101 protein-coding genes, 1 tRNA gene, 1 pseudogene and 1 riboswitch (2 of these 104 cut by a window edge) are annotated in these 112,888 nt (G+C 64.9%); of the genes and pseudogenes, 47 read left to right on the top strand and 56 right to left on the bottom strand.

Annotation, left to right across the window (positions count from 1 at the left end):
- Both crcB and ACNJYD_RS28155 read right to left on the bottom strand, forming a co-directional pair.
- Positions 1–217, bottom strand: the 5' portion of a protein-coding gene (gene crcB, locus ACNJYD_RS28160) for a fluoride efflux transporter CrcB (protein WP_042336065.1). It extends 173 nt beyond the left edge of the window; only the first 217 of its 390 coding nucleotides appear in the window; it begins with the start codon at positions 215–217; the stop codon falls past the left edge of the window.
- 19 nt (positions 218–236) lie between these two features.
- Complete coding sequence (locus ACNJYD_RS28155; protein ID WP_439363935.1) at positions 237–1,439, bottom strand: MFS transporter; 1,203 nt, start codon at positions 1,437–1,439, stop codon at positions 237–239.
- Between the two features lie 115 nt (positions 1,440–1,554).
- Positions 1,555–1,631: riboswitch (Fluoride riboswitch) on the bottom strand.
- Positions 1,632–1,862: 231 nt separating this feature from the next.
- On the opposite strand from ACNJYD_RS28155, the gene ACNJYD_RS28150 reads away from it, so the two are divergent.
- Positions 1,863–2,726, top strand: a complete 864-nt coding sequence (locus ACNJYD_RS28150) for a DUF1194 domain-containing protein (RefSeq protein WP_172787360.1) — start codon at positions 1,863–1,865, stop codon at positions 2,724–2,726.
- A gap of 187 nt (positions 2,727–2,913) precedes the next feature.
- Complete coding sequence (locus ACNJYD_RS28145) at positions 2,914–3,549, top strand: hypothetical protein (protein ID WP_439363934.1); 636 nt, start codon at positions 2,914–2,916, stop codon at positions 3,547–3,549.
- Between the two features lie 3 nt (positions 3,550–3,552).
- Here ACNJYD_RS28145 and ACNJYD_RS28140 read toward each other — a convergent pair whose 3' ends face one another.
- On the bottom strand, positions 3,553–4,551 hold the full coding sequence (locus tag ACNJYD_RS28140) for a nucleotidyltransferase domain-containing protein (protein WP_439363933.1): 999 nt from the start codon (positions 4,549–4,551) through the stop codon (positions 3,553–3,555).
- On the opposite strand from ACNJYD_RS28140, the gene ACNJYD_RS28135 reads away from it, so the two are divergent.
- Positions 4,509–5,108: a hypothetical protein gene (locus ACNJYD_RS28135; RefSeq protein WP_439363932.1), complete on the top strand. Its 600-nt coding sequence runs from the start codon at positions 4,509–4,511 to the stop codon at positions 5,106–5,108. The two genes, ACNJYD_RS28140 and ACNJYD_RS28135, sit on opposite strands and share 43 nt — an antisense overlap.
- A gap of 207 nt (positions 5,109–5,315) precedes the next feature.
- On the opposite strand, the gene ACNJYD_RS28130 is transcribed toward ACNJYD_RS28135, so the two are convergent.
- From ACNJYD_RS28130 to ACNJYD_RS28090, 9 genes are all read right to left on the bottom strand, one after another.
- Positions 5,316–6,563: a class I SAM-dependent RNA methyltransferase gene (locus tag ACNJYD_RS28130; protein ID WP_212254685.1), complete on the bottom strand. Its 1,248-nt coding sequence runs from the start codon at positions 6,561–6,563 to the stop codon at positions 5,316–5,318.
- The gene (locus tag ACNJYD_RS28125) at positions 6,556–7,290 is read right to left on the bottom strand and encodes a TlyA family RNA methyltransferase (RefSeq protein ID WP_212254686.1); all 735 of its coding nucleotides are present in this window, start codon (positions 7,288–7,290) and stop codon (positions 6,556–6,558) included. The genes ACNJYD_RS28130 and ACNJYD_RS28125 overlap by 8 nt, the downstream gene beginning before the upstream one ends.
- Positions 7,291–7,315: 25 nt before the next feature.
- Positions 7,316–7,870, bottom strand: coding sequence for a nucleoside 2-deoxyribosyltransferase (locus ACNJYD_RS28120; protein WP_172787365.1), 555 nt, complete (start codon positions 7,868–7,870; stop codon positions 7,316–7,318).
- Positions 7,871–8,064: 194 nt separating this feature from the next.
- On the bottom strand, positions 8,065–9,993 hold the full coding sequence (dxs, locus tag ACNJYD_RS28115; RefSeq protein WP_212254687.1) for a 1-deoxy-D-xylulose-5-phosphate synthase: 1,929 nt from the start codon (positions 9,991–9,993) through the stop codon (positions 8,065–8,067).
- 626 nt (positions 9,994–10,619) lie between these two features.
- Positions 10,620–10,871 carry an exodeoxyribonuclease VII small subunit gene (locus ACNJYD_RS28110; protein WP_008132970.1) on the bottom strand — a complete coding sequence of 84 codons (252 nt, stop codon included), beginning with the start codon at positions 10,869–10,871 and terminating at the stop codon, positions 10,620–10,622.
- 73 nt (positions 10,872–10,944) lie between these two features.
- Positions 10,945–11,874 carry a histone deacetylase family protein gene (locus tag ACNJYD_RS28105; RefSeq protein WP_172787367.1) on the bottom strand — a complete coding sequence of 310 codons (930 nt, stop codon included), beginning with the start codon at positions 11,872–11,874 and terminating at the stop codon, positions 10,945–10,947.
- A gap of 122 nt (positions 11,875–11,996) precedes the next feature.
- On the bottom strand, positions 11,997–13,655 hold the full coding sequence (locus ACNJYD_RS28100; RefSeq protein WP_439363931.1) for a bifunctional metallophosphatase/5'-nucleotidase: 1,659 nt from the start codon (positions 13,653–13,655) through the stop codon (positions 11,997–11,999).
- 60 nt (positions 13,656–13,715) lie between these two features.
- Positions 13,716–14,474, bottom strand: a complete 759-nt coding sequence (locus ACNJYD_RS28095; protein WP_271500467.1) for an enoyl-CoA hydratase-related protein — start codon at positions 14,472–14,474, stop codon at positions 13,716–13,718.
- Between the two features lie 220 nt (positions 14,475–14,694).
- Positions 14,695–16,473, bottom strand: a complete 1,779-nt coding sequence (locus ACNJYD_RS28090) for an acyl-CoA dehydrogenase (RefSeq protein ID WP_439363930.1) — start codon at positions 16,471–16,473, stop codon at positions 14,695–14,697.
- Between the two features lie 249 nt (positions 16,474–16,722).
- Here ACNJYD_RS28090 and ACNJYD_RS28085 point away from each other — a divergent pair.
- Positions 16,723–16,797: transfer RNA gene (locus ACNJYD_RS28085), tRNA-Gln, on the top strand.
- A gap of 74 nt (positions 16,798–16,871) precedes the next feature.
- On the opposite strand, the gene ACNJYD_RS28080 is transcribed toward ACNJYD_RS28085, so the two are convergent.
- The 3 genes from ACNJYD_RS28080 to ACNJYD_RS28070 all read right to left on the bottom strand — a co-directional run bounded on the left by ACNJYD_RS28080 (position 16,872) and on the right by ACNJYD_RS28070 (position 18,750).
- Positions 16,872–17,108, bottom strand: coding sequence for a hypothetical protein (locus ACNJYD_RS28080; protein WP_439363929.1), 237 nt, complete (start codon positions 17,106–17,108; stop codon positions 16,872–16,874).
- 109 nt (positions 17,109–17,217) lie between these two features.
- Complete coding sequence (locus ACNJYD_RS28075) at positions 17,218–17,496, bottom strand: hypothetical protein (RefSeq protein WP_172783838.1); 279 nt, start codon at positions 17,494–17,496, stop codon at positions 17,218–17,220.
- A 495-nt stretch (positions 17,497–17,991) separates the two neighbouring features.
- Entirely contained in the window at positions 17,992–18,750 is a 759-nt protein-coding gene (locus ACNJYD_RS28070; RefSeq protein ID WP_439363928.1) for an SDR family NAD(P)-dependent oxidoreductase, read from the bottom strand.
- Between the two features lie 163 nt (positions 18,751–18,913).
- On the opposite strand from ACNJYD_RS28070, the gene ACNJYD_RS28065 reads away from it, so the two are divergent.
- From ACNJYD_RS28065 to ACNJYD_RS28040, 6 genes are read left to right on the top strand one after another with little or no spacing between them, the layout of a single operon-like run.
- On the top strand, positions 18,914–20,179 hold the full coding sequence (locus ACNJYD_RS28065) for an extracellular solute-binding protein (protein WP_439363927.1): 1,266 nt from the start codon (positions 18,914–18,916) through the stop codon (positions 20,177–20,179).
- A gap of 2 nt (positions 20,180–20,181) precedes the next feature.
- Complete coding sequence (locus tag ACNJYD_RS28060) at positions 20,182–21,123, top strand: carbohydrate ABC transporter permease (RefSeq protein WP_439363926.1); 942 nt, start codon at positions 20,182–20,184, stop codon at positions 21,121–21,123.
- The gene (locus ACNJYD_RS28055) at positions 21,116–21,961 is read left to right on the top strand and encodes a carbohydrate ABC transporter permease (RefSeq protein ID WP_172783842.1); all 846 of its coding nucleotides are present in this window, start codon (positions 21,116–21,118) and stop codon (positions 21,959–21,961) included. Before ACNJYD_RS28060 ends, ACNJYD_RS28055 begins: the two co-directional genes overlap by 8 nt.
- 19 nt (positions 21,962–21,980) lie before the next feature.
- Complete coding sequence (locus tag ACNJYD_RS28050; protein WP_260382685.1) at positions 21,981–23,078, top strand: Gfo/Idh/MocA family protein; 1,098 nt, start codon at positions 21,981–21,983, stop codon at positions 23,076–23,078.
- 10 nt (positions 23,079–23,088) lie between these two features.
- A complete protein-coding gene (locus ACNJYD_RS28045; RefSeq protein WP_439363925.1) occupies positions 23,089–23,733 on the top strand; it encodes a ThuA domain-containing protein in 645 nt (214 codons plus the stop codon).
- Positions 23,730–24,779 (top strand): LacI family DNA-binding transcriptional regulator, encoded by a 1,050-nt coding sequence (locus tag ACNJYD_RS28040; RefSeq protein ID WP_172783845.1) that lies wholly within the window; start codon positions 23,730–23,732, stop codon positions 24,777–24,779. Before ACNJYD_RS28045 ends, ACNJYD_RS28040 begins: the two co-directional genes overlap by 4 nt.
- Positions 24,780–24,807: 28 nt before the next feature.
- Here ACNJYD_RS28040 and ACNJYD_RS28035 read toward each other — a convergent pair whose 3' ends face one another.
- The 6 genes from ACNJYD_RS28035 to dctP are packed head-to-tail and all read right to left on the bottom strand — an operon-like array spanning position 24,808 to position 31,625.
- Entirely contained in the window at positions 24,808–25,695 is an 888-nt protein-coding gene (locus ACNJYD_RS28035) for a VOC family protein (RefSeq protein ID WP_439363924.1), read from the bottom strand.
- 48 nt (positions 25,696–25,743) lie between these two features.
- Positions 25,744–27,264, bottom strand: coding sequence for a malonate--CoA ligase (locus ACNJYD_RS28030; protein ID WP_439363923.1), 1,521 nt, complete (start codon positions 27,262–27,264; stop codon positions 25,744–25,746).
- The gene (locus ACNJYD_RS28025; RefSeq protein ID WP_439363922.1) at positions 27,261–28,670 is read right to left on the bottom strand and encodes a malonyl-CoA decarboxylase; all 1,410 of its coding nucleotides are present in this window, start codon (positions 28,668–28,670) and stop codon (positions 27,261–27,263) included. The genes ACNJYD_RS28030 and ACNJYD_RS28025 overlap by 4 nt, the downstream gene beginning before the upstream one ends.
- A gap of 17 nt (positions 28,671–28,687) precedes the next feature.
- Entirely contained in the window at positions 28,688–30,043 is a 1,356-nt protein-coding gene (locus ACNJYD_RS28020; RefSeq protein WP_212254698.1) for a TRAP transporter large permease, read from the bottom strand.
- Positions 30,040–30,597: a TRAP transporter small permease gene (locus ACNJYD_RS28015; protein WP_439363921.1), complete on the bottom strand. Its 558-nt coding sequence runs from the start codon at positions 30,595–30,597 to the stop codon at positions 30,040–30,042. The genes ACNJYD_RS28020 and ACNJYD_RS28015 overlap by 4 nt, the downstream gene beginning before the upstream one ends.
- On the bottom strand, positions 30,594–31,625 hold the full coding sequence (dctP, locus tag ACNJYD_RS28010; RefSeq protein ID WP_212254700.1) for a TRAP transporter substrate-binding protein DctP: 1,032 nt from the start codon (positions 31,623–31,625) through the stop codon (positions 30,594–30,596). The genes ACNJYD_RS28015 and dctP overlap by 4 nt, the downstream gene beginning before the upstream one ends.
- A gap of 122 nt (positions 31,626–31,747) precedes the next feature.
- Here dctP and ACNJYD_RS28005 point away from each other — a divergent pair, with 122 nt between their 5' ends.
- From ACNJYD_RS28005 to ACNJYD_RS27995, 3 genes are all read left to right on the top strand, one after another.
- On the top strand, positions 31,748–32,431 hold the full coding sequence (locus ACNJYD_RS28005; RefSeq protein WP_439363920.1) for a GntR family transcriptional regulator: 684 nt from the start codon (positions 31,748–31,750) through the stop codon (positions 32,429–32,431).
- 326 nt (positions 32,432–32,757) lie between these two features.
- On the top strand, positions 32,758–32,949 hold the full coding sequence (locus tag ACNJYD_RS28000; protein WP_439363919.1) for a hypothetical protein: 192 nt from the start codon (positions 32,758–32,760) through the stop codon (positions 32,947–32,949).
- A 28-nt stretch (positions 32,950–32,977) separates the two neighbouring features.
- A complete protein-coding gene (locus ACNJYD_RS27995; protein ID WP_439363918.1) occupies positions 32,978–34,165 on the top strand; it encodes a CaiB/BaiF CoA transferase family protein in 1,188 nt (395 codons plus the stop codon).
- A gap of 2 nt (positions 34,166–34,167) precedes the next feature.
- Here the strand turns inward: ACNJYD_RS27995 and ACNJYD_RS27990 are convergent, their stop codons facing one another.
- Positions 34,168–34,890 (bottom strand): DUF72 domain-containing protein, encoded by a 723-nt coding sequence (locus tag ACNJYD_RS27990; RefSeq protein ID WP_212254703.1) that lies wholly within the window; start codon positions 34,888–34,890, stop codon positions 34,168–34,170.
- 90 nt (positions 34,891–34,980) lie between these two features.
- Here ACNJYD_RS27990 and ACNJYD_RS27985 point away from each other — a divergent pair, with 90 nt between their 5' ends.
- Positions 34,981–35,196: a hypothetical protein gene (locus ACNJYD_RS27985; protein WP_212254704.1), complete on the top strand. Its 216-nt coding sequence runs from the start codon at positions 34,981–34,983 to the stop codon at positions 35,194–35,196.
- Position 35,197: 1 nt separating this feature from the next.
- Here ACNJYD_RS27985 and ACNJYD_RS27980 read toward each other — a convergent pair whose 3' ends face one another.
- From ACNJYD_RS27980 to ACNJYD_RS27965, 4 genes are all read right to left on the bottom strand, one after another.
- Entirely contained in the window at positions 35,198–36,346 is a 1,149-nt protein-coding gene (locus tag ACNJYD_RS27980; protein WP_439363917.1) for an amidohydrolase, read from the bottom strand.
- A gap of 243 nt (positions 36,347–36,589) precedes the next feature.
- On the bottom strand, positions 36,590–37,675 hold the full coding sequence (locus ACNJYD_RS27975) for a mandelate racemase/muconate lactonizing enzyme family protein (protein WP_439363916.1): 1,086 nt from the start codon (positions 37,673–37,675) through the stop codon (positions 36,590–36,592).
- A gap of 148 nt (positions 37,676–37,823) precedes the next feature.
- Positions 37,824–39,017 (bottom strand): M20/M25/M40 family metallo-hydrolase, encoded by a 1,194-nt coding sequence (locus tag ACNJYD_RS27970; RefSeq protein ID WP_439363915.1) that lies wholly within the window; start codon positions 39,015–39,017, stop codon positions 37,824–37,826.
- 68 nt (positions 39,018–39,085) lie between these two features.
- On the bottom strand, positions 39,086–40,327 hold the full coding sequence (locus ACNJYD_RS27965; protein WP_439363914.1) for an MFS transporter: 1,242 nt from the start codon (positions 40,325–40,327) through the stop codon (positions 39,086–39,088).
- A 236-nt stretch (positions 40,328–40,563) separates the two neighbouring features.
- Here ACNJYD_RS27965 and ACNJYD_RS27960 point away from each other — a divergent pair, with 236 nt between their 5' ends.
- The 3 genes from ACNJYD_RS27960 to ACNJYD_RS27950 all read left to right on the top strand — a co-directional run bounded on the left by ACNJYD_RS27960 (position 40,564) and on the right by ACNJYD_RS27950 (position 42,713).
- Positions 40,564–41,994 (top strand): TAXI family TRAP transporter solute-binding subunit, encoded by a 1,431-nt coding sequence (locus ACNJYD_RS27960; protein ID WP_439363913.1) that lies wholly within the window; start codon positions 40,564–40,566, stop codon positions 41,992–41,994.
- Between the two features lie 141 nt (positions 41,995–42,135).
- The gene (locus tag ACNJYD_RS27955; protein WP_172783855.1) at positions 42,136–42,360 is read left to right on the top strand and encodes a hypothetical protein; all 225 of its coding nucleotides are present in this window, start codon (positions 42,136–42,138) and stop codon (positions 42,358–42,360) included.
- Between the two features lie 170 nt (positions 42,361–42,530).
- Entirely contained in the window at positions 42,531–42,713 is a 183-nt protein-coding gene (locus tag ACNJYD_RS27950; RefSeq protein ID WP_172783856.1) for a hypothetical protein, read from the top strand.
- Positions 42,714–43,016: 303 nt separating this feature from the next.
- Here ACNJYD_RS27950 and ACNJYD_RS27945 read toward each other — a convergent pair whose 3' ends face one another.
- The 5 genes from ACNJYD_RS27945 to ACNJYD_RS27925 all read right to left on the bottom strand — a co-directional run bounded on the left by ACNJYD_RS27945 (position 43,017) and on the right by ACNJYD_RS27925 (position 49,198).
- Positions 43,017–43,385 carry an avidin/streptavidin family protein gene (locus ACNJYD_RS27945; protein ID WP_439363912.1) on the bottom strand — a complete coding sequence of 123 codons (369 nt, stop codon included), beginning with the start codon at positions 43,383–43,385 and terminating at the stop codon, positions 43,017–43,019.
- A 16-nt stretch (positions 43,386–43,401) separates the two neighbouring features.
- Positions 43,402–44,916: a CYTH and CHAD domain-containing protein gene (locus tag ACNJYD_RS27940; RefSeq protein WP_439363911.1), complete on the bottom strand. Its 1,515-nt coding sequence runs from the start codon at positions 44,914–44,916 to the stop codon at positions 43,402–43,404.
- Between the two features lie 177 nt (positions 44,917–45,093).
- Positions 45,094–47,952: a hypothetical protein gene (locus ACNJYD_RS27935; protein WP_439363910.1), complete on the bottom strand. Its 2,859-nt coding sequence runs from the start codon at positions 47,950–47,952 to the stop codon at positions 45,094–45,096.
- A gap of 374 nt (positions 47,953–48,326) precedes the next feature.
- Positions 48,327–48,563 (bottom strand): HGGxSTG domain-containing protein, encoded by a 237-nt coding sequence (locus ACNJYD_RS27930; protein WP_439367523.1) that lies wholly within the window; start codon positions 48,561–48,563, stop codon positions 48,327–48,329.
- 29 nt (positions 48,564–48,592) lie between these two features.
- Positions 48,593–49,198, bottom strand: a complete 606-nt coding sequence (locus ACNJYD_RS27925) for a hypothetical protein (RefSeq protein WP_172783860.1) — start codon at positions 49,196–49,198, stop codon at positions 48,593–48,595.
- A gap of 425 nt (positions 49,199–49,623) precedes the next feature.
- On the opposite strand from ACNJYD_RS27925, the gene ACNJYD_RS27920 reads away from it, so the two are divergent.
- Positions 49,624–50,607, top strand: coding sequence for a Bug family tripartite tricarboxylate transporter substrate binding protein (locus tag ACNJYD_RS27920; RefSeq protein ID WP_212254713.1), 984 nt, complete (start codon positions 49,624–49,626; stop codon positions 50,605–50,607).
- Between the two features lie 9 nt (positions 50,608–50,616).
- Here the strand turns inward: ACNJYD_RS27920 and ACNJYD_RS27915 are convergent, their stop codons facing one another.
- Positions 50,617–51,075 (bottom strand): NUDIX domain-containing protein, encoded by a 459-nt coding sequence (locus ACNJYD_RS27915; protein ID WP_212254714.1) that lies wholly within the window; start codon positions 51,073–51,075, stop codon positions 50,617–50,619.
- 106 nt (positions 51,076–51,181) lie between these two features.
- Between ACNJYD_RS27915 and ACNJYD_RS27910 the strand changes: the two genes are divergently transcribed.
- A complete protein-coding gene (locus ACNJYD_RS27910; protein ID WP_212254715.1) occupies positions 51,182–52,249 on the top strand; it encodes a DUF1236 domain-containing protein in 1,068 nt (355 codons plus the stop codon).
- Positions 52,250–52,291: 42 nt separating this feature from the next.
- On the opposite strand, the gene ACNJYD_RS27905 is transcribed toward ACNJYD_RS27910, so the two are convergent.
- Positions 52,292–53,254 (bottom strand): lytic transglycosylase domain-containing protein, encoded by a 963-nt coding sequence (locus ACNJYD_RS27905; RefSeq protein WP_439363909.1) that lies wholly within the window; start codon positions 53,252–53,254, stop codon positions 52,292–52,294.
- Positions 53,255–53,431: 177 nt separating this feature from the next.
- Here ACNJYD_RS27905 and ACNJYD_RS27900 point away from each other — a divergent pair, with 177 nt between their 5' ends.
- Positions 53,432–54,469 (top strand): L,D-transpeptidase family protein, encoded by a 1,038-nt coding sequence (locus ACNJYD_RS27900; RefSeq protein ID WP_439363908.1) that lies wholly within the window; start codon positions 53,432–53,434, stop codon positions 54,467–54,469.
- Here the strand turns inward: ACNJYD_RS27900 and ACNJYD_RS27895 are convergent.
- The 3 genes from ACNJYD_RS27895 to ACNJYD_RS27885 all read right to left on the bottom strand — a co-directional run bounded on the left by ACNJYD_RS27895 (position 54,466) and on the right by ACNJYD_RS27885 (position 57,013).
- On the bottom strand, positions 54,466–54,741 hold the full coding sequence (locus ACNJYD_RS27895; RefSeq protein ID WP_439363907.1) for a hypothetical protein: 276 nt from the start codon (positions 54,739–54,741) through the stop codon (positions 54,466–54,468). The genes ACNJYD_RS27900 and ACNJYD_RS27895 overlap by 4 nt on opposite strands.
- A gap of 77 nt (positions 54,742–54,818) precedes the next feature.
- Complete coding sequence (locus ACNJYD_RS27890) at positions 54,819–55,676, bottom strand: VOC family protein (RefSeq protein ID WP_439363906.1); 858 nt, start codon at positions 55,674–55,676, stop codon at positions 54,819–54,821.
- A gap of 146 nt (positions 55,677–55,822) precedes the next feature.
- On the bottom strand, positions 55,823–57,013 hold the full coding sequence (locus tag ACNJYD_RS27885; protein ID WP_439363905.1) for a urate hydroxylase PuuD: 1,191 nt from the start codon (positions 57,011–57,013) through the stop codon (positions 55,823–55,825).
- Positions 57,014–57,272: 259 nt separating this feature from the next.
- On the opposite strand from ACNJYD_RS27885, the gene ACNJYD_RS27880 reads away from it, so the two are divergent.
- A complete protein-coding gene (locus ACNJYD_RS27880; RefSeq protein WP_439367522.1) occupies positions 57,273–58,577 on the top strand; it encodes a PQQ-dependent sugar dehydrogenase in 1,305 nt (434 codons plus the stop codon).
- A gap of 51 nt (positions 58,578–58,628) precedes the next feature.
- Here the strand turns inward: ACNJYD_RS27880 and ACNJYD_RS27875 are convergent, their stop codons facing one another.
- The gene (locus ACNJYD_RS27875; protein ID WP_212254720.1) at positions 58,629–59,429 is read right to left on the bottom strand and encodes an SDR family NAD(P)-dependent oxidoreductase; all 801 of its coding nucleotides are present in this window, start codon (positions 59,427–59,429) and stop codon (positions 58,629–58,631) included.
- Between the two features lie 270 nt (positions 59,430–59,699).
- Here ACNJYD_RS27875 and ACNJYD_RS27870 point away from each other — a divergent pair, with 270 nt between their 5' ends.
- From ACNJYD_RS27870 to cyoD, 4 genes are read left to right on the top strand one after another with little or no spacing between them, the layout of a single operon-like run.
- Positions 59,700–60,506 carry a cytochrome ubiquinol oxidase subunit II gene (locus ACNJYD_RS27870; protein WP_439363904.1) on the top strand — a complete coding sequence of 269 codons (807 nt, stop codon included), beginning with the start codon at positions 59,700–59,702 and terminating at the stop codon, positions 60,504–60,506.
- Positions 60,496–62,496 carry a cytochrome o ubiquinol oxidase subunit I gene (gene cyoB, locus ACNJYD_RS27865; protein WP_212254722.1) on the top strand — a complete coding sequence of 667 codons (2,001 nt, stop codon included), beginning with the start codon at positions 60,496–60,498 and terminating at the stop codon, positions 62,494–62,496. The genes ACNJYD_RS27870 and cyoB overlap by 11 nt, the downstream gene beginning before the upstream one ends.
- On the top strand, positions 62,496–63,137 hold the full coding sequence (locus ACNJYD_RS27860) for a cytochrome (ubi)quinol oxidase subunit III (RefSeq protein ID WP_439363903.1): 642 nt from the start codon (positions 62,496–62,498) through the stop codon (positions 63,135–63,137). Before cyoB ends, ACNJYD_RS27860 begins: the two co-directional genes overlap by 1 nt.
- On the top strand, positions 63,134–63,520 hold the full coding sequence (gene cyoD, locus ACNJYD_RS27855; protein WP_172783873.1) for a cytochrome o ubiquinol oxidase subunit IV: 387 nt from the start codon (positions 63,134–63,136) through the stop codon (positions 63,518–63,520). The genes ACNJYD_RS27860 and cyoD overlap by 4 nt, the downstream gene beginning before the upstream one ends.
- A gap of 229 nt (positions 63,521–63,749) precedes the next feature.
- On the opposite strand, the gene ACNJYD_RS27850 is transcribed toward cyoD, so the two are convergent.
- The gene (locus ACNJYD_RS27850; RefSeq protein ID WP_439363902.1) at positions 63,750–64,538 is read right to left on the bottom strand and encodes a thermonuclease family protein; all 789 of its coding nucleotides are present in this window, start codon (positions 64,536–64,538) and stop codon (positions 63,750–63,752) included.
- Positions 64,539–64,740: 202 nt separating this feature from the next.
- Between ACNJYD_RS27850 and ACNJYD_RS27845 the strand changes: the two genes are divergently transcribed.
- From ACNJYD_RS27845 to ACNJYD_RS27835, 3 genes are all read left to right on the top strand, one after another.
- A complete protein-coding gene (locus ACNJYD_RS27845) occupies positions 64,741–66,339 on the top strand; it encodes a GMC family oxidoreductase (protein WP_439363901.1) in 1,599 nt (532 codons plus the stop codon).
- Positions 66,340–66,534: 195 nt separating this feature from the next.
- Positions 66,535–66,981, top strand: coding sequence for a hypothetical protein (locus tag ACNJYD_RS27840; protein ID WP_439363900.1), 447 nt, complete (start codon positions 66,535–66,537; stop codon positions 66,979–66,981).
- 91 nt (positions 66,982–67,072) lie between these two features.
- The gene (locus ACNJYD_RS27835) at positions 67,073–68,092 is read left to right on the top strand and encodes a S1C family serine protease (protein ID WP_439363899.1); all 1,020 of its coding nucleotides are present in this window, start codon (positions 67,073–67,075) and stop codon (positions 68,090–68,092) included.
- 178 nt (positions 68,093–68,270) lie between these two features.
- On the opposite strand, the gene ACNJYD_RS27830 is transcribed toward ACNJYD_RS27835, so the two are convergent.
- Positions 68,271–71,747: an indolepyruvate ferredoxin oxidoreductase family protein gene (locus ACNJYD_RS27830; protein ID WP_439363898.1), complete on the bottom strand. Its 3,477-nt coding sequence runs from the start codon at positions 71,745–71,747 to the stop codon at positions 68,271–68,273.
- Between the two features lie 164 nt (positions 71,748–71,911).
- Between ACNJYD_RS27830 and ACNJYD_RS27825 the strand changes: the two genes are divergently transcribed.
- From ACNJYD_RS27825 to ACNJYD_RS27815, 3 genes are all read left to right on the top strand, one after another.
- Complete coding sequence (locus tag ACNJYD_RS27825; protein ID WP_260382711.1) at positions 71,912–72,853, top strand: hypothetical protein; 942 nt, start codon at positions 71,912–71,914, stop codon at positions 72,851–72,853.
- Between the two features lie 317 nt (positions 72,854–73,170).
- Complete coding sequence (locus ACNJYD_RS27820; protein ID WP_439363897.1) at positions 73,171–73,869, top strand: cysteine hydrolase family protein; 699 nt, start codon at positions 73,171–73,173, stop codon at positions 73,867–73,869.
- Between the two features lie 11 nt (positions 73,870–73,880).
- Positions 73,881–75,533 carry a regulator gene (locus tag ACNJYD_RS27815; RefSeq protein WP_439363896.1) on the top strand — a complete coding sequence of 551 codons (1,653 nt, stop codon included), beginning with the start codon at positions 73,881–73,883 and terminating at the stop codon, positions 75,531–75,533.
- Between the two features lie 51 nt (positions 75,534–75,584).
- Here the strand turns inward: ACNJYD_RS27815 and ACNJYD_RS27810 are convergent, their stop codons facing one another.
- From ACNJYD_RS27810 to ACNJYD_RS27765, 10 genes are all read right to left on the bottom strand, one after another.
- Positions 75,585–76,409: a carbohydrate ABC transporter permease gene (locus tag ACNJYD_RS27810; RefSeq protein WP_172783882.1), complete on the bottom strand. Its 825-nt coding sequence runs from the start codon at positions 76,407–76,409 to the stop codon at positions 75,585–75,587.
- 14 nt (positions 76,410–76,423) lie between these two features.
- Entirely contained in the window at positions 76,424–77,362 is a 939-nt protein-coding gene (locus ACNJYD_RS27805) for a carbohydrate ABC transporter permease (RefSeq protein WP_172783883.1), read from the bottom strand.
- Positions 77,359–78,684, bottom strand: a complete 1,326-nt coding sequence (locus ACNJYD_RS27800) for an ABC transporter substrate-binding protein (RefSeq protein ID WP_212254732.1) — start codon at positions 78,682–78,684, stop codon at positions 77,359–77,361. The genes ACNJYD_RS27805 and ACNJYD_RS27800 overlap by 4 nt, the downstream gene beginning before the upstream one ends.
- A 79-nt stretch (positions 78,685–78,763) precedes the next feature.
- Positions 78,764–79,543: a sulfur oxidation c-type cytochrome SoxA gene (soxA, locus tag ACNJYD_RS27795; RefSeq protein WP_439363895.1), complete on the bottom strand. Its 780-nt coding sequence runs from the start codon at positions 79,541–79,543 to the stop codon at positions 78,764–78,766.
- A complete protein-coding gene (soxZ, locus tag ACNJYD_RS27790; protein WP_172783886.1) occupies positions 79,540–79,857 on the bottom strand; it encodes a thiosulfate oxidation carrier complex protein SoxZ in 318 nt (105 codons plus the stop codon). Before soxZ ends, soxA begins: the two co-directional genes overlap by 4 nt.
- Complete coding sequence (locus ACNJYD_RS27785; RefSeq protein ID WP_439363894.1) at positions 79,857–80,324, bottom strand: SoxY-related AACIE arm protein; 468 nt, start codon at positions 80,322–80,324, stop codon at positions 79,857–79,859. The genes soxZ and ACNJYD_RS27785 overlap by 1 nt, the downstream gene beginning before the upstream one ends.
- Before the next feature lie 4 nt (positions 80,325–80,328).
- Positions 80,329–80,745 (bottom strand): sulfur oxidation c-type cytochrome SoxX, encoded by a 417-nt coding sequence (gene soxX / locus ACNJYD_RS27780; protein WP_439363893.1) that lies wholly within the window; start codon positions 80,743–80,745, stop codon positions 80,329–80,331.
- Positions 80,746–80,869: 124 nt separating this feature from the next.
- Positions 80,870–82,138, bottom strand: a complete 1,269-nt coding sequence (locus ACNJYD_RS27775; protein WP_439363892.1) for an FCSD flavin-binding domain-containing protein — start codon at positions 82,136–82,138, stop codon at positions 80,870–80,872.
- A 104-nt stretch (positions 82,139–82,242) separates the two neighbouring features.
- Positions 82,243–84,429 (bottom strand): molybdopterin cofactor-binding domain-containing protein, encoded by a 2,187-nt coding sequence (locus ACNJYD_RS27770; protein ID WP_439363891.1) that lies wholly within the window; start codon positions 84,427–84,429, stop codon positions 82,243–82,245.
- Between the two features lie 12 nt (positions 84,430–84,441).
- Positions 84,442–84,891, bottom strand: a complete 450-nt coding sequence (locus ACNJYD_RS27765; protein ID WP_212254737.1) for a (2Fe-2S)-binding protein — start codon at positions 84,889–84,891, stop codon at positions 84,442–84,444.
- A 340-nt stretch (positions 84,892–85,231) separates the two neighbouring features.
- On the opposite strand from ACNJYD_RS27765, the gene ACNJYD_RS27760 reads away from it, so the two are divergent.
- Positions 85,232–86,836 carry a B12-binding domain-containing radical SAM protein gene (locus tag ACNJYD_RS27760; RefSeq protein ID WP_271502862.1) on the top strand — a complete coding sequence of 535 codons (1,605 nt, stop codon included), beginning with the start codon at positions 85,232–85,234 and terminating at the stop codon, positions 86,834–86,836.
- 4 nt (positions 86,837–86,840) lie between these two features.
- Here the strand turns inward: ACNJYD_RS27760 and ACNJYD_RS27755 are convergent, their stop codons facing one another.
- From ACNJYD_RS27755 to ACNJYD_RS27745, 3 genes are all read right to left on the bottom strand, one after another.
- Positions 86,841–88,229: an MFS transporter gene (locus tag ACNJYD_RS27755; protein WP_439367521.1), complete on the bottom strand. Its 1,389-nt coding sequence runs from the start codon at positions 88,227–88,229 to the stop codon at positions 86,841–86,843.
- 315 nt (positions 88,230–88,544) lie between these two features.
- A complete protein-coding gene (locus tag ACNJYD_RS27750; RefSeq protein WP_439363890.1) occupies positions 88,545–88,820 on the bottom strand; it encodes a hypothetical protein in 276 nt (91 codons plus the stop codon).
- Between the two features lie 12 nt (positions 88,821–88,832).
- Entirely contained in the window at positions 88,833–89,264 is a 432-nt protein-coding gene (locus ACNJYD_RS27745) for a pyridoxamine 5'-phosphate oxidase family protein (protein ID WP_212254740.1), read from the bottom strand.
- A 429-nt stretch (positions 89,265–89,693) separates the two neighbouring features.
- On the opposite strand from ACNJYD_RS27745, the gene cax reads away from it, so the two are divergent.
- Entirely contained in the window at positions 89,694–90,797 is a 1,104-nt protein-coding gene (gene cax / locus ACNJYD_RS27740; protein ID WP_172783895.1) for a calcium/proton exchanger, read from the top strand.
- A 422-nt stretch (positions 90,798–91,219) separates the two neighbouring features.
- A complete protein-coding gene (locus ACNJYD_RS27735) occupies positions 91,220–92,221 on the top strand; it encodes an ABC transporter substrate-binding protein (protein WP_439363889.1) in 1,002 nt (333 codons plus the stop codon).
- Positions 92,222–92,309: 88 nt separating this feature from the next.
- Here ACNJYD_RS27735 and ACNJYD_RS27730 read toward each other — a convergent pair whose 3' ends face one another.
- Positions 92,310–93,353: a medium chain dehydrogenase/reductase family protein gene (locus ACNJYD_RS27730; protein WP_172783897.1), complete on the bottom strand. Its 1,044-nt coding sequence runs from the start codon at positions 93,351–93,353 to the stop codon at positions 92,310–92,312.
- 169 nt (positions 93,354–93,522) lie between these two features.
- Between ACNJYD_RS27730 and ACNJYD_RS27725 the strand changes: the two genes are divergently transcribed.
- The 5 genes from ACNJYD_RS27725 to ACNJYD_RS27705 all read left to right on the top strand — a co-directional run bounded on the left by ACNJYD_RS27725 (position 93,523) and on the right by ACNJYD_RS27705 (position 98,796).
- A complete protein-coding gene (locus ACNJYD_RS27725; protein WP_212254743.1) occupies positions 93,523–93,834 on the top strand; it encodes a hypothetical protein in 312 nt (103 codons plus the stop codon).
- Positions 93,835–94,802: 968 nt separating this feature from the next.
- Positions 94,803–96,431, top strand: a complete 1,629-nt coding sequence (locus ACNJYD_RS27720) for a hypothetical protein (protein ID WP_439363888.1) — start codon at positions 94,803–94,805, stop codon at positions 96,429–96,431.
- Between the two features lie 62 nt (positions 96,432–96,493).
- Positions 96,494–97,528, top strand: coding sequence for a TAXI family TRAP transporter solute-binding subunit (locus tag ACNJYD_RS27715; RefSeq protein ID WP_439363887.1), 1,035 nt, complete (start codon positions 96,494–96,496; stop codon positions 97,526–97,528).
- Positions 97,525–98,154 (top strand): hypothetical protein, encoded by a 630-nt coding sequence (locus ACNJYD_RS27710; RefSeq protein ID WP_439363886.1) that lies wholly within the window; start codon positions 97,525–97,527, stop codon positions 98,152–98,154. The genes ACNJYD_RS27715 and ACNJYD_RS27710 overlap by 4 nt, the downstream gene beginning before the upstream one ends.
- A gap of 24 nt (positions 98,155–98,178) precedes the next feature.
- Positions 98,179–98,796: a DsrE family protein gene (locus ACNJYD_RS27705; protein WP_246570620.1), complete on the top strand. Its 618-nt coding sequence runs from the start codon at positions 98,179–98,181 to the stop codon at positions 98,794–98,796.
- Positions 98,797–98,979: 183 nt separating this feature from the next.
- On the opposite strand, the gene ACNJYD_RS27700 is transcribed toward ACNJYD_RS27705, so the two are convergent.
- Together ACNJYD_RS27700 and ACNJYD_RS27695 are read right to left on the bottom strand one after the other, a co-directional pair.
- The gene (locus ACNJYD_RS27700) at positions 98,980–100,722 is read right to left on the bottom strand and encodes a SulP family inorganic anion transporter (protein ID WP_172783901.1); all 1,743 of its coding nucleotides are present in this window, start codon (positions 100,720–100,722) and stop codon (positions 98,980–98,982) included.
- A 146-nt stretch (positions 100,723–100,868) separates the two neighbouring features.
- Positions 100,869–101,612: an SDR family NAD(P)-dependent oxidoreductase gene (locus ACNJYD_RS27695; protein WP_212254746.1), complete on the bottom strand. Its 744-nt coding sequence runs from the start codon at positions 101,610–101,612 to the stop codon at positions 100,869–100,871.
- 183 nt (positions 101,613–101,795) lie between these two features.
- Here ACNJYD_RS27695 and ACNJYD_RS27690 point away from each other — a divergent pair, with 183 nt between their 5' ends.
- The 4 genes and pseudogenes from ACNJYD_RS27690 (at position 101,796) to ACNJYD_RS27675 (ending at position 105,914) form a co-directional block, all read left to right on the top strand.
- Positions 101,796–102,566, top strand: coding sequence for a methyltransferase domain-containing protein (locus ACNJYD_RS27690; RefSeq protein WP_212254747.1), 771 nt, complete (start codon positions 101,796–101,798; stop codon positions 102,564–102,566).
- Between the two features lie 196 nt (positions 102,567–102,762).
- Complete coding sequence (locus tag ACNJYD_RS27685; RefSeq protein WP_439363885.1) at positions 102,763–103,788, top strand: DctP family TRAP transporter solute-binding subunit; 1,026 nt, start codon at positions 102,763–102,765, stop codon at positions 103,786–103,788.
- Positions 103,789–103,937: 149 nt separating this feature from the next.
- Positions 103,938–104,366, top strand: a pseudogene (locus ACNJYD_RS27680) (TRAP transporter small permease); the annotation flags it as partial.
- Between the two features lie 306 nt (positions 104,367–104,672).
- A complete protein-coding gene (locus tag ACNJYD_RS27675) occupies positions 104,673–105,914 on the top strand; it encodes a TRAP transporter large permease (protein ID WP_439367520.1) in 1,242 nt (413 codons plus the stop codon).
- Positions 105,915–106,106: 192 nt separating this feature from the next.
- Here the strand turns inward: ACNJYD_RS27675 and ACNJYD_RS27670 are convergent, their stop codons facing one another.
- A complete protein-coding gene (locus ACNJYD_RS27670; RefSeq protein ID WP_172783906.1) occupies positions 106,107–107,177 on the bottom strand; it encodes a glycosyltransferase family 4 protein in 1,071 nt (356 codons plus the stop codon).
- Positions 107,178–107,452: 275 nt separating this feature from the next.
- Here ACNJYD_RS27670 and ACNJYD_RS27665 point away from each other — a divergent pair, with 275 nt between their 5' ends.
- The 4 genes in view from ACNJYD_RS27665 to ACNJYD_RS27650 are tightly spaced (at most 57 nt apart) and all read left to right on the top strand, a layout consistent with a single transcriptional unit that may run on beyond the window.
- Complete coding sequence (locus ACNJYD_RS27665; protein WP_172783907.1) at positions 107,453–109,216, top strand: ABC transporter ATP-binding protein; 1,764 nt, start codon at positions 107,453–107,455, stop codon at positions 109,214–109,216.
- A 57-nt stretch (positions 109,217–109,273) separates the two neighbouring features.
- Entirely contained in the window at positions 109,274–111,478 is a 2,205-nt protein-coding gene (locus tag ACNJYD_RS27660; RefSeq protein WP_260382729.1) for an amylo-alpha-1,6-glucosidase, read from the top strand.
- A gap of 18 nt (positions 111,479–111,496) precedes the next feature.
- The gene (locus ACNJYD_RS27655; protein WP_439363884.1) at positions 111,497–112,030 is read left to right on the top strand and encodes a PRC-barrel domain-containing protein; all 534 of its coding nucleotides are present in this window, start codon (positions 111,497–111,499) and stop codon (positions 112,028–112,030) included.
- Between the two features lie 23 nt (positions 112,031–112,053).
- A protein-coding gene (locus ACNJYD_RS27650) for an MFS transporter (RefSeq protein ID WP_439363883.1) crosses the window boundary here: on the top strand, positions 112,054–112,888 show its 5' portion. It continues 479 nt past the right edge of the window; only the first 835 of its 1,314 coding nucleotides appear in the window; its start codon is at positions 112,054–112,056; its stop codon lies beyond the right edge, outside the window.

Genomic DNA, 112,888 nt, shown 5'->3' with positions numbered 1-112,888 from the left:
CCGCGAACAGCCATGGTGTGGGTGAGGCGAAGACCGAGCCCGGATGCGTCGCCAGCGCGCCGAAAATGCCGATGAGGAAGGCGCCGGTGACGTTGATGGTCATGGTGCCCCACGGAAACGTTTCGCCCAGTCGCCGCGCGATCGCACCGGAGACGAAATAGCGCGCGCAACCGCCCAGCGCGCTGCCGATCACGATCGCAATTGCCCCGCTCAGCAAGACGAACAGTCCCCCGTCATCACTTGCTCCCTACCGCAAGACCCTTGCCGACGGCGAGCAGCCCCACCAGCGAAACCAGCGCGAAGCCGAGCCCGGCAAGAAACGTTCCCGCCGGGCCATAGGCGTCCCACAGCGCACCCGCGATCACGCTCGCGGCCAGCAAGGCAAGCCCGGTGAACAGGTTGAAATAGCCGAAGGCGGTGCCGCGCAAGGCGGGCGGCGCGGCGTCGGCGACGAGGGCGGAGAGCAGCCCTTGCGTCAGTCCCATATGCAGTCCCCACAGCACGACGCCGAGCGCAAGGCCAGCCAGGTTCGGCAGCAGCGCCAGCGCGAGGTCGGCGCCGGCGAGGAAGACGAGGCCGAGTGCGAGCAGGCCGGTCCGGTTGATCCGGTCCGACAGCACGCCGGCCGGATAGGCCGAGAGCGCGTAGACGACATTCATCAGCACCAGCACGGCCGGCACCCACATCGCACTGAGCCCGATGTTCTGCGCGCGCAGGATCAGGAAGGCCTCGCTGAAGCGCGCGAGCGTGAACACGACGCCCACGGCGACGACGCGCCAATAGACCGCTCCGAGCTGGCGCATCGCGGCGAGATTGAGCGGATTTTCTGCAGGTTTGCGGCTCGGATCGGGCTCCGGCTCCTTTACCGCGAACGCGATCAACCCAAAGGACAGGAACGCCGGCAGCACCGCCACCCAGAACACGAGCGCAAAATTGTCAGCGGTCCACCACATCAGGCCGATCGCCACGAGCGGTCCGACGAAAGCGCCGATCGTGTCGAGCGATTGCCGCAGGCCAAAGCTCGCGCCGCGCAGGCCGACGGGGGCGATGTCGGCGATCAGCGCATCGCGCGGCGCGCCGCGGATGCCCTTGCCGACGCGATCGATGAAGCGCGCGGCGACCAGCCATCCGACGCTGGGCGCGAGCGGGAACAGCGGTTTTGTCAGCGCGGCCAGTCCGTAGCCCAGGGCAGCGAGCAGCTTGCGGCGGCCGAGCCAGTCCGACAGCGCACCGGAGAAGATCTTGGTGATCGAGGCGGTCGCCTCGGCAATGCCCTCGATGAAGCCGACGGTGAGCGTGGAGGCGCCGAGCACGCTGACGAGATAGACCGGCAGCAGTGCGTGGATCATCTCCGAGGAGATGTCCATCAGCATCGAAACGAAGCCGAGTACCCAGATCCCTCTGGGCAGCGTCGCGCGCACGGCCTTCGGTGTCGTCATCGTCACGTCTTCATCGTCCTCCGGCCCGCCGGCCTTCGTCATCAGGCAACAAAAAACCCGCCATCGGCGGGTATGTCCATGCTCCCGCCAAAGGCCGAGGCTCAAGATTGCCTCTCCTCAAGCAGGAGTCATCAGCCCACGAGGTCATCGACCGCCGGGCGGTTGTCGGGGGACTCCATCCCCATCTGTGCGACCAACCCTAGCATGGAAATCGTGCCGGACAAGTGGGCGGGGTCGCGCCTCCACTGGCTCTTCGAGCCGCCCCGGAATGACTGTGCGAGTGATCGCACCTGTTCCCCGCTTGTCAGCCCTATGGCCGCAACACGCAGCAGCGATGCACTTGAATGTGAAGCACAAGCGATCTTCGCGCTTTGCGGCAAGCCGATTGCATGTCACCATCGCGTCATACGACGGGAGACTGCGATGCGTTTGCTGTTCTCGATCGGGGCTGTGCTGGTGGCCGGCATGTTTGCCGGGGGGGACGTCGCGGGCATCGCGGCACCAGGACCCAAATTCGAATCGTCCAGAAGTCAACCGCAGCGGCTTGCGGCCGACAAGGACGCGCAGACCGTCGATGTCGAGCTGGTCCTCGCGGTCGACGTATCCTACTCCATGGACATGGATGAGCTCGCGATCCAGCGCGAGGGCTACGCACAGGCGATCCAGTCGAAGGAGTTCCTGCAGGCGCTGAAGCTCGGCCCGAACGGCCGCATCGCGGTGACCTATTTCGAGTGGGCCGCCTCCAGCGACCAGAAGATCATCATTCCCTGGCGGCTGGTCGATGGTCCGGAGACGGCGGATGCGGTTGCCGCCGAGATCATGAAGACGCCGATCCGGCGCGCTTCGCGCACCTCGATCTCCGGCGCGATCAACTTCGCGATGCCATTGTTCGACGAGGATCCCTATCGCGGCCTGCGCCGTGTCATCGACATTTCCGGCGACGGTCCGAACAACAATGGCGGCCCGGTCACGGTGGCGCGCGATGCCGCCCTGGAGAAGGGCATCGTCATCAACGGCCTGCCGATCATGGTCAAGGAGCCGTCCTATTCGACCATGGATATCGACAATCTCGATTTCTACTACGAGGACTGCGTCATCGGAGGGCCGGGCTCCTTCGTCATCACGATCAAGGACCGCGACAAGTTCAAGGAAGCGATCCGCACCAAGCTGCTGATGGAAGTCGCCGGCCGCACGCCGGAGCGCCCGGTGATGCGCGTCGCCGACAAGGAGCCGCGCGTCAATTGCCTGATCGGCGAGAAGATCTGGTCCGATCGCTGGGGACGGTGAGGGTGACGGGGTATCCCGGCGGGATCATGCCCGGCTGAGACCTTTTGCCCGCCCGGCCGATGCTCGCGCTTAACGGCTCGTTAACAGGTGCGTGGCCCTAATCGCATGGTTTCTGTTCGTTCCCGCCGGCATCCTGACATGCCCCAGCGAGCGAAAACGGGTTTGTCAGGCCCGTCCGAGCAATCCAATGGCCACCGTCACATCGAGCACCAGCCAGATTTCCCCCGCCAACGAGCGGCTGTATCGCCAGAGCGCTCTGATCGGCGACTGGAAGGGCAATTGGGTGGGCAACAACCAGCCGGTCGGCTTCAAGGTCGTCAACATCCGCGGTGCCCGGGCGCAGGTCGAGTATACCCATAACGGTCACACCGAGCGCGGCTTTGCCGAAGTTCAGGGCACGCTCATCACCTTTGGCGGCGTCACGGTCGGGACCAAGGACGGCAAGAACATGGTGATGCTGTTCTCCTTCGGCGGCGCCGGCAAGCAGACCGCCAATCTCGAGAAGCAGGCTCCCCCGGCCTCCGACAGCCGCCTCATGGGAAGCTGGGGTGGCTATTCCAGCGAGAACGGCAAGAGCGCGAGCTTCAAGGTGATTGCCGTCAATGGCAAGGAAGCCCAGGTCAGCGTCACCACCGACGGCGTCACCCGCCAGGGCACCGGCTACGTCTACAAGAACGTCATCATGTTCGGCCAGGCGCAGATCGCGAGCGATGACGGGCAGAACGGCAAGATCACCTACCAGGTCGGCACCAAATCCTTCGTGGTGCCGGTGACGAAATATCCGCCGGCGGATTCGTCGTCGTCCGTCGACAGGACGGCATAGCGTTCACGGCGCGCTGCCGCCGGGTCGCGTCAGCATCTTCAATTGCTGGTCCACCTGCCGCAGCATTGCGCAGGCCTGCGCGAACCCACCATCAGCGACGAGTTGCCAGATCCGGTCGGACTGCTCCACGAGGTGCGGGATCGTCAGCGGCAAGCCGGCTGCCTCCTGCACCGCCCCCTTCTCGTTGATCAGATAGCGCTCGTTCAGTGCGAACAGCACCTGCGCGACGCAGGCGAATGATCTGTAGAGACACCCGGCGATATGGGTCCGCTCGTTGCGTGCGGCGGCGAGCTCGGCATTTTCGATGCTGAACAGGACCTCCCATTGGAAGCGCCGGATCAGGGTGCTGCGCAGAGGCTCCGGATAGGGAAGTGCGATCGACTTGAGCCGGGCGATCACGCCATTCGGATCGTGCAGCGGCTGACAATATGCGATCTCGCCCATCCAGATCGCCGAGCAGAAGCCATGCGGATGGCCGGGTTGGTAGGTCATGAGGACCGTACCGTACCGGCAGGCCGACATGACGCGCTCGACATCATCGACGTTACGGTACAGCAGATCGACCTTTCGTCCCTCGATCGAAAGCCACGCTCCGCCGACGATCCACGATCCCCATTCGTTAATTCTCGTCACGATCGCGGCGTCGGGATCGTCGGCGATGTTCTTCACCACTGTCAGCAGTCGATCCGTGTCGAACCGAGCGGCGTTGGAGCGGTACAGCCCGATGTCATAGTCGGAGGAGGAATGCGCAGTGCCGCGCGCGCGCGAGCCGCCGAGCACCACGGCCTGGACGCCGGGTACCGCGGCAAGAACGGGTGTGAGGCGGGTGAGCAACGGATCGTGCGGCATCAGACGCGGTTCCCCGAAAGACTTGCGGCCGCGAGGGCCGGCGCGGTCACTCCGCTGGCATTGATGATGGTCGGGGAGTATAGTTTGCGGCGTTTTAGACGGTAGCCAGAATGTTCGACCTTGCACGTTCATACGCTCTTGCAGCTCTCGCATTGCTCTGCCTCGGCGGAGGGACGGTTCATGCGCAAGTCGCGCCGCTGCGATATTGGATTCCCGGCGGGCCTTTCGGCCTTGGCGGTGCTGCCGGCTTGAGCTCAGACACCTATGGCAACTTTGCAAGCTTCAACGCCGGAGAGGCCGATTGGCGTGCGAGCTCTGCGAACGGCTTCTTCATCGGCCGCGAACGCGCCGATTTCGGATTGAGCGGCTTCAACCAGGCGGGCTCGTTCGGCAATTCCGGCGCGCTCTCCTATGACAGCACGCGGTTCGGCTACAACATGAAGACGGCTGGCGGCATGCCCGTCACCTTCTTTGCCGGATTCGACACGCTGAAATACGGCAACGGTATCGGCAGCTCGCTGGCGCCGCTCACCTCCAGCGCCGCGCCCGGTTATGGCGGGTTTGCTGGTGTCGAATTCAAGCCGACCTCAAATCTCAGCCTGTCGTTCGGCGTCGGCTACACCCAGCAGGATTCGGGCCGCATGGACAGCGATATCAGATCGAACATGCTGCCCGGCGAATCGCCGGCGCTGAGCGGCCTTCGGCGCTAGAGCGTGATGAAATGAGGCTTGATCGCGCAACGACGGAGGTGCGCTCCCTCTCCCGCTTGCGGGAGAGGGTTGGGAGAGGGTGCTTCCGCAATGGGACAATCCCTAGAGGAGAAAGCCCTCACCCGCGCCTTCGGCGCGACCTCTCCCGCAAGCGGGAGAGGTTGCACCGAGCCCGTGGCAATCGAATCAACCTAAAGCCATTCGGCGTTAGCGACTAAATTTCGCCACCAGCTCGACATGCGGCGTGTGGCGGAACTGGTCGACGGGCGCCACGGCCTCCAGCCGGTAGCCGCCGTCGATCAGCAGCCGTGCGTCGCGGGCAAAGGTTGCGGCGTTGCAGGACACGGCGATCACGACCGGCACCTTGCTTGCGGCAAGCTTCAGCGCCTGCGCCTGCGCGCCCTGGCGCGGCGGGTCGAACACCACGGCGTCGAAGTCGCGCAGCTCCTGCGGCACCAGCGGGCGGCGGAACAGGTCGCGCGGCTCGCATTTGATCGGCTTCAGGCCCGGCGTCCGCGCGGCTTTCGCCAGCGCCGCGATGGCACCCGCGTCGCTGTCATAGGCGGCGACGCGCGCCTTCTCCGCGAGCCTTAGCGCGAACGGGCCGACGCCGCAGAAGAGGTCGAGAACCTCCCTGGCCTTGCCGATGCGCTCGGCGACGAGTGCCGCAAGCGTCTCCTCGCCCGCCACTGTCGCCTGCAGGAACGAGCCCGGCGGCAGCGTCACCTCGGCGCGGCCCATCCGCACCGTCGGCGGCAGCCGTTGCAGCACCAGCTCACCATGCCGCGTCAGCCGCGCCAGGCGGTGCTGTTCGGCGACGCGCGACAGCGCCGTAACGAGCGCGGTCGGCAGCGGGCCGGAGCCGCGCACGTCGACATCGAGGCCGCCTGCGGTCGCGGTGACCTGGATGTCCAATGGCTTGGTCACCGGCATCTTGGACGTCAGCGGCTCCGCCAGCGCCCAGGCGGCATCGAGCGCGCCGTCGAGCGCGGGATCGAGGATCGGGCAACGATGGATCGGGATGACGTCGTGCGAGCTCGCAGCCGAGAAGCCGACCTTGAGGATGTCGTGCGTGCCGAACCGGCCGTGCAGCGTGATGCGCCGGCGCCCGGCGCCGTGGGCGTCGACCAGCGGCGCCACATCGCAATCGATGCCGGCCTGCGCCAGCGTCTCCACCACGATGCTGCGCTTCCAGGCGCGATACGGCTCCGCCGCCCAATGCTGGATGGCGCAGCCGCCACACACGCCGAAATGCGGACAGAATGGCTCGACGCGTTCCGGGCTTGCGAGCTTCACCGCCAGCAGCTTGCGGCGGTCGGGATGATGGCCCACGACGTGATCGACCTCGACGGTTTCGCCGCCAAGCGTGTAGGGCACATAGATTGCTTCGCCGGCGTCGCGGCAGACGCCGTCGCCGCGATGGCCGACATGATCGATCTTGATGCGCTCAACCACGGCGCGCGCCCAGGAAGAATTCGATATTGCCGTCGCCGCCGGTGATCGGCGAGGGGAATATTTCGATCTCGGTGCAGCCGAGCGACGCCGCGAAGGCCGCGATGTCGTCGCAGATCTCCCGGTGCACGGCGGCATCGCGGATGATGCCCTTCTTGTTGTGCTTCCTGTCAGCCTCGAATTGCGGCTTGATCAACGCCAGCAGGCTCATCGGCGCGGCCGCCAGCGACAGCGCCACCGGCAGCACCGATTTCAGCGAGATGAAGCTGACGTCGATGACGACGACATCGGGGCGCGCCGGCAGGCGTTTGCCGTCATAGCTGCGGATGTCGGTCTCCTCCATCGATACGATCTTGGGGTGATCGCGCAGCGAGGGATGCAGCTGGCTGGTGCCGACATCGACCGCGAACACCAGGCTCGCGCCGTTCGCCAGCAGCACCTCGGTGAAGCCGCCGGTGGATGCGCCGACGTCGAGGCAGACATGGTCCTCGATGTCGACCGGGTACCGTTCCAGCGCACCGGCGAGCTTGACGCCGCCGCGGGAGACGTAGGGGTGCGCGGGCTCGGCCTGGATCACCGCATCCTCGGCGATCGTCTCCGACGGTTTCAAGACCTGCTTGTCGTCGGCCGTGACGAGGCCGGCCTCGATGGCCGCGCGGGCCCGCGCCCGGCTCTCGAACAGGCCGCGCTCGACCAGCAATACATCCGCGCGCTTGCGGGCAGGGGACATCGGTTCACTCGAGAAGGACTGGCGCTTATGTAGCGATCAATCGCGCGGCCGCCATCCGGACGCAAGTCTCGAACGCGACAAGATCGTGCCAGACGTCGATCGGCATCGCGGCCGGTGTCACCAGCGGGCAGCCGTGCAGCTCCAGCGCATGGATCATCATGAGATTGTCGACGAGCCCGAAATCCTCGACCGTCAGCCCCTGGGCATCGACCAGCCGCCCGTCCTCGGAGGTGACCTCCATGAAGCGCGAGACGCGGTCGGCATAGGCGGCGCCGTCGTTGGAATAGGCGAGACAAAACTTGCCGCGTCCGGCCATGTAGCCAAGCTCGTAGACGGTGCCGGGATCGGCGCCGGCACCGCGGAACGGCGTCAGGTTGGCGATGATGGCATCGGCCGCGTCCATCATCGCCTCGTTGCCGCAAAAGATCTGCCGCGAGGCGTCGGGCGCAGTGAGGTCGACGGCGTTGTCGAGGGGATAGAGGCCGGTCAGCCCGTGCGTCGTGCAGATATCGACCTTGCGCCGGCCGATCTCGATGGCATCCGGCAGGAACACGTCGGGACCTGCCAGATAGATTTTCATGGGACTACCGACCAAGAAGGCATCGAGTTGCCGCGGCGTCGGCGGTGCAAAACCTCTCCCGGAGGGAGAGGTCGCGCCGAAGGCGCGGGTGAGGGGTTACGCTCTCACGTTGGACCTGAATCCCTCACCCGGATTGCTTGCGCAATCCGACCTCTCCCGATGGGAGAGGTGGGGTTCAGCGTCTGTCGCGAGCCTCAAGCCAGCTTGACCGTCTCGGTCTTCACATCCTTGCCGAGCGCTTCGAACACCTTGGCGACGATGCCCTTGGCGTCGAGGCCGGCGCGGGCGTACATCGCGGCCGGGGTGTCGTGATCCTGGAACACGTCGGGCAGCACCATCGAGCGGAACTTGACCATGCCGCTGTCGAGCACGCCCTGGTCGGTCAGGTACTGCGCGACATGCGAGCCGAAGCCGCCGACCGAGCCTTCCTCGATCGTGATCAGGATCTCATGGTCGCGCGCGAGCTTGAGCACCAGCTCGGTGTCGAGCGGCTTCATGAAGCGCGCATCGGCGATCGTCGTGGACAGGCCGTGGGCGGCGAGCTCGTCGGCCGCCTTCTCGCATTCGGCGAGGCGCGTGCCGAAGGAGAGCAGTGCGATCTTGCTGCCCTGGCGGATCATGCGGCCCTTGCCGATCTCGAGCGGGATGCCGACCTCGGGCATCTCGATGCCGCGGCCTTCGCCGCGCGGATAGCGCAGCGAGCTCGGGCGGTCGTTGATCGCAACCTGGGTCGCCACCATGTGCACCAGCTCGGCTTCATCGCTAGCTGCCATGATCACCATGTTGGGCAGGCAGCCGAGATAGGCGTTGTCGAACGAGCCGGCGTGGGTCGCGCCGTCGGCGCCGACGAGGCCGGCGCGGTCGATGGCGAAGCGGACGGGCAGGTTCTGGATCGCGACGTCGTGCACGATCTGGTCGTAGCCGCGTTGCAGGAAGGTCGAGTAGATCGCGCAGAACGGCTTGTAGCCTTCGGTCGCAAGACCCGCGGCAAAGGTCACCGCGTGCTGCTCGGCGATGCCGACGTCGAAGGTGCGGTCGGGGAAGGCCTTGTTGAAGATGTCGACGCCGGTGCCCGACGGCATCGCCGCGGTGATGGCGACGATCTTGTCGTCCTTCTGCGCTTCCTTGACGAGGCTCTGGCCGAACACGTTCTGATAGGCCGGCGCATTCGGCTTGGCCTTGGCCTGCGTGCCGGTCGCGACGTCGAACTTGACGACGGCGTGATACTTGTCGGCGGAAGCTTCCGCCGGGCCGTAGCCCTTGCCCTTCTGCGTCACGACGTGGACCAGGATCGGGCCGGTCTCCATGTCGCGGACGTTCTTCAGCACGGGCAGGAGATGGTCGAGGTTGTGGCCGTCGATCGGGCCGACATAGTAGAAGCCGAGCTCCTCGAACAGCGTGCCGCCGTCCATCATGAAGCCGCGGGAATATTCCTCGACGCGGTTGGCGCGGTTGGCGAGGATCTTGGGCAGGCGCTTGTTGATCTGCTTGGCCGCATCGCGCAGCGTGCGATAGGTCTTGCCGGAGTAGAGGCGCGACAGATAGGCGCTCATGGCGCCGACCGGCGGCGCGATCGACATGTCGTTGTCGTTGAGGATGACGATCAGGCGCGAGTTCATCGCACCCGCGTTGTTCATGGCCTCATAGGCCATGCCGGCCGACATCGCGCCGTCACCGATCACCGCGATAACGTTGTTCTTGCCGCCGGAGAGGTCGCGCGCCACGGCCATGCCGAGGCCGGCGGAGATCGAGGTCGAGGAATGCGCCGCGCCGAACGGATCGTAATCGCTCTCGCTGCGCTTGGTGAAGCCGGACAGGCCGCCGCCGGTGCGCAGCGTGCGGATGCGGTCGCGCCGGCCGGTGAGGATCTTGTGCGGATAGGCCTGGTGGCCGACGTCCCAGATCAGCCGGTCGCGCGGCGTATCGAAGACGTAATGGATCGCGGTGGTGAGCTCGACCACGCCGAGGCCCGCGCCGAAGTGACCGCCGGTCACCGAGACGGCATCGATGGTCTCCTGCCGCAGCTCGTCGGCAACCTGGCGTACCTGCTCGACCTTGAGCTTGCGCAGGTCTTCCGGTGTCCGGATGGTGTCGAGAAGCGGCGTCTTACTGTATGCGTTCACGGCGATTTCCAATTTGTCAGCACCGGAAGGTCATTCCGGTGCGCGATGGGTTTGCACAATATCGGCGCAGCGCGAGTCCTATAACCGTCGGAGCCACCTGCACGGGGCAAGGCCCCGCCTTCAAGCTTAGGTAAGCTTAAGTGCGCTCCGGTTCAGTCTCTGTGATCCCTGTCACTTAGATCGGCTTCGTCCGTCCAAGCCAATTTCAACAGCAGTTTGAAGCACTTGTCGTCGGTAATCAGTGCCCACGCAAGGCTCGCAAAAAGCCACACTCCGCGCAGCTTTACACCAAAGCTTGGGCCAAAGCCAACCCGCTGGGCCGATTAGGGGTATGCAAGTGCAACTCGCGGGCCAGAGTGGTTAACCTTGGCCGGGGGTAAGGGGTTCCGGCCTTGCTCGGTTCCTGGCAGGCTTTTTTGCCCGGAATCGGAGCTTTTCTCGCCGCAAGACCCGATTTTGGGGCGGGGACGTTATCGATCCACCCCCGGAACCGCTGCCGGCCGGGAACTGCGCCGTGCGATCCCAGGATGCAGCGGCCACGCTCCCCGCGAAGACATTTTGCGCGGACCTGCCGTCGCGTCTCGCGCGGCCCTGGGTCGTCAGGAGACTGAGCGGGAAAGCAATCTTTATTGGACGTCGAGCGGCGCAGTGCCGGTGGCCTGGCCGCTGGCATCGGTGGTGATCTTGTCGACGCGCGCCTCGGCCTGGCGCAGCAACTCCTCGCAGCGGCGCTTCAGCGCCTCGCCGCGCTCGTAGATCGTCACGGATTCCTCGAGCGGCACCTTGCCGTCCTCGAGCCGCTTCACGATCGTTTCGAGTTCCTCGATCGCGCGCTCGAAGGTGAGCCTGGAGACGTCGACTTGCGTATTTTCGGCCATATCCGTTTCCGATTGCCCGCTTCGCTTCACCTTGGAGAAAGCAGAGTTTTGCGGGCGTAATGTGGCGGGTGCGTCAAGCGCCCATCAGGGCGCCGACATGCGCCGTAACAGATTCTTTCAGTCCCTGCAGGTCATAGCCGCCCTCGAGCACCGAAACAATGCGGCTACCAGCGGTCTTGTCGGCGAGATCCATCAGCTTGCGCGTCACCCAGGCATAGTCCTCCGCGCGCAGGTTCAGCGAAGCCAGGGGATCGCGATAATGCGCATCGAAGCCGGCCGAGATGATCAGCAGCTCGGGGCTGAATTTCTCGAGCTGCGGCAGGATCAGATTCTCGAACGCGGAGCGGAATTCCGGGCCGCCATCCTCGGAGGCGAGCGGCGCATTGACGATGGTGTCGTGATCGCCGCGCTCGCCCTTGGCGCCGGTGCCCGGAAACAGCGGCATCTGGTGCGTCGAGCAGTACATCACGGTCGGGTCCGACCAGAAGATGTCCTGCGTGCCGTTGCCGTGATGCACGTCGAAATCGACGATGGCCGCGCGCTTGATGCCGTATTTGCGCTGGGCGTGGCGCGCGGCGATCGCGACGTTGTCGAAGAAGCAGAAGCCCATCGGCTTGCCGATCTCGGCGTGATGCCCGGGCGGGCGCACCGCGACGAAGGCGTTGCGATGCTCGCCCGCCATCACCGCTTCGGTCGCCGCCACCGCGCCGCCGACGCCGCGCATCACCGCCTCCCACGTGCCGGGGGACATCGAGGTGTCGCCGTCGATATAGACCTGCCCGCTGGTCGGAGCGATGTGGCGCAGCTCGGTGACGTAATGCTCGTTATGGCAGAGCGTGACGAGATCGAGATCGCCCTCCGGCGCCTCATCGCGCGCCAGGAACTGGAAGCGCTCATGCGACAAAGCTTCTTCCACCGCGCGCAGACGATCCGGCCGCTCAGGGTGTCCCGGCGGCGTGACATGGTCGAGGCAGGCCTTGTGGGAAAGGAGAAGCGTGCTCATCAGGTCGGCCTCATGGGATGCGGGCTTTTGCCGTCGTTGGCGCATCCGGCGCCAAAACGCAATGCAAAACCCAATCTAGGCGCTTGGCCGGGAATGGCAAAGGCCTGCCCGCTCGATCCGGATCAATTCACCCGCAGGATGCGGGTGGGCGGCAGCGGACCGACCGGCCCGTGCGCCTGGAAGAAGGCGAACAGCGCGTCCGCATCGTAGCCGCCATATTGCGGCGCCGTGCCCTGCTTGGCGACGGTAAACCCATCTCCGCCGACGGCGAGGTAATCGTTCAGCGTGACACGGTAGCCGCTTCCAGCCTCGATCGGCCTGCCGTTGAGCGTCATCCTCTCGAGGCTGATGCGCTCGCCGAACGGCTTTGAAGCATCCCAAGTATAGCTGAAGCCGTTCGACACCTGGAGAATCCGCGGCCGCTTCGCGTCCAGCCATTGCTGCTCGAGCATGTCCTTGAGCTGGCTGCCCGTCAGCGTCATGGTGACGAGGCGGTTGCGGAACGGCTGGCTGGCGAAGACGTCGCCGAACGTGATGGCGCCGTTCTCCTTCGGAACGATGTCGGTGCGGATGCCGCCGGGATTGGTGAGCGCGATGACAGCGCTGCCATCCTTCGCATCGCGGGTTGCGAGCAATTGCGCGTCGGCGATGATATCGCCGAGCGCGCTTTCGCCGGCCTCGTTCGGCACGCGCGACAATGTCTGCGTCACCGAGCCCGCGGGCCGGTTGGCGATCGGCGCGGAGAGCTTGTCGTAGGCGTCGATCAATGCGGTCTGCTCGGGATCCCTGGCCAGCGAAGCATTGGCGACGATGACGTTCTCGGCCTTGGCGCCGACGATGTCGCGCGTTGCGGGATCGAGCTTGAGGTCGATCGCGGTGACGAGCGTGCCGTATTTGTCGCCGCTGGTGACGAGCCGCCCGTCGATATCGCAGACATAGGCGCGATGGGTGTGGCCGCTGACGACGACGTCGACGGCACGGTCGAACTTCCTGACGATGTCGACGATCGGTCCCGTGATCGCAGGGCATTCATTGTAGTCGCCGGCGGGATCGCCGCCCTGGTGGATCAGCACCACGATCGCTTCGACGCCGCGCGCCTTCAGCTGCGGCACCAGCGCATTCACCGTCTCGGCCTCGTCGCGGAATTCGAGCCCGGCGATGCCCGCTGGCGAGACGATGCCGGCGGTCTCCTTCAAGGTCAGGCCGATGAAGGCGACGGGGATGCCGTCGAACTCCCGGATCTCGTAGGGCGGCAGCACGCTCTTGCCGGTCGCGGTCTCGACGGTGGAGGCCGCGAGATAATGGAATTTGGCCCCCGCGAAGGGATGCGGCCCCTGGCAGCCGTCGACGGGATGGCAGCCGCCGTTCTGCATGCGCAGAAGCTCGGTCTTGCCCTCGTCGAATTCGTGATTGCCGACCGAGCTGATCGCAAGGCCCATCATCGAGAGCGCTTCGATCGATGGCTCGTCGTGAAACATCGCCGACAGAAACGGGCTCGCGCCGATCAGGTCGCCCGCGGCGACGAAGATGGTGTTCTTGTGCCCTTCGCGCAGCTGCTTCACCAGCGTCGCCATGTACTCGGCGCCGCCGGCCGCCACCGTCACCTTCCTGGACTTGTCCTCGGGGTCATTGATGCGGATGCCGCCCGGCGGCGGCCGCAGATTGCCGTGGAAATCGTTGATCGCGAGAACGCGCAGCTCGACGGGGGCTGCGCTCTGGGCCGAAGCGGGCAGGGTGACGAGGGCGAGTGCGGCAAGGATGGATGGGACTACGTATCGCATGGAACCAGACTAGTCGTAGCGCGCGAAGATTTCACGAAAGTTCTCGCGACGCGCAGCACCTCACCGCTTCTTCCTGTTCGCGAACGCATTGAACGCGGCGATCGCCTCCTCCGACTTGAGCCGGTCGCCGAACAGATGGCCTTCCTGGTCGATGCGGCGGGTCAGCTCCTCGGGTGGGGCGCGCAGCAGCTTGCGCGAGGTCGCGACAGCCTCGGCCGGCAGCCGGCAGAGCTCGCGCGCCACCTTGCGCGCCTCGACCTCGGTGTGTCCCGGCGAGACCACGGTGTTGACGAAGCCTGCGGCATGGGCCTCCGCGGCCGTGAAGCTGCGCCCCATCACCAGCATCGCGAAGGCGCGCTGATAGCCCATCGTGTTCGGCATCAACAGGCTGGCCGCGCCGACCGGCACCAGCCCGAGATGGATGTAGGGCGCGGAGAAGGTCGCCGCGTTCGAGGCCAGCACATAATCGCAGTGGAACAGCATCACGGTGCCCATCCCGATCGAGGCGCCGTCGACGGCTGCGATGATCGGCTTGGCATTGAGGGCGAGCGAGTAGAGGAATTTCACGCCGTTCGACAGCATCTCGGGCCGTGAGGCGTCGGCGTGGAGAAAATCGTCAATGTCGTCCCCGGCGGTGAAGACGCCCGAGCCGCCGGTGATGATCATGCAGCGGATGTCCGGATTGTTCTGGGCGGTGTCGATGGCGTGGCTCATCTCCCGGTACATGTCCTGGGTGATCGCGTTCTTCTTGCCCGGGCGGCGCAGGGTGATCACGCGCGTTCCGCGCTCTTCGGTGACGACGATATTGCCATTCGCCATGAGAGCCCCCTTGCGCTCGCCGCTTCGCGAGTCTCGCCAGGCAATAGCCTACATCATCCCGCAGGCGTGCCAATGCGCTGGCTCAATCTTTCGGCGTATTCCCACATGGCACCGTAGCCCGCATCGCAACAATTGCGACAAAACGCTTAGAAGAATCGGTGGTCGCCCACGAGAGACGCCGCCCCGGATTAAGCTACCGCTCCATCCGGCTACAGCTTTCTTACCCCAGCAACGCCGCATCCGCCGCTGCGACCGATTCCGCGCTCTCGGTCACGGTGCGCTCGAGCGCGCCCGCCTGCACCGTGATGTTCTCGGCGAAGAAGCGCGCCAGCGCGACGTAGCGTGGCGCATCGCCGAGGCCTTCGGCCTTGGCGGCGAGCGCCTCGGAGGCGAGCAGGCAGCCGCCGAGCGTCGCGCCGAATTGCTGCAAATAGGGCGTCGCGCCCGCAAGCGCGTCGTTCGGCGCGGAGGCAACGCGCTCCAACAGCCATTTGCTGCTGCGCGTGAGCGCCTCCAGCGCCTCGCGCAGCTTGGCGCCGGTGGTGCCGAAGGCGGGATCGTTGGAGGCCTCCACCTTCTTGACGGTTGCCGAGAGCTCGTCGAGCAGCGCCCACACCGAAGCGCCGCCATTGGCAGCTAACTTGCGCGTGACGAGATCGATCGCCTGGATGCCGTTGGTGCCCTCGTAGATCGCGGTGATGCGGGCATCGCGGTAATGCTGGGCCGCGCCGGTCTCCTCGATGAAGCCCATGCCGCCATGCACCTGCACGCCGAGATAGGCGACCTCGTTGCCGATATCGGTGGAATAGGCCTTGGCCATCGGCGTCAGCAGCGCCGCGCGCGCAGCTGCTTCAGTGCGTACCTTCGGATCCTTGGCGCGGATCGAGACGTCGATCGCGACGGCGGTCGCATAGCAGATGGTGCGCGCGGCCGCGGTCTGCGCCCGCATCCGCATCAGCATGCGCTTGACGTCGGGATGCACGAAGATCGCATCCGAGCCGTCGCCTGTCTTGCCGACCGCGCGGCCTTGGCGGCGCTCCTGCGCGTACGATAGGGCCTGCTGGTAGGCGCGGTCGGCGACGCCGACGCCCTCCAGGCCGACGCCGAGGCGGGCCTGGTTCATCATCGTGAACATGCAGCGCATGCCCTGGTTCTCTTCGCCGATCAGAAAGCCGATCGCGCCGCCATGATCGCCCATGGTCATGGTGCAGGTCGGCGAGGCATGCATGCCGAGCTTGTGCTCGACGCCGCTGGCATAGATGTCGTTGCGCTGCCCCAGCGAGCCGTCGGCGTTGACCATGAACTTGGGAACAAGAAAGAGAGAAATCCCCTTGGTGCCGGCGGGCGCATCGGGCAGACGCGCCAGCACGAAATGCACGATGTTGTCGGTCATGTCGTGCTCGCCATAGGTGATGAAGATCTTCGTCCCCTTGATGCGATAGGTGCCGTCCGCCTGCTTTTCGGCGCGGGTGCGCAGCGCGCCGACGTCGGAGCCGGCCTGCGGCTCGGTCAGCTGCATCGTGCCGGTCCATTCGCCGGAGACGAGCTTTTCGAGATAGATTGTCTTCAGCTCGTCGCTGCCATGGGCATCCAGCGCCTCGATCGCCGACGCCGTCAGCAGCGGGCAGAGGCCGAAGGCGACGTTGGCCGCGCTCCAGATCTCGGAGCAGGCGGCGTTGATCGCGAGCGGCAGGCCCTGGCCGCCGAAATCTTCGGGGCCGGACACCGCGTTCCAGCCGCCCTCGATCCAGCGCTTGTAGGCGTCAGGCCAGCCCGGCGCGGTCGTGACCTTGCCGCCCTCGAGCTTGATGCCGTGCTCGTCGCCGACCTTGTTGAGCGGCGCCAGCACGTCGGTTGCGAATTTGCCGGCTTCCTCCAGCACGGCCGCGGCAATGTCGGCGTCGAAATCGCCGTAATGGCCGGCCTCCAAGGCGGCCTTGAGGCCCGCGCCATGGTTGAGCGACAGCAGCATGTCAGAAATCGGCGCGCGGTAGGTCATGGCTCACTCCCCGAGAACAATTGTTGGCGCCGTATTCCCATGAAATGGAGGCGGTCTCAACTGCCGGGACGCAGGATCATCTGGCCGGAACGGGGAGGCCATTCGGGCCCAGAATAGAGTGTTGGCCGCCAGCCGCCTGGCCCTTTTTGCCCCTCCAGGCGGTTGAAATGCCCCGCCGCTCCCTATAGACCGGCAGCGACCGACGGGAATCTGCGGGTGCTGGTTCGACCCGTTCCGTTCGTCGTCTGTTGGGGCGTAGCCAAGCGGTAAGGCAGCGGATTTTGATTCCGCCATTCGGAGGTTCGATCCCTCCCGCCCCAGCCAGATTCCCCGTTCAGCAAGATCGCAAGGCGGTCGACTGGTTCGGGCAAAGCGCCCAAGGATGCGCGCAAGCGCGATCAGTTCAGCCTTCCAAGCAGTCTCCGGATGATCTTCCGCAGGTTTTCGGCGTACTCGTCGACGACCTGACGCCTCTCGGTCGATGGTGGCGGCGGACGGTCGTCGTCCCCGTCCGGCGACGGACTATCCGTCTTGGATCTGCCCCGGATGATGGCGGCGATCGGCTTTGTCACTTTCACGGGACGGCTGACCTCTGGTGCACGACGCGCGTCGTTCAGGCTAAGGGTCAATTGCATCTGCGGCCTTCACACAAGTTAAGCCGCCGGGGCGGCGACGATCTGCGCTGGCACGTCGTCGGCGCGTTGCGTCAACGCAGAATCCTGCAAAGGAACCAATCGCGGCGCGCTAGGTGCACGAGGCGGTCGGATCGCACTTCGGGCAGCGCCCGTCTGCGGCTGCGCCGAGCTGACGGCCAAGCTCGGCCCTGAGGGCCTCCTTGTCCCATTCCGCGCCGTCGCATCTGACGATTCGCTTGGCACGTTCGAAGGCGTGGCTCTCGGCGGCGTCATCGCCGATGCGGACGATCACGTCGCAATGGAAGGGGCAGGCCGTCGTCGCGCGGGTCGTCTCCAGGGCATAGCGCACGACCTCGGTGAGATCGTCGGTGTCAATGTCGGCAAGCATGTCCGTTCTCCTGATCGGGCGTCGTCCGTTGCCGAGAAAGCGGCGCCGGCAATGCCTCGGATTCCGAACGTCGCTCGCTCCGGCAAGGGGCCTCGAAAAAGCGTTCCCGACGCCGACACAAGGCTATAGTCCGTGTCACAAACCTGTCTTGATCCAGCTCAAGGCCGCGGATGCTCTCGATTGGCAACTTGCCCACAAGCGCTGCGCGAGATCTTGGCCGCTTCCCGCGTGACTCCGTTCAGGACATTTGCCTAAGTATTGGCCCGCAATTTCAAGGCCGCCGCGCCGCGCGCATATTTACGGCATGGAGCGCAACGTCATCTTCAAGTGCCCCCGCACGGGCATGAACGTGCAGCACTGGCTTCCCGGCACAGCCTCCGACGCCGCGGACACGCACGTCCCCGTCCGCTGTCCAGCTTGCGCTTCGCTGCACTTCGTCAATGTCGCCAGCGGCAAGACCTTGAGCGAGGGCATCGGTCGCCCTCGCGCGACATCTCAGACCCAGCCGCCATCGACGATGTAATGCTGGGCGGTGCAGGCGGAGGCCTCGTCGGAGGCGAGGAAGACGGTGAACTTCGCAACTTCGTCCGGCATGAGCCTGCGCTTCAGGCATTGTCGCTGCTGCAGCTCGATCTCGCCGGCCGGCGTCATCCATTTCTCCAGCTGCCGCTCGGTCATGATCCAGCCCGGCGCGATCGCATTGACGCGGATGTTGTGGGGGCCGTAGTCGCGCGCCAGCGAGCGCGTCAGCCCGATCACGCCAGACTTGCTGGCGGTGTAGGCGGCCATGCCGCCTTGTCCTGCGATCCACGACACCGAGCCGAAATTGATGATGGCGCCGGCATTGGCGGCCTTCATGTCCGGCAAAACGGCCTGCGATGCAAAGAACTGGTGCTTCAGATTCACCGCGATCCGATCGTCCCAATAGTCCGGCGTCATCTCCTCGGTGTTGTGCCGCTCGTCATGCGCGGCATTGTTGATCAGGATGTTGATCGGGCCATGAGCCTTGCGTGCCTCGACGACGCCCGCACGGAGCGCGCCGATGTCGGTGAGATCGACATGCTGGAAATGTGCAGCCAGTCCCTGGTCGGACAGCTCACGCGCCAGGCGCTGTCCCTCGTCGATCTTGATGTCGAAGAACACCACCTTGGATTTCTGGTCGGCAAAACGGCGCACGATCGCAGCGCCGATTCCGGCTGCGCCACCGGTGACGAGCACGACCTTGCCGGCGAGGTCGGAATAGATGGCAGCCATGGGCACCTCGGTTTGTTGCGGCCGGCGCGGCGGGCCGCGACCGACTCTTTTTTGAACCTTAGCCATTCCGCTGGTGAGGTGCATAGATCAGATTTTGTGTTGCGTACCTCAAAAATTGAGGGCAGGATTGCGTCAAAGAATAACAGTCGGTTGGGAGGATGTGATGAGATCGCTCGGGAAACTGGGACTCGCTGCTGTCGCATGCCTGCTTTGGGCCAGTTCCGCGTCAGCCGACACCACGGTCAAATGGCTGCACATCGAGGTCAACCCGGCCCAGGTGAAGATCTGGGAGGAGGTCGCGCGCAGCTATGAGGCGTCGCACCCCGGTGTGAAGGTCGAGATGCAGTTCCTCGAGAACGAGGCCTACAAGGCCAAGCTGCCGACCATCCTGCAATCGAAGGACCGGCCGCACATCATCTATAGCTGGGCCGGCGGAGTGCTGAAGACCCAGATCGAGGCCGGCGTCCTGGAAGACATCACCGATACTGTGAAGAGCGGCGGCTACAGCGACACGATCGCACCGGCAGCGCTCGCCGCCTTCACCAGCAACGGCAAGGTCTATGGCCTGCCGACCGCGCTCTCGCAGGTCGGCTTCCTCTACAACAAGGATTTGATGGCCAAGGGTAATGTCGATGCAAGCAAGATCAAGACATGGGACGATCTGCTCGGCGCGGTGAAAACGCTGAAGGCCGCGGGTGTTACGCCGATCGTGGTTGGCGGTGCCGATAAATGGCCGCTGCATTTCTACTGGACGCATCTCGCAGTGCGAGTCGGCGGCAAGCCGGCCTTCGATGCTGCGCTGAAGGGTGAGAATGGTGGCTTCGCCGGGGAGACCTTCCAGAAATCCGGCGAGTTGTTCAAGCAGCTGGTCGATCTGCAGCCGTACCAGAACGGCTTCCTCGGCTTCAAGAACCCGCAGGCCGTCGGCTATTTCGGTGATGGAAAGGCCGCGATGATCCTGGCCATCTCGTCCTTCTATCACACCCAGCGCGCACTCGCCGCCGACAAGGTCGGTCTCAGCGACGACAAGCTTGGCTGGTTCGATTTTCCGGTCGTACCCGGCGGCAAGGGTGAGCCGTCAGACACGCTCGGCGGCATCACCGGCTGGTTGATCACCAAGGGGGCGCCCAAGGAAGCCACCGACTTCCTGAAATTCTTCATCTCCAAGGACGTGCAGGCGCGGCTCGCCGCCGGCAACTTCATCGTTCCCGTCGTCAAGGGCGGCGAGGCCGGCCTCAACAGCGCCTTCATGAAGCAGATCGCGGCCAATCTGGCGAAGTCCAACTATCACCAGAACTTCTATGACCAGAGCCTCGGCCCGTCGGTCGGCCGCGTCGTCAACGACGTCACGGCGGAGATCGCCGGCGGCAGCATGAGCCCGCAGGACGCGGCGAAAGCCATCGAAGCGGCGTACAAGCAAGGTAACTAACGGTGGCGCGACGAATCGCGATGTCGTCGCCGATCGGCGTTGCCGGCGAGGCGGCTCCTCAGGTCGCGGTTCGCGGCCCAGGCTGGGACGGCCGCTTCACGGTCCTGATCCTGTTCCTGCCGCCCGCGCTGCTGCTGTTCACGCTGTTCGTGGTGCTGCCGATCGGAGAGGCCGCCTGGTACTCGGCCTTCAACTGGAACGGCTTCGGCAGGCCGACGAACTGGATCGGCTTCGACAATTACCGCTTCGTGCTGGAGACGCGGGCCTTCTGGCTCGCGCTGCGCAACAACGGGCTGATCATCGCCGTTTCGCTTGCCGTCCAGCTGCCGCTTGCGCTCACGCTGGCCCTCATGCTGGCGGAGCGCTTTCGCTGCGCCGTGGCGCTGCGCATGCTGTTCTTCATGCCCTATATCCTCGCCGAGATCGCGACCGGGCTGATCTTCAGCTTCGTCTATGACGGCGACTACGGCCTCGTCGCTTCGATCTGGCGCGCCTTCGGCGCCGAGCCTCCGCATCTCCTGGCCTCGACCGACACGGCGATGCTGGCGGTGCTGATCGTGGTGGTCTGGAAGTATTTCGGCTTCCACATGATGCTGTTCATCGCCGCGCTGCAAAGCCTCGACAAGAGCCTGGTCGAGGCCGCCCGTATCGACGGCGCGACGCGGACGCAGACGCTGCGCCACGTCGTGATCCCCTTGCTCTATCCCACGATCCGCCTGTCGGTGTTCTTCGCCATCATCGGATCGCTGCAGCTTTTCGATCTCGTCATGCCGCTGACGCGCGGAGGACCGGCCGACTCCTCGAACACGATGGTGAGCTTTCTCTACAACAACGGCATCTCGCGCATGCGGGTCGGCTACGGCAGCGCCATCGGCGTCATCCTGTTCGCGATCTGCGTGACCTTCGCCTTCACCTACAAGCGATGGTTCATGCGCGATGAGTAATGCCGGGGCCAGAAGCGCGTTCGATCCCGCCGTGCTGTTCAAGGCGCTGTTCCTCGGCCTGATCGCGATCTTCGTCCTGGTGCCGCTGCTCGCGACCCTGCTCGGCGGCTTCAAGTCGCTCGGCGAGCTTCGCGTCAATCCGTTCGGCCTGCCCCGGCATTGGGAGTGGCAGAACTACGCCGACATCCTGTTCTCGGCGCGCTACTGGCAGCTCCTGCGCAATTCGCTTGTTATCTCGACGCTGGCGGTGACGCTGACCCTGATCACGGCTTCGATGGCCGCGTTCACCTTCGCTCATGTCAGGTTCTTCGGCTCATCGATGCTGCTCAGCTATCTGACGCTGGGCCTGCTGTTTCCCGCTGCGACCGCCGTGCTGCCTCTGTTCATCAAGGTGCGGGATCTCGGCCTGCTCGACACTTATTTCGGCGTCGCGCTGCCGCAGGTGGCGTTCAGCCTCGCCATGAGCGTGCTGCTGCTGCGCCGCTTCTTCAAGGACATTCCATACGAGCTGCTCGAGGCCGCGCTGGTCGACGGCTGCAGCTACATCAAGTTCTTCCGCTATGTCACCTTGCCCTTGTCGCGTCCGATCCTGGCGACCGTCGGCACCATCACCTTCGTCAACAGCTGGAACGCCTATCTGCTGCCGCTCGTGATGCTGAACACCGATGCGCTGTATCCCTGGCCGCTCGGCATCATGGTCTACCAGGGCGAATACTCGTCCGAATGGCACCTGATCCTGGCCTTCATCACGCTCACCATCCTGCCCACGATCATTCTGTTCCTGCTGGCGCAGAAGCACATCGTGGCCGGCCTCACCGCAGGCGCGGTCAAGGGATGAGCCATCTGAGGAGATCATAATGAGAAAAGTCGGCGTCGGAATCATAGGCTGCGGGGTGATCAGCACCGCCTACCTCAAGGCGGCCCAGCGCTTTCCGGTCATGGAGTTCAGGGCGCTCGCCGACATGCGCAGCGAGGTTGCCGAGCGCCAGGGCGCGGCATTCGGCTTGCCGGGAATGCGGGTCGACCAATTGTTGAAGCGCGACGATATCGAAATCGTCGTCAATCTCACGGTGCCGCTCGCCCACACCGACGTCAGCCTGGCGGTGCTGAACGCCGGCAAGCACGTTCATTCGGAGAAGCCGCTCGGCATCAATGTCGCGGAAGCGCGCAAGGTCATGGAGCTCGCCGCACAGAAGAACCTGCGCGTCGGCTGCGCGCCCGATACGTTCCTTGGCGGCGGCCATCAGACCGCGCGCAAGCTGATCGACGACGGCGCGATCGGCACGCCCGTCGCGGGCAGTGCCTTCTTCGGCTGTCCCGGCCACGAGCGCTGGCATCCGGCGCCCGGCTTCTACTACCTGCGCGGCGGCGGATCGATGCTCGACATGGGGCCGTATTACATCACCGATCTCGTGCAATTGCTCGGTCCGGTCGCCAGCGTGATGGGCTCGACCGCGCGTCCGAAGACCGAGCGCCTCGTCACCAGCCAGCCGATGAACGGCGCGCTGATTCCGGTCGAGGTCGCGACCCATGTCGCCGGGACGCTGGAATTCGAGAGCGGCGCAGTGGTGTCGATCACGATGAGCTTCGACGTGCCGAAACATCGGCATGCGCCGATCGAGATCTACGGCGACAAAGGCAGCATGCTGGTGCCCGATCCAAATCGCTTCGGCGGCGAGGTGCAGGTGGCAAAGACCGGCGGCGAATGGGAGGTGATGCCGCTGACGCACGGTCACGTCGAGGGCGAGTTCCGCTCGATCGGCGTCGCCGACATGGCTGGCGCGATCCTGAACGACAGGCCGCATCGCGCAAGCGGCGCGCTGGCCTTCCACGTGCTGGAGGTGATGGAGGCGTTCCAGACATCCGCCGACGAGGGCCGCCGCGTCAAGATCGAGAGCCGCGTCGAGCGGCCGGCGATGCTGCCGGCCGGACGTGAAACCGGACAGATCGATTGAGGGAATGACCATGCGCAAGGCAATGATTGTATGGGGTGGCTGGCCGGGACACGATCCCGATCTCTGCGCTTCGATGATCCGCGGCTGGCTGAAGGCGGAAGGTTTCGAGGTGCGGATCGAAACCGCGACCGAGGCATTCGGCGATCCCAAAATCCATGATCTCTCGTTGATCATCCCGATCTACACCATGTCCAAGATCGAAAAGGCGGATGCGCTGAATCTTTGCGCTGCGGTGCGCAGCGGGGTCGGGCTCGCCGGCCATCATGGCGGCATGTGCGATGCCTTCCGCGATTCTGTGGACTACCAGTTCCTGTGTGGCGGGCAATGGGTTGCGCATCCCGGCAACATCATCGATTACAAGGTCGACGTGACCAAGCCCGACGATCCCATCATGAACGGCCTGAAGAGTTTCGAGCATCGTTCCGAGCAGTATTACATGCATGTCGATCCCGCCAACGAGGTGTTGGCAACGACGACTTTCACCGGTGAGCACGCGCCCTGGATCGAGGGCGTGGTGATGCCGGTGGTGTGGAAGAAGCGTTATGGCGCGGGGAGGGTGTTCTACTCCTCGCTGGGCCACCGCGCCTACGAGCTCGACGTGCCGGAGATCCGGACGTTGATGACCCGCGGCATGCTGTGGGCCGCGCGCGAATGACTGAAGGCGCGACCCAGCCGGTGCTTCGAGCCACGCTCGAGGACGTCGCGCGCGCGGCGGGCGTTTCGCTCGCCACCGTCGATCGCGTCGTCAACCGGCGCGAGGGTGTTCGTGCCAAGACCGTCGCGCGTGTCGAGGCCGCGGTGGCAAAGCTCGGCTATCGCGCCGATGTTGCCGCGGCGCGGCTCGCCCGCGGGCAGACCTTCCGCTTTGCTTTCGTGCTGCCGACCGGTAGCAACAGCTTCATGACCAATCTCAGCGAGCAGGTCGCGCGCACCGCGGGCTGGCTCGCCGGCCATCGCGGCTTCATCGACATCCACCATGTCGACGTGTTCGACCCCGATGTCCTTGCCGGTGCGCTGGAGAACCTCTCGCCGGCCTATCAGGGTGTCGCCGTCATCGCGCTCGATCATCCCAGGGTTCGCGCCGCGATCGACGAGCTCGTCGCGCGCGGGGTCGCCGTGGTGACCTTGGTGTCGGACGCGCCGAGTTCGTCGCGGGTGCACTATGTCGGGATCGACAATCCGGCCGCGGGCCGCACCGCCGCCACGCTGATGGGGCGCTTCCTTGCCGGGCGCGAGGGCACCGTCGCCGTGATTGCGGGATCGTTGTCGCTGCGCGATCACACCGAACGGCAGTTCGGCTTCCACCAGATCCTGTCGAGTGAGTATGCGAACCTGTCCGCACTCCCCGTCATCGAGGGGCGCGACGACAGCGACCGCACGCGGGACCTCACAGCCGCGCTGCTCGCCCGCCATGCCGATCTCCGCGGCATCTATTGCTGCGGCGCCGGCAACCGCGGCATCGCCGATGCGCTCGAGGCTTCGGGCCGCGCGCGCGAGGTGGTCTGGATCACACATGAGCTGACCGAGCACACCAGACGGTTCCTGGTGCGCGGCACGCTCGACGCCGTCATCAACCAGGATGCCGGCCATGAGGCGCGGTCTGCGGCGCGAGTCCTGCTCGCGCATTGTTCGGGCGAACCGATCAGCCCCGACCAGGAGCGTATCCGCATCGACATCTTCCTGCGGGACAATCTGCCGTAGCGTGACGCGCGCAAGCGCGCCGTCAGCATTACGCCTCGTACTGGTCCGGCCCCATCGCCCAGGACAATTCGTCGTGGCCGAAGGCGTAATTGCGGTTGTTGAGCGCCGGATTGCGATTGACCATCGGCCGCATGAACATCGGATGGGTCGCTGAGCGCACCTCGTGCTCGACCGTGAACAGCGGCTTGCCGCTGTCGAGGTCGACGATGTCGCAGAACCGGTACTGGTATTGATTGTCCTCGCGGGAGATCAGCTTGCGCGCAAGCAGCTTGCGGTAGGGACCGGAGAAGTCGGTGATGTACATCTGCACATGGTGGCCGTCATAGTCGCCCAGCGGCCGGTCGGTCTCGCGGAACAGCAGATGCTGGTTGCGGCCCGTCGTCACGGCGGCAACAGCGGCCTCGCCGTTCCGCAGGCTCGCGGGCATGCCCATGATCTCGGGATAGAAGGCGCAGATGCCGGCCGCCGTTCCCTTGGGCACGTCGAACTCGACATAGGGAATGCCGAGCGCGATCCGGCCGAACCGCGCGGCGTCGGGCTCGTAGCAGCGCACGCGGTTACCCCAGGGGCAAACTGCCTCGACATGGTCGTTGTGCTCCCTGAATGCGAACCCCGTGCCCTCGAGCTTCTTCGCGACCGATGCAAGCCGCGCCAGCAGCGCCTCGCGGCCTTCGATGACGAGGCCAACGTGTCCGCGCAGCACCTGCGGCCGGCCGCTCGGCAGATGAAACTGGCTCCGCCCGGCGTTGATCCACATGTTGGTGTCGGACACCATCAGATAGGGATCGCGGGTGAGCCCGAGCCCGGCGACATAGAACAGCGTGGCGAGGCGCTGGTCCGGGACCTGGATGTTGACGTGCTCGAAATGGATGGCGTTGCCGAGATCTTCTGCGGATCGGTCGAATTGTTGCGGCATGGGTGTGCACTTCTCGCTGGGGGACGAACGCGTGCATCCTAAAGCATGCTACGCCCGGCCGGAATAGAGATCGGCAAAGCGTTCGCGCAGGACGTTCTTCTGGACCTTTCCCATCGCGTTGCGCGGCAGGCCGTCGACGAACACGACCCGCTTCGGCTGCTTGAATTTCGCCAAGCGTCCCGACAGCGCGGCGAGAATGGCGCGCTCGTCGACCGACGAGCCCGGCGCGCGAACCACCGCCGCGGTGACCCCCTCGCCAAAATCGGCGTGCGGCACGCCGACGACCGCGCTCTCGGAGACGCCCGGAATCGCGTCGATCTCGGTCTCGATCTCCTTGGGATACACGTTGAACCCGCCGGTGATGATGAGGTCCTTGCCGCGCCCGACGATGTGCAGGTAGCCGTCCGCGTCGAGCTTGCCGAGATCTCCCGTGATGAAGAAGCCGTCGGCGCGGAATTCGGCCGCGGTCTTGTCCGGCATGTTCCAGTAGCCCGCGAACACGTTGGGCCCCTTCACCTCGATCATGCCGACGTCGCCGACCGGGAGCATTGCGCCGGTCTCCGGATCGGTGACGCGAACCTCGACGGCGGGAAGCGGCCGGCCGACCGAGCCGGCAATGCGGGGCCCCTCATAGGGATTGGAGGCGATCATCCCGGTCTCGGTCATGCCGTAGCGTTCCAGGATCGCATGCCCGGTCCGCGCCTTCCAGGCCCGATGTGTCTCGGCCAGAAGCGGCGCCGAGCCGGCGACGAACAGCCTCATGTTGGCGGTGCTTCGCTCGTTCAGGTCAGGGCTCTCGAGCAGGCGGACATAGAAGGTCGGCACGCCCATCAGAACCGTGCTGCGCGTCATCGTCGCCAGGATGCGTTCGGCGTCGAACTTCTGCATGAACAGGATGCGCGCGCGGGCGGCGAAGGAGACGTTGCAGGCCACGAAGAGCCCGTGAACGTGATAGATCGGCAGGGCATGGATCAGCACGTCCTTGCTCGAATAGCGCCACTCCTTTACGAGCGTCAGCGCGTTCGAAGACAGGTTGCCGTGCGTCAGCATGGCTCCCTTCGAGCGGCCGGTCGTGCCCGACGTGTAGAGGATGGCGGCGAGATCGTCGTTCGTCCTGGCGAGGGTGTCAAATCGCGCCGGGAAGTCCGCCGCGGCCTGGACGAGCGAACCCTTGCCGCGCTGATCGAGCGTCTCGACCCGGCCGCCTGCCTTGGCGGCGATGACGCGCAAATCGGCCTCTTCCCTGGGATCGCACACGATCAATGTCGGCTGCGCGTCGCGGATGAAGTACTCGGTCTCGGCCGGCGTATAGGCGGTGTTGAGCGGCAGATAGACCGCGCCTGCGCGCAGCGTTGCAAGATAGAGCGCGACGGCCTCGACGGATTTCTCCACCTTGGCCGCGACGCGGTGGTTCGGGCCGATGCCGATGCTGGCGAGGAAGTTCGCGAACCTGCCGCTGAGGGCGGCGAGTTCGGCATAGCTCAACGCCGTGCCGTCGTCCTTCTCGATGCAGATGGATTGGTCGGACTCCGCGCCGGCGAGCAGGCGGTCGTACAGGTTCGAGCTCATGACGAGATCTTCCGTTGCGAGTTGGTGTGAGGACTGGGAACGAGGTCGCGCGACGACAGTTTCGCGCGAAGCGCCTTCTTCACGTTGTCGGAAGCGACGACGGTCCCGGCTTCCGCAAAGGCCTCGTGGTTCGCCTCGATGTGCTCGAGCGCGTAGAGATAGTTCACCATCAGCCCGTAGGACTGCTTCATGCCCTTGGCGGAGGCGTCGCCGAGGAAATTCAGCCGTTCCAGGCGTGCGCCGTTGCCGAGGTGGAAGCGGGCGACCGGGTCCACCGGCTTGCCCGACGGCAGCTTCGCCTTCAGGAAGTAATAGGCGGCAAGCGCGGTGATGGCCTCTTTCGCCTGCGCAATATCGCCGCCGTCCTCGATCGCGGCCATCGCTCGGCGCGTGTCGTCGTCGATCGCAGCCGATGCCTCGCTCTTGAGCTCGCGCCTCGCCCAGCCGGCAAGGCCGGGCACGGGCGACAGGGTGACGAAGGTCTTCAGGTTCGGCAGCTCGCGGGCGAGATCCTGCACCACCTGCTTGATCAGGAAGTTGCCGAACGAGACGCCGGCGAGGCCCTTTTGCGTGTTCGAGATCGAGTAGAACACGGCGGTGGTCGCCTCGTGCGCGGCAATCGCCTGGCGCGACTTGTCCAACAGCGGTCCGATCGCGCCGGGAATCTCGCGTGTGAGCGCGACCTCGACGAAGATCAGCGGCTCGTCCACCAGCTGCGGATGGAAGAACGCGTAACAGCGGCGGTCCGGCGGCTCGAGCCGGTTGCGCAAATCGTCCCAGTCCTGGATGGCGTGGACGGCCTCATACCTGATGATCTTCTCCAGGATGTTGGCCGAGGTGGTCCAGTCGATCGGTCGCAGCACGAGGAACCCCCGGTTGAACCAGGACGAGAACAGATGGACGAAGTCGTCGTCGACGGCCTGCAGCTCGGGATGCTCGCGCAGCAGCGCGAGCAGCACCTCGCGCATCCGCACCAGCGAGGCCGTTCCGCCCGGCGCGAGGTTGAGGCGCCGGATCAGCTCCTGCCGGCGTGGCTCCGCGGCGGCATGGAGCGCCTCGAGCTTGCTGCCGTCGCCACCCTCCTTGCGCTGGTAGGCGGCGATCGCGAGCTCGATGGCGCGGCGGTCGGGCCCGAACCGGTCGGCGAGGGAGGATAGAAATTTGAGCCGCTGCGGCTCGGCCGCGGCTTCGAACGCGGCAAGCAGCGATTGCGCGATCGCAACGCCGGAGGCTTCGCCCCGACGCGACAGCAGCGCCTCGCCCAGAAGCGCGAGGTCGCGATCCTCGCTCGCCTCGCGATCCGGCTTGATGCCGAGAACCGCGCGGCCGCGTTGCGTCAACGTGTCGATCAGCCCTTGCAGGAATTCGGGTGCCGCGATGCGTCCGGATCGGATGTCGCTCAGCATGGTTCATGCCTCCTCGGTTAACGCGTCGGGGCGCCCATCACCAGATTGGGCAGGAAGGTGGAGATCGACGGGACCAGGCAGAGCAGGACCACCGCGAACGCCATCAGCACGACGAAAGGCAGCGTGCCCCAGATCACGTCGCGCAGCGGGATGTCGGGCGCGATATTCCTGATGACGAAGATGTTGAGCCCGACCGGCGGGTGGATCAGGCCCATCTCCATCACGATCGTCATCACCACGCCGAACCAGATCAGGTCGAAGCCGGCGTCCTTGAGCGGCGGCAGGATGATCGGCGCGGTCATCAGGATGATCGAGACCGGCGGCAGGAAGAAGCCGAGCACGACCACCAGCACCAGGATCGCGCCCAGCAGCACCCATGGTGACAGATGCATCGCCACGATCGCCTGCGCCGCGCCCTGGCTGATGTGGAGATAACTCATGACGTAGGAGTAGAGCAGCGACATGCCGATGATCAGCATCAGCATGGTCGATTCCTTCAGCGTCGATTCCAGGATCGGGCCGAGATCCCGCGGCCGCCACACGCCGTAGATCGAGGCGATCAGGACCAGCGCCAGGATGCCGCCGAGGCCGGCGGTTTCCGACGGCGTCGCATAGCCGCCATAGAGCGCGATCATGACGCCGCTGAGCAGCACGACGAAGGGCAGCACGCGCGGCAGCGCGCCGAAGCGCATCGCCATGGTGAAGCGCTCGTTCGACAGGATCGGATGCTGTGCCGGATCGGCGGCATAGGCGCGCTGCGCCGCCTTGTACTCGGCCTTGAACCTCAGCACGGCATAGGTCGCAAACAGCAGCACCAGCAGAAGGCCCGGCCCGATGCCGGCGAGGAAGAGACGTCCGAGCGACTGCTCGGCGGCGACCGCGTACAGGATCATGGTGATCGAGGGCGGCAGCAGGATGCCGAGCGTGCCGCCGGCGGCGATCACGCCCGCGGCGAAGCCGCCGGAATAGCCGCGCTTGCGCATCTCGGGAATGCCGGCGGAGCCGATCGCCGAGCAGGTGGCCGGAGACGATCCGGCCATCGCGGCGAACAGCGCGCAGGCGAACACGTTGGCAATGCCGAGACCGCCGGGGATGCGGCCCATCCAGACATGGAGCGCGCTGTAGAGGTCCTGTCCCGCCTTCGACTTGCCGATCGCGGCGCCTTTCAGGATGAAGAGCGGGATCGCCAGCAGCGTGATCGAAGCCATCTCCTCGTAGACGTTCTGCGTCACCGTATCGAGCGATGCGGCGGGCATGAAGTAGTACATGAAGATGACGGCGACCGCGCCGAGCGCCAGCGCGATCGGCATGCCCGAAGCCATGACGGCGAGGGTCGCACCACCATACATCAATCCGACGGCAAGCGTGCTCATTTGCTCCTCCATGTCTCGAGGCTCGCGGCCAGCTGAAGCGCGATCTGCAGCGTCATCAGCGTCATGCCGAGCGACATCATGCTGTAGGGAATCCACAGCGGCGGGGCCCAGGTCGATCCGGACACCTGTCCGTCGACCCAGGCTTCGTGGAACAGCGTCCAGGATTTCCAGGCGAAGAAGGCGCAGAACGATAGGCTCGCGGCGTCGACCGCGAGCATGCGGATCGCATTGCCGCGCTTCGAGAGGTAGCCGGTGAGCGCCTCGATGCCGATATGGCCGCGCCCGGCCTGTACGAACGCGGTGGACAGGAACGTGGCGCCGACCAGCAGGAACACCGCGGCCTCGTCCTGCCAATAGGTTGCCGCGTTGAAGAAGTAGCGCGCGGCCACGCTGTAGCTCAGGATCGTGCTCGCGAGGATGAGCGCGATCGAGCAGAGCACGACGATCACCCTGTTGAGCAGGGTCATCGCGCGCGCGATCCGTCCGACCGGGGAGCCGGGGCGCGCCGCGGTCACGGCGGTGGAATGACCGAGATCGATGCCGTGCGCGCTCATGAGCCCGCCTCCATGGCGAGCTTGATCAGGCGGGCGCAGTTCTCGTTCTTGCCCGCGTAATCCTTCCAGGCCGTCTCGCGCGAAAGATCCCGCCAGGCCTGAACCGTCTTGTCGTCGAGATCGTGCACCGTCGCGCCGGCGGCCTGGTAGACCTTGGCGACACGAACGTCGTCTTCCACCGCAGCATTGCGGCCGAACGCTTCGAGCTCGGCGCCGACCGAGACGATGATGTCGCGCTCCTCGTTCGACAGCCGGTCGAACACCGCCTTCGACATCACGAGCGGCTCGAGCATGAACCAGTAGCTCTTGGCCCGCCCCGTCGTCAGATGCTTGGCGAGTTCCTCCAGGCGGAAGGAGGTCAGGCTGGTGGAGGAGGTGAGGGCGGCATCGCACGCGCCGGTCTGCATCGCCGCATAGAGCTCGTTGGAGGGCAGCGACAGCACCGAGGCGCCGGCAGCCTGCAGCACCAGATCCATCTCGCGCGAGCCGCCGCGGACCTTCATGCCCTTGGCATCGCCGACCGCGACCAGCGGGCGCGAACGGCTGGCGACGCCGCCGGCCTGCCAGATCCAGGTGACGATGACGAGGCCCTTGGCGGCGAGGAATTTGGTGAACTCCTGGCCGATCGGCTTGTTCTTCCAGCCGAGGCCTTCGTCGTAGCCGGTGACGAGGCCCGGCATCAGGCCGATGTTCAGCTCGGGAAGATCGCCGCCGGCGTAGGAGATCGGAATGAGGCTCATGTCGAGCGCGCCTTTGCGCATCGCCGAAACCTGCGCGTTGGTCTTCATCAGCGACGAGCCCGGATAGATCTCGGCGGTCATCGCGCCCTTGCTGCGCTCCTGGATCAGCGTCGCGAAGCGCCGGCAGAGCCGGTCGCGGAAATCGCCCTCGGTCGCGGTGCCTCCCGGAAACTGGTGCGAGATCTTCAGGGCCGTGGCCGCGCGCGCCGCTCCGAACCGGAGCAGCGCCGGGGCCGCGATCCCCAGGGCCAGAGTTTGGGCCAAGGCTTGGCGTCTTGAAATCCTCATTCCATACCTCCCGCGCTAGATTGCATTTTTTATTTCTAATCTTGCATACAATTCATATATGAACTGCATGCTGTATGTTTTGTCAAGCGTATGGTATGGAATTGCAGGATCGGGTGTATACAATGAGCCAGGCCTTCAGACTGAAGCAGTCCATCGAAGACGCTGTGATTGCAGGGGAATTTCAACCCGGCGATCGCTTGGACGAAGCCTCGCTGGCGGAGCGATTCGGCGTGTCGCGGACGCCCATCCGCGAGGCGCTGCTGCAACTCGGCGCCGAAGGCTTCATCGATGTCCGCCCGCGACGCGGCGCCATTGTCAGCGTCCCGTCACCGACCCGGCTGTTCGAGATGTTCGAGACCATGGCGGAGATCGAAAGCGCCTGCGGACGGCTGGCCGCGCGGCGGCTGACGCCGGACAATGATGCGGCGATGGAAGCTGCGCACCGGGCCTGCGAGACGGCCGCGCGAAACGGCGACAGCGAGCAGTATTACGCCGACAACCGCAACTTCCACGAAGCGATCTACCGCGCCAGCCGCAACAGCTTCCTGGCCGATCAGGCCTTCGCCTTGCACAAGCGCTTGAGCGCCTATCGCCGCATCCAGCTGCGGGCGCGCAACCGGCTGCTGCAATCGCTGCAGGAGCATGCCGGCATCCTGGAAGCGATCCGCGCCGGCGACGAGCAATTGGCCGCGACGCGCCTCCACGACCACGTCCTGGTGCAGGGCGAACGGTTCTCGGACATGGTCCTCGGCCTTTCACCCGCCGGCCAGTCTCCTGCCGAAGGCAGGAGGGAGACTGCGAAATAGACGTGGGTTGTTCGCCTCTGCTCTCCGAGAGCGAAGCGGACATGCCGCAGCGTTCACCGTTGAAACAGCACGGCCCTCATCCAGATATTTCTCAGTTGCGGAGCGTGGCTTCACAGCCTCTCGTTTGCACGTGAAAGGAGGATGATGGGAGATGCTCCACGCGGCGAGGTGCGGAGTTCGGTCGAACCTGCCCGGCAGCTCGCGACCAGTTCCGTTGGGGAATCTCGGAGCAATGATGAGAAGTCCCGCCGGACTGAGCGTAGAAGCCGGGAGCTTTCGCCCGAACGTCTCATTCCCGATCTGCAGAGGATGCTGCTCGGCCTTGGATGCTGATCTTCCTTGGCCGAGCAGCATCCTCTCTCGCGTTCGTCTCATGTGACTCCGGTGCAACCGTCTCGGGCGATGCGGTGGCGATCAGCCTGCATTTCAACAGCCGGATCGATCGCGCCCGTTCCAAGCTGACGCTGCCGCGAGGCCTGAGCGCTGGCCCATCTTGCCGCGGCAACCATTCCCTGTAATCTGGGTAAAACACTGGGGAAGAAGCCGATGGGAGGAGTTTTGGAGGGCGTGCGCGTGCTCGATTTCGGGCGCTATATCGCCGGGCCCTATTGCGCCACATTGCTGGCCGAGTTCGGGGCCGAGGTCATCCGCATCGAGAAGCGCGACGGCAGCGAGGATCGTTTCGTCGCGCCGGTGGGCGAAGGCGGCGAGGGCGCGCTGTTCCTCCAGGTCAATCGCAACAAGAAGTGCATCACGCTCGATCCGATGAAGGCGCAAGGCCAGGAGGTGATGCGCCGCCTGATCGCGACCGCGGATGTCGTGGTCGCCAACCTGCCGCCGCAGACCTTGCGCGCGATGAAGCTCGACTACGACTCGCTGAAGGCGATCAAGCCGGACATCATCCTGACCACGGCCACCGCGTTCGGCGGGCCGGGCCCGTGGTCCGACCGGGTCGGCTTCGACGGCGTCGGCCAGGTGATGTCGGGCTCGGTGTACATGACGGGCGCGGGCGATCCGCCGTATCGGGCCGCGGTGAACTGGGTCGATTTCGGCACCGCGCTGCACTGCGCCTTCGGCACGCTCGCCGCGCTGATCGAGCGCGGCAAATCCGGGCGCGGCCAGATCGTCGAGGGCGCGCTGCTCGCAACCGCGCTGTCCTTCACCAATGCCACGCTGATCGAGCAGGCCGTCATCAACGTCAACCGCGTGCCGACCGGCAATCTCGGCCAGACCGCGGCTCCTGCCGACATCTACCGCACCAGGGACGGCTGGGTGCTGTGCCAGGTCACCGGTCATCCGCTGTTCAAGCGCTGGGCGCGGCTGATGGGCGAGGAGGAGGTGTGGCTGAACGACCCGCGCTTTGCCGACGACATCAGCCGCGGCAACAACGGCCGCATCATCAGCGAGCGGATGGCGCGCTGGTGCGCCGAGCGCACCACGCAGGAGGCGGTCGATACGCTGGGCCAGGCGATGATCCCGACCGGCCCCGTGCTCTCACCGCAGCAGGCGCTGGATCATCCGCATATCCGCGCCGCCGGCTTCATGCAGCATGTCGACTATCCCGGCCTGCCGAAGCAGGCGCCGGTCGCCCGCGCCGCGGTGCGGCTGTCGGAAACGCCCGGCGAGATCGCAAGCCGCCCGCCGACGCTCGGCGAGCACACCGATGTCGTCCTTACCGAGCTCGGCTATGATGCGGACCAGATCGCAGCGCTTCGGCAAGGCGGCATCATCTAGCATCACAGCAGCAGCTTCAGCGCCTTGGCATCGGCCGGTGCTGCGCTCTTCTGGTCGTTGTCGAAATAGACGTAGACGTCGCAGCCCTGCCGCTTCCACGACGTGATGCGCTTGGCCCATTGCGCCAGCGTGGCCTTCGTATAGTGCCCGTGATAACGCCCGCTTGGCCCGTGTCCGCGCACATAGACGAAATCCGCCGTGCGCTTCCACGGCGCCGGCGCATCGTGATGGTCGGACAGGCACAGCGAGATGTTTTCCTCAGTCAGCATCCGCAGGATGCGCGGCTGATACCAGCTCGGATGACGGAATTCGAAACTGTAACGCCGCTTTCGTGACAGCAGCTTGAAGAACGACGCGAGCCGGTCCGCATTCGCCTCGAACTGCGGCGGCAGCTGGAATAGGATCGGGCCGGCCTTGCCGCCGAGCCGCGTGATGCGGTCCTCGAGCAGCTCGAGGCTGTTGACGGAGCGGTCCGACAGGCGCTTCCAGTGCGTGATGAATTTCGACGCCTTCCAGGCGAACACGAAATCGCGGCCGGTCTGCTCGCGCCATCCCGTCACTGCCTCCGGCGTCGGCGTGCGGTAAAACACCCCGTTCAGCTCCGTGGTGTCGAACTGCCCGGCATAGTAGCGAAGTTGCTGCTTCAGCGTCACGCCCTCGGGGAAGAACGGGCCGCGCCAGGAGGCGTAGTGCCAGCCCGAAGTTCCGATCAGAACGCGCGCCATGTTTCACGTGCCATCCGTTGCTATTTGCCGGAGGGAACGTCCGTACGGCCGATACGTTTCTCGTGCGCATCAACGTAAGGACCGGAACCGATGTACGCGCTGTTCGAAGGCAACAAGCAGATCGGCAATCCCTTTCCGACCGAGAAGGAGGTGTGGGAAGCCGCCTTGATCGAGGGCCTGGTCACCGATGTCCCGGTCGCCGACGAGGAGGGCGGTCACCTCTTGCCCGACGGCTATCACGTCGAGCGCGTCGACGAGACATTCGCGCCGCGCCCGGACTGGAAGCTGCCGCGCGAGATCTCCTGAGCTAGTTCGACGCCAGCGCCGCCTTGGCGACCTCGGCCATCCAGCGCGAGGCCACCGGCAGGATCGCGTCGTTGAAATCGTAGCGAGGGCCGTGCAGCTCCGCGCCGTCGCGCAAGGGCCCGTTGCCGATCCAGACGAAGGCGCCGGGCCGCTGCTGCAGATAATGGGCAAAATCCTCGCCGGCCATGCTGGGGGCGAGATCGCGCCGCACCGGCGCCTGCACCTTCTCCGCGGCGATGCGCGCGAGGTCGGCCTCATCAGGCGTGTTGATCACGACGCCGACACCCCAGACGATCTCGGGCGTGACTTTGACGCCGAAGCTGGTCGCGATCCCGGCGCAGGTGCGCTCGATGCCGTCGAGGATGGTGTCCTTGACCGCCTCGCGGTGGTAGCGCAGCGTGCCGCGGATGGTGACGCGTCCGGCGATCTGGTTCGCCGCGGTGCCGCCTTCGATGGTGCACAGCGACAGCACGGCGGTGTCGAGCGGATCGACGCCGCGCGAGGTAATCGATTGCAGCGCGACGATGAGGTGCCCGGCCGCCACCACGGGATCGCGCGTCAGATGCGGCATGCCGGCGTGCCCGGCGTGGCCCTCGATCGTGATGCTGATGCGCCCGCCGGAGGCCATGACGACGCCGTCGTGCACGGCGATGGTCCCGGCGGCAAGGCCCGGCCAGTTGTGGAAGCCGAAGATCCGCTCCATCGGAAAACGGTCGAACAGCCCGGCCGCGACCATCGCGCGCGAGCCGCCAAAGCCTTCCTCGGCCGGCTGGAAGACGAAATCGACCGTGCCGCTCCAATCGCTGTCGGCGGCGAGCAGCGCCGCGGCGCCCAGCAGCGAGGCGGTATGGCCGTCATGGCCGCACGCATGCATCACGCCCGATGTCTTTGAAGCATAGGGCAGGGCGGTGTCCTCGGTGATCGGCAGCGCATCCATGTCGGCGCGCAGGCCGACCCGCCTTTGCGCGTGGCCGCGCGTCAGGGTCGCGACGATGCCGTGGCCGCCGATGCCGGCCTCGAAGGGAATGCCGAGCTCGGTGAGCTTGTCCCGCACGAAGGCGGCGGTGGCCTCTTCCTGGAGCGACAGTTCGGGATGCGCATGCAGGTGCCGGCGCCACGCGGTCAGTTTCTGGTGGAGTTCGGGGGACAAGGCAGGTGTCTCTTGAGTGATGTCGGTTGCCGTCACCATAATGGATTATCACCGCCATGCACCCCGCGCCTTGGAATGCCTCGCGTGCAGCAATGTGCTTTTCCGTCATTCCGGGGCGCGCCTCTTGGCGCGAACCCGGAAATCCATGGTGCAGCTCGCTCCGAGGCCCAGTGGATTCTCAGGTGCGCAATTGCGCACCATAGCTCGCGACTTCGTCGCGCCCCGGAATGACGAGCATGGGTGTTACGCCAGCTTCGCCAGCCCCTTCCAATCGAACCCGATCCCATGCCCCGGCCGGTCAGGCGCCAGCGCCAGCCCGTCTTTCAGCACCAGCGGATGCTCGATGTACTTGTCGAGCCCGAATCCGTGCGCCTCCAGATAGGATCGGTTCGGGCAGGCCGCGAGCAGGTGCACGGTGACGTCGTGCGCGCCATGACTGGTGACCGGCAGGTTGAACGCCTCCGCCAGCCGCGCGATCTTCATGAACGCGCTGACGCCGCCGCAATTGGTGACGTCGGGCTCCGGATAGGACACCGCGCCGGATGCGATGTAGTTCTTGAACTCCCACAGCGAGCGCAGATTCTCGCCCGCTGCGATCGGCACGCCGCCGGCCTGCATGATGCGCACATGCCCGGCGACGTCGTCGGGAATGATCGGCTCCTCCAGCCAGGTCAGGTCATAGGGCACGAACGCGCGCGCGGCGCGGATGGCTTCCTCGACCGTCCATTTCATGTTGGCGTCCGCCATCAGCGGAAAGCCGTCGCCGAGATGCTGTCGCATCGCCGAGACGCGCGCGACGTCGGACTTGAGCTCGGGCCGGCCGACCTTCATCTTGATGGCGCGAAAGCCCTTGGCGAGATTGCCGTCGGTCTGCTTGAGCAGCGCATCGACGGAGAGATCGAGGTCGATGCCGCCGGCATAGCACGGCACGTGCGCATCGAAGGTGCCGAGCAGGCGGTACAGCGGCAGCTTGGCGCGCCGCGCCTTCAAATCCCACAGCGCGATGTCGAGCGCCGACAGCGCCAGCACCGCCGGCCCGCCGCGCCCGCCATAATGCAGCCCCCACCAGACATGATGCCAGATCGCTTCGGTGCCGTCGGCCTCGTGCCCTTCAACCAACGGCGGGATCTCGCGCTTGAGAATGTCGGCCACAGCCCCGCCATTGCGCCCGACCGTGTAGGTGTAGCCGACGCCCTCGGCGCCATCGGCATCGCGGACGCGGCAGGTGATCAGCTCGAACGCCGTCATGTCGCCATGCGTGGAGTCCGACAGCGCGACGGGGAGGGGGATCCGGTAGAACCCGGTCTCGATGTTTGCGATGCGCGGCATGTAGCCTCCCTGTTTTTTCTTTTGCTTCGTAGGGTGGGTTAGCTAGCGGTTGCGCGAAGCGCAAACGCTGGCGTAACCCACCACTTCTGTTGCCGTGGATGCACACGACTTGGGTTACGCTGACGCTAACCCACCCTACAAACCAAACTCACCGCATCGTCGCGAGTTGCACCGCCAGCGCGCAGGCGCGGTCGTATTCGTCGAGATTGATCCATTCGTCGACCGTGTGCGCCTCGTTCTGGCCGGCGCCGAAGGTCACGGTCGGAACGCCGTGGCGGACCATCCAGTTGGCGTCCAGGCCGCCATTGGCCGCGCGCACGTTCGGGGTGCCGCCGACCGCAGACACCGCCTCGATCGCGCGCTTCACCACAGGCAGGTTCTCCTTCATGCGGAACGGATAATAGTCGGTCTCGGCCTTGAACTTGACCTTGCCGGACTTGCCTTGCGCGTTCGTCACCTTCTTGGCCGCCTTCTCGAACGCGGCCTTGTAGGCCTTGGTGATCTCCTTGAAGAACTTTCCGTCATGGCTGCGGCTCTCGCCGCGCACATGGACGTAGTCGGTGACGACGTTCGTGGCATCGCCCGCGGGGCGGCCTTCGCCGCCGGTGACGGGACCGACATTGCTGGTGCCCTGCTGCTTGCCCTTCACCACCTTGCCGAACCAGCCGCCGGCCTTCACCTCGGCAAGCGCGAGGGCCATGATCATGGTCGAGGAGATGCCGCGCTCCGGCGCGACGCCCGCATGCGAGGCGCGGCCGAAGATCTCGACGGTCCAGCGGTCGGCGCCGACGGCCCCGATCACGACGTTGGAGGCCGAGCCGCCGTCATAGTTGAACGCCATCACCGGCGAGCCGAGCTCGTCGAGCTTGACGTGACGCGCGCCATAGAGCCCGCTCTCCTCGCGCACGCAGAACAGAAGCGTGATCGGCGGATGATCGAGCTTCTGCTTGGCGAGCTCGGCGGCCAGCGTCACCAGCACGCCGCAGCCGCAGCGATTGTCGCCGCCGAGCGCGGTCCTGGCCTCGTTGACGATCTTGCGCCCGGACTTCTTCGGCTTGGCGCCGGCGCACAGCGGCACCGTGTCCATGTGGGTCATGAACATGATCCGCGGCTGGTTGTGCAGCGCGCCGCGGCCGGGCAGGTCGACGATGAGGTTGCCGGTCTCGGTCGGCACAGGAATGCGCGTGTTGGCGTCGTCGAGCCGGATCGCCTTCGCCGGCACGCCGGCCTCCTTCAGCGCGGCCGTGAGCTCCCGCCCGATCGCCGCCTCCTGTCCGGTGACGCCCTCTACAGTGAGGAAGCGCATGAGACGATCGGTGGCGGCTTTGGTGTCGACAGGCATGGACTCGAATTCCCCTTGATGCGGATGGCGGCGCAGCATCCCCTGCGCTTTCGCATTTCGCAAGGGGCTCAGACGCGCTGCGTGTAGATCAAAAAGATCAGCACGCCGAGCGCCAGCGCCGCCGCCATGAACAGCAGCACCGCCGGCAGCCCCGCGAGCGCGGCCACCGCGCCGGTGACGGACTGCATCAGCGCGGTGCCGAGAAAGAAGGCGAGATTGACGGCCGCAAGTGCTTTCCCTGCGACCTGCGCGTCGACGAGCTGCCTCGACATGCCGAAAAGCAGCGGCTGCGCCGAGGTGAAGAGCCCGATCAGCACGAACAATGCCAGATCGTAGGACGGCGGCATGACGTTCACGCCGAACAGCCATGCAACGGCAAAGTGCGGGGCTCCCAGCGCCATCAGCGCGAGCAGCAGCGCCGCGATCGCATGCGTGCCGGCGATCAGCTCGCGGCGGCGGCCGAGCCTGCGGTCGATCATGCCGACCAGCAGCGGGCCTGCGATCATCGCCAGCGTGAAGGCGCCGAGCTGGTTGCCGGCCTCGACCCGCGTCAGTCCCTTGATCTCCATCAGCCAGGGCCCGCCCCACAGGCCGCGCAGCACCAGCGAGCTCGCCAGCGACACCATCGCCAGCGCGATCACGCCGCGCAGCGGCCGCGACAGGCCGAGCCTGACCACATCGATCATCTGCGACAACGGCGAGGACGAGTCCTTGTGCTCGGCCGGCTGGTGCGGCACCAGCACGAAGACCGCGAGCGCGACGAGGATGCCGCCGATCGCGGAGAGCCAGAAACCGGCGCGCCAGCCGTAACTGTCGATCACGAAAGCGAGCGGGCTCGCTGACAGCAGCATGCCGATATTGCCGATCGAGAGGATGGCGCCGGACCACAATCCGAACCGCGCCGCCGACAATTGCTTGGCGGCGAGCGTCATCGGGCACATCAGCATGCCCGAGGTGGCGACGCCGAGCAGCAGCTGCCCGACGGCGAAGCTCTCAGGCCCCGTCGCAAATCCCGAGGCCACCGCGCCGAACACGGTTCCCGCCAGCAGGCCGAGCGAGACCGGCCGCACGCCAAATCGGTCCATCGCCGCGCCGACCGGGATCTGCGAAGCCGCAAAGGCGAAGTGATAGACCGACGTGAGGCTCGCCAGCGCCTGCGGCTCGATGTGGAAATCCGCCGCCATCAGGTCGAGGCTCACCGCCGGAATGGTGCGCAGCAGGGTCGACAGCATGTGGCCGCAGGCGAGCGCGACCAGCGCGAAGATCAGCGCGCGGGTGGCTGTGCCCGCGTCGTTGGCGGCCGTGGTCATGAGCGTCCCGTCCCGAGAAGGTTTTGGGTGGGGTTACATGATCGCGGGGGCGGGCGCCAATGGCGGCAGTGCGACCCCCTCATGCCGGAATGTGGCTTCTCCAGTCGCGACCAGTCGCTTGGCAGGCTCATCCATGTCGCGGCGGTCGTGAACCTGAACGAGCGCCAAGACGTTATGCCGGCAAAACGTGGTATCCTGCAGACCAGGAAGCGCCATGACATGCGGTGGCAGCGGCAATGTCCTCGTCCGAGAGTACAAGTCAGACGACCAGTGACGCGGCCCGCCGGGAGCGGCGAAGGAGCAATTTTCTACTGTTGCTTCTCGCCGTTGGATTTCTCGTCTTCGGCGTCGCAGCGGGTGCACTCAATTACGCGTTGCGGCCGGAGATTCTCCGGATCGCCGTCGGGCCGCCTGGCAGCGACGATTACAAGGTCATTCAGGCGATGGCCGATGCGTTCGGCAGCGAAAGCCGAACTGTCAGGCTGCGTCCGATCAAGGCCGACGGAGCGATGGAAGCTCTCGCCCTGCTTGGGTCTGGCAAGGCCGATCTTGCCGTCGGCCGCGGCGACCTGGACATGCCGGCCGAGGCGCAGACCGTCGCTGTCGTACGCAAGAACTTCGTCGTGCTCTGGGCACCTTCCGGGCTTGCGGGCAAGAGTTCGAAAAGAAAGCCGTCGCCGAAGATCAAGGAGGTCGCCGATCTTTCAGGGCGCCGTGTCGGGGTGATCGGGCGGACGCCGGTGAATCCCGCGCTGCTGCGCGTCATCCTGAGCGCCGCCGGAGTGCAGCCCGACAAGGTCGCCGTGGCGCAGTTCGGCACTGACCAGATCGATGAGCTCGCGCGCGATCTCACCCTCGATGCCTTCATGGCGGTCGGGCCCCTCGACAGCAAGATCACCTCCGATGCCGTTGCCGCAACGGCGCGGGCGCGCGGCGAGCCGAAGTTTCTCGCCATCGAGGCATCGGAAGCGATCGCCATCAAGCATCCCCGGTATGAATCGGAGGAGATTCCACCCAGCATCTTCAATGCGGATCCGGCTTGGCCAGGTGACAAGGTTGAAACTCTCAGCGTCAGCCATCTGATCGTGGCGAGAAAGAGCCTGCCCGAAGCGACGGTCGCCGCGTTTTTCCGTCAGCTCTTTGCCGTTCGCCAGGCGATCGCGAGGCAGGTCCCTGGCGCTGCACACATCACCAAGCCCGACCTCGAGAAGGAGGCTGAGCTGCAGGTCCACCGGGGCGCGGCGGCCGTCATCGACGGCAACGAACGCACGTTTCTCGACCGGTATGGCGACTTTTTCTGGTTCGGGCTCCTGCTTCTCTCTGGAATCGGCTCCGCTGCCGCTTGGTTGCGGCGCTATTTGAACCGCGACGAAAGGGACGACAATACCAGCCATCGCAACCGAATCCTGGCCATGGTTTCCAGCGCGAGGACCGCGGAATCCAATCAGGAGCTTGTGGCATTGCAGCGCGAGGCCGATATTATCATCGCCGAGACGCTCGAATGCTATGATGACGGCGCGATCGAGCAAGAGGAGCTCGCGGCATTCGGACTGGTGCTCGACCTCTTGAGCAATGCCATTGCCGAGAGGCGAACCGCACTGCAACGTACCACCCTCGAAACGGTTCGGGGCGCGGTAGGGAGCCACGGCGTTACGCCGCGGGGATAAAGCGTCGTGGCGCCTCCGTACTGCGCGCGACGGTTGCAGTAATTGCCTCGGCATACTCGTCTTCGTCATCGAGCGCTTCCGTCGGCGGATATAGGAACAAAAAAGACATCGTCTCTCTTACCTCGGTAAGGAGACCTGATCATGCTGTCCTCGAGACCACCGCGGCCCATTCGCACAACGCTCGATCTTGCGAACGCCGGTCAGGTCAAGTCGGTACGCAGGCGCCTTCGCATCACCAATGCCGATCTGGTCAGGATCGTCGACAAGATCGGCAATTCTCTGACGGCCATCGAGAAGGAAGTGGAGCTCGAGAAACTGGCCGCTCAGCAGTGTAATGCCAGGGACGCGACGACGACCCTCGAATGAATCCGAGCCATCACGTCGAAAAGGAGACTTGCGATGAACGGTCTGATCTACCTCATAGGGCTCGTCGTTGTGATCGCGGCCATTCTTTCGTTCTTTGGCTTGCGATGAGCGCTGTGGTCCTGCAGCCCGACGCACCACCGATCCGGTGAAGCAATCTCGCGTGCACCAAAATGGTTGATCCGCACCAGGTCAATACCATCATAGCGACGACGGTCTGCGCGGTCTTCAAGGACCTTCCCGACGCTCAAATCGGAACTGAAGAAGCCAAGCTGCTGGCCAAGCAGATCACGGAAGCGCTGAACGCAGCTGGGCTGCAGATCGTCCCTGTGGATCCGGCGATCAAACGGCCTTAGAGCGTGATGAGATCAGGTTTGATTGCTACAACGTAAGTGCACTCCCTCTCCCGCTCTTGTCCGCCGAAGCCTTGGCGAAGGCGGATGCGGAGAGGGCTCGGGAGAGGGTGTTTTCGCAGTGGGATAGCCCCCGAGAGGAGAAAGCCCTCACCCGCGCCTTCGGCGCGACCTTTCCCGCAAGCGCAAGCGAGAGAGGTTGCACCGAGCCCGCGGCAATCGATTTGACCTAAAGCCATTCCGCTCTAGCTCCATGGCTGCGGCACCGGGCTTTCTGGCTTGAAGCTCCATCAGGCGGGGGCGGCGCTAGATCCGTTCGAAACTATCGACGTTGGTCGTCACGGCGCGCCACCAGTTCAACGGCTCGAGCCTGGCAGGCTCGCCCTCCCTGGCGGCACTCAGCGCCTGGTCGGCGACGACGAACCAGGCGGTCTCCATCTTTCCATGCCGCAACAGCCCCGTGTAGGAAACGACGCGGTCGCCTGTCGCAGACGAGCCCACGGCGACAAAGCCGATGCAATTGCCCCTGTGAAACCCGGTGACCTGCACCGTTTGTCCATAGAAGCCGCTATCTTCGAGCGCCGTCTCGAAAGTGCCTTCGATGCGCCCCTCCGTCTCGCTGATGATGCGTAGGATGGAGCCGAACTGATTTCGCCAGCTGCCGACCCACGACATTCCGGTTCTCCCACGCTCACTTGCCCGGCGCGACGCGCAGCCGGTGCAATCGATGCAGCTCCCCGGCGGCGTCCTTCATCAGGCTGCGCGCCGCCTCTCGCTCCTGGCCGACGATGAACCCAGATGCGAAAGCCTGGGCGCGCCGGTTCGCCGGCGGCGCCGACAACGCCGTCTCCGTCGCCAGCTCGCGATGCGTCATGAAGTCGTTGAGCGATCCCAACGCGGATTGAATCGCCTTCAGCCGGCCGGAGAGGCTTGCGAGCTGCCCCTGGTCGCGATCGCTGTAGAGGCTCACGAAGAAGTCGACGGCATAACGGATCTTCTTGATCCTGATCCGCAACTTGTGGCGTTGCATCGGATCGAGATCGTCCAGATGCTTGCCCTGCTTGCGCGCCTTCCTGATCCGGCGGTCCAGTACCGAGGCGGCGTAAGCAGCAATCGACCGATCGTCATCGGCGCGGGACTGTCCGGTCTCGATCCACTCGAGCACGTCGATCAGCAGGCGGCGATAGCGGGGTGATTCGACCGCCTCGCGGGCGCGCGCGAAGGCGGCCCTCCGCTCCGCGAAAAACTTCTTGGCGATCGCGCGAGCGCCGCGTTTCGGCACGCCCTGATCGGCGATCGGCCGAATGCTTTCATTGAGAAAGACGTCGATCTCGCGTGCCGGCGCCAGCTCGCCCGTGAGCCATTTGAGCTCGGTCTTGATCCGCTCCGTGCTGGCGCGCGGCAGGATGTCGGAGAACAGCGAGATCGCGGCCCGTAAGCGTCGCAGGCCGACGCGCATCTGGTGGACGCCTTCCGAATCCATGTCCCGCACCGGATCGGCATTCGCCGTGATCTGACGCAGCGTCGAATGCGCGATCACGCCGAAGGCTTTGCGCGGCGACAGCTCGTGTGTCAGCTCGATCGGCTCGGCATGCTGCGCGCCCGCGCCGTTTCCCGTCACGAGTTCAAAGCCTCGCTCGGCTTTCGAGCGCAGATCGAGCTCCGCGCCCGTTCTGCGTTCGAGATTGCGCGCCAGCCGGAACAGGTCGGCGGCCTGTCCGGACTTCAATTCCAGTTCGAGCTCAGCCACCGGCCGGGAACGCCGTCCGGCGCCGATGCGGCCGCGGTCGACGGCGAGCTCGATCTGGCTCCGTCGCACCCGCCTTGCTTCAGTCGTGCGGTGGACCTCGGTCCGAAACACCGCCCGCAGCTTGCGCGGAAGTTTCTTGGACGCGAGATCCGCAAGAGGCGTGTTCTTGATCTGCTTGAAGTCGGGCCTTGCGCCTGCGACCTCATGCTCCCATTCGCCGCGCGTCACGGTTCCGGAGCCGCCGGCCTTCACGGTCTGCACATAGCGGTCGCCGACCTTGCGGATGCGGAGCGTGAGACCATGTCGCCTGAGCTTCTGCTTGCTGGTGTCGTAATAGGTCGACACCAGATCCTGCTCCGACCGGTCGCCGCGCTGTCCGTTTAACGCGCCATCGCGCAGGACGGATGACAGCTTTCGTGGCGCAAGGCGGAATTTGAGTTCCGTTTCGGCATTCATCGGGCACGCTTCCGTTGCCCATTCAAAGTGGCGCCACCGCGAGAAGTTCCGTGTGCAACGCGCATTTCGGATGGCGATGCGCGTCGGCCAATTGCCGCGTCCGCCGGTTATGGAAATTCACGGAACTTGCCGCGAGACCGGTCGATTGAGGCGCAGGCTAGAATGAATCCGGTCAGTTCATTGCGGCGGCGGGGGCGGTGGCGAAGGCGGCGATGCTTTCAGCTTCTCGACAATCGAGAGGAATGTCGGGGGCGCCCCGGTCTTCGCGTCGACCGAAAGACCTTCGCCGCACTCGAATGCACGTTCTGCGATCTCGTAGCCGAGTGCTCGATAGCTCTCGAATTGCGATTCCGAGAAGAACTGGTTCAACGTGGTCTCGTGCGGAAAGGTCGCGTGGGCTATCGCATAGCTCAACACACCCATGGGCTCCGTGCCGTGCAGGCCCGACTTGAAATACAGGAGCAGTCCGTTCTGCGAGTCGCCGCCATCGGCCTCACGATAGAGAATGTCGCCGATCGCCCAGTAGGGCGCTTGCTCGGCGGGGGTTGGACGTTCCTTGAAGCGCTTCTTCAGGAGGTCAAGCCCGTCCAGGTCGATGCGTACTCCGAGATCGATCCAGATCTTGCGCAGCGCATTGCCGAGGTCCTCGAAGGAATAATCGGGGTCGCAGCCGGCGTCGCTGACCACGATCACGCGGCAGCGCCGGCGGACCATCTCGTAGAGGCCTAGATTTTCGAAGTGCCCGCCGTCGGTCAGGTAGACCCAGCGCTCGGTCTCGCTGGTCAGTCCGAACATCTCCATGAAGAACGGTCGGAGCGCGTTCGTTGGCTTGACCTCCGAATAGTACGGATTGTCGCCGCGCGGATTGGCGAGCCACCAGCCGAGCCGCACATTGAACAGCGCCATCAGGAAGGCGACGCCCGGCGAGGAGTTGTAGCCCATGCTCGGACTCACGGCCGCGCCGGAAATCGCCATCGCGGTCCCGAGCGTCAGCTTTCCACCGTAAGGCTGCGGCTGGTGGACCGTGGCGTAGGTCGTTCGGTATGCACCGTCCGAAAAGACCGCGCTGCCGCTGCCGCAATGGAGTGGCGAGAACGTGAAGGGCGCGGCCATCCGTTCCTGCCATGCCAGGTTCTTGGATGACACCAGGTTGAGCGCCCCGCTGATGACGTGGAACGGCTTCCATTTGGCCCCTGTCGGCGCGACGCCATGCTCCCAAAGCTCGTGCAGGAGCGGGCTGTCCCGGCCATCGAAATCCGTAAAAGCGTTCTTCGTCTTGTCACGCTCCTTCTCGTTGCGCGACGCGCCCAGAAAGGCGCGAACCAGCCGATTCCGGTAGAGGCCGTGGAGTGAGTATCGGTTGATGCTGAGGACATGTGCGGCCGCGTAGATCAGCGCGCCGAGCAAGATGCCCGCCAGGAACACCATGGTCCAGGGCATGTGACCGTCTGCGCCGGAGGCAAGCGATCTGAAAGCTGCGTCCCAGCCGATGGACAGCAGAGCGACCAGGACGGCCGCGAAGATCGCCGCGGCGACGGCCGCGATCGTGTTGAGTCCGAGATATTGGCGCAAGCCTGAAATCTGCTCGGCGGCGGTCTTGGTCTTCGAACTCGCTCCGAGGAGGATGGAGAGCAAGCCGGAAAGACCTCCTCCGGCTGCGAGCGAGGGCACGGTTGCACTGCCAATCTGGGTCTCGATCCATCTTGCAGCCGGTGGCGCGCCGAGCACGAGCCCGAACCACACGAGCCAGCCGAGATAGGCCAGCGTGAAGAGCCCGCTCGACCGCGCCTGAAATTCCAGCCCAACATCCACTTCGGACAGGAACTCGGCAAACGAAATATAGGTCACGTCGGCGACGATGCGCGCCAGCACGATCCAGGGTAGCCCGAATACGCAGGCAAAACCCGCCGCCGTGGCGGCGGAGTCGGAGGGGTTGATGCTCCAGAGCAAAATCAGTCCCACGGCGCTCAGCAGACCGAAAGCCGCGCCGGCGACAGCCCAGGCGATCAGCTCCATCCACGGATGCTTGGGGCGCGACTCGGGCGGCGGCCGGGACGATCTCCCGAAGATGATCGTCCACAGGGGCGCCAGCGCCCAGGACGCCAGGAAAAAGATCATGCCAAGGATCGTTCCGCGGATCAGCACCGCCGCGGCCGGATGCTGGTCGTTGAATTTCTCGACAAATTCGAAGCCGCTGACGCGAAGCACATCCGTGAGAGTCTTCAGACCATACGGGCTCTGCAGCACGAGCACCAGCAGTGCGGCTCCGACAAGGAAGGGAGCGAGATCGCACAGGAGAAAGCGGGGCTGCGAGACGTTGATCCAGCCGCGCGCCGGGCGGTTTGCGACGGAGAAGGACAGGGAAACCAACAAGCACAGCGTTGGTATGGCCATCACGACCAGAAACCATATCGACCTTTCCGTGATGCTGTGGGCGTCGATAAGCGCAAAGTAGAGCGCCTTGGTGACGAGCACCGCAAGGATCATCGGAGGGACGAGCAGGATCCAGTTCAGGAACAGATTGCGCAGGACGCTGGCGACATCGCTCCACAGGTCGGGAGAAAGCGACGAGAAGCTTGGAGAGAGGAAGTGCGAGTTGCGCCGAAGGTTGGAAATCGGCTCGGCTTCCTCGTGGTCTCCGAGCGGACCGCGGCTCTCGCGCATGGTGAGTGCTGGAACCACCTTATCCGGCGGGACGCTTGGACCGGCGGTTCCGCAGAGTGGGGGGACAATCAGAGCCTGTCGCCCCTTCTCGCGCTGGCGCTCCTGATACAGCCAGGCCGACAGCCAACTGCCGATATAACCGCCTCCCGATACTGTCGACAGATACTCGAACTGCTTCAGGGCCGAGCCGGCCTTCTCGTTCTTGCGTTTCGACGTGACCTCCAGCGCGGCAATCCTTTGCAGGATACCGAGCGCAAACGCCGCGCTGCGGATTCCGCCACCGGACAGGCACAGCGCCCATCGCTCGTCTGCGTTGAAGGTCCGATAGATTTCTAGGAGCTGATCGGGGACCTGCTCGGTCTGCGGCGGCAATGGCCCTGGCGGGATTTCGGAGGAGGCGAGCCGATTTGTAATCGTTAGGTCGAAGGGTAGTATTGAAGAGGGCTCAGACGCTGGCGGTGCCGGGACTGGCGGGGCGCTGGCCGCCGCATCGTTCTCGGTCTTTGGCGGGAATTCCAGAGGATCTCCGCGGAGCGCCCGTCGTTCCTCCCAGAGGACCTGCGCAAGATTCAATGCGCCCATGACACCCTCCCGCTGTTTTTCCGATATCGGTCCAAGCTAGCGATAACGGGAATAACGGGCGTGTGAAGTAATTCACAAACACGCGTAAATTGTTAAAGGGTGAGGCCGTCAGCACGCGCGTCAGGACCGGAGGACGGCAGCCGGCCCCGCTCGTGACAGCGGCATCACTTCAGCTCCTCCAGCAGTCTTTGCGCCTCTTTGAGCAGCAGTCGCTGCTGTCCCGACTCGGCTTTGGCCGCTCGCGTGAACAGGCCGTGCTTCTGTGCGTTCCGGTTTCCTCTCGGCGCCCCTGATCGCCTTGCTCCACCGTGCATGCGACATCGCTGCTTCCCCCGCCTGGCCGGGGCGCGGCACGGGCCGCCGTCGCGAGTCCTCGCGCAGCAGCGAGGGCTCGACTGCATCGGTGCCGTGTTGCGGGCGTGGGCGCCGGTCATCGGCTCGGCCCCTGCCTTGCGTCGCTTTGGCCTGTCTCCGCAACGAGCACGCCCGCATGCTGCGTGACGTTGCCCACGATCGCCCGTCCGCCGTCCTGCACCGACAGGTTCTGCACCGTGATTGCGCGCTCGTCGCTGTTGCGATGGCGATTCAGCGCTTCGACCTGAGCGGCGAAGGTGCGGGAGAGCCGGGTCAACGCGCGGGCGATGCCCTCCTGCTGCGCGAGATCGTCGGTGCAGGCCAGCCGGCAGGCACAGCGCATCGCCGCCATGTGCACCGACACCATCTGCGACACCAGCATGGCCTCGACGGAATCCTTCGGCGCGATGCTCCTGATCGTCGAGATCATGAAGGCGAGGTTGGCTTCGTCGGGCTTCTGCCCGACCGCGCTGGCTTTGACCAATTGCCTCAATATGCCGTGCATCGCGTCGCGGTCGGCGGCGCCGAGCGCCTCGACCAGCAGCTGCTCGCCGGCTTGCGGGTCGGGATGGCTGATCGCAATGCGCCGCTTGTAGAGTTTGACGCGCGGGTTCGCGGCGGGGGCGCTGCGATCGGATGCCGCGAGCGGCGAAGTGATGGGACGTGAGAGAGCTGTCGTCATGTGCTGTGTCCTTCTGGCGGCGCAGGCGCGAACGGCCGTTCGCTGCTGCGCGCGAATGCGAATTTTGAAATGTCGATGAAGGGTTTAGGCGCAACCGCGTCGGACGGCTCGGCCTGGCGGGCCATGACGCTCGCGACTGTTGCGATGATGCCAGTATGCCACTGTTTTGCCCGACGCCTCAGAATTTATTTCGTGAAACCGAAAAATTCGTCCACCGCCCGCAAGTCCTTGTTCTGACAGGGGCGGTCTACTGTGCATGGGGTTGTTTTCGCATTTTTGTTTTGGAAGCGGCGCGCATGTGCCGTGCCACGGAATGCCGGCAGCCAAACGCGATTGCGAAATCCCGCACGGCCGCTATTCATGACTCCAAGGCGTCGCACCAAGAAGCATGCACAAGCGGCGCCAAGAGGTCTGGGAGAGAACGAATGCAACGAACGGCCCGCCTGCTGGCAGTCATCGCAGGACTTTGCGCCTTGGCGCTGGCGACAGAGGCTCTCGCGCAGAAATATCCGTCGCGGCCGGTCAAGATCATGGTCGGCTTCAGCGCGGGCGGGCCTGTCGACGTCGTCGCGCGCATCATCGGCGATCGGCTCAGCAACAAGCTCGGCCAGCCCTTCGTGGTCGAGAACCGCGCCGGCGCCAACGGCATGATCGCCGCCGAGGGCGTCGCGCGCGCGGATGCGGACGGCTACACCATGCTCGCCTGCAACTCGTCGACGATCACGCTGAACAAGACGCTGTTCAAGGATATCCGCTACGATCCGCAAGTGGACTTTGCGCCGCTCACCACGGTGGTGTCGGCGCCGCTCGTCCTCGTCGTCAACCCCGAGAATCCCAAGACGGCGAACGTCAAGTCGGTCGCCGATCTCGTCGCTGCGGCCAAGGCCGCGCCCGGCGCGCTCGCCTATGGCTCCGGCGGTAACGGCAACCTCGCCCATCTCGCCATGGAGCTGCTCAGCCAAAAGGCCGGCATCAAGCTGATCCACGTGCCCTATCGCGGCGGCTCGGCCGCCGAGGTCGGCATCCTCGCGCAGGAGGTGCTGGCCGTGTTCGATCCGCTCTCCGCCGTGCCGCTGGTCAAGGCCGGCAAGCTGCGCGCGCTGGCGGTGTCCTCGGCCGAGCGGCTGCCGGCGCTGCCCGATGTGCCGACCGTGGCGGAAGCCGGTTATCCCGGCTTCGACATCTCGTTCTGGGTCGGCTTCTTCATGCCCAAGGCGACGCCGGCGCCAATCCTGGAAACCCTGCACCGGGAGATCGTCGCCGCCGCCAAGGATCCGGCGGCCGAGGAGAAGCTCGGCTCGCAAGGCGTCGTCAGCGTGCTCAGCCCGGCTGACTACGCTGCGAAGATCGCCAAGGAGACCAAGGAGCTCGCCGAGGTGGTCGCGGCCGCAAACATCAAGGCGGAGTGAGGCGGCGCGCTATCCGCCGATCAGCAGCGTAAGCCGGTCGAGCAGCGGACGTTGTCCTGCGTTGATCTTCTCCTGCGCCGCGCCGAGCGTGAACCATTCGGCGCGGTCGACTTCCGGAAAGGCCTGCCGCTTGCCGCTGCGCGGCGGCCATTCCATCTCGAACGTGTTGCTGCGAATGCTGCGCACGTCGAGATCGAGCGCGGCCGCGAAGGCGGTGACGCGCTTGCCCCCGCGCTGCCTGACCTCGCCAAGCGGGGTCAGCGGCACGGACAGCTCGAGTCCCAGCTCTTCCGCGAACTCCCGTCGCGCGGCGATCTCTGCGTCGTCTCCGTCCGCGTACTCGCCCTTCGGGATCGACCATGCGCCGAGATCCTTGTTGCGCCAGAACGGCCCGCCGGGATGGACGAGGAGCACCTCGATGTTCCCACGTTTGCGATAGGCGATGATCCCGGCACTCTTCGCTGGCATTGCAGGTTCCGCAGAAAAGAGCGCGGCCTTCCTTCGGGAAAAACTGGAACTGCTCGTTTTAACGCAGGTTAGTAGCCCAGTTTCATTAGTTGAAAGGGAGTGAACCATGATCCGCCTGTTGGCAACCACCGCCTTGGGGGTGGTGCTGGCGAGCGCCGCGTTTGCGCAATCGCCCAGCACGAATCCGCCGTCTCAGCAGACGCCGCAGTCCCAGTCGAATACCACCGCGCCATCCGCGACCTCGCCTTCGAGCGCGGCCGACAAGCAGCAGACCACGTCGCAACCGCAGCAATCAACGACGTCGGGAACGCCAGCCCAGACCACGCAGGCCAACCCACAATCGTCCGGCTCCGGCACCGCCAATACGGGCTCGACCGCGCAGTCACAGAGCGGGACGGCAAATTCCAATGCAGCCGGCAACCAGCCTGCAACGCAGCAGAGCGCCAACCCGCCTCCTGCGAACACCAACCAGGCGCAGGACCGGTCCAATCCGCCGCCGGCCAACAATCAGGCCCAGCAGGCACCTGCCGCATCTGGAACCAACCAGGCCCAGCAGGCACCGACCGCGCCGACGAGCAATCAGGCTGCCGCCCAGACCGACGTCAATATCAGCAAGCAGCAGGAGACCAGGATCAGCGCGTCGATCTCGCACCTGAACGTGCGGCCGCTGACCAGCGTCAATTTCTCGCTGAATGTCGGCACGGTGGTTCCGCGCGACGTGCACCTCTCGACACTGCCGCCCGACGTCGTCGAGATCGTGCCGCAATATCGCGGCTACAGCTTTGCGCTGGTGAAAGATCAGATCGTCGTGGTCGATCCGGCGACCTACAAGATCGTAACGGTGCTGCCGTATTCGGGCCAGTCCACGGCGACAACGACGACGACCACGCGCGAGCGCAGCGCCAGCAAGTTCTCGGATCGCGATCGCGAGGTGATCCGCAAGCATGCGAAGACCCGCACCGAAGGACGCAGCGAGGCGCGGACCACCGGCAGCACCGCACGCACGGAGATGCGCATCGGTGATCGGGTCCCGGAGACCGTCGAGGTCGAGGAATTCCCGACCACGGTCTACCGCGATGCGCCGGGCTTGCGCGAATATCGCTATATCCATCGCGACAGCCGGACCTACGTCATTGAGCCGCGCGAACGTCGGGTGATCGAGGAGATCGATTAGCTCAATGGAGATCGGAGCCGCGCAAGCGAGCGGCTCCGATCGCTAGCCTGACGTCCGTTCGCGCGATGCGATGCGAACGGCGCGCGCCTTCGCGCTCTTTCCGGCCGCGCGTGCCGCAATCATGCTGCGTGCCTTGCCGGGACCCGCGGCATTCTTCCGCAGCAGGGTTGCGAATTGCTTGCGCGCGCGGTTCGTCGTCAGGCGCGCCGCGAGTTGCTCGGCCTTGCGAATGATGCCCGCAACCGAAGGCGTCAGGTTCACCGGAACCCAGGCGACGTCCTTGGCCTTCGAAAGGCTGCCGATGCCCTCGCACGGCGCTTCGCGCGGCAGGTCGATCCTGATCGCGAGCGCCTCCGAGCGTTCGATCCAGTCTTCGGCTTTGGTGCCGGTGATGATCCGGACATAGTCGCGCGTTTCGCGCGGCAGCTCGCTCTCCCTGGCAAGCCATTTCTGGATGCGGCCGGGACCGGCATTGTAGGCGGCGGCAGCAAGGCCGAGATTGCCGAAATCGTCGCGCAGCTTGCGCAGGAATTTCGCCGACGCCGGCAGCGCCTTCATCGGATCGAAGGGATCGTCGAGCCCGACCTCGGCCGCCGTCCCCGGCATGAACTGAGCGACGCCCTGCGCGCCGGCGTGGCTGACCTCGTTGGACTTGAAGCGGCTCTCCTGCCAGATCAGGCGTGCGAAGAACGGCACCGGAATGCCGCTGGATTCGGCGGCCGCGCGCAGCGCGTGACAAAATCGTTCGGTTGGCGAGGGCTCGGCCTGCACCGCCGGCTCGACCGCGCGTGGTGGCTCGATCACCTGCTCATAGGCCGCGTGCGCGTTGGCAAGCTCGATCGCCTGCACGCTGGCGACGAAGAGTTCGACCACCGGAACAAGTGACGAGGCATGATTGTTCTGGAGAACAGTAGTGTCGAAACGTGATGCTTGCCGGGACGCCGACGGATCGAGGTCGCACATCAGAAGCAGAAATGCGGCGCAAGCCGCGACGACAAATCGCATTTGCGGGGACAACCTCGAACTGTGGGATGAACGGCCAGCGCTGCGCCGGCGATAGGAAGTTCTTAACCGTCCGATTGCGGCAAAGCTGCGGTCTCCTCGGTTCCTTCGGTGTTAGTACGGTGTTCCCGAAGAGAAACCTTCCGCGGGTTTGCGGGCCGCTTGCGAGTGGGATGTGCGATGACGATGCGATGGATGCTTGGCGCGGTGATTTCGCTGTGGCTCGTCGGCCCGGCGCTCGCAGGCAATCTCGATCCGGCTACGGTGAACGAAGCTGCGCGTCCTGCGAAGCCGCCGGCCACCGACAAGCTGAATGCAGCCGTGGTGAAACTTCAGGTGCTGCTCGATCGCGCGCAATTCTCGCCCGGCGAGATTGACGGCAAGTTCGGCGAGAACGCGCAGAAGGCGCTCAAGGCGTTCGCGGAGCAGAACGGCATCGCATCCGACAAGGGAGTCGCGCCGGAGCTCTGGGACAAGCTGACCGCAGCGAGCGAGGGCCCCATTCTCGTCGACTACAAGATCACGGACGCCGATGTGAAAGGGCCATTCCTGGAGAAATTGCCTAGTAAGCTCGACGACATGAAATCGCTGAAGGCGCTGAGTTACACCAGCCCTCTCGAAGGACTTGCCGAGAAATTTCACATGAGTGCGGATCTGCTCAGGGCGCTCAATCCGGGCAAGGCGTTCGACAAGGCAGGAGCGACGATCGTCGTTGCCAACGTTCCGGCACGGCGCGAGCTGCCGCGCATCGCCCGGCTCGAAGTCGACAAGACGCACGGGACCTTGAAAGCGTTCGATGCCAGCGGCGCTCTGCTGGCGTTCTATCCGGCGTCAGTCGGCAGTCCGGATCGCCCGACGCCGACCGGAACGCTGAAGGTCACCGGCACCAACGCGCAGCCGACCTACCATTACAATCCCGAGTACAAGTTCAAGAGCGTCAAGTCCAACAGGCCGTTCGACATCCAGCCGGGGCCCAACAATCCCGTGGGAGCATACTGGATCGGCCTGTCGGCGCAGGGCTACGGCATCCACGGAACGGCGGAGCCGGACAAGGTCAGCAAGTCGGCGTCGCACGGCTGCGTCCGCCTGACCAATTGGGACGCGCGTGTGCTCGGCGAGAACGTGAAGCGCGGTACACAAGTCGTCTTCCTCGATGCGCCGACGGAATCCTCATCGAGGCGGCAGGGCACGCCAGCTGCGAAGCGTGCCGCGAATTAGTCCTTGGGAAAATCCTTGCGCATCGCGATCTCCGCCGCGTCGCCGGGCGACAACACGGTCTGGTCGAAGGCGGCCTGCGGCGTCGTCATGATGTCGTAGAGCGAGATGCCCTTGATCGGCTTGCCCATGAGCTCGCGGACGCATTCGGCGAGCGTGCCGTTGTAGACGAGATAGGGCGGACCGCGATCCTTCTGCCTCTCGCCTTTCAGCGACGGCCATTTCTTCAGTTCGGCCGGCGCGTCATAGGCGATCGGCGACCCGTCTTTGAACATGCGTTTGGCCCCGGTGGCTTGGATGGCCGCGAAGCCTACAGCCGCCGGGTAAACACCCGTTAAAGAATTGGTTCAAATCAGCCGGCAACGAAGGCGAGCAGGGTGCCGTTGGCCTTGGCCGGCGGCACGCAGATCGCAGCTCCGCTCCGCACGGCGGCCGACCCCAGCGCCATCTCGGTCGCCGCGAGATCGCCGCTCACCAGCACCAGCGCGGCGCCGCCGCGCTCGGAGAGGCCGGTCAGCGGCACGCCGGGATAGCGCTTGGCGAGCTGGTCCAGCGTCAGATAGACGAAGTCGGCGCGATCGCCGCCGGAGGGCACGCTGACCGCGCCGTCCGCGTCGGTCTTGGCTTCGCGGTCGATCAGGCGGGCGAGATGCGCGGCCTCCTTGGCGGGCTCTGGCGTTGCGATCAGCGTCTGCTTGATCCGCTTGGCCGCATTGGCGTGGGTCATCAGCTCGGGAATCCACACGGTCTCGCGGGTCTTGTGCTGGCAGGCGAAGATGCGCACACCGCCCGGCGCTTCCGCCGTCGGCCACATGAAGGTGCGGAATTTCGCTGCCGAGATCGTACCATCAGGCAGCGTGACAGGGCGTTCGAAATCGGTCGGGCCGATCGGCTCCAGTCCCCGTGCGCGGATCTCCTCGGCGCCGGCCGCGCTATCGACCGCGGTGAAAGCGATGCGCTCGATCCCTTCGCCGCGCTTGTCCAGGAAGGCGCGCGCGGGAACATTGAGCTCGGTCGGGGCGAGCACTCCGAGCAGCTCCATATAGTCGGGGTCGAACATGATGGTGTAGTTGCCGGTGCCCATATGAACGCTGTGGGTGCCGCGCGGGGACACGGTGAAGCCCAGTTGCCGATAATTCTCGGCGGCCTTGTCGAGGTCCTTCACCATGACGACGGCGTGGTCGATACCGATGACGTTCTTGAGGGCCACTGTTCTCATCCCCGATTGCAAGCTGACTTTGCGCCGCGCCGGCGGCTGCCGGCCATGTCTACGCCGGATGAACGGCCAAGTCATTTTCAATTCGGCGGGGAGAAGCGGAATTTCATTCCGCGCAAGGCATCCTCGTTGGACGCGCCTCAGCGCGCCTGCTCGATATAGGCCGCGAGGACGGCGCGCTCCTCGCCGGTCATTTCCGTGATGTTGCCAGGCGGCATCGCATTCGACCAGGCCGCGACCCGCCCGATCAGGCGGATGTTGCGATGGATGTGCTCGGGCGTGTCGAGCAAAATGCCCTTCGGCGCGGTGACGATGCCGGCCCAGACCGGTTCGGCTGCATGGCACATGCTGCAGCGGGACATCACGATCTCCTCGACATTGGCGACCGTGACCGGCGCCGACAATGCGCCCGTCTTCACCTCGCGCGGGCCGGCGGCGGAGAGGAGGAGGATCGCAATCACGCCGGCAGCGGCTACGCCCCACACCCACCACGGCGATTGGCGGCCGGCATGGCGCTCGTTGAAGAAGTGGCGGATCACCGGCCCGAGCGCCAGGATGATCGCGACGATGATCCAGTTGAAGCGCGTGGCGTAGAGCAGGGGATAGTGGTTGCTGATCATCAGCACGACAACGGGGAGCGTCAGGTAATTGTTGTGGACCGAGCGCTCCTTGCTGGCCTTGCCGAGCGTCGGGTCGGGCGCCTGTCCGGCGATCAGGCTGGCCACGATCTTCTTCTGGTTCGGGATGATCAGCGTGAAGACATTGGCCACCATGATGGTGCCGATGATCGCGCCGATCTGGTTGAAGGCGCCGCGGCCGCTCAGCACATGGGTGAAGGCGTAGGTGAGCGCGACCAGGAACAGATAGCCGCCGATGGCGAAGGGCAGCTCGCGCTGCGCGAGCCCGGTGCGGCAGGCGGCCTCATAGAGCAGCCACGCCAGCGCGAGGCTGCAGAAGCTGAACAGCCCGGCCTGGAATGGCGTGAGATCGAGGATCGACTTGTCGACCAGGAACAGGTCGGCCTCCAGATAATAGACCACCACCATCAGCGCGAAGCCGGATAGCCAGGTTGTGTAGGCTTCCCATTTGAACCAGGTCAGCTCGTTCGGCATCTGGCTGGGCGCGACCAGGTATTTCATGATCCGGTAGAACCCGCCGCCATGGACCTGCCAGGCCTCGCCCTGCACGCCGTCAGGCAGGTCCGTCTTCGGCTTCAGGCTGAGGTCGAGGGCGATGAAATAGAAGGAACTGCCGATCCAGGCGATCGCGGCCACCACGTGCAGCCAGCGCAGCAGCAGGCTCGCCCATTCCGATATGATGGATCCCCACATGATCTCCCCATCCGACGCGACCTGGATGCCGCAGCCTCCATGACCGTAACCGGCGCTCGCCGCCCCCACAATGTGTCGCACCGTTCAACCGCGTTTTCCAGTATGATGGGCTGCGGCTGATGCACATCGTGCGGGCATGAACTGACGTGGGATTCGGCAGGCGCCAAACTCGCCGCAGACCTTTTTCGGTTGATCGGCGTTGACGCACGACACGGGCAAGGCGGAGGACGACGTGAGCGACAGAATAACGTTCGTGGCGATGCTCGCAGCGCTGCTGGTTGCGGCCGGCGCGCAGGCCGAGCCGGTGTTGCAAGGCAAGGACGCCTATGGCGATTGGCGCGCCGACAAGCCCGGCACGGTCAGGCTGATCCGGCCGCAGGATCTGGTCAGGCCTGGCGCCACGCGATCGGTTGCGAGCTCGTCGCGCGTGGTGCCGCGTCCGCCGGAAGCCGAGCTCCAGGTTCCGGCCGGCTTCAAGATCGAGCTGTTCGCCGAAGGCCTGCGCGCGCCGCGTATCATCCGCGTGGCACCGAATGGCGATGTGTTCGTCGCCGAAACACGAGCCGGGACCATCCGCGTGCTGCGCGCGGGCGAGGGCGGCAAGGTCGCGACCAACGAGGTGTTCGCCAGCGGCCTGCGGCAGCCATTCGGCATCGCGTTCTTTCCCAATGGCGACAATCCGCAATGGGTCTACATCGCCAACACCGACAGCGTCGTCCGCTTTCCCTACCAGGCCGGCGATCTCAAGGCGCGCGGCAAGGCGGAGACGATTGTCGCGAGCCTGCCGCATGACGGCGGGCATTCCACGCGCGATATCGTCTTCACGCCCGACAACAAGCGTATGCTGGTGTCGGTGGGCTCTCTCAGCAATGTCGCCGAGGGCATGGGCACACCGCCGGGCGGGATGGACGCGTGGTCGAAGACGCAGCCGCTCGGCGCAACATGGGCCAGCGAGCTCGAACGTGCCGCGGTGCTGGGCTTCAATCCCGACGGCAAGGAGCGAAAGATCTATGCCACCGGTATCCGCAACTGCGTGGGCCTCGCGATCCAGCCGCAGACCGGGCTGCCCTGGTGCTCGACCAACGAGCGCGACGGCCTCGGCGACGATCTCGTGCCCGATTACGTCACCAGCGTGAAGGAGGGCGCGTTCTACGGTTGGCCGTGGTTCTATATCGGCAACAATGAAGACCCGCGCCACGCCGGCGCGCGGCCTGATCTCAAAGACAAGGTGACGGTGCCTGATGTGCTGATCCAGCCGCACTCGGCCTCGCTCGGCATGACGTTCTACCACAGCACGCAGTTTCCGCCCGAATACCAGGGCGACGGCTTCGCCGCCGAGCACGGCTCCTGGAACAGGTCGAAACGCACCGGCTACAAGGTGATCCGCATCCGCATGAAGGACGGCAAGCCGACCGGCGAGTACGAGGATTTCGTCACGGGGTTCGTCGTGAACGACAGCGAGGTGTGGGGTAGGCCGGTGGGAGTGGCGGTGGCGAAGGATGGATCGCTGCTGGTTTCGGAAGATGGCAACGGCACGATCTGGCGGGTGACATATTCGCGATGAGCGCCTTACTCTTTGCCTCTCCCCGCAAGCGAGGAGAGGGAGAAGAACGACCTACCCCCGCCTCACGCTGGCACCCCCATCCACCGGCAGCGTCACACCCGTAATGAAATTCGCCTCATCGCTCGCCAGGAACAGCGCGGCGTTGGCGACGTCCCAGCCCGTGCCCATCTTCCTGCGCAGCGGCACCTTGCTGTCGCGTTCGGCTTCGACTTCGGCGCGGGTCTTGTGCCATTCGCGGGCGCGGGTATCGACGGCCATCGGCGTGTTCATCAGGCCGGGCAGGATGACGTTGGCGCGGATGCCGTATTCGGCGTTCTGGTAGGCGAGCTGTTCGGTGAAGGCGATCATCGCCGACTTCGTCGCCTTGTAGGCGACGTAAGGATAGGTCGTGATTGCTGCCATCGACGAGATGTTGATGATGGCGCCGCTCCTCTGCGCGCGCATGATCGGGATCACTTCCTTCGCCGCCAGGATGCAGCTCTTCAGATTGATGGCAACGACGCGATCGAACGCCTCCTCGGTCAGTTGCAGCAGCTCGGCATCGCCGCCGGCGAGGCTGACGCCGACATTGTTGTGCAGCACGTCGATACGCCCCCAGCGCGATTGCGCATCCGCTACCATCGCCCTGATGTCCTCAGCTTTGGTCACGTCCGCCTTGAAGGCCGCCGCCGTGCCGCCTTTCGCGGCGATCATCGCCACTGTTTCCTGCGCCGATTCCAGATTGTGGTCGACGCACAAAACCTTGGCGTCCTCGCGCGCGAAGGTGAGCGCAGTCGCCCGGCCGTTGCCCATGCCTTCGCCGGGGCTTTGGCCGGCCCCGACGACGATCGCGACCTTGTCCTTTAAGCGCATCTCGGTTCACTCCCGTCCTCGTCATTATTTTCGTGCAGACTAGCAATCGCCCTGATGGGAGAGAAGAGCGCGCTTTCCGCCTTCATGTCATTGACATCACACGGAATTGCCTGTGGCGGCCGGCCCATCGCGCATGGCTGGCCGTTGCAGTCCCGGAACCGTTCCGACCTCGCAGCGTTTGTTGCGGAGCCTTTCCCGCGCTAGGCTCAGCCCCGGGGCTTCCCAACCACCAGTGGCTTGCCGATGAATCTGCTCGACCCACAAGGGCCCGTGGCTGCCGCCAACAGCACCATCCTGGTCGATTCCGTCTTCATCATGCTCGTGATCGTGGTGCCGACCATTTTCGCGATTCTGGCCTTTGCGTTCTGGTTTCGCGCCTCGAATCCAAGGGCGCGCTATCAGCCGGAGTTCGTCTATTCCGGCCGCGTCGAGATGGTGGTGTGGGCGATCCCGGCGCTCACCGTGATCCTGCTCGGCGGCGTCGCCTGGATCGGCTCGCACCAGCTCGATCCCGCAGCGCCCGTGCCCGGTACCGGCAGCCCGGTGCGGATCCAGGCCGTCTCGCTCGATTGGAAATGGCTCTTCATCTATCCGGACCAGCGCATCGCCACCGTCAACACGCTGACGGTGCCGACCGGCGCCGAGCTGAATTTCCAGCTGACATCGTCGAGCGTGATGAACACGTTCTTCATCCCGCAGCTCGGCAGCATGATCTACACCATGAACGGCATGGTGACGAAGCTGAACCTGCGCGCCGACAACGAAGGCAAGCTTCAGGGCCTGTCGGCACATTTCTCCGGCGACGGCTTCCCGGACATGATGTTCGACGTCCACGTGATCTCGCCGCTCGCCTTTCCGGACTGGGTGGCGAATACGGCGAAGACGGATGCGGTGCTGAACGAGGACAGCTACAAGAAGCTGATGCAGCAGGGTGTCGAGCGGGGCCGGCCGACCTACCGCCTCGAAGACCCGCGCCTGTTCGATCTGATCGCGACCCAGCACATTCCGCCCGGGCCCGGGCCGGAGCTCGCGTCCGAAGCAGGCCGGTCGCACAGTGGAGGCCATGATGCTCGGTAAGCTCGATTGGTCGGCCATCCCGTTCGACCAGCCGATTCCGCTCGTCGCCGGCGCGGTGGTGCTGGTCGCCATCCTCGGCGTGCTGGCCTGGGTCGCCGTCAAGGGACATCTGCCCTATCTCTGGCACGAATGGATCACCAGCGTCGATCACAAGCGCATCGGCGTCATGTACATCCTGCTGGCATCGGTGATGCTGCTGCGCGGCGGCAGCGACGCCATCATGATGCGGATCCAGCAAGCGGTGGCCTATCAGTCGCAGGGCTATCTGCCGCCGGAGCACTACAACCAGATCTTCTCGGCGCACGGCACCATCATGATCTTCTTCGTGGCGATGCCGTTCGTGATCGGGCTGATGAACCTCGTCGTGCCGCTCCAGCTCGGCGTGCGCGACGTCGCCTTCCCGACGCTCAATTCGGTCGGGTTCTGGCTGACGGCGACCGGCGCGCTATTGGTCAATGTCTCGCTCGTGGTGGGCGAGTTCGCGCGCACCGGCTGGCTCGCCTTTCCGCCGCTATCGGAATTGTCCTACTCGCCCGGCGTCGGCGTCGATTATTACGCCTGGTCGCTGCAGATCTCCGGCGTCGGCACGCTGGTGGCCGGCATCAATCTCGTCACCACCGTGCTGAAGCTGCGTACCAGGGGCATGAACTACCTGCGCATGCCGATGTTCTGCTGGACCACGCTGGCCTCGAACCTCCTCATCGTCGCGGCGTTCCCGATCCTCACCGCGACGCTCGCGATGCTGCTGCTCGACCGCTATCTCGGCTTCCACTTCTTCACCAACGAGGCCGGCGGCAACGTCATGATGTTCATGAACCTGATCTGGGCCTGGGGCCATCCCGAGGTCTATATTTTGGTGCTGCCGGCCTTCGGCATCTTCTCCGAGGTGGTCTCGACCTTCTCCGGCAAGGCGCTGTTCGGCTACCGCTCCATGGTGCTTGCGACCATGGCGATCTGCGTCATCTCCTTCATGGTCTGGCTGCACCATTTCTTCACGATGGGGGCAGGGCCGAACGTCAACGCCATCTTCGGCATCGCCAGCATGATCATCGCGGTGCCGACCGGCGTGAAGATCTATAACTGGCTGTTCACGATGTATGGCGGCCGCATCCGCTTTGCGACACCGATGTTGTGGTCGGTCGGCTTCATGGTCACCTTCATCATCGGCGGATTGACGGGCGTCCTGGTCGCGGTGCCGCCGGCGGACTTCATGCTCCACAACAGCATGTTCCTGGTCGCGCATTTCCACAACGTCATCATCGGCGGCGTGCTGTTCGGCGCCTTCGCCGGCTTCGAATACTGGTTTCCGAAGGCGTTCGGTTTCCGCCTCGACGAGCGCTGGGGCAAGGCGGCGTTCTGGTTCACCTTCACGGGCTTCTACGTCACCTTCATGCCGCTCTACATCGTCGGCATGCTCGGCATGACCCGGCGCATGCAGCACTATGACGTCGCGGCCTGGCGGCCCTGGATGATCATCGCTGCACTCGGCATGGCCGTGCTGACGATGGGTGTGATCTGCCAGATCGTGCAGCTCGTGGTCAGCATCCGCAATCGCGAGGCGCTGCGCGACCGCACCGGCGATCCCTGGGACGGTCGCTCGCTGGAATGGGCGACCTCGTCGCCGCCGCCGGTGTTCAACTTCGCCTTCCATCCCGATGTTCGCGGTGAAGACGCCTATTGGGACATGAAGGTGCACGCCCGGCAGCAATCGTTCGAGCATGACGTGCCCGAATATCAGGACATCGAGATGCCGCGCAATTCTCCTACCGGCTTCGTCTGCGCGTTCTTCGCCACCATCATGGGCTTCGCCCTGATCTGGCACATCTGGTGGATGGTGATCCTGGGGGGGATCGGCGCGTTCGCGACCTTCGTCGTGTTCGCCTGGCGCGACCATGACGAGTACGTCATTCCGGCCGCGGAGGTCGCCGCGATCGACCGCGTCAATATCGAGGAACGGCGCAGCCTCGTCAGCATGGCGGGAGCGGTGTGATGGCGATGACAGCAACCGTCGGCCATGCGCACGCCGATCCCCATCACATCGGCGTCGTCATCGAGCATCCCGGGCCCGCGCCGAAGCGGATCGTGACCGCCTACGGCTTCTGGGTCTTCCTGCTCTCCGACATCGTGATGTTCTCCTGCTTCTTTGCGGCCTATGCGGTGCTGTCAGGCCAGACCGCCGGCGGCCCCAAGGGCGCGGAGATCTTCGAGCAGAGGAACGTCGCGATCGAGACGGTCTGCCTGCTGCTGTCGAGCTTCACCTGCGGCATGGCCAGCATCGCCGCCGACGTGCGCAACCGGTTCTGGTTCTATTTCGGCATGAGCGTGACCTGCGTGCTCGGCCTCATCTTCCTGGTGATCGAGTTCCGCGAATTCGCCGACCTTGTCGGCCGTGGCTACGGCCCGTCACGCAGTGCGTTCCTGACCGCGTTCTTCTCGCTGGTTGGATGCCACGGCCTGCACGTCTCCGCCGGCGTGCTCTGGCTGCTCACCATGATGGCCCAGGTGTTTGCGAAAGGCTTTCGCGCCGACGTGCTGCGGCGGATGATGTGCTTTGCGCTGTTCTGGCACGCACTCGACATCATCTGGGTCGGGGTGTTCTCCGTCGTCTACCTGCTTGGGGGTGCTCCATGAGCGATCAGACGCATATTCCGGCCGGGCGCGACCTCGCACCGGGCGAGGAAGAGCAGCATAGCGTCGGTGAGCGGATCCTGGGTTATGTCGTCGGTCTTGTTCTGGCGCTGTTGCTCACGGCGACGTCGTTCTTCATCGCCGGCACCGACCTGGTCTGGCAGCCTTCGATTCCCGTCGCGCTGATCGTGCTTGCGATCGCGCAGATGGGCGTGCACCTCGTATTCTTCCTGCACATCACCACCGGCCCCGACAACACCAACAACGTGCTGGCGCTCGCCTTCGGGCTGCTGGTGGTGTTCCTGGTGGTGGGCGGGACGGTCTGGATCATGGCGCATCTCAACGCCAATATGCCGCCGATGGACCAGATCATGCGGACGCAGTGACAGACCCCGCACGAATGCCGCACAAAAAAGAAGAGCCGCTTGTGGTGACAAGCGGCCCAAGTCTAGGGAGGAAACGCCCGAGCAAAGACAATCCGATGAGGATCGTCTGCCAAGGAAACGCTCGCGCAAAGCGCGTGCGCACTTTGATAAGTGCCGCAACTCCCGATGAAGTTCAATTCCGGATCAATACGGTCTCGGACTACCACTCACGCGTGCGTGAAGGAAATGTTCACTTCGGCCGACGGCAATTGTAGGCCTTCCGAAAGCCGGCGGCCTGGGCGTCGTCCTCGGAGCAGAACCAGCGGTCCGGCTTGGTGGTCGCCGGGTAGCTCGGGCAGCCGCGCAGATGATAGATGCCGATATTGCCGGTGACGCGGGCGCGCACCGCGAGCTTGCCCTTGATGCTGCAGCTGGGCGGCATGGTCAGCTCCTCCGGAAACAGCACGGCGCGGATCTCCTTGTCGCGGTCGGGCCGGCAGGCGGCGCCCAGCAGTGCGCCGTCCTTCTTGCCGCTGCGGAAATCTTGCGGCGCAACAAAGCAGCCCTTCCAGATCCCGGCCGCCGCCGTCTTGGCCTCGTTGGCCGCCGGCTTCACGTTGGCCTTGATCGGCTCGCGGGCGAGGGCAAAGCCGAGCTTGATCAGCTGCTCGTTCAAGCTGGCCTTGTCGCCCTCGGCCGTGCAGATGGCGCGGTGGCGCTTGCCAAAACTCTTCTCGGGTCCGACATCGTCGCAGCGCACCGTCCGCTTGTTGACCAGCTTGGCCAGCTGATCGCGGGCCTCGATGCCGCAGGTCCAGGTATCGGCGTGATCGTCGATGCAGACCTGGTCCAGCTCCGGCGCGTCGACGCCGTCGAGCCGGTAGGTGACGTCTCCGACCTGGATGGAGTTGCCGTCCCGGACCGTCGCGGCGCCGGTCAGCGCGGAAACCGGTCCGGACGAGGCCAGAAATCCGGACAAGGCGAGAAACGAAACGAGCGCAAAAGCGCGGGGGGCGGCAAAGAATTTCTGGAAGGACATACGGTCTCGCTATCGATGGCTCGTGCGCCCTGTTCCTAGCATCCGGATGTGGCGAGACCAATGGTCTGCGCCGCGCGAAGTGCGACATTCCCGCCCCGCAGCTTTACTCCGCCGTCGCTCTGCCCCTATCGTTTACCGGCCCTCGCGACGCGCGAAAGGCCGAATCGCCCGGTAAGCGGCGAGGGGGGAGGACAAGGTTGCGATGAAAGACCCCGTGGACGTCCTGATCATCGGCGCCGGCGCTTCGGGCGCGGCGGTGGCGTGGTCGCTGGCCGAGACCAAGATGCACATCCTCTGCCTGGAGCAGGGCGGCTGGATGAACCCGGCGGAATATCCCAGCACGGGCCGCGACTGGGAGGCCAAGTTCTACGGCGAATGGTCGTCGAGCCCGAATGTCCGTGGCCGGCCCGAGGACTACCCGATCAACGACGACAACTCTCCGATCAAGGTGGTGAACTACAACGCGGTCGGCGGCTCGACCGTGATGTACACCGCGCACTGGCCGCGGCTGCATCCCTCCGATTTCAAGGTGAAGACGCTGGACGGCGTCGCCGACGACTGGCCGATCGACTACGACGCGCTGACCCCGTTCTTCGAGGAGAACGACCGCATGATGGGCACGTCGGGGCTATCAGGCGATCCGCTTTCGCCGCTGACGCATCCGCCCATGCCGCAGCAGCCGATGGGCTTGTCCGGGGCCATCATCGCCAAGGCCATGAACAAGCTCGGCTGGCATTGGTGGCCGTCGGACACCACGGTCGCGACGATGGACTATGAGGGGCGGGCGCGCTGCATCAATCTCGGCCATTGCACGCCGGCCTGCGCCCAAGGCGCAAAATCCTCGACCGACATCACCTATTGGCCGCACGCCATTCGCGCCGGTGTCGAGCTGCGCACCCATTGCCGGGTGCGCGAGATCACCACCGACGAGAACGGCATGGCCTCGGGCGTGGTCTATTATGACAAGGACGGCGTCGAGCAGTTTCAGCCTGCGCATGTCGTCATCATCGCCTGCAACGGCGTCGGCACGCCGCGGCTGCTGCTGAACTCGGCTTCCAGCCGCTTTCCGAACGGGCTTGCCAATTCTTCCGGCCTCGTCGGCAAGAACCTGATGTTCCATCCCTATGCGCAGATCTATGGCTATGTGAAGGAGACGACCGACTCTAACCGCGCGCCGCCGACCTGCCTGTGGAGCAAGCAATGGTATGACACCGACCTGTCGCGCGGCTTCGTGCGCGGCTACGGCGTCCAGTTCGTGCGCGGAGCCGGGCCGGTGTTCGAGGCCGTCGTCAGCGAGCAGAAGGGCATTTTGCCCTGGGGCGAGGATCATCACCGCGTGTTCCGCAAGCTCAACGGCCACCGGCTTGGTTTCTCCGCAATCTGCGAGGACCTGCCCGAGGAGCACAATCGCGTCACGCTCGATCCGGTGCTGAAGGACAGTCACGGCATACCCGCGCCGAAGATCGACTACACGATCAGCGAGAACAGCCGGAAGATGATGGAGCATGCGCTGGAGCGCGGCTGCGAGTTTCTCGAAACGGCCGGCGCGACCGACATCTGCGTCAACTCGCCGATCCCCTGGGGCGGCTGGCATCTGCTCGGCACGGCGCGGATGGGCACCGACCCCGAGCGCTCCGTCGTCAACGAATGGGGCCGCTCGCACGACGTGAAGAACCTCTTCATCGTCGACGGCAGCATCTTCGTCACCTCCGGCGGCGTGAACCCGACCTCCACCATCCAGGCCCTCGCGCTCTACATCGCCGACCAGATGAAGCAGCGCCTCGCCAATTTGTTTGATTGACCATGATGCGGATCCAAGCAAGCGGCGACCTCGGTGCACCTCTCCCGCTTGCGGGAGAGGTCGGCGCGGAGCGCCGGGTGAGGGCTGCCTCCTCTCGGGGAATCCCTCCGCGGAGACACCCTCTCCCCAACCCTCCCCCGCAAGCGGGGGAGGGAGCGCACTGTCATCGCCGCACGAGCTTTGAAAGAGCACGCCATGTCTGATCAACCCACCCTCACGCCGCGGCAGCGCGACGATCTCCGCGCCATCGCCGCGATGATCATTCCTGCCAGCGAGGAGTACAAGGTGCCGGGCGCCGACGATCCAGCGATCCAGGCCGACATGCTGGCAACGCTCGGCCGCGACACCAAGTTGGTGGCGGCGGCACTGGATCATCTGGCGCGGCTCGCCGGAGCGCCGCTCGCCGAGCTTGATGCCGCCAGGCGCGGTGCGGTGGCGCAGGAGTTTCGCAATAACGGCGTTGCCGCCGCAACCCTCGTCCGTGTCGTGCTGCAATGCTACTACCGCGACGACCGCGTGCTGGGCTCGCTTGGGATCGAGCTGCGCGCGCCATTCCCCAAGGGCCATGTGCTTCCGGACGGCGACTGGTCGCTGCTCGATCCGGTCAAGGCGAGGGGCGGCGCGCTGAGGCGGGCGCCCTAGCCATCTGGGCAGTCCGGCCCTGCGCTCCAGGCGGGCCACTTGCGCCGGCGGGAACAGGCCACCATTTGTGTGAGCCTCAAGGACTCTTGCCATGTTGGATTTCACCTCAGATATCGCCGATGACGTACCGTCATCGCGAAAGACGGCGGCCGCCCCGGTCGATGACCGGGCGCTGCTGGACGCCTATTCCAATGCCGTGATCGACGTCACCGACCGGGTCGGCCCTGCGGTCGTGCGGGTCGAGACCGGGCCGAAAGTGCCTGATAGACGCGAGCGCGGCGGGCTCGGCTCGGGCATCGTGATCTCGCCGGACGGACTCGTGCTCACCAACAGCCATGTCGTCGGCACGTCGAAGGAGATCCGGCTGCGCGACGTCGAGGGCCGTGTCGGCGACGCCCAGGTGCTCGGCGTTGATCCCGACACTGATCTTGCGCTGCTGCGCGCCAACGGCGTGCGCGATCTGCCCTATGCCGCGCTCGGCAATTCCAAGACGTTGCGGCGTGGCCAGCTCGTGATCGCGATCGGCAATCCGCTCGGCTTCGAATCCACCGTGACGGCCGGCGTGGTCTCGGCGCTCGGGCGCTCGATCCGCTCGGTGAGCGGGCGCACCATCGAGGACGTGATCCAGACCGATGCCGCGCTCAATCCCGGCAATTCCGGCGGGCCGCTGGTGTCGTCGCATGCCGAGGTGATCGGCATCAACACGGCGATCATCAACGGCGCGCAGGGCATCTGCTTCGCGGTCGCCAGCAACACCGCGCAATTCGTGCTGTCGGAGATCATCCGCCACGGCTATGTCCGTCGCGCCTATATCGGTGTCGCCGGGCAGACCGCACCGGTGCCGCGGCGGCACGCGGTGCTGGCCGGCGTCGAGAACAAGATGGGCGCGCTGTTGATGCAGATCGAGCCGGACGGCCCGGCAGCCAAGGCAGGCCTGTTGCCCGGCGACGTCGTGATCAGGCTCGACGGCGTCGAGATCAACGGGGTCGACGACCTGATCCGCGTGCTCGACCGCGATCGGATCGGTCGCCGGCTCGCCATGGACGTGCTGCGGCTCGGCCGCCTGCGGACGATCGATATCGATCCCGTAGAGCGCAAGCCGGCGCGCTGAACTGTACTGAATCGCCCGGTCCAGCGATGATGCAGAAGGTGTGGCGAGCACGTGTCCACGATCTCGTCACTGCGAGCGAAGCGAAGCAATCCAGACTGTCTCCGCGGAAAGACTCTGGATTGCTTCGTCGCGAGGGCTCCTCGCAATGACGGTGGCGAGAGCTGTGCGCCTTTAACCGCTACTCCGCCGCCGCCGCAAAGCGGCTGTTCTCGAACTCCGCCTCGAGCCGCGCCGTCTCGGCGGCCGCCAGCCTGATACTGGCTTCCTTGACATGCCCGAAGCCGCGGATGGTCTCCGGCACGCGCGCGAGCCGCGCCAGCAGCGGGATCTGCTCCGCCCTCAGCCCGGCGATCCAACGATCTATCATGGCAAAATAGTCCTCGATCAGCTTCTGCTCCGTCCGTCTCTCCTCGGTGCGGCCGAACGGGTCGAACGCGCCGCCGCGCAGGAATTTGAGTTTTGCCAGCACGCGGAAGGCGTGGATCATCCAGCTGCCGAACTCCTGCTTCTGCAGATGTCCGGTCACCTTGTCGCGCTTGGCGAAGATCGGCGGTGCCAAATGATACTTCAGCGTGAAATCGCCGTCGAATTTCTCCGACACTTTCTTGGCGAAGCTGCCGTCGGTGTAGAGCCGGGCGACCTCGTATTCGTCCTTGTAGGACATCAGCTTGAACAGGTTCTTGGCAACCGCTTCGGTGAGCTCGGTTGACGCGGGCGAAACCGCGCTCTCCGCCTTGCGCACCTTGGCGAGGGCTGCAAGGTAGCGGTCGGCATAGGCCTTGTCCTGATAGGAGGTCAGGAATTCCGCGCGCGTCGCGATGATGTCGTCGAGCGATTTGGTCGGCGCGGACGCGCGAGCCTTGAACTGGAGCACGCTGCGCACGCGCGACATGTCATGGGCGGCGAGGCGGCCCCAGGTGAAGGCGAGCTTGTTCATCTCGATCGCGGCGCCGTTGATCTCGATGGCGCGGAGCAGGGCCTCCAGCGACAGCGGGATCGCGCCCTTCTGGAACGCGAAGCCGAGCATGAAGGGATTGGTCGCGATGGAATCGCCCATCAGCGCCGCGGCAATGCCTGTGGCGTCGATAATGTCGAGGTTGTTGTCGCCGATGGCGTCGCGCAGCACGGTCTGCATCGCGCCCATCTCGAAGTCGAGATCGGGGTTTTGCACGAAGCTCGCGGTCGGCTGCAGATCGGCGTTGATGTAGGCCTTGGTCACGCCGCGCTCGGCCCGGCTCAGCGCCGTCCGGCCGGCCGAGACGATCATGTCGCAGCCGAGGATGACGTCGGCGCCGCCCGTGGTGATGCGGACCGCGGAAATATCTTCCGGCCTCCGTGCGATGCGCACATGGCTCATCACCGCGCCGTTCTTCTGCGACAGGCCGGTGAAGTCGAGCGCCGAGCAGCCGCGGCCGTCGACATGGGCGGCCATGCCGAGGAGGGCACCGATGGTGATGACGCCGGTGCCGCCGATGCCGGTGACCAGGATGTTGTAGGGGCCGTCCAGCTCACGCGCCGGCGGCAGCGGCAGATCGGCGAACAGCTGGCCTGAATCCACAGCCGACGTCTTCATCCGCTTCAACGAACCGCCATGGACGGTGACGAAGCTCGGGCAAAAGCCCTCGACGCAGGAAAAGTCCTTGTTGCAGTTCGACTGGTCGATCTGGCGCTTGCGGCCGAATTCGGTTTCCAGCGGCTGCACCGAGACGCAGTTGGAGGCCTGCGAGCAATCGCCGCAGCCTTCGCAGACCAGCTCGTTGATGAAGGCACGCTTGGCGGGATCGGGATAGAGCCCGCGCTTGCGGCGGCGGCGCTTCTCGGCGGCGCAGGTCTGGTCGTAGATGATGACCGTGAGGCCCTTGATATCGCGCAGCTCGCGCTGCACGGCGTCGAGCTCGCGGCGGTGGTGGATGGTCGCGCCTTGCGGGAAGTAATTGCCTTGCGGATACTTGCTCGGATCGTCCGAGACGATCGCGAGCCGCTTGACGCCTTCGGCCCAGACCTGATGGGCGATCTGCGCGACGTTGAAGGCGCCTTCGGCCGGCTGGCCGCCGGTCATGGCGACGGCGTCGTTGTAGAGGATCTTATACGTAATGTTGATGCCGGCCGCGGAGGCGGCGCGCAGCGCCAGCAAGCCGGAATGCGTATAGGTGCCGTCGCCGAGATTCTGGAAGATGTGATTCTCGGTTGTGAAGGGCGACTGGCCGATCCAGTTCACGCCCTCGGCGCCCATATGCGAGATCAAATCCGTGCGGCGGGTCGGCATGCTCAGGGCCATGCCGTGGCAGCCGATGCCGGCCATGGCGCGGCTGCCCTCGGGCACGCGCGTCGAGGTGTTGTGCGGGCAGCCCGAGCAGAAGAACGGCGTGCGCGCGAGCTTGATCGGCGTGCTCGTCGTGACCGGATTGTCGAAGGCCTCGAGCCGGGCCAGGCGCTGCTCCAGCACCGGGCTGTGATGGCCGAGCTTGCGCAAGCGCGCCACCAGCGCGCCAGCGACGATGGTCGGCGTCAGCTCGCCCTCGCTCGGCAACAGCGGTGCGCCGCGCTCTTCGCGCTTGCCCGTCACGGTCGGGCGCTTCGACGCATCGACGTTGTAGAGGATGCGCATCAGCTGGTCTTCGATGAAGCCGCGCTTCTCCTCGACCACCAGCACGTCCTGCAGGCCCTCGGCGAAGCGCTTCGCGCCGCTTTCCTCCAGCGGCCAGGTCAGTGCGACCTTGTAGATGCGCAAGCCCAGGTCCTGCGCGTCCTTGTCGGTGATGCCCAGATCGGCGAGCGCCTGGCGCAGATCGAGATAGGCCTTGCCGGTCGCGACGATGCCGAGCCGTGCGGGCTTGGAATCGAGCACGATGCGGTCGAGCTGGTTGGCGCGGGCGAAGGCCTGCACCGCCGCCATCTTCGGCCCGAACAGTCGCTTCTCCGCCTCCAGCGGCGGATCGGGCCAGCGGATGTTGAGGCCGCCGGGCGGCATCTCGAAATCGTCGGGAAGCGCGATCCTGATGCGTTCCGGGTCGCTGTCGATCGAGGCCGAGCTCTCGACGGTCTCGCTGATCGCCTTGAAGCCGACCCAGCAGCCGGAGAAGCGTGACAGCGCAAAGCCGTAGAGGCCGAGGTCGAGATAGTCCTGGAGCGTTGCCGGGTTGATGACGGGGATCAGCGCCGCCGCGAACACCTGCTCGCTCTGATGCGCCAGCGTCGAGGACTGGCAGCCATGGTCGTCGCCGGCGAGCGCGAGCACGCCGCCATTGCGCGAGGTGCCGGCGGCATTGGCATGCTTGAGCGCATCCACCGAGCGGTCCACGCCCGGGCCCTTGCCGTACCAGATGCCGAACACGCCATCGACCTTGGCGCCGGGAAACAGGCCGACCTGCTGGCTGCCCCAGACGGCGGTGGCGGCGAGATCCTCGTTGAGGCCGGGCACGAAGGCGATGTCGTGCTGCTGGAGATGCGATTTCGCGCGCCACAGGGCGTGGTCGTACATGCCGAGCGGGGAACCGCGATAGCCCGAGATGAAGCCGCCGGTGTTGAGGCCCTGAAGCCGGTCGCGTTCGCGCTGCAACATGGGCAGGCGGACCAGGGCCTGCGTGCCGGACAGGAAGATCCGCTTCGATGCGAGCCGGTATTTGTCGTCCAGCTCGACCTGCAACAGCGTCATTTCGGAAGTCCTCGTCTCTTGGCTCGGCGTGGGGTTTGCGCTGCGGGAGGGAGTGCGGCTGCGCGATGCGAATTGTGACAGTCAAAAGGATGGGCCCGCGAAGTCAATATCGCTGGCCGCATCCGTGGCGCTCCTGCTAGTCATGGCTTGCACGCGGAGAAAACATGATGGCGTTCGACACCGAGATCACTCAGACCGGCGGCGCCTTGGTCGGGCCGTGGCGCCGGCCGCGACAGATGCTGCAGGCGCAAACCTACGATGCGCATGCCTCGATCCATGACGACGCCACCGCGCAGAAGCTCGGCTTCAAGGGCGGGACGATCGAGGGCCCGACGCATTTCAGCCAGTTTGCCCCGCTTTGCGAGCGGCAATGGGGGCAGGTCTGGTTCGAAAGAGGTTGCCTTTCTGCCCACTATCGCAGCGTCTGCTATGAGGGTGAAGAGGTGCAGGCGATCCTGATGGCTTCTTCGGCTGAGCAACCGGAGTGTCAAATTCAAATGGTCAAGCGGGACGGCACCGAGGTGCTGCGCGGCACGGCTTCCATCGTCGACAGTCCAACGGCTCTTGGTCTGCGTCTGCGCGAGCTTAAGCCGCTCGGCGACCCGGTGATCCTTCGCGACGTGCAAGTCGGTGTGACCGGCAAGCGGCAAACGGTGCGCATGGCGTTCGACCAGAACATGGGCGACCTCTATCCGTTCTCGCTTCGGCAGAAGCTCGCCGTCATCACCGAGCGCTCGCCGTATTATTCGGGCGCGGACAATCCGTGGGGCAAGCCGATCATCCCGATGGAGATGCTGAGCGTGCTGTTCCAGTACCGCTCCAAGGACGATCCGCTGCCGGCCAAGGGCCCGGCCGTCGGTCTGTTCGCCGACCAGGAGATCCGCCTGCTGAAGGGCCCACTCTTCGTCGACGAAGAATACGAAGTCGAGCGCGAGGTGGTCGCGCTCTCGGCCAGCCGCCGCACCGAAAGCGCCTGGGTCAAGACGCGCGTGTTCGACAAAGCGGGCACGATGGTCGCAACCATGCTGCTCAACGCGGCCACGCTGAAGGACTCTTATGCGCCGTATGAGGAGGAGTATCGGCGGCTGTATGGGGCAGGGCGGTAGCCTCTGCTCGTCATTCCGGGGCGCGCGTAGCGCGAACCCGGAATCCATTTCACCTCGCGTACCGCGGCCCGATGGATTCCGGGCTCGACGCTGACGCGTCGCCCCGGAATGACGGCGGAACGAGAGTCGTGGCCCGCTTATCCTTTAAGCAAATGCACGTCGCAAAGCCGTCGCACAGCGAATGAGCAGGCGCGGGCTCTTCCGATAACATTCTGATAGCGCAGAAAATTTCCTCGCGCGGTGCTCCGGACCGCAATTGTACACAATGGCACGGCGCTTGCAGAACTCCCGGCCAGGAGAGTTCTCGCGGGGCCGTCATGTTGAACTCAGCCAAGCCGACAAAGGGCGTCGTCAGCGCCGAGCCCGAGCCGATCACGCTCGACTGGCCCGCCACCGCGCTTCTCATCATCGACATGCAGCGGGATTTCATGGAGCCCGGCGGCTTCGGCGAGACGCTGGGCAACGACGTCAGCCAGCTCGCGCGCGCGGTGAAGCCGATCGGCGCAGTGCTGACGGCGGCGCGCGACAGCGGCATGTTGGTCATCCACACGCGCGAGGGCCATCTGCCCGATCTCTCCGACGCGCCGCCGGCGAAGGTCGAGCGCGGCGCGCCGAGCCTTCGCATCGGCGATCCCGGTCCGATGGGGCGCATCCTCATTCGCGGCGAGGCCGGCCACGACATCATTCCCGAGCTCTATCCGCTCGACAGCGAAATCGTGATCGACAAGCCCGGCAAGGGCGCCTTCTACGCGACCGAGCTCGGCGAGGTCCTGGAGAAATACGGCATCGAGAATTTGCTCGTGTGCGGCGTCACCACGGAAGTGTGCGTCAATACCACGGTGCGCGAGGCCAATGACCGCGGCTATCGCTGCGTCGTCATCGCCGATGGCTGTGCGTCCTACTTCCCCGAGTTTCACGAGATGGGCCTGAAGATGATCAAGGCCCAGGGCGGCATCTTCGGCTGGGTCGCGGATTCAGCCGCAGTTTTGGAGGCGATGAAGATTTCGACCACATAGGGGGTACTATCATGAGCACATTGACGGGGACGGCCGGCAAGTCTGGATTCAAGCCGGCGCTATGGACATCGGGCGACTGGAACGCGTTTTTCGGCTTCGGCACCAACATCCTCGTCAACATGCTGGTGCTCACGGGCCTGTTGCGCTTCGTGCTGAAGATGCCCGATAGCCTCGTGTTCGGCCGCATCCTGCCCGCGCTGGGGCTGATGATGTGCCTGTCCACCTTCTATTACGCCTATCTCGCCTATCGCCTCGCCCAGAAGACCGGCCGCAACGACGTCTGCGCGCTGCCGTCGGGCGTCAGCGTGCCGCACATGTTCATTGTCACCTTCGTGATCATGCTGCCGATCACGCTCAAGACCGGCGATCCGCTCAAGGGCTGGTCGGCGGGTCTCGTCTGGGTGTTCTTCCAGAGCTTTATCCTGATGATCGGCGGCTTTATCGCGCCGTTCATCCGCAAGATCACGCCGCGCGCGGCGCTGCTCGGCACGCTCGCCGGCGTTTCCGTCACCTTCATCTCGATGCGGCCGGCGCTCGAGATGTACATGACGCCGCAGATCGGCCTCGTCTGCTTCGCCATCATCCTGCTGAGCTGGTTCGGCGGCGTGAAATACTGGCGCGGCATTCCCGCGGGCCTCGTCGCCATCGCGGCCGGCATGATCATCGCCTGGGGCTCGAACCTGTTCGGGCTCGGTCTCGGCGGCCTGAGCATCGCGGGTGTCGGCGCGGCCTTTGCCAATTTCGGCTTCTCGGTGCCGATCCCGGCCGTGGCCTACGTCTTCTCCGGCTTCGAGTTCCTCGGCATCATCCTGGTCACCGCCATTCCGTTCGGCATCTACGACCTCGTCGAGGCCATGGACAATGTCGAGAGCGCGGAAGCGGCCGGCGACGACTATCCGACCACGCGCGTGCTCACCGCCGACGGCGTCGTCAGCCTGATCGGCTGCCTGATGGGCAATCCCTTCATCAACGCCGTCTATATCGGCCATCCCGGATGGAAGGCGATGGGCGGCCGCATCGGCTATTCGGCGGCGACCGGCATCATGGTGGTGGTGCTGTCCTGGTTCGGCATCATCTCGGTGCTGCTGGCGCTGGTGCCCGTCGTCGCGATCTCGCCGATCCTGCTCTACATCGGCATGCTGATCGGCGCGCAGGCGTTCCAGACCACGCCGGTCAAGCATGCGCCCGCGATCGTGCTGGCGCTGACGCCGCATTTGGCCGCTTGGGCCAAGCTCCAGATCGACACCATGCTCGGCTCCACCATGAATGCGGCAGCCAGCGTCGGCGGCTTGGCGGCCGACAAGGCCGATGCGGTCAAGGCGGCCGCGATTGCCGCGCTGCCGCAGCAGGGCGTGTTCTATCACGGCCTAGAGGTGATGGGCGGCGGCTCCATTCTCGGCGGCCTCATCCTGGGTGCGATCGGCGTCTTCATCATCGAGCGCGATTTCGAGAAGGCCTCGGCGTTCGCGCTCGTCGGTGCGGTGCTGACTTACTTCGGCTTCATGCACGGCGAGGCCGTCGGTATTGGCGGCGGCTTTGGCGTGACGCCGGCGGTCGCGCTGGCCTACGCCGTGGTGGCCGCCGGCCTGTTCGCCGCCAGCAAGCTCGGCGCCAGCGAGCACTACGCCGCGCATCCTGAGATGTCGGCAGCGCCGGCGGAATAAGGCGAAATCGCAACGGCCGGGCGACGAGGAGGCGTCCGGCCGCTTCATTTTTCATCCGCCCTTCACGGCTCCCGCAGTCAGCCCGGCCACGATCTGCCGCTGCGCCAGCACGGTGAGCAGCAGCACCGGGAAGGTCACGATCAGCGCGGCGGCGGCCAGCGGTCCCCAGCTCAGCTGGTCGAACGAGATCATGTTATAGACCGCAACTGGCAGGGTGCGGGTCTCGCGCCCGGCCAGCACGATGCCGAACACAAAGTTGTTCCAGGAGAAGATCACGGCGAGAATGAAAGCGACCGCGATGCCGGGCTTGGCAATCGGCAGCGCAACGTGGCGGAAGACCTGCCAGCGGCCGGCGCCATCGATCAGGGCGGCTTCCTCCAGCTCCATCGGCGTCGTCTCGAAATAGCCGATCATGATCCAGATCACGATCGGCACGGTGACGACGAGATGGATGATGATCTGCGGCACCAGCGTGCCGAGCAGGCCGAGCCACTGGAACAGCAGGAACAGCGGGATCAAATAGGATAGGCCGGGCGTGATGCGGGCGATCAGGATCACGATCGCGGATTTATGCGCGGCCATGCGCGCGATGCCGTAGCCGGCGGGGACGCCGACCAGCAGCGCCAGCGCGGTCGAGCTGCCGGTGACGATCAGACTGTTGATGAAATAGGTCAGGAAGCGGTTGGAGGCGAGCACGTCGGCATAGTTCTTCCAGGCGATGCGATCCGGAAAGAACACCGGCGGGTAGGCCGCATTATCGACCTCGAACTTGAGCGACAGCGAGAGCATCCAGAGAAAGAACAGGATCGCCGGCGAGACGATGACGAGCACGGACAGCCACAGACCGATTTTGCCGATGATCTGACGGGGTGTCATGATCTGACGGGGTGTCATGCGCCGCTCGCGATCTCGGTCCACAGCATGCGCTGGCGGGCGTAGAGCATCACCGCCGCGAGCAGGACGATCAGCAGGAAGAACACGACCGCGATGGCCGAGCCGTAGCCGAGGTCGTAATAGGTGAAGGCGACGCTGTAGAGATAGATGTTGATCGTCTCCGATGCCGAGCCCGGGCCACCTTGCGTGATCGCGAAGATGATGTCGAAGCTCTTCACCGCGTCGATCATGCGGATCATGCCGGCGATGAACAGGAACGGCATGATCAGCGGCAGGGTGATGAAGCGGAACACCTGCCAGAAGCTGGCGCCGTCGATCTGCGCGCTCTCGTAAGGCTCGGTCGGGATCGCGGCGAGGCCGCCGAGCACGATCAGCATCACCAGCGGCGTCCACTGCCAGGTCTCGACCAGCACCAGCGAGGGAATGACGGTCGCGGGATGAAACACCCAGAGCTGCGCGGGAATCCCGACCAGCGACAGCAGGTAATTGAGCACACCGAGCTGCGGGTGGAACATCATGGTCCAGACCAGTGCGATCGCCACGGGCGTCGCCATCATCGGCATGATGAAGATGCCGCGCAGAAATCCGCGGCCGGCGAAGTTCTGGTGAAACACCACGGCAGAGAGTGTGCCGAGGATCAGCGGCAGCACCACCGACAGCACGGTGTAGACCAGCGTGTGGCCGACCGCCTCTAGAAAGCGCGGATCGCTCGTGAGCCGCAGATAGTTGGAGAATCCGACGAAGGTGGTGGGCGAGCCGACCTTCCATTCGTTCAGGCTCATCCAGATCGTGAAGACCCACGGGAAGATGATGATGGCGAGCACGACGACCAGCGCCGGCACCACGAACGGCCAGTAGGATGGCGGCCGCAATTCCTTCTCCGGCGCGGCCTCGGTCGAAGCCGCGGCCGGAGTCGATTGTGTCAACGCACTCACGCCTTTTCGCTACGCTCCAGGATCGGCCGATATTGTTCGTGCGCCTTCTTCAGCTCGGTTGCGGGATCGGCGCCTGACAATGTCGAGGTGAGCGCCGCGCCGACGAGATCGCGGAACTCGGCGACCGGAATCACGACGGGCAGGCCGAGCTTGCTGATCTTGGCAGAATCGATCACCGATTGCAGCCACTCCTTGGGCATCTTCACGCCGCTCTGGATCTCGGGATCGTTCAGGATCGAGTTGCGGAACGGCACGCCGCCGCCGGCCTGCAGCAGCCGCGCACCCTGCTTCTTCGAGACCACCCATTGGCAGAGCAAATAGGCGGCTTCCTTGTTCTTGCTGGCCGCGGCAATGCCGATGCCGTCGCCGTAAGTGGCCGAATACTGCCCCTTCGGTCCGGCCGGCACGACGGTGTAGCCGACCTTGCCGACGACGCGCGAGGCGGCGGGATCCTCCAGCGGCGGCGCCCAGCCGACGCCGTCGATCCACATCGCCGAACGTCCTTGCGTGAAGGAAGCCATCGACTCCATCCAGTTGAAGCCGGCGACGCCGGGCGGGGCGACCTTGGTCAGCAGCGTCTGATAGAGCTTTGTGGCCGCGACCGCTTCCGGGCCGTCGGTCTGGATATTGCCCTTGGCGTCCAAGAATTCGCCGCCATAGTTGAGGAAGAAATTGGTCCACAACGTCATGTTGGCATTGCGCAGGCCGCGCCCGACGAAGCCATAGGTGCCATCCTTGGCGTCGGTGAGCTTTTCGGCGGCCGCGACCATCTCGTCGAAGGTCTTGGGGACCGCGACGCCCTTCTTCTCGAACAGCTCCTTGTTGTAGTAGAGGATGAAATAGTCGACCGACCAGGGCAGCGACAGCATCTGGCCCTTGTCGTTCTTGGCGTATTGCAGGCCCGCGGCCGAGAAATCGCTTTCGACCAGATCCGGTGCGGTCAGCGTCGGGTCCTTCATGAACGGCGTCATGTCGGCGAGCCAGCCGGCTTTCTCGAACTGCCGCTTCTGCACGTGATAGCTGAGATGCACCACGTCGAAGCTCGGCCGTCCCGAGGTGAGCTCGATCACGACCTTCTGGCGCTGCTGTTGCTCGGGGATCTGCTCGGACTCGACCTGGATGCCGGTGAGCTCGGTGAACTCCTTGATGTTCTTTTGCAGGTTGTCGCCGCGCGGACCCTTGGCGAGGATCACCTCCAGCTTGGTCCCGGCGTATTTCTTCCAGTTGACCTCGGCGCGGGCGGGCAGGCCGGTCAGGCTGAGCGCGCCGGCCGCGGCGGTGCCCTTGAGCAGGCTACGGCGCGAGATGTCGTAATTGGCCAATGTAGATCCTCCCTTTGATTCATATTCTTTGGGACGGATACTAGCGGCCGTACCACGCCTGCCTAGTCCTAATCTGCCATCAGGGACGTACGGCCGGCGTTTCCATCGGCAGGCCGCGCGCCCGCGACATCAGGTAGAGTTCGAGCGCGACCAGCTCGGGCGAGCCGTAATCATAGGCCTGGGCGCGGACCCCGCTCATGCAGCTGCGCAACCGACGCTCTACTGAGCCCAACGTCTGCCACTCCAGGCGGTAGAGCGGGTATCCGGTCGGCTGCGCTTGCGTGATGGGTGCGCCGGCGAGACGCTTGTCGAAATTGTCGTCATGGCAGTTGCTGCAGGCAAGGTTGAGCTGGCCTTCGCGCTGCATGAAGAGGTCGCGTCCCTGCTCGGCGAATGGCTTTGCTTGCGGATCATCGCCCGCCGTGATCGGAATGCCGCGTGACTGGTGGCCGACGAAGGCGGACAATGCGAGCAGGTCGCGGCTCTCGTAGGGCAGCGGCGTCGCCTGCTGGTGATTGGCGCGGCAGAGATTGATCCGCTGATCGAGCGTGATTGGGCGCCCCAGCGCCTTGTCGAAGGCGGGGTAGCGCGCCGCGACGCCCTTCATGCTGCTGCGCGCATCGCCATGACAGTCCGCGCAGGCCTTGTCGGCGGTGCCGATCGTCTTCTTCCACAGCTGCTCGCCGTCGAGCACGAACAGCATGCCGGGATTGGCGGTGTCGTCATCCTGCATCGCGCGCGTGTCCGGACCCATGAACGAATAGCCGGAGCGGCGCGCATCCGACGGGATCTCTCCGGCGAGCAGGGTGGGGCCCGTGACGAGCAATATCGCCACCGCTATCGCGCGCCAGGAGCTCATTCGACCGTGATCGATGCCGATGCGGTGGACGAATAGCCGTTGTCGCCGATCCACTCGAACTCGAACTTGCCGCTCTCCTTGGCGACCGTAAAGAACGACAAATATGGGTTCGCCGCGATCGCCGGAAATAGGTCGGCGCGAAAGATCTCGGCGCCGTTGTAGCGGCAGACGAAGCTCGTGATGATGTCGCGCGGCACGAGCTTGCCGTCCGCGGTATGGCGGAAGCCTGTTTCCATGATGTGCGAGGTCAGCGTGCGAATCTCGATGATCTCGCCGCGTTTGGCTTTCGAGGGAACGTTGATGAGAGCGGACATCAGTTCAGCTCCTCGGTGCATGCCGCCAGCGTCACGACAATTTCGGCGGCAACCTGCCAGAACGTGTCATCTGACAGGCGCGCGATCGCGACGACCTTCTGGGTGTCGGCGAGCCGGATCCGGGTCGAGACCTGGGCTCGGCCGGAAGATGGGCCAAAATAGAAATTGCCAATGTTCGGCTGCGGGTTCTTTTCGTTGAAGACGTGGATGCTCTTGACGTAGTCGTCCGCCGTCATCGGGCTCGTCACGCTGACCGTCATCGGCACCGTGTTGCCGTTCTCGACCAGCGGCGGAATGTCGAGCTTGACCCGGCCGCTGCGAAGCTGTGCTTCGCCGACGACGTTGCGGATCGCGGTGTTGAGCATCGCCGGCGTCGCTTGAATCGGGCGCAGCGTTACGATTGGAATCGTCCCGGCGATTGTCACGCCTCCGGCGAGGTTCAAGAATTGTCGTCGCGTGGTTGGCATGAAGCTAGTCCCGAAGCATTGCAAGAAATGAGACGATGTCTTCGATCTCCGCAGCCGACAAGATTGGCTTCCCGGCAAAATTGCGTCCGACCCGAACGAGGCCGTCGTTACGATAATAGGACGGCATGATGGTCTCCGGATTGAAGCGCGAGGCATCGACCAGTCGAAGCCGCAACTGGCTCACGGACCACCGGTTCCCGGCACCGCCGAGATCAGGCGCGAGGTCGCCCTGGAACCGCGTTTCCGGGAATGGGCCGGAATGGCAGAGGATGCAGGTCGTCGTGCGTGCGAGCACCAGCGCGCGCCCGCGCGCAGCATCGCCGGGTGAGCCTGTGAGCGAGTCGGGAATGCCGTCGCCGACGATTGTGTAGGGCACGAGCTCTTCGGCTTGGGTCGGCAAGGCGAGGGCGAGGCTTGCCACGATGAGCGCCGCGATCGCAGCTACCGGATAGGATGGCTGAGGTCGCCGCGAGCTCCACTTACCTCTCCCGCTTGCGGGAGAGGTCGGCGCGCAGCGCCGGGTGAGGGCTCCTTCCATCATGGCCCTAGCCAAAGGTGTCCGCCGTGATGGTCTCAAACCAGCGCTCCGCTTCCGTGGCCTCGCGGGCGCGCAATTCGCGCGGTGCATCGACCGGGCTGGTGCCGCCCTCGACCTCGGCAAAGATGTCGCCGCGCGGCTGGTAGTGGCCGGCGAGCGAGAAGCCGTAGCCGGGCGCGACGACGTTGTAACAGACGCCGGTCAGGCGTGGCGTGTCCGGCGCGCGGCCGGCGAGGAGATTCACGATCGCGCTAGCGCAAGCCTTGCCTTGCGCGCTCGCAGCGGACGCCGATTTGGGAATGCCGCCGCCGAGGCAGGCATCGCCAACGACGTGGACGTTCGGAACGAGTTTTGACTCGAACGTGACGGGATCGATCGGGCACCAGCCGGTCGCGTCCGCAACGCCTGCGACGCCGGCGATGCGCCCCGCGCGCTGCGGCGGGATGACGTTGGCGACATCAGGGGTGTAGTTGCCGAATTCGGTGACGATGGTTCGCGTCGTCGGATCGACCGAGGTGACGCGGCCGCCTTGCGACAGTGCGACCCGCTCGATCATGTCGCCATAGAGCTCCTTCCACGCCTTCTCGAACAGCCGCTGCTGCGAGAACGTGTCCTTGGCGTCGAGGATCAGAACTTTCGAGCGCGGCTTTCTCGACGTCAGGTAATGCGCGATCAGGCTCGCGCGCTCGTAAGGCGCTGGCGGGCACCGGGAAGGATTGGCCGGGATTGCAATGGCGACCGTGCCGCCGTCCCCCATCGCTTCCAATTGCCGGCGCAGCAAAAGAGTCTGAGCGCCCGCTTTCCAGGCGTGCGGCATCGTCTCTGACGCGGCGTCGTCGTAGCCGGGCAGGGCTTCGAGATGGAAGTCGATGCCGGGCGAGAGCACGAGGCGGTCATAGCCAAACGTGGTGCCATCGCCCGTCGTCACACCACGCGTTTGCGTGTCGATGCCCGCCACAGCCTGGGTGACGATGCTGATGCCCCCGGCGGCAAGCTTGTCATAACCGAACTGCTGCGCCTCGATCTCGCGCAGGCCCGCGATCACCTCGTTGCTGAAGGGGCAGGAGATGTAAGTCTTGTTCGGCTCGATCAGGGTGACCTGCAATTTGGCATCGGCGCGCTTGAGCGCGCGGGCGCAAGCCGCGCCGCCAAAGCCGCCGCCGACCACGACGACGCGCCCCGCCGATTGCGCGCGCAGGATCGAAGGTGCGGCGAGCGATGTGGCCGCGACGGCGATGCCGAGAATGGCATTCCGCCGCGTCACCGGCGCATTCATGAGACCTGTCCGGAAAATGCTGCGGCGGCCGGTATGGCCGCCGCGATTTGTCGTTTGAGCATGACCTTTTCGGAAAACCGCTCCACACTTTTCCTGATCATGCTTTACGCGAAGGTGATGTTCTGGTCGCGCAGCGGCACCTGGCGGATGCGCTTGCCGGTCGCGGCAAAGTACGCATTCAGCACCGCCGGGGCCGCGACGCCGATGGTCGGCTCGCCGACGCCGCCCCAGAATCCGCCGCTCGGCACCATCACCGTCTCCACCTTCGGCATCTCGTTGATGCGCATCGAATTGTAGGTGTCGAAGTTGGTCTGCTCGATCTTGCCGTCCTTCACCGTGCAGCCGCCGTAGAACAGCGCGGAGAGGCCATAGACGAAGGAGCCGGCGACCTGTCGCTCCACCTGCGCCGGATTGACGACGTAGCCGGGGTCGGTGGAGGCGACGATGCGATGCACCTTGATCTTGCTGCCATCGGTCACCGAGATCTCTGCGGCGCCGGCGACATAGCTGCCGTAGCCCATCACCTGCGCGATGCCGCGATAGACGCCTTGCGGCGCCGGCGTGGTCCAGCCGATCTTCTCGGCAACCGCGTTGAGCACCGCAAGGTGCTTGGGGTGGTTGCCCATCAGCTTGCGGCGGAATTCGAGCGGGTCCTGGCCTGCGGCCTGGGCGAGCTCGTCCATGAAGCATTCCATGTAGATCGCGTTGTGATTGACGTTGACGCCGCGCCAGAAGCCGGGCGGGACGTGCGGGTTGCGCATCGCATGCTCGACCAGAAGGTTCGGCACCGAATAGCCGAACGCGGCTTCGCCGGATTGGGCGACGCCCTGGAATGCCGCGGGGTCCATCCCGTTCTGCAACGCTTCGGGGCGGAGCGAGAACAGGATCGATTGCCCAGACAGGCGGTAGTGCAGGGCGATCAAATTGTTGTTGGCATCGAACGCGCCGGTCATCTTGCACTGGGTGATGGGGTGATACCTGCCGTGCGCCATGTCCTCTTCGCGCGACCACAACAGCTTGATCGGCGTGCCCGGCATTTGCTTGGCGATCATGACGGCTTGGCGGACATAGTCGGTCTGGCCGCGCCGGCCGAAGCCGCCGCCTGGCATCACCTTGTGCACGTCACACTTTTCGGCCGGCAGGCCGGACGCTTCCAGCACCGCTGCAAACGCCGCCTCGCCGTTCTGCGTGCCGCACCAGACCTCGCATTTGTCCGCGGTGTAGAGCGCGGTGGCGTTCATCGGCTCCATGGTGGCGTGGTTCTGGTAGGGATAGGCGTAGACAGCCTCGACCTTCTTGGCGGCACCGGCAATCGCAGCCTTGGCGTCGCCGTTCTTGTTGCCGACATAGGCCGGCTGCGAATTGTCGAGCCCCTCCGCCAGCCATTTCGCGATCGACTCGCTGGAAACCTTTGCGTTGTCGCCTTCGTCCCAGACGATCGGCAGCGCCTCGAGCGCGGTCTTGGCGTGCCACCAGGTGTCGGCGACGACGGCGACCGCGGTGTCGCCGACCTTGACGACCTTCTTGACGCCTTTCATGCCGGCGATCTTGGCTTCGTCGAAGCTCTTCAGCTTGCCGCCGAACACGGGGCAATCCTTGATCGCGGCGTTCAGCATGCCCGGCAGCTTGACATCGATGCCGTAGACCATCGCGCCGGTGGTCTTGTCGGCGGTGTCGAGCCGATTGACGCCCTTGCCGATCAGCTTCCAGTCTTTCGGATCCTTCAGCTTGACGTCCGCCGGCGGCGTCAGTTTCGCCGCAGCCTCGGCGACCTTGCCGTAGGTCGTGGTACGGCCCGACGGCGTATGGGTGATGACACTGTTCTCGGCCTTGCATTCGGAGGCCGGCACTTTCCAGGCGTCGGCTGCGGCCTGGATCAGCATCACGCGCGCGGTGGCGCCGCCCTTGCGGACATAGTCTTGCGAGGAGCGGATGCCGCGGCTGCCGCCGGTGGAGAAATCACCCCACACGCGCTTGCGGGCGACGCTCTGGCCCGGCGTCGGATATTCGGTGGTGACCTTGGTCCAGTCGCATTCGAGCTCCTCGGCCACCAGCTGGGCGAGGCCGGTCAGCGAGCCCTGGCCCATCTCCGAGCGGGCGATGCGAATCACCACGGTGTCGTCCGGCCTGACCACGACCCAGGCGCCGATCTCGGGCGAGCCGTCGGCCGCGCGGACCACGGCGGGGCCGCCGAAGGGGAGGTCGAGGCCGATGGCGAGGCCCGCACCGACCGCGGCCGTGCCAATGACGAAGGCGCGGCGATTGAGCCGCGGCGAGATATGCTTGTTCATGTGAGGATTTCCTTACGCGCTCGCGATCGTGTGGATCGCCTCGCGGACCTGCTGGAAGGTGCCGCAGCGGCAGATATTGGTGATGGCCTCGTCGATGTCGGCGTCGGTCGGCTTCGGCTTCTCGTTCAAGAGCGCGGCCACCGCCATGATCATGCCGCTCTGGCAATAGCCGCATTGCGGCACGTCCTGGGCGATCCAGGCCTCCTGCACCTTGTGCAGCGCATTGCCAGAGGCGAGCCCCTCGATAGTGGTGATCTTCTTGCCCTCGGCCTCGCTGACCGAGATCCCGCAGGAGCGCATCGCGACGCCGTCGAGGTGAACCGTGCAGGCGCCGCATTGTGCAATGCCGCAACCATACTTGGTGCCGGTCAGGCCGGCATTCTCGCGGATCGCCCAGAGCAGCGGCGTATCCGGCTCGACGTCGAGCGTGAAGGTTTTTCCGTTGATTGTTAGGTTTGCCATCGCAAGTCCCCTGATTGGCCCAATCCACCGATTGAACTCAGGGGCGCAATCTGTCCGGCAAACTGGAACGGTTCAAATCAACAGTCCGAGGGGTGGCGGGGACGCATGGCCGTGTCGCTCTGGAGTATGGACCGGGACGCCGTTTTGGCTCATCCCTTCGCAATCGATTCGGGTTGACGCCTTATTCCGAGGGCGTCAATCCGTGGCTTGAGGCGACGTCCGGCTGCGAAGGCCGGTTCCAGGGCCCTGCGCGGCTTGCGCAGCGGCGACAGTTTGTCTCTTTTGCCGGGGTGCAAGTCGCGGGCGCTTTGGTACACTGCGCCGACGCAAAAGGAGTTCCATGAACGTGCCGAGTCCCTGCAACGTACTGATGCTCTACCCGCTGTTCTCGGCAGAGTCCTTCTGGACCTTCGGCGAATCCTGCAAAGTGCTGGGTGTCAAGCGCCCGGCCGCCCCCCTCGGCCTGATCACCGTTGCCGCGATGCTGCCCGAGAGCTGGACGGTCCGGCTGATCGATTGCAACACGGCGCCCTTCGGCGAGGAGGATCTCGCCTGGGCCGACGTTGTGTTCACCGGCGGAATGTTGCCCCAGCAGGCCGACACATTGCGCCTGATCGAGCTCTGCCGCGCCGCGGGCAAGCCGGTCGTGGTCGGCGGACCAGATCCGACCTCGAGCCCCCACATCTACGAGCGGGCCGATTTCCGGGTGCTCGGCGAGGCCGAGAGCGTCATCGACGATTTCATCGCGGCCTGGGAGAGTGGCGCGCGGTCCGGCGTCTTCACTGCACCGAAGTTCCAGGCCGACGTCACCAAGACGCCGGTGCCGCGTTTCGACCTGCTCAAGTTCGAGGACTATCTCTATCTCGGGGTGCAATATTCGCGCGGCTGTCCCTTCACCTGCGAGTTCTGCGACATCATCGAGCTCTACGGGCGCGTGCCGCGGACCAAGACGATCGAGCAGATGTTCGTCGAGCTCGAGACGATCTACAAGATGGGCTATCGCGGCCATCTGGATTTCGTCGACGACAATTTCATCGGCAACAAGAAGTCGCTGCGGCAATTCCTGCCGAAGCTCGCCGAATGGCAGCGCACGCACGGCTATCCGTTCGAATTCTCCACGGAAGCCTCCGTCAACCTCGCCGACGATCCGGAGCTCCTGGAGCTGATGGGTGCGGCCAATTTCTTCGGCATCTTCGTCGGCATCGAAAGTCCGGACCCCGAGACGCTGGTCGCGATGCGCAAGAAGCAGAACACGCGGCGCAACATCGCCGAGAGCATCCACAAGATCTACGCCGCTGGCATGCTCGTCACCGCGGGCTTCATCGTCGGCTTCGACAACGAGAAGGTCTCGATGGCGGAGTCGATGATCGAGTTCATCGAGGAGGCGGCTATCCCCGTGGCCATGGTCGGCCTGCTCTATGCCTTGCCGAACACGCAGCTCACGCGCCGGCTGGAGCGCGAAGGCCGGCTGCATTCGGGCCACGACGTGGCGCCGACCATCGGTGCCGATCAGTGCACGGCCGGCATCAACTTCGATCCGGTCCGCCCGTTGCGCGACATCCTGACGGACTACAAGCGGGTGCTGGAGCACGTCTACAGCCCGGCCGCCTACGCAGCACGCGTCGATCGCCTGATGACGCTGCTCGACCGGTCCAGGCAGCGTTCCGAGCTTGCCGAAGGCGATATCCGCTCCAAGCTCGGCGCCATGGAGACCGTGCACAAGGTGGTGTCCGCCCTTCCCGAGGCGCGGGCGCCGCTCTGGCAGACCTTCATGAACTGCGCCAAGCGCGACACGTCGTCGGCGCGCATCGCCGTGCAGATGATCGCGGCCTATGCACATCTCGGACCGTACTCGCGCAAGGTCATCGCGGCCATCGACGAGCGCCTGGCCGCGCTGGACAACGAGACCGTCGCTCCGGTGGCCGTCGGCGTGACGGCGGCCTGACGGCTTACTTCACCGCGAGCCGCAGCAAGCTCATCACGCTGCCGAGCGCGGCAAAGCCCGCGCCGAGCGCCAGCGCCAGTGTCGCGCCGTCATGACCTGCGAGCGCGAAGCAGGCGGCGGCGAGCGCCGCGCCGGTCGTCTGCCCCGTCAGGCGCGCGGTCGCGACGATGCCGGAGGCGCTGCCGCTGCGGTGAGCCGGCGCGCTTGCCATCACCGCCTTCATGTTCGGCGCCTGGAAGAAGCCGAACCCCATGCCGCAGATCACCATTCGCCAGATGATGTCAGGGATCGCGGGATTGGCCGGCAGTGCCGCCAGCAGCGCCATGCCGAGACCGAGCAGCACGAGACCGATGCCGCCGAGCAGGCCGACGGCATGGCGGTCGGAGAGACGGCCTGCGATCGGCGCCATGATGCCGACCACCAGCGGCCACGGCGTCATGAAGAAGCCGGTCTCGACCTGCGAGCGGCCGAGCACGTCCTCGAAATAGAACGGCAGCGAGACGAAGGCGAGCCCCTGGACTGCGAAGGAGCACACGGCCGTTGCCGCCGACAGGGCGAACATCGGCCTGGCGAACAGGTCGATCGGCAGCATCGGCGCGGGATGATCGGCATGGCGGCGGGTCAGGATCACGCCAAGCACGAGGGCGATGACCAACTCGATGCCGACAACGATTGGCGACAGATTGTGCGCGGCGCTGCCGATGCCGGTGATGAACAGGCCGAGGCAGGCGGTGGCCAGGATCGCGCCGAGCAAGTCGAAGCCGTGATCGGCGCGCGGGGTCTTCGGCAGCATCGCAAAGCCGATGCCAATGGCGATGAGGCCGAACGGGATGTTGACGGCGAACAGCCACGGCCACGGTCCGAGCGCCAGGATGGCGGAGGCGATCGAGGGCCCGAAGGTGAAGGCGGTCGCGACCACGAGCGCGTTGTGACCGAAACCCCGGCCGAGCATGCGGCCGGGATAGACGAAGCGCACCAGCGCCGTGTTGACGCTCATGATGCCGCTCGCCCCCAGGCCTTGCAGGGTGCGCGCCACCAGGAGGCTGTCGAGCGACCATGCCACCGCGCAGAACAGCGAGGCGATGGTGAACAGGATCAGGCCGCCGAGATAGATGCGCTGGTGCCCGACGATCTCGCCGAGCGCCCCCAGCGGCAGCAGCGTCGCCACCAGCGCGATCTGGTAGACGTTGACCACCCACACCGACTGCTCCGGCGTGACGTGCAGGTCGGCGGCGATGGAGGGCAGGGCGATGTTTGCGATCGCGGTGTCGAGCGAGGCCATTGCGAGCGCAGTGAAGATCGCCGCGACCGCCCAGCGCCGCTGCGTCGCCGGAAGGCCGTCGGCGGTGGGATGGTCGGGATCGCGCGCGGCGGCAGGTAACGTGATCGTCATTTTCGTGGCGCGCTGCTCCGGCGGCGTAGCCATGGTCGGATGTTCGGCATGTACTACGGAGGCGCCGGCTTCCACAGGCGCAAGCTTGCATGCTGAGTATGCGCGAAGGTCAGGCGATGCGGCTCGCGCTGCGTGCGCAGGGCGAGGCCACAACAAAAAAGTCGAAAAACAACCCCATGCACAGTAGGAGGCCCTTTGATCGACAAGGCATTTTCCCGCCGTGTCGCAAACGGCGGTAGCAGCCGCGATCAAGTTGACCCGTCGGGCAAAACACTGGCAGGATGCTATCGTGACGGAGCGCCTGGACAGCAGCCTTCACCGCAAAAGCGTCACGAGCACATAGAGCACCACGGCAGCGCCGAGGCAGCGTCGCCAAGGGTTCACGCCGCGGAGGATCTCATCGGCGCCCCACATGATGAGTCCGCCTTTCACGACGACCGTCAAGCCGATGCTGGCCTTGCCGGCAGACGGCCAGAGCCAAAGCAGAACGGCCGCAACGATCACGATCCATAGAACGAGATTGGGCCACTGAGCGATGGTGATGGCGCCTGTTTCGCGGCTCCGGAAGAACCACTCAAGAATCCGCCTCACGATCCTTTCCGATCAGAGCTCGACCTCACCCTCTTCACGACCCTTCCAATAGGTCACGCGGTTGGCCTTGACCTTGATCAGGACGATGCCCGGCGTATCGACCCCGTCGTCGAACCATCTGTCGAGATCGCTCGTCCAGTGCTGCTGGAAGGCCGCCTTGTCCCGGATCAGTTCGGCAGTCCCTTCGACGGCCACGTAGGTCCCCTTCGAGAAAAGGCCCGCTTCCGACGAAAATCCGAGCGCCACTTTCGGATTGCGTTGGATATCCGACACCGTCCGCGCCTGTTCGTAGGTGAAGTAGTACGAGGTGCCGTCATAGGCGACGTCGCCATTGTTGCTCATGGGACGGTTGGCGATCTCGCCGTTCTCGGTGTGGGTCGACAAAATGGCAATGTCGATGCCGGCCATGTCCTTGGCGATCTCGGCGAGCGATGTCTTGGGCATGAATTTTTCTCCAGTGAGCTGGAGCAACTGCGGAATCAGGCCCGTGTTCCCAGAAGGATGGAATGGGGTACGTGCCTACATATCAGCTGGTGAATCGCGAGCCGGTCTCACGAACATGCGTCGGCGATACCGCTATTGGCCATCTTCGGTCTCATCGTGGGCATTCTGCAATTCGCGCGAGCGGTGCCCGACCGCGCCAGGGCACGGCAAATCCTGGAAGACGGTGTCCAATCCGCGCTGCAGTTGGCGCGAGCCCTGCCATCCTGATGCCCGATGACCTGGGGACGGATCCTCGTCGTGCCTCGGGCCTGAGCATCGCCTCTGGCCATGCGGTGGCGCCTCTAATCCCTTCTCGTTGAGCCAGATCAAGACTCGTGCGGCGAACGCGCCGGACTCTCCTATCAGCGCATCGATGGAAGGGCGGCCCACATGCAGACCCTGCTCAGGGAAATCCGGAATACCCCTTTGCTCTGGATGCTGGCCTTCGTGCCCATCGTGCTGGTGGCCGAGGCGGTGGCGCCGCATTCTCACACGCTGCTGTTCGTGCTGTCGGTGCTGGCCATCGTGCCGCTGGCGGCGCTGCTCAGCCACGCCACCGAGGCGGTCGCCGCGAAGACAGGCGATGCCGTGGGCGGATTGCTCAATGCAACCCTCGGCAATTTGACCGAGCTGATCATCGCCATCGCGGCGCTGCGCGCAGGCCAGTACATGCTGGTGAAGGCCTCGATCGCGGGTGCGATCGTCACCAACGCGGTGTTCATGCTGGGCGCCTGCCTGCTGCTCGGCGGCCTGCGCTATCACGTGCAGGAGTATAACCGCGCCGGCGCGCGGCTTTCGTCCGGCCTGTTGCTGATGGCGACCGTTGCCCTGCTTGCGCCGTCGGCGGTTGCCGAACTCGACCACCTGCCGCAGGGCGGGGGCATCCTCAACAAGCTCAGCCTCGGCATTTCGATCCTGCTCATCCTCGCTTACGGGCTCGGCCTGTTGTTCTCGCTTCGAACCCACAAGGAATTGTTCGCCAGCGCCGATCACGGCGAGGACGACAAGGAGGCGCACTGGCCGATCGGAACAGCCGTCGGCACGCTGCTGGTTGTCACCGTGCTGGTGGCGCTGGTCAGCGAGATCTTCGTGGAATCGGTGCAGAAGGCGGCGGAAACCTTCGGAATGAGCCCAGCCTTCGTCGGCTTCATCGTCGTCTCGCTGGTCGGCGCCGCCGCCGAATTTGCGGTGGCCTTCGCCGCGGCGCGCAAGAACCGGCTGGACATGGCCGTCAGCATCGCGCTCGGCAGCGCTTCCCAGATCGCGCTGTTCGTCGCACCCGCTTTGGTGCTGCTCAGCTATGTGGTGGGGCCGAAGCCGATGGACCTGCAGTTCTGGCCGGGGGCCGTCACCATGGTGATGATCGCGACGGTGACGTCGGCCTTCATCACGGCCAGCGGGCGCTCGGCCTGGTTCGTCGGCGCCCTGATGATCTTCATCTATGCGGTGTTCGCGCTGACGCTGTACGTGGTCCCGCCGGCGGGCCAGGGATGAAGGTGGCTTTCGCGTCACCGGTTGAATTGGTTGGCTGGAGAATGGCGGCTCTCGGCGAGCCATTCTCCGAAGAAGCGAAAGCGCTTCTCAATCCTCGCGCGATCGCGCCGCCGCCGACGGCGCCGGCCAAGCCATAACCGAGGCCGCGATAGCCATAGCCGCGATAGCCCCACTGCGCGGCCATCCGGCCTATTCCGGTGTGGCGCTGCCGTGACGGGCTTGATCTGGATCAAGCATTTGAGGCGTGGCGAGGCACGCGTCCGCCTGACAGGGGCAAGTGGGATTCAGAGGCGAAGCGCCGCTTCTTCGGCACGGCAATCGTGTTGGGCACCGGGCCCGAAGCGGGCTTTCCCCGGCCCGATTGCACTTCCATGGCGTCGCCCTTTGTCTGTACGATGTTTCGTGCTTTGGCCGAGGGCCCCATGAAACGGCGCCAGTTCATCACTGTCATCGGGGGTGTGGCTGCCACGTGGCCGTTCGCAGCTCATGCTCAGCAATTGACCAGGCTTCGCCAGATTGGCGTCCTTTCGCTCGGCCGTGGCGACAAATCCGACGCAAGTCTGAAGACGCTCGATGCGTTTGTCCCGGCCTTGCGTGAGCTCGGCTATGCCGAAGGAAAGGATGTCGCATTTCACCGCAGATTCGCCGACGGCGATGCCGACAAGCTCAGCGAGCTCGCACAGGAATTCGTGGCGCAACGGGTCGACGCAATCGTTGCGTTGGCCACCCCGGCTGTCCGCGCCGCCAGGAAAGCGACTTCCACCGTTCCCATTGTCGGCATCGGCATGGCCGATCCCGTCGAGGACGAGCTCGCTTCCAGCCTGGCGCGGCCGGGCGGCAATGTTACCGGGACGACATTTCTTGGCCCGGAGCTGGTGTCCAAACGGCTTCAATTGCTCAAGGTGATCGTTCCAGGTCTTTCGCGCGTCGTCGTGCTGTGGCACCCCCGGGCATACGGTGAGCGCACGATGAAGGGGATGCTGAACGAAATCGAGAGTGCCGCTCAATCTCTCGGAGCCAAGCTTCAGCTTGTGTCGGCGGACGGTCCTGCCGATCTCGAAGGCGCGTTCGCGGACTTGGCCAAGGCGCGCGCCGATGGCCTCGTCCTGTTTCCCAGCCCGATGCTGTACAGCCAGTACGCGCGGATTGTGCCATTTGCCGAGAAGAACCGCCTGCCGGCGATCTACGCCGCCAGAGAGGCAGTGGATCTGGGGGGCCTGGTTTCCTACGGCGTCAACCTGCCTGACTTGTCGCGTGCCACCGCCAGCTACCTGGCCAGAATTCTCGAAGGCGCAAAGCCGGCCGAATTGCCGATACAGCAGCCGACCAAGTTCGAGCTGGTCATAAATCTTGCAACGGCCAGGACGCTTGGCTTGTCGATTGGTCGAGACTTTCTCCTGGTCGCCGACGAGGTGATCGAATGAGCAGCCCACCAGCCTTCCTGCACCGAAGCGGGTTCGCGTGCGAGCGCGGCTTCGATGTCGCGCCGGTGGGGTGCACCGTGCCGTCGTGTCAGACGGCGCGCTGGCTTCGTCGCGAGGAGAGATCCGGGCAAAGCACGAGCTTGCCTTCGAGACCGCCAGCCTCGAGGCGACGGTGAGCATCGGCGACCTCCTCGAAGGAGATCCGCTCGGCGATGCGCGGCCGAATGGCACCACTTGCCAGCAGCCCGAACAGTTGCTCCAGGTCCTCCTTGAACCAGCTGGGATGTCGCGCCCGCATGGCATTGACCGAGTAGAAGCGGGCTCGCTTGCCACCGGGCAACAATCTCCACAGGTACAGTCGCGCGATCTCCATCATGACAGGGAGCATCCGACGCTGTGCCTGCACGCTCGCCGAAAAGCCGATGGCACAGAGCAGGCCGCCGGGCTTGAGCGCCGCGTATGAGCGGCGATAGCCGTCTTCGCCGACGCCGTCGACGATGACATCGAATCCACCCGGCAGAATCCGCGTGAAGTCCTCATGCTGGTAGTCGATCGGCGCTGCCCCCAGGTTTCGGACGAGCGCCATGTGCTCGCCGCGTACGGTGCCCCACAGCTCGAGGCCGGCCAGTCTCCCAAGCACGAGCAGAGCCTGGCCGACCGCGCCGGCGGCCCCATGGACGAGCACACGTTGGCCTCGCCGCACCTTGGCCGCGCGGTGCAGAAGCTGGTAGGCGGTGGTCCAGCTCAAGATCAGAGCGGCCGCTTCAGCGGCGTCCACGCCCAAGGGCACGCGGGTCAGGTCGTTGGCCCGAAGCGTGCGATACTCGGCGTTTGATCCTACCACCGTCATGTCGGCCACGCGGTCGCCGATCTGAAAGTCGCGCACGCTTTCGCCGAGCTGATCGATTGCTCCCACGACGTCGTAGCCCATCACGAACGGCGGCCGGAGGCGCATCGTTTGCGGGTATAAGTGGCGCCTGATCAGCACCTCGGTGTAGTTGAGGCTCGATGCGAGCACGCGAACGCGCACCTCGCCCCGGCCAGCGTTCGGCAGGGGACCGTCGACAACCTCCAGCGTCTCGGGATCACCGAAGCTGCCGACCTGAACAACTCGATTGCGCTGCTCCATCATGGCAATCTCCATGCAATGCCGCAATTCAGCGCAAGGGAGGCAGACTGCAGTCGAGCTTGAACAGTGGATTGATCCAGATCAAGCTTGAGCGTGCACCGCTTGGAATTCTCCTCGGGCCAAATGACCAAACCAGGTTGTCTGGCGCCATCATTCATCATTGGAGGGGAATATGCCTGCAGTCATTATGCAGTTCGTTTCGCATCCAAGGCCCGGTAGCGATCTTGCGACGGTCCTACAGCTGGCAAAAGAGGGCGCGACACTCTGGAGGAAACACGGGGCCGATGTCAGCTATTGGTCGGTGATCGGTGGCGAGATCGGGAACTACGCCTTCGTGGCCCGCTTTGATAGCGTCGAAGCCTATGGTCGCACCTTGGCGTCACTGGGCGCCGATCCGGCTTTCGTTGAATTTCAAGCCAAGCGGCTGAAGGCAGGGCAATCGGACTGGGTGCGCTCCAATGTTGCCGTCCAGGTTGATCTTTGAAGGAGCGCCTTCGCTCGCGCCTACGAGACCGCCTTCGGGCGGTCTCTTGCTGCACGACCGATGTCACCTGCTGGCCCGGCACCGAAGTCGGACCCCTTGTTGAAGTTCGGTCAGCGCGTTGGATAGGTAGAGTCCTTGCGAAGCCGATCAGGCTTGGCGGCGAACGTTGTCGATGGGTGCGCTTCGCTCTCGCCGGCCTGATCGCCGCCGCCCGCGGGCTTGGGCTGTCGAGGCGCCCCTACTGCCAAGATCGGCGTCGCCTCGCCGAGGTAGCTGTGACCTTTGAACGTCTGCGGATTCGTCTTTCCTGAGCTTTTTCCAGGCGGATACGAAGGTTCTGAAGCTCTGCCAGTTGAGAGCTGAGAGACGAAACACGTTGACGCAGAATCGCAATACGGTCGCACTGACCATGAGTACTCATGACGCGCCCCAAACTGTGACCTTTAAGAAAATGACCGACTTGGGCGACAAAACAGACAAAACAGAATGGCTCAAACCTATAGTCTTAATGACTATAACACAGGTTCATTCACAAGGTGTGAATTGGGTCGACAACGCGCGGGAGGAGACGTGGCCGACGCGGTCGGACAAGCCAAAGGTCAAACCGCCGTTGGAGCGGTGATTTCGGGGGACCGTCCCAAGTCGATTCCGAACTCGTTTGCGGTAAACCGCTGCTAGAGCACAAGCCCAAGCGCCAACCAGGTAGCAACAGACAAACAGACGCCAATTCCCAAATACGGCAATGCAATGCGCATGGTCACTCCTCGATGCCGAGACGCGACGAGAACATGGTCAGATACGCAGATTCGGGGCGCCAGCCCTATATTCCATGCGATGTATTGAGCCGTATAACGGCATCGACGAGCATATTTAATTTGACTCTTGAATACCGTCGAAATTATATGTATTTCAGTTAATTATTATATTTAATTTGGACGTCTCGCCGCGCCGCAAGAGAGGCGTAATGCATGCGCCGATCAATCGATACTGCACCCAGGGATCGAGAAAACACCCGGATAGAAGACGCGGCGGGGGAGCTCGGTCACGGGTCGCTCGAGACGGGCAGATGGGTAGCCAAGGACGGCTCGCCGATCGGCTTTTCACCGACCCCATTGGATCCTGAGACCCAGGATGTCGATCCGGAGGAGGCAACATCGGGCAGTTCGCTCGTTGCGGCTGTCGTTCTGGTCCCCCTCATCTTCATTGGGGTGACCCTGCTCGGTGCTTTCGACCCGTTCAAGGCACAAACGACTCTCGAAATGACACGCATTGACGGCGGGAGCGCCGCCGGCCTCGACCAGCGGCCGGACATCGGGACCGGATCGCTAGCATTCCTTCAGAGCGAAACGTCCGAGGTCCTGGTGCAGGCGGTCTCGGCAAGCACGGCGGGACCTCGACAACGGCTCGACGCCGACGCTCCGCGCAGTGACGCGCTCTCCGGTGAGCTGGCCGGCGCGCGCAGCGAGCTTGACGAGGCGGTCCAGCGCACGCACGCGGCGGAAATTGCCGCGGAGGAGCTGCGGCAGTCTCTTCAACAGGAGCAGGCCCGCGGCGCCGCCTTCGCGGACGAACTTGCCGGAACCCGCCGCGAAATCGAGGCCCGTATCGCGCAGGCGCGCGACGCGGACGAGGTGGCCACGCAGCAGAGAGATGCGGCGGCGTGGGAGATCGCTGAACTTCGGCAGTCCCTGCAGCAGGAGCGGGAGAAGAGCGCCGTCCAGGCGAAGCGAGTGAGCGCCGCGCAGGCGCTAGCGGCAAGCGCCGAGCAAGAACGCTACGATGCGCAGTCACGCGCCGCGGCGCTCGCGAGCGAGCTGGCCGGCATGGCTCGCGGATCGGCTACGGCCGACAATGCGGCGGCGGAGCAAAGCGAGGCGGCGGGACGGGAGATCGCGGAATTGCGGCAGTCCCTGCAGCGGGAGCGCGACAAGAACGCAGCCCTCGCACAACAGGAGGACGCTGCGCGGTCGGCAACGGCAAACGCCGAGCACCAACGCCGTGCGCTCGAAGAGGCCCAGGCTCACGCTGCCGCGCTGGAGGGCAAACTTGCGCAAATGCGCGGAGACATCGAAACCCTGAACGAGCATCTGCGCGAGGCGAACGATGCAGCCTCGCAGCAGAGACAGGCGGCGAACCGGGAGATCGCCGAATTGCGGCAGTCGCTGCACCAGGAGCGGAGCAGGACTGAAGCCAGGGAGAGAAGCCTCGCCTCGGTATCGCGCCTCACCGATGAGCCCGCCCCGGTTGCGCAAAGAAACGACGGTCCGATTCCATCGACGGCGCAGAACGTGACCGCAGCGGAGCCGCCGACGAGTCCAGGCCAGGACGAAGTGGAGGCCCGATTGATCCCGCGTGCCAGAGCGTTGCTCGATCAGGGCAATATCGGTGCAGCGCGGATTGTCCTCGAGCTCGCTGCCGAGAAGAACATCGCGCAGGCGACCTTCATGCTCGCGGAGACATATGATCCCGCGGTTCTGTCCGCTTGGGGGGCCTATGGAACGCGCGGCGAGGCGGCCAAGGCGCGAGAGCTCTACGCGAAGGCACAGAGGAGCGGCATCCGCGGAGCCAAGGAACGACTGGATGCATTGCATCACTGAGCGTGGGCTTTGCATTCATGCTGGGACGAGTGGTTGCAGTGGGTCATCCGGAAAGGAACGACATGAACAAGGTGCCAAGGTCGCTCTCGTCGCTCCTGCTCGTCGCGCTGGTGCCGATTGCCGTGCTGCTTCAACCGGCTTGCCTGGAAGCACAGACCGCAAGACCCGCCAAGGCGGATGCACGAGGGCCGCTCCCTCAGGAGAGAGAAAAGGACCGGATGAACGCCTGGACCGTCGGGCTCGCCGGCGGTCTGCTCGAGGGCGCGCCGATTCGTCTCGCCGCAGAAATGGCCCGTGTCGTCGACGACGGAGCAGAGCTGCATCTGCTGCCGATCGTCACCCGGGGCGCCACCGACAATCTGAACGCGCTGCTCTATCTGCGTGGTGTCGATACCGCGATCATCAATTCCGATGCGCTCGACGAGTACAAGCTTCAGGTTCCGCAGATCCAAAGCCGCATTACCTACCTGCTCAATCTGTTCCCGTCCGAGCTGCACATCTTCGTACGGCCGGAGATCACGAGCCTGCAGGACCTTGCCGGCAAGAAAGTGAACTTCAATACCCAGGGCACCGCAGCCGCCTATTCCGGACCGCTGATCTTCAGCCGCCTCGGCATCGACGTCGACAAGACGTTCATTCCGCATCAGCTTGCCCTGGAACAGATGCGCAAGGGTGAGATGTCGGCCGTCGTGTTCATCACGTCGAAGCCCGTCGATGCCTTCGTACGCGGTCGTTGGGAGGCCGGATTCAAGTTTCTCCCGGTCCACTACGACAGGAGATTCGAGGATTATTATCTGCCCGCGACCTTGGACGCGATCGAGTATCCCAATCTGATCAAGCAGGGCGACCGGGTCTCGACCATCGCGGTGCCGACAGCGCTCGTTGCGTTCAACTGGCGGCCGGGCTCGAATCGCTATCAACGCGTGGCGCGCCTCGTCGACTACCTGTTCTCGCGGATCGACCGCCTGCAGGCACCAGGCTTTGATCCGAAATGGCGGTCGATCAATCTTGCCGCAACCATCCCGGGGCTGACCCGCTTCCAGGCAGCGCAGGAATGGCTGGATCGCCAGGCGCGCAGCGCCCAGGCGAAGCCATGAACACTGCCGTTGCCCCGCTCGCCGTCGTCTTCAACGTTGCCTGCGGAATTGCCTACGCGCAAAGCGCGAGCGATTCCATGGAAGCACTTCGGGCTTGTTCGGGAATGGACGGATCGGCCCGGCTGGAATGTCTTCAAGAGTCATCACGCAAGCTGTCACCGCTTGCCCGGCGGGTGTCGGACGATAACTGGCTGGTCAGCGAGACCACCTCGCCGGTCGACTATTCGCCGATCGTCACCGCCACCACATCCTCTGTCGGCGGCTCCGATGGAGCCGCCATGCAGCTCGCAATCCACTGCCGCAAAGGCCGCACCGAAGTCACGGTCGCCGGACCGGCGCTGTCACGGAGCGCCAACGAATACGTCATCTCCTTTCGGCTGAATGCGGACACGCCAACGCAACTCGCGGCAGCGTCGCCGTCATTCGGCTCCGGCGTCGCTTTCGGGGGCGACGTCGTAAAGTTGCTGAACGCGCTACCCGACGACGGTCACGTCGTTGTGCGCCTGTTCGCCCGCACTGGTCAGGTGCAAGACGGACAATTCCTGCTCAGCGGATTTGGGAGCGTGCGCAAGAGAATGGCGGCTGCATGCAAATGGCCACATAGCGTCGCCAGACCAGGAAGGTGATGGTCAGGGAACGGGAGACACGAGATGATCAATCCGAAGTTGGCGATGGCAGCGATCGGCGGCCTGGCGATGGTGCTTCTGGTCGTACCAAGCGTGCAGGCGCAGCAGGACAACCAGTTGAATCCGCACTCGAGCGCGACGAATCAAGTAAGCGATCCGAAACAACCGAGTAGACAGGCGCAGGCGAGCAAGCCGGGACAGACTCGCACGGGCAAGCAAACCGCTGCGACCAGGGCGGCGATGGCTCAGGCGACAAAGGCCGAGATCGCCAAAAAGCCGCATCAGCTGATATTGCAGGTCAATTCCAACGACCCCGCGATGATGAACCTCACGCTCAACAATGCGAGCAATGTCGCTCAATATTACCGCGATCTCGGTGAACCAGTGTCGATCGAGATCGTAACCTTTGGTCCGGGTCTTCATATGCTGCGCGATGATACCTCGCCGGTAAAGCCACGCATCGAGGTGCTCGCGATGAGCAATCCCGAAATCTCCTTCAAAGCCTGCGGCAATACCCAGGACAATATGCGGAAGGCGGAGAGCAAGGACATCAATCTGATTCCTCAGGCGACGGTGGTCAAATCGGGTGTCGTCCGCGTCATGGAGCTGCAGGAACAGGGCTGGAGCTACGTCAAGCCCTGAGGTCCGGCGGTATGGGGCCATCGGATGCGCGGCTGGAGCATGATGGCGTGAGGCTTGATCGCTGCGCCGACGGAGGTGCACTCCCTCTCCCGCAAGCGGGGGAGGCCGCGGCAGCCGTTTCGACGCAAAGCCATTCCGCTTTGGCAGGACATCTCGGCTCCGACGATCGGTTTCGCTTTCGCTCTACAATCCGACGGGCTGCGAACCGACCTTGACCTGATCTTCCCAGTCCTCCCATTCGACGTTGTTGATGTCCAGATAGCTCGAGACCGCCGAGCCGATGGTCGGAAAGAACTGGGCTTCGCCGACCTGCGCATACAACCCGAATCGCTTCAGCTTGTCCTTCACGGGATCCTTGAGCTCGGCAAAGCATAGTTCGATGCCCCTGGCGTGCAGCGCCTTGTCCAGTTCGGCAACGGTATCGCAGGCGGTGACGTCGACGCTCGTGACCGGTTCGGCGGCGACGACCAGCCAGCGCACGGGCGTCGGCGATTTTTCGACCGCGGCCAAAATACGCTCCTTGAAGAACTCGGCATTGGCGAAGAACAGCGGCGCGTCCCAGCGGAACAGGACCAGTCCGGGTATCAGGCGGGCATCGGGATATCTCGTGATGTCGTGATAGCCCTTGACGCCGTGCGCCCGCCCCAGAATCGCGGAGTGTGGACGCCAGCCGTCCCACAGAAACTCGGCGATGGCCACCGCGATGGCGAGGCCGATTCCCGGAATCGCGCCCAGCACGGCCACGCCGACGAAGCAGAGCACGGTCAACCAGAATTCCCAGCGCTGGATCCGGTAGATCCGTTTGAGGTCGCCGATCTCGATCAGACCGATCGCGGCTGCGATCACCACCGCCGCCAAGGCGGCATTCGGCAGGTGCTGCAACAGGTTTGGCGCAGCCAACAGAAGGAACGCGATCGCAAGCGCGCCGACGACGCATGTGAGTTGGGTGCGGGCGCCGGCCGCTTCGGCAACGGGCGTGCGCGAGGAGCTGCTGCTGATCGGAAAGCCCTGAAAAAACCCGGTTGCCAGGTTGGCGGCGCCGAGACCCACCATCTCCTGGTTCGGATCGACCTTGTCGCCCAAGCGAGCAGCATAGGTTCGCGACAACACGCTGGTATCGGCGAACGAGACCAGAGCGATGGCGCAGCCGCCGGCCAGCACGGGGATCAGATCGCTATAGCCGATCCTGGGGATGGAGAAGGCCGGCAGCCCCTGGGGGAGTGGCCCCAGGACTTTCACACCGTAACCGGTTCCCAGGTCGAGGAGTGAGACGACAAGCGTCGCTCCGACGACGGCGATCAGGATTCCCGGCAGTCGTTTGTTGTCCTTGAGCAGCAGGATGACCATCAACGTGCCAAGTCCGACTGCGAATGCGGCCCAATTGATCTTGCCATCGCCGATCCCAACGGCGATCGCCCACAGGTCTCTCAGCGGTCCTTCGCTTTCGATCGAGAAGCCGAGCAGCTTTGGCAGCTGGCTGATCAAAACGGTCAGCGCGATCCCGTTCATGTAGCCGTACCGTATCGGCTTGGACAGCAGCTCGGTCACGAACCCCAACCGTGCGATGCCCGCGACAACGAGCACCGCTCCGGAAACGAGCGCCATCATCGCGGCAAGCATGGCCGCGCGGACCGGATCGCCGCCGGACAAGGGGACAATGACACCGAGGATGACGGCGGCCAGCGCCGAGTCCGGTCCGAGCACGATGATGCGGCTCGGACCGAACATCGCGTAGGCCAGAAGCGGGACGATGGTCGCGTAGAGGCCATGGATGCCCGGCAGTCCAGACGCGACGGCATAGGCGATCCCGACCGGGACCAGCATGGTCGCCAGCACGAGACCTGCGAATACATCATGCCGAAGCCAATCAGCTTCGTAGTGGCGAAGCGTGTTGATCCCGGGCACCCAACGCGTCCAACCGTTCACCGCGCGCACTCTCGTGTCGGTTCGCCGATAGCGCGCGAGGATCTCGCAACCGCTCGACCGCTCGCTTGACGCAAATCAACGTTGTCGATGCCTCGACCCTTCCGCGGCGCAGCAATGCTTGGGACGTGCATGAAGAGCGTGCGGTCCTAGAACTGATACCGCCGCAGTCCTCCATCCACCGGGATCACCGTGCCCGTGATGTACCGCGCCACCGGCGAGGCCAGGAACACCGCGAGTGCGGCCAGATCTTCCGGCTCGCCCCAATAGCCGACCGGGATCTCCTCCTCGGCAAAGCGCTCGCGGTAATCCGGCGGGTAGTTGCGGCGGATCTGCTCGCTCATGATGCGGCCGGGCGGGATGCAGTTGATGGTGATGCCGTGCTTGCCGATCTCGCGCGAGAGCCCCTTGGCCCAGGCGTGCACGGCGGCTTTGGCGGCGAAAGCGGCATTGAGGCCCTCCGGCTCCGACTTGCCGGTGATGTTGACGATGCGGCCCCATTTGCGCTCGATCATCTGCGGCAGCAGTGCATGCGCGATGCGGCGGTAGCTGGTGAAGTTGAGCGCGATCGCCTCGTCCCATTTGCTGTCGGGCGCATCGACGGGCAGGGGACGGCTGCCGCCGGCATTGTTGACGAGGATGTCGACATGGCCGAGCTCCTTCACGGCAAAGGCCGCGATGGTCTCGGCGGCGTCCTTGGCCATCACGTCCTGCGCCAACGGGATGATCAACCCGCCGCCGACCTCTTTCACCAGCTCGGCGAGGAGATCGGTGCGGCGCGCCACGCCGATGACACGCACGCCTTCGGCGGCGAGGCCCTTGGCGATGGCGCGGCCGATGCCGATGCTCGCGCCGGTGACGACAGCGGTTTTCGATGTGAGCCCGAGATCCATGGTCGCACGCTCTCTTGGTCGTTGCCTGCTTTTTGCTGTTTGTTTCCTGCCCTGTCCGGCGGGCTTGCGAATTGCCCGACCGGGATGAGCAGTGGTAACCAAGAGGCTTGCCGAAGGACAAGAGTCTTTTTTTAAGGAAAAAAGCCTTGGCGAAGGAAATACGAAAAACAAGGGCGTCGAAGGATGGTCTGGGATCCGCAGCAATATCTGAAGTTCTCCGGCCATCGGCTCCGGCCCGCCGTCGACCTGTTGCTGCGGATACCGGATTTTGCCCCGCGCGCGATCGCCGATCTCGGCGCCGGCGCCGGCAACGTCACCAAATTGATCGGGGAGCGCTGGCCTGAGGCGCGCGTGACCGGTGTCGAGGGCTCGGCCGAGATGGTTGCGGCGGGACGCAAGGCCGCCCCTGACGTGGAATGGTCACATGAAGATCTCGGCCATTGGAGTCCCGCCGGACAGTACGACTTGATCTATTCCAATGCCGCACTGCACTGGCTGCCCAATCACGCAGCACTGTTTCCGTCGCTGATGGAGAAGGTGACGCCAGGAGGCATGCTCGCGGTGCAGATGCCGCGCAATTTCCTCGCGCCTTCGCATGTGCTGATCGGCGAGACCGCGCTCGACGGCCCATGGCGGTCCAAGGTGGAGCATCTCGTCATACCGCCCCCGGTGGAAGGGCCGGCCTTCTATCACGACCTGCTCGCGCCGATGTCGGCGAACATCGACATCTGGGAGACTGAATATCTGCAGGTGCTCGAAGGCGACAACCCCGTGAAGGAATGGACCAAGGGCACTTGGCTGACGCGCTATCTCGACGTTCTGCAAGGCGAGGAGAAAGCCGCGTTCGAAGCCGCCTACGGGATGCGCGTCGCAAAGGCCTATCCGAAGAATGCGGCGGGGCAGACGCTGTTCCCGTTCCGCCGCCTCTTCATGGTCGCGCAGCGCAAGGGCTGATGGCACTCCCGCAATGCGGCATAAGCGATCGTCCCCTTGGACTCGCGCGGGCAGCGGCTTGCGCATCTGGCGGTCGCCACGTTAGCTTGGCTGCGGCAAATTGGGCTTAGGTCTAGTTGTTCGGCTGGCGGATTGCTGCCACTACTGGCCTGAAAAACAAGAAGAACCCGGTTAGAGGTTGTTGGGAGGTACGTTCATGCGCAAGCTGCTTGCCGCGGTCGGCGCCGCGGCTGTTCTCTTCGCTGCTCTCTCGGCTCCTCTCTTGGCTCCCGCCATCGCCCAAGCCCAGGGCCCGATCGTCATCAAGTTCAGCCACGTCGTCGCCAACGACACGCCGAAAGGGAAGGGCACGCTGAAGTTCAAGGAGCTCGCCGAAAAATACACCGACGGCAAGGTCAAGGTCGAAGTCTATCCGAACTCCACGCTCTACAAGGACAAGGAGGAGATCGAGGCGCTCCAGCTCGGCTCGGTGCATATGCTCGCGCCCTCGACCGCGAAATTCGCGCCGCTCGGCATCAAGGAATTCGAGGCGCTCGACCTGCCCTGGCTGTTCAAGGACGACGTGACCTATTCCAACGCGATGAAGGGCACGGTCGGCAAGTGGCTGTTTCAGAAGCTGGAGGCCAAGGGCATCACCGGCCTCGCTTACTGGGACAACGGCTTTCACATGCTCTCCGCCAACCGCCCCTTGCTGAAGCCGACTGATTTCCAGGGGCTTAAATTCCGCATCTCCGGATCGAAGGTCGCAGACCAATATCTCCGTATCATGGGCTCGATCCCGCAGATCATGGCGTTCTCGGAAGTCTACCAGGCGCTGCAGACCGGGGTGGTCGACGGCTGCGAGAACACGGCGTCGAACTATCTGACGCAGAAGTTCTATGAGGTGCAGAAGGACATCACCGTGTCCTATCACGCGCATCTGCAATATGCCGTCATCGTCAACTCGAAATTCTGGTCCGGCCTGCCGCCCGATATCCGAGCGCAGCTGGACAAGGCGATGGCAGAGGCGACCGACTACACCAACTCGATCGCGCGCCAGGAAAACGAGGACGCGCTGGCCGAGATCAAGAAGACCGGCAAGACCAATCTGCATTATCTCACCGAGGCCGACCGCAAGTCCTGGCAGGAGGCGATGCAACCGACTTATAAATGGGCCAAGGGGCGGGTCGGGCAGGAGGTGCTCGATCTCCTCGCCAAGGAACTCGACGTCAAGATGAACTGACGGGCTGCGCCCCAACAACAACACGATCAACGGTCGGGGGTGATCGCGCTCCCGGCCGTTGCGCTTGAAGGATCCAATCCAGGGGGACCAAGTTGCTGCGTGTGCTGAATCGTTTTCTCGATCATCTCGAGGAATGGCTGATCGCGACCATGATCGCGGCTGCTACGTCGCTCATCTTCGTTGCGGTGCTGCACCGTTACGGCGCCGGGCTGTCGATCGACATCGCCAAATGGGCGGAAGCCCGCAACCTCGCCTTCCTCGCAGTGCCCGCGCGCGCGACGTTCGCCTGGCTCGCCGCGCTCGACCTGTCCTGGGCGCAGGAGCTCTGCATCTACATGTTCATCTGGATGGCGAAGTTCGGCGCCGCCTATGGCGTGCGGACCGGCATCCATGTCGGCGTCGACGTGCTGGTCAACATCCTGCCCGGCGGCTCGCGCCGCCGCGTCATCACCTTCGGCCTGCTCTGCGGCGCGCTCTTCACCGCCATCGTCGGCTATTTCGGCGCCGCCTTCGTCAGCCAGATGTGGCAGACCGGCCAGCAATCCAACGATTTGGAAGCGCCGATGTGGATGGTGTATCTCACCATTCCGCTCGGCTCCGGCCTGATGTGCTTCCGCTTCCTGCAGGTCGCCTGGTCGTTCCACCGCACCGGCGAGCTGCCGCATCACGACATGGCGGGCGTCGAGGGTGTCGAGGCGGATCCGGTGCATCCGGCGCCGGTCACGCCCACCCAGGTCGTCCGGGACGAGCGCAGCCCGCTCGGCTGGATCCTGATGCTGCTGCCGGTGCTGATCGTCGCCGTGTGCTTCGCGCATGCGGGCCACATCATCACACTGCCGCAAGGCTTGCGCGTCCTCATCGTGTTCGCGCTGCTGCTCTCCCTGATGCTCACGGGCATGCCGATTTCGATCGCGCTCGGTCTCACCGTGCTCAGCTTCATGTTCACGCTGACCGATGTGCGAACGGAATCGGTTGCGCTGAAGCTGTTCACCGGCATCGAGAATTTCGAGATCATGGCGATCCCGTTTTTCATCCTCGCCGGCAACTTCCTGACCCATGGCGGCGTGGCGCGGCGGATGATCAGCTTCGCGACCTCGCTGGTCGGCCATTGGTACGGCGGCCTCGCGCTCTCGGGCGTGGTCGCCTGCGCGCTGTTTGCCGCGATCTCCGGCTCCTCGCCGGCGACCGTCGTTGCGATCGGATCGGTGATCCTGCCCGCCATGGTCGCGCAAGGCTTTCCGAAGCGGTTCGGCGCGGGCGTGATCACGACTTCGGGGTCGCTCGGCATTCTGATTCCGCCATCAATCCCGATGGTGCTCTACGCCGTCTCCACCAACAGCTCGGTCGGCAAGCTGTTCATCGCCGGCATCGTGCCGGGGCTTGCGCTCGCCACGCTACTCGGCATGACGACGTTCTATCGCGCCTGGCGCAACGACTATCCGCGGATGCCGAAGGCGACGCTGTACGAGCGCTTCGATGCGTTCCGCAAGTCGATCTGGGGCATCCTCCTGATCGTGATCGTGATCGGCGGCATCTACAGCGGCCTGTTCACGCCGACGGAAGCTGCCGCCGTCAGCGCGGTCTACGCCTTCATCGTGGCGGTGTTCATCTACAAGGATCTGAAGCTGCGCGACGTGCCGCGCGTGCTGCTGTCATCGGCCAACCTCTCGGCGATGCTGCTCTACATCATCACCAACGCCGTGCTGTTCTCGTTCCTGATGACGTATGAGAACGTGCCGCAGGCGCTGGCGCAATGGATGATCGACCAGGGCCTGGGCTGGATCGGCTTCCTATTGCTCGTCAACCTGCTGCTGCTGCTGGCAGGCAACGTGATGGAGCCGTCCTCGATCATCCTGATCATGGCGCCGATCCTGTTTCCGGTCGCGGTCAAGCTCGGCATCGACCCGATTCATTTCGGCATCCTGATGACGGTCAACATGGAGGTCGGCCTCTGCCATCCGCCCGTCGGCCTCAATCTCTACGTCGCCTCGGGCATCGCCAAGATGGGGATCACCGAGCTCACGGTCGCAGTGTGGCCGTGGCTGCTGACGATGCTGGGCTTCCTCGTGGTGGTGACCTATTGGCCCGGCCTGTCGCTGTGGCTGCCGCGGCTATTGGGGATGTAGCGAGGCGAGCGATAGGGCGCTCGTGCCCCGTTCTTTCTCTCATCTCTCTCCGCACACTCGCTGTCATCGCCCGGCGAAGACCGGGCGATCCAGTATCCCAGAGACGGTCGCGATGGAGCCGAGACGCCGCGGCGTACTGGATGCCCCGGTCGAGCCGGGGCATGACACTGTGCCTTGAGGTGAGAGCAGCCCCTACTCCGCGCTGCTCACCAGCTTGATCCGCGGCGCCTTGGCCTCGGTCAGGCTGCGATAGGCGGCGAGATAGTCGAGGGCCATGCGCCGCGCGGTGAAGCGCGTCTCGAACTGCTTGCGGATCGCGGTGCGGTCGAGCTGCGAAAGCCGGTTCACCACGCCTGCGGCGCTGATGACATCCTCGACGATGAAGCCGGTGAGGCCCTCGTCGATGATCTCCGGCACCGAGCCGCGGTTGAAGGCGACGACGGGTGTTCCGCACGCCATGGCTTCGATCATGACGAGGCCGAACGGCTCCGGCCAGTCGATTGGCAGCAAGAGGCCGAGCGCGCCGCTCAGGAAATCCGATTTCTCGTGATCGCTGATCTCGCCGATGAACTCCACCAGCGGATTGTTCTCGATCATCGGCCGGATCAGCTCGTCGTAATAATCCTGGTCGGCACGATCGACCTTGGCCGCGATCTTGAGCGGAATGCCGCAATGGGTCGCGATCTTGATGGCGCGGTCGACGCCCTTCTCGGGTGCGATGCGGCCGAGCACGGCGAGATATTCCTGTTTCGCCGGCTTCGGCGTCAGCAGCTTCTCCGGCAGGCCGTGGTGAATCGTCGTCACCCAGTTCGCCTGCGGCACCGGCCGCCGCTGCGCGTTGGAGATCGATATGACCGGCATCTTGGAGAAGGTGTTGAAGACCGGCTGATGCTCGGGAAGATCGAGCCGGCCGTGCAGCGTGGTCACGAACGGGGTCGGCTGGCGGTGGAACAACGACCAGGGATAATAGTCGAGGTGAAAGTGGAGGAAGTCGAACTCCTCGTCGTCACATTTCTGCCGCACCCGCTCCAGCAGCACCATGTGCAGCGCATTGGGATCGCGCACGGAACCGTCGAGCCGTAGCGCCCGCGGCCATAATGCATCGAGCTTGGCAGATGTTTGCGAGTCGCCACTGGCGAAAAGCGTCACGTCATGTCCCAGGGCCACCAGCTCTTCCGTCAACCAATGCACCACCCGCTCGGTGCCGCCATACAGCTTGGGTGGAACAGCCTCCGTCAACGGAGCTACCTGCGCGATGCGCATCTCACCATCTCCTCTGCGATCATGAATGTTGAAACCCCCACCTTTTACGGCACCGGCAATGCCAGACGAGGGAACGTTCCCGCACCTGCGAAGTTCCTTCTCCCAAACGTTACATATTCGACACGTCGGGGGACCGTCGCGATGCTGCCACCACATCTTCGCAGATCGTCCGCATCCGCATGTCGTGATGGCGTTGCCCGGGAACCGGGGCGAAGCGGTCGATGTTCACTCGACCAGTAACGAAACGAAAATCAGCATAACGGGGCGATAGCCATATGGATCAGCTTTCTGGATACGCGCGCAGGCCATTTGCCTTTGTCTTGCGCTATCTCCGGCGTCGTCTCGCGTCGCATTTGGTGATCCTGGCCGCGGTCGTGGGGGCCGTTGCCTGCTCCGTAGGCACTCAATATGGCGTCAAGGCTTTGGTCGATGCCTTGTCCGCCGGGCCCTCGCATGGCGGCGGCGTATGGCTGGCATTCATTCTGCTCATGTCACTGATCGCCGCCGACAACTTCCTGTGGCGGATCGCGAGCTGGACGGCGAGCTTCACCTTTGTCCGGGTCACGGGCGATTTACGGCGCGACATCTTTCGTCATCTGACCGGGCACGCGCCGAGCTATTTCTCGGATCGCATGCCCGGCATGCTGACGAGCCGCATCACGGCGACGTCGAACGCGGTGTTCACCGTCGAGAACATGTTCGTCTGGAATGTGTTGCCGCCGTGCATTGCCACAATTGCGGCAATCTTGCTGATTGGAACCGTCAGTCCCTATATGGCGCTCGGCTTGATCCTGATCGCCGGCGGCATGGTGGCTGCGATGTTTCGTCTGGCCGCGGCCGGCAAGCCCCTGCATGACGATTTCGCCGACAAGGCCGCGGTGGTCGACGGCGAGATGATCGACGTCATCAGCAACATGCCGCTGGTGCGCGCCTTCTGCGGCATCAGCCACGAGCATGAGCGGTTCGACGCGACGGTGAACCAGGAGCTGACCGCGCGAAGCCGCAGCCTGCGCTATCTGGAGAAGCTGCGGCTGCTGCATGCCGCCATCACCGTGCTATTGACCATTGCGCTGATGGCCTGGGCCATCTCGCTCTGGCAGAAGGGCGAAGCGACGACCGGCGACGTCGTGCTGGTCTGTACGCTTGGCATCTCCATCCTGAGCGCCACGCGCGATCTCGCGGTGGCGCTGGTCGACGTCACCCAGCACGTCGCGCGTCTGACCGAGGCGATCGCCACGCTGCTGGTGCCGCACGGGCTCCGCGACCATCCCGAGGCCGAGCCCCTGGTGAAGAGCGGCGCGGCCATCGCGTACAACAACGTCACCTTCGGCTATCCCGGCGGCGACAAGATCTTCGAGCGCTTCAGCCTGCGCCTGCAGCCCGGCCAGCGCGTCGGACTGGTCGGCCAGTCCGGTGGCGGCAAGTCGACGCTGTTCACACTGCTGCAGCGCTTCTACGACGTCGATGAGGGCAACATCACCATCGACGGCCAGGACATCGCGAAGGTGACGCAGCTGAGCCTGCGCGAGGCGATTTCCGTCGTGCCGCAGGACATTTCCCTGTTTCATCGGTCGATCCGCGAGAACATCCGCTACGGCCGGCCGAACGCGACCGACGACGAGGTGCTGCGCGCGGCGATCGCGGCGCGCTGCGACTTCGTCGAGAGCCTGCCCGAGGGTCTCGACACCATGGTGGGCGACCGCGGCGTCAAGATGTCGGGCGGCCAGCGCCAGCGCATCGCCATCGCGCGCGCCTTCCTGAAGGATGCGCCGATCCTGCTGCTGGACGAGGCGACCGCCGCGCTCGACAGCGAATCCGAGGAGGCGATCCGCGAGGCGCTGTCGCGCCTGATGCGCGGCCGCACCGTGATCGCGATCGCCCATCGACTCGCGACGCTGCGCAATTTCGACCGTGTGGTGGTGCTGAGGAATGGTAAGATCATCGAGGACGGCTCGCCCGAGCGTCTGATGCAGGGTCACGGGCCGTATCGTGAGCTGGTCACGCAGGAAATGAGCCGGCTCGCGCAAGCTGCCGCGTAACCAACAGTCGCGTTCTCGAGTCGGTCGCGTTTCGAAACAAGCGCAGGGGAGCAGCTCATGTCGGCCGAAGCCGTAACCAAGTTCGTCTCCGTGACGCGGACCCCGGAACAGGTCGCGGAACAGCCCTTCTACATTCCGATGACCGGGCCCTCGGCCCGGCCGCGGCGTTCGCTCAAGCACGACGACACGTTCATCGTGCTCGACAGCCACGGCGACATCGGCGCGTCCGCCGGCGGGCCAGACGGGCTGTTCCATCACGACACGCGCTACCTCGCGCGGCTCGAGCTGGTGCTCGACGATCTCCAGCCATTGCTGCTCGGCTCCAATCTGCGCGACGACAATTCGGCGTTGACCGTCGACCTCACCAATCCGGACATCTATCGGCAGGGCAACCTCGTTCTGCAAAAGGACCTCTTGCACGTCGTGCGCACGATCTTCCTGTGGCGCGGCACCGCCTACCAACGCATCGGGGTGCAGAACCACGGCGACCGGCGCACCAGCTTCAACCTGACGCTGCTGTTCGGCAACGACTTCGCCGATCTGTTCGAAGTCCGTGGCGAGCGGCGACCGCGCCGCGGGATCGGAACGAGCCGGCTGCTCGGGCCGACCGACGTGCTGTTCGAATATCGCGGTCTCGACGACACCGAGCGGACCACCGGGCTGCATTTCGATCCGCGTCCGACGCGGCTCTCGGTCGATGCCGCAACCTGGGAGCTCGACCTGGAGCCGCACCAGGCCAAATCGCTGTTCGTCGCCGTATCCTGCAACCGGCCGGTGACGGAAAAGCCGGTGCGGTTCTTCCCGGGTCTGCTGGCGCACCGCCGCGAGATGCGGCTTCAGACGGCCGGGGCCGCCAGCATCGAGACCTCCAACAACATCTTCAACGAGGTGCTGTGCCAGGCCATGGCCGACCTCAACATGCTGATGACCGAGACGCCGCAGGGCCGTTATCCCTATGCCGGCATTCCCTGGTACTCGACCACGTTCGGGCGCGACGGCCTCATCACCGCGCTGCAGATGCTCTGGGTCGATCCGCGCATTGCCAAGGGCGTCCTGCGCCGACTCGCGCATTTCCAGGCCACGGCCGTCGATCCGCTCGCCGACGCCGCGCCCGGCAAGATCCTGCACGAGATGCGCGGCGGCGAGATGGCCGCGCTCGGAGAGGTGCCGTTCGCGCATTATTACGGCAGCGTCGATTCGACCGCGCTGTTCGTGCTGCTCGCAGGCAGCTATTTCGAGCGCACCGGCGACGAGGCCACGTTGATCGAACTGTGGCCCGCGATCGAGGCGGGGCTGGCCTGGATCGACGGTCCGGGCGATCCCGACCAGGACGGCTTCGTCGAATACCAGCGCGCGACCGAGAAGGGGCTGGCGAACCAGGGCTGGAAGGATTCTTACGATGCGATCTTCCATGCCGACGGCCAGCTTGCCGAGGGCAATATCGCGCTTGCGGAGGTGCAGGGCTACGTCTTTGCCGCCAAGCAGCTCGCCGCGCGTTGCGCGCTGCGGCTCGGCAAGCCGGACCGCGTGCGCAAGCTCGAGGCCGAAGCCAAGGCACTCGCCGAGCGCTTCGAGCAGGCGTTCTGGTGCGAGGAGCTCGGCACTTATGCGCTCGCGCTCGACGGCAAGAAGCGGCCCTGCACGGTCAGGACCTCGAATGCCGGGCAGGTCCTGTTCAGCGGCATGGTTCGCGAGGACCGCGCGCGTCTCGTCGCCGCCGATCTGATGCGGCCGCATTTCTTCTCGGGCTGGGGCATCCGCACCGTCGCGCAAGGCGAGGTGCGCTACAATCCGATGTCCTATCATGACGGATCGATCTGGCCGCACGACAATGCGTTGATCGCGCTGGGGCTGGCGCGCTACGGCCTCAAGCATACGGTGGCGCATGTCTTCAAGGGTCTGTTCGACGCCGCGACCTACATGGACCTGCGGCGGTTGCCCGAATTGTTCTGCGGCTTCCGGCGCGAGAAACGGCGCGGGCCGACGCTCTATCCGGTCGCCTGCGCGCCGCAGGCCTGGGCCAGCGCGACGCCGTTCACGCTGCTGGAGGCGGCGCTGGGCCTCGAGTTCGACGTCGCGCGCGGCGAGATTCGTCTGCGCAACCCGCATCTGCCGGCGTTCCTCAACGAGGTGATCCTGCACGATCTGCGCCTCGGCGACTCCAGCGTGGACTTACGCGTTAGTCGTCACGGCGACGACGTGGCGCTGGAAGTGTTGCGCACGCGCGGTCAGATTCAGGTCTCGATCGTGCTGGCGCGCTAGCTGCGCAAGGAGGAGGTCATGCGCGCGACCGGATGGTTGGTTCTAAGCGTGGCGATCGTCGCGGGCTTGACGGTCGCCGTATCGCGCGCGGCGGAAGAGCCGGCCGCAGCGCCATCTTCACCTCCGACCGAAGCAAACGCACCGGCAACGGTACAACCGCCGGCTTCCGTCGTGCCCGTCACGCCCAAGGACGCCGCGCCGCCGCCATCGGTGACCATCATCGGCGCGAGCGAGGCCCACGGTGTGCTCGGCCGCGACGTTCGCAGCGCCGCCGGCGAGGACATGGGCCGCATCGTCGACGTCATCGTCGACCGCACCGGTCATGTCCGCGCTGCGGCGATCGATTTCGGCGGCTTCCTCGGCGTCGGCAGCCGCAAGATCGTCGTGGACTGGAACGCGCTGCGCTTCGGCAAGATCGCCAACAAGAAGGACAGCATCATCCTGGAATTGACCAAGGCGCAGGTCGCGGCCGCACCGGAATACAAGGAGGACACGCCGATCGTCGTGCTCGGCGCGTCCGGCAGCCTTCAGCCGCTGCAAGCGATTCAGTGAGGTGCAGGGAGGGCTGACCGCCCGTGCTGTTGTCGAGGAAGCCGAACCATGCAGATCGCGGCGGCGGCGTCGAGCAGGACAACGTCGCGGTGCACACGGCTGCGGGCATTCCGGCGCCGTCGCGCCAGAGCCTGCGTGGCCTCGACTGGTTCATCTTCTTCCTCGCCGACGTGCAGACCGGATTCGGCCCCTTCATCGCGGTCTACCTGACGACGCAGAAATGGACCCAGGTCGAGATCGGGCTCGTGCTGTCGATCGGTGGCATCGTCGCCCTGATCGGCCAGATGCCGGGCGGTGCGATCATCGATGCCGCGAAGTCGGAGCGCCTCGTCGCCGCCCTCGCGATCGCGGCCATCGGCGCCTGCGCGCTGGCCTATGCGGCGATGCCGATTTTCCCCGTCGTGGTCACCGCCGCCACGTTGCATGCGATGGCGAGCTGCGTGCTCGGGCCCGCGATCGCGGCGATCAGCCTCGGCCTCGTCGGCCCGCTCGCGATCGGCGAGCGGCTCGGCCGCAACGCGCGCTTCGCCTCGCTCGGCAACGGCGTCGCGGCGGCGGTGATGGGCACCGCGGGCTATCTGTTGTCGAGCCGCTCGGTGTTCCTGGTCACCTTCCTGCTCGCGATCCCGACCCTGATCGCACTGTCGCGCATCCGCGAGAACGAGGTCGACATCAGGCGCTGTCACGGCGAGATGCCGCCTGAAGCCGCCGATCGCGGCGACCCCAATATCTGGCACCTGATCCGGCAGCGCCCGCTGATCGTGTTCGCGCTCAGCGTGCTGCTGCTGCAGCTGGCGAATGCCGCGATGATGCCGCTGATGGCGAGCGCGGTGACGGCGCGGTCGAGCCAATGGGCGA

The sequence above is a fragment of the Bradyrhizobium sp. SPXBL-02 genome (genome assembly GCF_051853065.1).
Taxonomy (GTDB): Bacteria; Pseudomonadota; Alphaproteobacteria; order Rhizobiales; family Xanthobacteraceae; genus Bradyrhizobium.
This window is presented reverse-complemented; position numbering and strand designations above follow the sequence as displayed.

Coding starts and splice junctions, on each gene's coding strand:
- ACNJYD_RS28145 (WP_439363934.1), top strand. CDS start 2,914: ATGGCCACCGTCACATCGAGCACCAGCCAGATTTCCCCCGCCAACGAG.
- ACNJYD_RS27820 (WP_439363897.1), top strand. CDS start 73,171: ATGTTGAACTCAGCCAAGCCGACAAAGGGCGTCGTCAGCGCCGAGCCC.
- ACNJYD_RS27875 (WP_212254720.1), bottom strand. CDS start 59,429: ATGCGCTTAAAGGACAAGGTCGCGATCGTCGTCGGGGCCGGCCAAAGC.
- soxA (WP_439363895.1), bottom strand. CDS start 79,543: ATGAGCTCCTGGCGCGCGATAGCGGTGGCGATATTGCTCGTCACGGGC.
- ACNJYD_RS27840 (WP_439363900.1), top strand. CDS start 66,535: ATGTCTGATCAACCCACCCTCACGCCGCGGCAGCGCGACGATCTCCGC.
- ACNJYD_RS27920 (WP_212254713.1), top strand. CDS start 49,624: ATGCAACGAACGGCCCGCCTGCTGGCAGTCATCGCAGGACTTTGCGCC.
- ACNJYD_RS27950 (WP_172783856.1), top strand. CDS start 42,531: ATGGTTGATCCGCACCAGGTCAATACCATCATAGCGACGACGGTCTGC.
- ACNJYD_RS28055 (WP_172783842.1), top strand. CDS start 21,116: ATGAGTAATGCCGGGGCCAGAAGCGCGTTCGATCCCGCCGTGCTGTTC.
- ACNJYD_RS28105 (WP_172787367.1), bottom strand. CDS start 11,874: ATGAGCACGCTTCTCCTTTCCCACAAGGCCTGCCTCGACCATGTCACG.
- ACNJYD_RS27985 (WP_212254704.1), top strand. CDS start 34,981: ATGTACGCGCTGTTCGAAGGCAACAAGCAGATCGGCAATCCCTTTCCG.
- dctP (WP_212254700.1), bottom strand. CDS start 31,625: ATGAGGATTTCAAGACGCCAAGCCTTGGCCCAAACTCTGGCCCTGGGG.
- ACNJYD_RS28030 (WP_439363923.1), bottom strand. CDS start 27,264: ATGAGCTCGAACCTGTACGACCGCCTGCTCGCCGGCGCGGAGTCCGAC.
- ACNJYD_RS27685 (WP_439363885.1), top strand. CDS start 102,763: ATGCGCAAGCTGCTTGCCGCGGTCGGCGCCGCGGCTGTTCTCTTCGCT.
- ACNJYD_RS27995 (WP_439363918.1), top strand. CDS start 32,978: ATGGGAGGAGTTTTGGAGGGCGTGCGCGTGCTCGATTTCGGGCGCTAT.
- ACNJYD_RS27670 (WP_172783906.1), bottom strand. CDS start 107,177: ATGCGCATCGCGCAGGTAGCTCCGTTGACGGAGGCTGTTCCACCCAAG.
- ACNJYD_RS28150 (WP_172787360.1), top strand. CDS start 1,863: ATGCGTTTGCTGTTCTCGATCGGGGCTGTGCTGGTGGCCGGCATGTTT.
- ACNJYD_RS28005 (WP_439363920.1), top strand. CDS start 31,748: ATGAGCCAGGCCTTCAGACTGAAGCAGTCCATCGAAGACGCTGTGATT.
- ACNJYD_RS27770 (WP_439363891.1), bottom strand. CDS start 84,429: ATGAACAAGCATATCTCGCCGCGGCTCAATCGCCGCGCCTTCGTCATT.
- ACNJYD_RS27905 (WP_439363909.1), bottom strand. CDS start 53,254: ATGCGATTTGTCGTCGCGGCTTGCGCCGCATTTCTGCTTCTGATGTGC.
- ACNJYD_RS28135 (WP_439363932.1), top strand. CDS start 4,509: ATGTTCGACCTTGCACGTTCATACGCTCTTGCAGCTCTCGCATTGCTC.
- ACNJYD_RS27880 (WP_439367522.1), top strand. CDS start 57,273: ATGCTCGCAGCGCTGCTGGTTGCGGCCGGCGCGCAGGCCGAGCCGGTG.
- ACNJYD_RS28110 (WP_008132970.1), bottom strand. CDS start 10,871: ATGGCCGAAAATACGCAAGTCGACGTCTCCAGGCTCACCTTCGAGCGC.
- ACNJYD_RS28000 (WP_439363919.1), top strand. CDS start 32,758: ATGCTGATCTTCCTTGGCCGAGCAGCATCCTCTCTCGCGTTCGTCTCA.
- ACNJYD_RS27720 (WP_439363888.1), top strand. CDS start 94,803: ATGCGCCGATCAATCGATACTGCACCCAGGGATCGAGAAAACACCCGG.
- ACNJYD_RS27900 (WP_439363908.1), top strand. CDS start 53,432: ATGACGATGCGATGGATGCTTGGCGCGGTGATTTCGCTGTGGCTCGTC.
- ACNJYD_RS28095 (WP_271500467.1), bottom strand. CDS start 14,474: ATGGCGAATGGCAATATCGTCGTCACCGAAGAGCGCGGAACGCGCGTG.
- ACNJYD_RS27715 (WP_439363887.1), top strand. CDS start 96,494: ATGAACAAGGTGCCAAGGTCGCTCTCGTCGCTCCTGCTCGTCGCGCTG.
- ACNJYD_RS27765 (WP_212254737.1), bottom strand. CDS start 84,891: ATGGCAAACCTAACAATCAACGGAAAAACCTTCACGCTCGACGTCGAG.
- ACNJYD_RS28045 (WP_439363925.1), top strand. CDS start 23,089: ATGCGCAAGGCAATGATTGTATGGGGTGGCTGGCCGGGACACGATCCC.
- ACNJYD_RS27760 (WP_271502862.1), top strand. CDS start 85,232: ATGAACGTGCCGAGTCCCTGCAACGTACTGATGCTCTACCCGCTGTTC.
- ACNJYD_RS27825 (WP_260382711.1), top strand. CDS start 71,912: ATGATGGCGTTCGACACCGAGATCACTCAGACCGGCGGCGCCTTGGTC.
- ACNJYD_RS28155 (WP_439363935.1), bottom strand. CDS start 1,439: ATGACGACACCGAAGGCCGTGCGCGCGACGCTGCCCAGAGGGATCTGG.
- ACNJYD_RS28025 (WP_439363922.1), bottom strand. CDS start 28,670: ATGCTGAGCGACATCCGATCCGGACGCATCGCGGCACCCGAATTCCTG.
- ACNJYD_RS28100 (WP_439363931.1), bottom strand. CDS start 13,655: ATGCGATACGTAGTCCCATCCATCCTTGCCGCACTCGCCCTCGTCACC.
- ACNJYD_RS27975 (WP_439363916.1), bottom strand. CDS start 37,675: ATGCCGCGCATCGCAAACATCGAGACCGGGTTCTACCGGATCCCCCTC.
- soxZ (WP_172783886.1), bottom strand. CDS start 79,857: ATGTCCGCTCTCATCAACGTTCCCTCGAAAGCCAAACGCGGCGAGATC.
- ACNJYD_RS28125 (WP_212254686.1), bottom strand. CDS start 7,290: ATGTCCCCTGCCCGCAAGCGCGCGGATGTATTGCTGGTCGAGCGCGGC.
- ACNJYD_RS27960 (WP_439363913.1), top strand. CDS start 40,564: ATGTCCTCGTCCGAGAGTACAAGTCAGACGACCAGTGACGCGGCCCGC.
- ACNJYD_RS27940 (WP_439363911.1), bottom strand. CDS start 44,916: ATGAATGCCGAAACGGAACTCAAATTCCGCCTTGCGCCACGAAAGCTG.
- ACNJYD_RS27745 (WP_212254740.1), bottom strand. CDS start 89,264: ATGCCCAAGACATCGCTCGCCGAGATCGCCAAGGACATGGCCGGCATC.
- ACNJYD_RS28015 (WP_439363921.1), bottom strand. CDS start 30,597: ATGAGCGCGCACGGCATCGATCTCGGTCATTCCACCGCCGTGACCGCG.
- ACNJYD_RS27675 (WP_439367520.1), top strand. CDS start 104,673: ATGCTCACGGGCATGCCGATTTCGATCGCGCTCGGTCTCACCGTGCTC.
- ACNJYD_RS27785 (WP_439363894.1), bottom strand. CDS start 80,324: ATGCCAACCACGCGACGACAATTCTTGAACCTCGCCGGAGGCGTGACA.
- ACNJYD_RS27895 (WP_439363907.1), bottom strand. CDS start 54,741: ATGTTCAAAGACGGGTCGCCGATCGCCTATGACGCGCCGGCCGAACTG.
- ACNJYD_RS28050 (WP_260382685.1), top strand. CDS start 21,981: ATGAGAAAAGTCGGCGTCGGAATCATAGGCTGCGGGGTGATCAGCACC.
- ACNJYD_RS27930 (WP_439367523.1), bottom strand. CDS start 48,563: ATGCAGTCGAGCCCTCGCTGCTGCGCGAGGACTCGCGACGGCGGCCCG.
- ACNJYD_RS28120 (WP_172787365.1), bottom strand. CDS start 7,870: ATGAAAATCTATCTGGCAGGTCCCGACGTGTTCCTGCCGGATGCCATC.
- ACNJYD_RS27815 (WP_439363896.1), top strand. CDS start 73,881: ATGAGCACATTGACGGGGACGGCCGGCAAGTCTGGATTCAAGCCGGCG.
- ACNJYD_RS28040 (WP_172783845.1), top strand. CDS start 23,730: ATGACTGAAGGCGCGACCCAGCCGGTGCTTCGAGCCACGCTCGAGGAC.
- ACNJYD_RS27705 (WP_246570620.1), top strand. CDS start 98,179: ATGATCAATCCGAAGTTGGCGATGGCAGCGATCGGCGGCCTGGCGATG.
- ACNJYD_RS27725 (WP_212254743.1), top strand. CDS start 93,523: ATGCCTGCAGTCATTATGCAGTTCGTTTCGCATCCAAGGCCCGGTAGC.
- ACNJYD_RS27695 (WP_212254746.1), bottom strand. CDS start 101,612: ATGGATCTCGGGCTCACATCGAAAACCGCTGTCGTCACCGGCGCGAGC.
- ACNJYD_RS27845 (WP_439363901.1), top strand. CDS start 64,741: ATGAAAGACCCCGTGGACGTCCTGATCATCGGCGCCGGCGCTTCGGGC.
- ACNJYD_RS27665 (WP_172783907.1), top strand. CDS start 107,453: ATGGATCAGCTTTCTGGATACGCGCGCAGGCCATTTGCCTTTGTCTTG.
- ACNJYD_RS27775 (WP_439363892.1), bottom strand. CDS start 82,138: ATGAATGCGCCGGTGACGCGGCGGAATGCCATTCTCGGCATCGCCGTC.
- ACNJYD_RS28065 (WP_439363927.1), top strand. CDS start 18,914: ATGAGATCGCTCGGGAAACTGGGACTCGCTGCTGTCGCATGCCTGCTT.
- ACNJYD_RS27990 (WP_212254703.1), bottom strand. CDS start 34,890: ATGGCGCGCGTTCTGATCGGAACTTCGGGCTGGCACTACGCCTCCTGG.
- ACNJYD_RS27915 (WP_212254714.1), bottom strand. CDS start 51,075: ATGCCAGCGAAGAGTGCCGGGATCATCGCCTATCGCAAACGTGGGAAC.
- ACNJYD_RS27655 (WP_439363884.1), top strand. CDS start 111,497: ATGCGCGCGACCGGATGGTTGGTTCTAAGCGTGGCGATCGTCGCGGGC.
- ACNJYD_RS27830 (WP_439363898.1), bottom strand. CDS start 71,747: ATGACGCTGTTGCAGGTCGAGCTGGACGACAAATACCGGCTCGCATCG.
- ACNJYD_RS27955 (WP_172783855.1), top strand. CDS start 42,136: ATGCTGTCCTCGAGACCACCGCGGCCCATTCGCACAACGCTCGATCTT.
- ACNJYD_RS27860 (WP_439363903.1), top strand. CDS start 62,496: ATGGCGATGACAGCAACCGTCGGCCATGCGCACGCCGATCCCCATCAC.
- ACNJYD_RS28140 (WP_439363933.1), bottom strand. CDS start 4,551: ATGCGAGAGCTGCAAGAGCGTATGAACGTGCAAGGTCGAACATTCTGG.
- ACNJYD_RS27810 (WP_172783882.1), bottom strand. CDS start 76,409: ATGACACCCCGTCAGATCATCGGCAAAATCGGTCTGTGGCTGTCCGTG.
- ACNJYD_RS27660 (WP_260382729.1), top strand. CDS start 109,274: ATGTCGGCCGAAGCCGTAACCAAGTTCGTCTCCGTGACGCGGACCCCG.
- ACNJYD_RS28035 (WP_439363924.1), bottom strand. CDS start 25,695: ATGCCGCAACAATTCGACCGATCCGCAGAAGATCTCGGCAACGCCATC.
- ACNJYD_RS27835 (WP_439363899.1), top strand. CDS start 67,073: ATGTTGGATTTCACCTCAGATATCGCCGATGACGTACCGTCATCGCGA.
- ACNJYD_RS28080 (WP_439363929.1), bottom strand. CDS start 17,108: ATGCAATTGACCCTTAGCCTGAACGACGCGCGTCGTGCACCAGAGGTC.
- ACNJYD_RS27885 (WP_439363905.1), bottom strand. CDS start 57,013: ATGTGGGGATCCATCATATCGGAATGGGCGAGCCTGCTGCTGCGCTGG.
- ACNJYD_RS27965 (WP_439363914.1), bottom strand. CDS start 40,327: ATGACCACGGCCGCCAACGACGCGGGCACAGCCACCCGCGCGCTGATC.
- ACNJYD_RS27850 (WP_439363902.1), bottom strand. CDS start 64,538: ATGTCCTTCCAGAAATTCTTTGCCGCCCCCCGCGCTTTTGCGCTCGTT.
- ACNJYD_RS27755 (WP_439367521.1), bottom strand. CDS start 88,229: ATGACGATCACGTTACCTGCCGCCGCGCGCGATCCCGACCATCCCACC.
- ACNJYD_RS28020 (WP_212254698.1), bottom strand. CDS start 30,043: ATGAGCACGCTTGCCGTCGGATTGATGTATGGTGGTGCGACCCTCGCC.
- ACNJYD_RS27730 (WP_172783897.1), bottom strand. CDS start 93,353: ATGATGGAGCAGCGCAATCGAGTTGTTCAGGTCGGCAGCTTCGGTGAT.
- ACNJYD_RS27735 (WP_439363889.1), top strand. CDS start 91,220: ATGAAACGGCGCCAGTTCATCACTGTCATCGGGGGTGTGGCTGCCACG.
- ACNJYD_RS27910 (WP_212254715.1), top strand. CDS start 51,182: ATGATCCGCCTGTTGGCAACCACCGCCTTGGGGGTGGTGCTGGCGAGC.
- ACNJYD_RS28070 (WP_439363928.1), bottom strand. CDS start 18,750: ATGGCTGCCATCTATTCCGACCTCGCCGGCAAGGTCGTGCTCGTCACC.
- ACNJYD_RS27970 (WP_439363915.1), bottom strand. CDS start 39,017: ATGCCTGTCGACACCAAAGCCGCCACCGATCGTCTCATGCGCTTCCTC.
- ACNJYD_RS27690 (WP_212254747.1), top strand. CDS start 101,796: ATGGTCTGGGATCCGCAGCAATATCTGAAGTTCTCCGGCCATCGGCTC.
- cax (WP_172783895.1), top strand. CDS start 89,694: ATGCAGACCCTGCTCAGGGAAATCCGGAATACCCCTTTGCTCTGGATG.
- ACNJYD_RS27925 (WP_172783860.1), bottom strand. CDS start 49,198: ATGACGACAGCTCTCTCACGTCCCATCACTTCGCCGCTCGCGGCATCC.
- cyoB (WP_212254722.1), top strand. CDS start 60,496: ATGCTCGGTAAGCTCGATTGGTCGGCCATCCCGTTCGACCAGCCGATT.
- ACNJYD_RS28090 (WP_439363930.1), bottom strand. CDS start 16,473: ATGACCTACCGCGCGCCGATTTCTGACATGCTGCTGTCGCTCAACCAT.
- ACNJYD_RS27710 (WP_439363886.1), top strand. CDS start 97,525: ATGAACACTGCCGTTGCCCCGCTCGCCGTCGTCTTCAACGTTGCCTGC.
- ACNJYD_RS27945 (WP_439363912.1), bottom strand. CDS start 43,385: ATGTCGTGGGTCGGCAGCTGGCGAAATCAGTTCGGCTCCATCCTACGC.
- cyoD (WP_172783873.1), top strand. CDS start 63,134: ATGAGCGATCAGACGCATATTCCGGCCGGGCGCGACCTCGCACCGGGC.
- ACNJYD_RS28075 (WP_172783838.1), bottom strand. CDS start 17,496: ATGCTTGCCGACATTGACACCGACGATCTCACCGAGGTCGTGCGCTAT.